Genomic DNA, 115343 nt, shown 5'->3' with positions numbered 1-115343 from the left:
ATTTAAAACCAGCTTTTAGCTGGTTTTTTTATACCCAAAATTGTTAATAACATCATAAAAAGATGTTCAAATAAACACCTTTTTTTATTGTTAAATCTTTTGTGAAGTTATATATTTGTCCGTTTTATATATTTTTTTCGTTTTTTCGGCGATGAATGTATCAAACAAAATCATTTAAAAACTATTAATTTTTTAAAAATGCAGAATAAAGGACTCGTTAAGTTTATTGCGATTGTTTTTGCGTTGGTAAGTATTTACCAATTGTCCTTTACGTTTGTAACGAATCATTACGAGAGTAAGGCAAAAGAATTTGCTAATGGTGATTTAACCAAAGAAGCTCGTTATTTAGATTCTATTTCAAACGAAAAGGTTTATTTAGGTCAAACTTTTGCTGAAGTGCGTTCAAAGCAAATTCAAAAAGGTTTAGATTTAGAAGGAGGTATCAATGTGATGCTTCAAATTTCTGTTAAAGACATCTTGAAAGGATTGTCTAACGACTCAAAAAATGCAGTGTTCAACCAAGCTTTAGCAGAAGCAGAGAAGAACCGCGATGGAAATCAAACATTTTTAGAATCGTTCTATGAATCTTTCGAAAAAATTTCGGCAGGCAAAGTAAAATTGGCTTCTTCTGAAATTTTCTCAAACAGAAATTTACAGGAGATCAACACTTCAATGACTGATGCCCAAGTAAAAACAATTTTAAACAGAAAGGTAAAAGAATCAATTGAAAGTGCCTACAAAGTAATTGGTGAGCGTATTGACCAATTTGGTGTAGTATCGCCAACAATTCAAATGGTTGGTGAATCGGGCAGAATTTTGGTTGAATTACCTGGTGCAAAAGACATCGATCGTATCAAAAACTTACTACAGTCAACTGCACAATTAGAGTTTTGGGAAACTTACAAAGGCGACGAAGTTGGGCAGTTTATCATGGCTGCAAACAACGTTTTAAAAGAAAAAGCCACAAAACCAGTTGCGGCTACTAATGATACCGTTGCAAAAGCAGAACCTAAAAACGATGTTGATAAATTATTAACAGGAGTTTCTAAAGATACAGCGGCAGCTAAAACAGAAGATGCAGGTCCAATTTTATCTTTAATACAAGCACCGGGTTATCAAGGTTCGCCTATTATTGCATTCTTTGCAACGAAAGATACCGCACAAATTAATACGTATTTAAAAGATCCGCAGGTAAGAAGTTTATTAAGCGGTGAATTGCGTCATGTGAGATTTGCGTGGGGTAAAGCTAAAAAAGATGCAAACATTGTTGAATTATACGCTTTAAAAGGGAATGCACAAAATATTGCACCTTTATCAGGATCTGTTGTAACCGAGGCTCGTGATGATTACGATCAAATTACAGGAAAACCGGTTGTGTCAATGCAAATGAATGCCAACGGAGCAAAAGCTTGGGAAGCATTAACAGGTAAAGCATACAGCCAACAATCAAACATTGCTATTGTTTTAGATAATGTTGTTTACTCGGCTCCGGGTGTAACTACAGGACCAATTGCTGGTGGTAGTTCAAGTATTTCGGGTGATTTCACTGTTCAAGAAACAAAAGATTTAGCTAATATTTTAAAAGCAGGTAAATTACCGGCTTCTGCAGATATCGTTTCATCAGAAATCGTTGGTCCTTCATTAGGTCAGGCAGCGATTGATGCTGGTATCAATTCATCATTAGTAGGTTTGTTTATCATAGCAGCGTGGATGGTTTTCTTCTACGGTAAAGCAGGTTGGTTTGCAAACATTGCATTAACAGTAAACTTATTATTCTTATTTGCAGTATTTACAGCATTTGGTTTTGTGTTAACATTACCTGGTATTGCGGGTATCGTATTAACAATTGGTACGGCGGTTGATACAAACATTCTTATATACGAAAGGGCAAAAGAATCGCTTCGTGAGGGTCATTCGGTTAAGGACGCTATAAAACATTCATTCTCTTGGAATGGAGCAATGTCTGCAATTGTGGATGCTAACGTTACAACCGCTTTAACTGGTATTGTATTAGTTATTTTTGGTTCTGGTCCTATAAAAGGATTTGCGGTTACCTTATTAATTGGTATTGTAACATCATTATTCACTGCTATTGTTATTACCAGAATTTTGGTTGATACAGCGGCGGCAAGAGATTCTAAATTGGCTTTCAGTACAAAAATTACACGTAACTGGTTTACAAATATGAATTTCGATTTCATTGGGAAAAAGAAAATTGCTTACATATTTACATCAGTTATCATGTTGTTATGTATTGCTACTTTATTCTTTAACGGATTGAATTACGGAACCGATTTTACCGGTGGTAGAACATTCCAGGTTCAGTTTGATAATGAAGTGGATGCATCGGCAGTATCAAACAAATTATCGAAAGAGTTCGACAGTAATGTAGAAGCTAAAGTTTTTGGTAAGGAAACTAAATTAAAAATTACTACAAAATATAGAGTAGAAGAGCAAGGTACTAAAGTAGACCAAGAAGTAAATCAAGTGATGTACGAAAACTTGAAACCTTTCTTTAAAACTCCGTTAACTTATGAGCAGTTTACAAAACCAAGCGAAAATGGTTTAGGTATTGTACAGGCTTCTAAAGTTGGTCCAACCGTGGCAAAAGACGTTAAGACCGATGCTTACTGGGCTGTTGGTGGTGCATTGTTAATTGTATTTGTTTACTTGGCACTTTCGTTCCGCAGATGGCAGTATTCATTAGGTGCAGTTGCAGCCGTAGCACACGATGCATTGTTTGTTTTAGGAGTTTATTCGTTCTTCTACAAATTTGCACCGTTTAATATGGAGGTTGATCAATCATTAGTAGCAGCATTGCTTACGGTAATTGGTTACTCTTTGAACGATACCGTAATTGTATTTGACCGTGTTCGTGAGTACATTAAAGGTGATGCAGAAGGATCATTCGAAGAAGTGGTAAATAAATCAATTAACACTACTTTGTCAAGAACATTCAATACATCAGCAACAGTAATCGTGGTATTATTAATCATGTTTATTTTTGGTGGTGAATCAATCCGTGGATTTGTATTCGCAATGTTGTTAGGTATTGGTGTAGGTACATATTCATCGTTATTTATTTCAACTCCAATTTTGGTTGATACCATTAAAGGTTCTGCAGAACGCGAACGCGCCGCTGCATTACAAGCAAAACAAGAAAATTCTCAAGAAACAGAATAATTTTTGTTTAATATAAACTAAAGCCGCTCGAAAGAGTGGCTTTTTTATTTTAATAAAATAATATCTAAAAGCGTGTTTGGTTATTATAAGTTTAAACAAAATTAGTTTTTTAGCGATTGTTTTCGTAATTTCGTAAATTATTACATTTTGTTTCAAACAGTTTCTATATATGAATCAGGCAACTACAAAAGAAGCTTTAACTTTTGAAGACTTTAAAAAAGAGGTTTTAAACGATTACAAAACAGCACGTATTTCTCGTGAATGTAGTTTGTTAGGTCGTAAAGAGGTTTTAACCGGGAAAGCAAAGTTTGGTATTTTTGGCGACGGAAAAGAAGTTCCGCAGCTTGCAATGGCAAAGGCTTTTAAAAACGGAGATTTCCGTTCGGGTTACTACCGTGATCAAACCTTTATGATGGCTATTGGCGCATTGAACATCCAGCAGTTTTTTGCAGGATTGTACGGTCATGCCGATATTACCCAAGATCCAATGTCTGGTGGTCGTCAAATGGGTGGGCATTTTGCTACGCACAGTTTAGACGAAAACGGCGAGTGGAAAAATCTTACACAACAAAAAAATTCAAGTTCAGATATTTCTCCAACAGCAGGGCAAATGCCTCGTTTGTTAGGTTTGGCGCAAGCATCAAAAATTTATCGTGAATTCCCGAATGCAGATAAAGATCAAAAATTTTCTGTAAACGGAAATGAAGTTGCTTGGGGAACAATTGGTAACGCATCAACTTCTGAAGGATTGTTTTTTGAAACGATCAACGCAGCAGGTGTATTGCAAGTACCAATGGTAATGAGTGTTTGGGACGATATGTACGGAATTTCGGTTCACGCACGCCATCAAACAACAAAAGAAAGTATTTCGGAAATTTTAAAAGGTTTCCAAAAAGAAGAAGATACCAACGGATACGAAGTTTTAACCGTTTTGGGTTGGGATTATCCTGCGTTGGTTGATACCTATGCAAAAGCAGCACAAATTGCACGCGCAAATCATATTCCGGTTTTAATTCACGTAAAAGAATTAACACAGCCACAAGGTCACTCAACTTCTGGTTCGCACGAACGTTACAAATCTGCAGACCGTTTACAGTGGGAAGGCGATTTTGATTGTATCGTTAAAATGCGTTCTTGGATGATTGATAACAATATTGCTACAAGCGAAGAATTAGATACGTTAGATATCGAATTAAAAAAAGAGGTTTTGGCGGGTAAAAAAGCAGCTTGGGAAGCATATTTGAATCCTATCAAAGAAGAAAGAACTGCGTTGATCGAAGTTTTAAATTCTGTAGCATCATCATCGGCAAACAAAGTGTTTATCGAAAAAATGATTGCTGATTTAAGCGGGATCAAAGAACCAATCCGCAAAGATAATTTAACTACTGCACGTAAAATTTTGCGTATGGTTATTGGCGAAGCTGGTCAAAGTGCTTTAGCAGCGTGGATTCAGAATTACACCAACGAAATTCAGCCAAAATTCAGTTCGCATTTGATGTCGCAATCATCAAGCAAGGCAGAAAATGTAGAAGAGATTTTACCTGTTTACGATGATAGCTCAGAAATGGTTGATGCCCGTTTAATTATTCGTAATAATTTCGATAAGATATTCGAAACTTATCCTGAAACATTAATTTTCGGAGAAGATTCTGGAAATATTGGTGATGTGAATCAAGGTTTAGAAGGTTTACAGGAAAAATACGGCGAAGCAAGAGTTTCCGATGCAGGTATTCGCGAAGCAAGTATTTTAGGTCAGGGTATTGGTATGGCAATGCGCGGTTTGCGTCCAATTGCAGAAATCCAGTATTTAGATTATTTATTGTACGCTTTACAAATCATGAGCGACGATTTAGCAACGGTTCAGTACAGAACTGCTGGTAAACAGAAAGCACCGCTTATTGTTCGTACGCGTGGTCACCGTTTAGAAGGTATCTGGCATTCGGGTTCGCCAATGGGAATGATCATTAATGCCATTCGCGGTATGCACGTTTTGGTTCCAAGAAGTATGACAAAAGCTGCAGGTTTTTACAATACCTTGTTGAAAGGCGATGAGCCAGCGTTGGTTATTGAATGTTTAAATGGTTACCGTTTAAAAGAGAAAATGCCTAATAATATTGGTGAATTTACTACGCCGATTGGTGTGGTTGAAACCATAAAACAAGGAACCGATTTAACAATTGTTTCTTACGGATCTACTTTAAGAATTGTTGAGCAAGCTGCAAAAGAATTGATGGAAATTGGTATCGACGTAGAAATTATCGATGCGCAATCTTTATTACCTTTTGATAAAAACCATGATTGTGTAAAATCACTTCAAAAAACAAACCGTTTGTTGGTGGTAGATGAAGATGTACCTGGTGGAGCATCGGCTTATATCTTACAACAGATTGTAGATGTTCAGGAAGGATACAAATTCTTAGACAGCAAACCAGAAACATTGGCTGCAAAACCACACAGACCTTCATACGGAACAGATGGTGATTATTTTTCTAAACCATCGGCAGAAGATGTTTTTGAAAAAGTATATGCAATTATGGGTGAAGCAAATCCAAAAAAATATCCAAGTTTATATTAAAGAAATAAAGAAAATAGATGAAAGATGAAAGACTAATTGTTAATCTTTTATTTTTTAAAGTATCATAAATAGTTTCTATTACATTAAGCACCTTATTTAGGTGCTTTTTTTTATATTTGATAAATTATTAATGTATAATGAAATACAATCCGTTTAAAATTATAATCTGGGTGCTGTTTTTAGTTTTTGTTTTGCTAAACAGCGTACGCTTATTTATTTACGGTTTTGTAATCAGTTTTATGATTGTGATTATCGACCGTGCTTTTTTTGGAACACGCAAAAGATCCGATACACAATTTTTAAATCTGTTTTTAACTTTTACGTCGATTTTTGCACTATGTTATACTTTTTCGCCTTTTTTCAGATCGATCGAATTTAAAATATCGCATCCTCGTTGGGAAAAGCTCGAGATTGTTTCGGTAGAAAAATCAGTTACCCAAAAAGTATCTACACCTTTTAATTTTTTAGAGAAAGAATACACAAATATTACTGTAAATTATATTGATGAATTCGGAAAAGCTCAAGCAAAAAGCGAAGAAATCAAGCATTATGCTATATTAGGTTTTGAACCGTTGTTCAACAAAAAAACAATTGAAAACGAGTTAGATTATATCCACAGTCGCAGTTTAAATAAACTCATCAATAAAAAAGCAATCAATCTGTACCAGCATCCATCAAAAGATAAAATGAAGGTTTTTAAAGGGAATGATGCTTTTGCACTGCGCCATTCCATAGGTTTCCAAATTGCGTTGCTTATAACGTATATTTTGTTTGTATCGCTTACGGTTTACTGTATTTATAAATTTAATCATTTGGCAGCCGCATTAAAATCATCAAACATAAAAGAACAAAAATCAGCCTATATCATCTTACTTATTTTAATTTACAGTTATTTGGTGGTGGGCATTACGGTTGCACATTATTTAAAATTTTAATTTTGCAACCAGATTAAATTAAATACATTACATTAAAAAATTCACTAACTTTGCACGGTTTTAAAAAACAAATAAAATGGTTAAAGATTTATTTGAAAGAATTCACGATAATAAAGGTCCGTTAGGTAAATGGGCTTCACAGGCAGAAGGTTACTTTGTATTTCCTAAATTAGAAGGGAAATTAGGACCAAGAATGCAGTTTCAAGGGAAAGAAGTTTTAAACTGGTCTATAAACGACTATTTAGGTTTGGCTACGCATCCTGAAGTAATGAAAGCAGATGCTGATGCAGCGGCAGAATTTGGTGCAGCTTATCCAATGGGTGCACGTATGATGTCTGGACATACAGATTGGCACGAAAAATTACAAAACGAATTGGCTGCTTTTGTACATAAAGAAGCTGCTTATTTGTTGAATTTTGGTTACCAGGGAATGGTTTCTACCATTGATGCTTTGGTTACTAAAAACGACGTAATTGTTTACGATGTTGATTCTCATGCATGTATTATCGATGGTGTTCGTTTGCACATGGGTAAACGTTTTACTTACAAACATAACGATGTAGAGTCTTTAGAAAAGAATTTACAGCGTGCTACTAAAATGGCAGCAGAGCAAAACGGAGGTATTTTGGTTATTACCGAAGGTGTCTTTGGTATGCGGGGTCAGCAAGGTAAATTAAAAGAAATTGTTGCTTTAAAAGAAAAATACAATTTCCGTTTGTTGGTTGATGATGCACACGGTTTTGGAACATTAGGAAAAACAGGAGCCGGTGCAGGTGAGGAGCAGGAATGTCAAGATGGTATCGATGTGTACTTTTCTACATTCGCAAAATCAATGGCGTCAATCGGGGCATTTATTGCTGCAGATCAAGATATTATCGATTACTTAAAATACAACCTGCGTTCACAAATGTTTGCTAAAGCATTGCCAATGATTTTGGTAAAAGGAGCTTTAAAACGTTTACAATTGTTAAGAGAAAATCCAAGTTTAAAAGATACATTATGGGATAACGTAAACCGTTTACAAAATGGTTTAAAAGACCGAGGATTTAATATTGGCGATACCAACACTTGCGTTACTCCGGTTTATTTGGAAGGATCGATACCAGAAGCAATGATTATGGTAAACGATTTACGTGAAAATTACGGTATTTTCTTATCAATTGTAGTGTATCCGGTAATCCCGAAAGGAATTATTTTATTACGTGTAATTCCAACGGCATCGCATAGTTTTGATGATATCGATCAAACTTTAGCCGCTTTTGAAGCTATTCGTGGCAAATTAGTTGATGGAACGTACAAAAAAATTGCTGCCGAAACTACGGTTGATATGGAAGCGCAATAATTTTTGAAGTTATAATATAGAAAAACGCCCGATCAGTTCGGGCGTTTTTTATTTGTCTACATTTAGTTCATCAAAATCATCAATCTCTGATAATTTAATCAATTTATCAACTTCTATTTTAGACCATTTACTTTCAAAAACTTCTTGGTCAACATCATCTTGTGGATTTAAATTTGTTTTTACCAACTTTTTCTTGGTAAGAAAATTAATACTTGTAAAACTTTGTGTTACAGGACCAAAATTTTCACTGTAATCGTAACCAATCAATTCAAAATTGTTGTTTTGATGTCTGAAAGTGTATGCCCAGTAACCGTATCTGCCGTGGGCATAATGTAAAATAAGGTTTCCTTTTTCAATGCGAATATCTAAATCTGGAGGCATGTAAACGCCACCGTCTTCGTTTTCAGACGAAAAACAATCATAATTCTTCGTTGCCAATTCATAAGCTTTACCTTTCTTAAAAAGTATAATAATTCCTCTGCGGTTTCGGTCAACCTCTGTCTCAAATCGATTGATAACAATGTTTTCGGGTTTGGTATCTTTAATAATCAGTACACAATCTTCAACACTGTCTTTATTTAAATCGCCAAAAAATTCACTAAAAACAATATATCCTTTTGGAACAAAATCTTTCTTTGGTTTGCCATTGTCAAAAACTTTTTCTTCATGTACTAATGTGGTGTCAATAGTTTCACTCACATCTTGCGCATTTTTACTGGCGGACTTTGTATCGCTTTTATTGCAACCTATTGTTGTGAAAATCAAAGTCGAGATGAATAGGAATTTAATCTTCATTTTTATTTGTAAGTTACTAAATAACAACTGTCTTTTACAGATAAAACCCCAAAAAATGTCTGCAACAATTGTTAAAAACTTTTTCTATATTTATAGCTTTAAAATTCAGAAAAAACATGGGCGAATTTGCAGCAATTACACTTATCAATATAAACAAACAACCGTATTTTAATTATAGCTTTTGTGTAAACAACTACTCGTTTTTAGAAAGTGTTGTATGGCAGTTAGAAGGCAAAGCTTTAGGAAACATTCGAATTGAAATCACTTCACAATTGGGTTTGTTTGATGCTTTTAAAGAATATCATGATACAATGCCAGTTGGAAATCATTCCCTGCAAAATATAAAATTCAACTATGATTTATCGTTTTTAAAACAGTTGGTTGAACGCGATATCGATGTTATTTCTTTTAAAATGTTCAGCAATAACGAACTGGTTTTTCAAACAGCATTTGATTTACCCGTTCTTCCTGTTGATTATTTTGGTGGATTAAACGCGTATCCCGAACTTTTGGCAAGCTATGTTTTGGCTAATCATCCGTTGATTTATCAGATAAAATCAGATGCTGTAACAATTCTCGAAAAAAATAAATTAACAGCTTCTTTTGAGGGATATCAGTCGCAAAATAAAGAACGCGTGTTACAAATGGTTTCGGCTTTGTATCAGGCAATGGTTAATTTGCAGCTGGTTTACAGCGCCATGCCGGCAAGTTTTGAAACAGAAGGACAACGAATTCGGTTGATTGATCAGGTTTTAGAAACAAAATTTGGAAACTGTATTGATATTTCCCTGCTTTTTGCGGCGTGTTTAGAGGCTGTTGATCTAAATCCTATTTTGGTAATTACCCGCGGTCATGCTTTTGTTGGCGTTTGGTTAGATGATCAGCGATTTAACGATACTGTTACTTACGATGCCAGTGCGTTAACCAAGCGAATTGCCTTGGGAATCAAGGAAATTGCTCTTGTTGAAGCTACAAGTTTGTGTAAAGGAAATAAGTTGAAATTTAAAGATGCAATGGTTTCAGCCGAAGCCCAAATGTTGCAGATTAACAATTTTTCAATGGCGATTGATATTAAAAATGCACGATCAAAAGGTATTCGTCCGTTACCTGTTTATGTGGCAGAAGAAGTATCGAACGATGATATTAAATCGAACATAACCTCTCATAAAATTGATAAAGAATTCGAAATTGGTGCAATTTACGACGATCTCGATTTAGGAGAATCACAAAATCTAACCAAACAAAAAATTTGGGAGCGCAAGCTTTTAGATTTATCGTTACGCAATAATCTCCTAAACATTCGCTTTACAAAAAGTATGTTGCAATTGGTAGATTTAAACATAAATCTGCTGGAAGATCATTTGGCAAATGGCAAATCGTTTACGCTTCAACCCAACAATAGTCAGCCAATTGCCGGTAAATACAATTTGTACACCGAACCGTTGCATGTAAGCGATCCGCTGTATCAATTCGCCGATTCAGAATTCAAATACAATCGTTTATACACACATTACCACCAAATTGAACTCGATGCTGTTTTAACGCATTTGTTTAGGAATGCCAAACTTGCCGAAGAAGAAAACGGAAAAAGTACGCTTTATTTGGGTGTTGGATTGTTAAAATGGATCGAACCAAAAAATAAAGACATTCCGCGCTTGGCTCCGTTGTTATTGATTCCGGTTGAATTAAGCCGAAAATCTGTCAATGCTGCTTTTACTTTGCGAAGCCGTGAAGAAGAAACCATGATTAACATTACGTTGCTGGAATATTTAAGGCAGGAATATCAGTTAGATTTGTCAGGATTGGAAAATTTACCGATGGACGATGCCGGTGTTGATGTTAAAAAAGTACTGACGCTGTTTAGAAAGGAAATTTTGAATCTTAAAGGTTGGGATATTTTAGAACAAACCGTTTTGGGAACTTTTTCGTTTAATAAACTTATTTTATGGCAGGATATTTCGAAATTTTCAGAAGAAATTCAAAAAAGTACGATTGTTAAGAGCTTGATCGACGGAAAATTACACGAAAGTTTAAATACAGATACACTGAATATCGATCTGGAAACGCTGCCGGCAAACTGGTTAACATTGCCCATTGCTACAGATCATTCGCAGTTAGAAGCTGTTTTAAATGCCAATGCCAATAAAAGTTTTGTGCTACACGGACCACCTGGAACGGGAAAATCGCAAACCATAACAAACATTATTGCCGATGCGTTGGCAAATAATAAAAAAGTATTGTTCGTTGCTGCAAAAAAAGCTGCTTTAGATGTGGTGCATACGCGTTTGGATAAAATTGGTTTAGGAGCTTTTTGTTTGGAACTGCATTCTAACAAATCTAAAAAAAGCGATGTTTTGGTGCAGTTAGCGCAATCTTTAGCGGTGCCGAAATATATAAATCAGATTAATTTTAACGAAGAAGCAAACAGAATCGATCAGCGGAAAACCGAATTAAGTCAATACATTAACTTGTTGCACCAACCGTTAGCAATTGGTTGGACTTTGTACGATACCATTTCGTATTTGGATATAAATGAGATGGAAGTTAATCAAGAACTGATTTTAAAGGAAAATTTATTGTTGATTGATGCTTCTACCTGGAACAATTGGAAGGATTGGAGTGTTCAGATGGAAGGATTAACCGGAAAAATGAACGATCATCCTTCAAAACATCCGTTGCGATTTATTTCGTTGCAAGAACAGAATTTTTCTCACAAAAACAATATTCAAGAATCTATTTCAGAATTTGAGAAAAGTACCCAGGAAGTTGATAAATTAAATTCCGATTATAATTTTCCGTTTAAAGAACCTTACAATCAGCAGGTTGCAGCTATTATTGAATTGTTGGATAATTTACAGAATTTCAATGCAGATCAATCTGTGGTTGATGTGTTTTTTAATGCTTCACAACTAAATGTTTTGAATAATTGGCTGGAACTGCAGACACAATTTCAAGCAAAAGAAGATCAGATTATTGTAAACTTCAATCCAAATATTTTAACTGCAAATGCTTCAGAATTAGAACAAATCTGGAATCAGTCAAAACACACCTGGTTTTTGCCAAAGTGGTTGAAACAACGAAAAATTAAACAGTTTTTAAACGGATTTTCTAAAAATAAAATAAGTGATGCTGTTCAGATTGATAACATCTTTAGTGATTTATCTTCTTATAGTTTATTAAAACGAAATCTGCAGGAATCGCAATATCAGGGAGTTTATAATACAACGAATCAATATCTTAAAAATCAACGTTTTGATGTTAGTTTGTTACAGCAACACATTAAGCAATTACAACATTTACAGCAAGTTGCAGAAAGTTTAAATCTAACAGATTTTCAATCGTGGTTAAAGCAGTATTTTGATAATTCGTTCTTAAAATCAGGCATTAATGATGCTGTTCAACAATTAAAATCGTACCAAAAGGCTCATAAAAATATTCAGTCTTATCTAAACGAAAATGCAAACAGTTCCATTGTATCAACTGTGAAAAACAATCTGCATTTGTTAGAAGATTGGATTACCTACAACCATTACAAACAAAAAGCGGTTGATTTAAATTTGAAGTGGTTTATTGATTTATTAGAGCAGAATAAAATTGAAAAAGACCGTTTGGCAAAACAGTTCGAAGATTTGATTCATTTGAATTTGTTTGTGCAAACCTTAAATTCTTCTTCGGTTTTAAACACGTTTGATGCGAATGTTTACGAAGCGTTGGTCGATCAATACAAAAAAACATATCAAGAGTTTACCGAAATTACAAAGAATAAGTTGCAGTTTCAGTTAAGTAATAATATTCCGAATTTAACACAGGAAGCGGTTTCAAGTTCAGAAATAGGAATTTTACAAAAGGCAATTCGTAACAAGGCACGCGGTGTATCAATCCGTAAACTTTTCGACCAGATTCCAACACTGCTTCCACGTTTAAAACCGTGCATGTTAATGAGTCCCATTTCTGTGGCGCAGTATTTCGATGTTGATACCAACCATTTTGACCTGGTTATTTTTGATGAAGCTTCGCAATTACCAACATCAGAAGCCATTAGTGCTTTGGCGCGTGCAAAACAGGCAATTATTGTTGGAGATCCGAAACAGATGCCTCCTACAAGTTTTTTTGCATCCACTAAAATCGACGAAGAAAACATGGAATTAGAAGATTTGGAAAGTATTTTAGACGATACCTTGGCAATTTCTATTCCGTCTAAATATTTGTTGCGTCATTACCGTAGTAAACACGAGAGTTTGATTGCCTTTAGTAATGCTAATTTCTATGAAAACAAACTACTTACTTTTCCATCTGCCGACGATTTAGACAAAAAAGTTACGTTTGAATACATTGCCGGACATTACGATAAAGGCAACACGCGAACCAACAAACAAGAAGCTGAAGCGATTGTTTCGTATATAAAAAATCATTTGCAGTCGGGTAAAAAAGAATCGGTTGGAGTGGTTACTTTTAGCCAGACACAGCAGGTTTTAATTGAAGATCTGCTACAAAAACTATATCAAGAGAATTCGTTTTTAGAAGAAAAAGCTTTGCAGGCAGAAGAGCCTATTTTTATTAAGAATTTAGAAAATGTTCAGGGTGATGAACGCGATATTATCTTATTTTCTATTGGATATGGTGCTGATAAAGATGGTAAATTATCAATGAATTTTGGTCCGCTGAATAGGGAAGGAGGCTGGCGAAGATTGAATGTAGCTGTAACGCGCGCGCGTTATGAAATGAAAGTTTTTTCGTCTTTAAAAGCAGATCAGATCGATTTGAACAGAACGCAGGCCGAAGGTGTAAAAGGATTAAAAGGTTTTTTAAATTTTGCAGAAAAAGGCTTGTTGCCAACGAATTTCAATTCAACAAACAACATACAAAAGCAGAATTTAATTGAAAGTATTTCTAGATATTTAAATGAAAACGGATTAGAAGTGAAAACAAATATTGGTACATCAGCTTACCGATTAGACATTGGAATTGTTGATCCGAAGAATAAAGATCAATACGTTTTAGGCATTTTGGTCGATGGCGAAAATTATGTGCAAACACAAACTACCAACGATCGCGAATTGTTAATTCCGAATGTCTTAGAAAGTTTAGGTTGGAATATTTACCGAATCTGGACTTTGGATTGGATTAAGAATAAGGATAAAATTGTAGCAGAAATCAAACAGAAAATTAAATCTGAGAAATAGTTTAGTCTTCAATGAAAAAGCGATTTATTGAAAATGCACTGCCCCCAAAAAGTTTGAAACTATTTGGGGGCAGTTTATATTTAGCAACTTTTGTTTTTAATTAAAACTTTCTTTTCGCAGTAATTTCAGCTATTTTAACAATAACTTCTGTTGCTTTTAAAATACTTTCCACAGGAACATACTCGTATTTACCGTGGAAATTATGTCCGCCTGAAAAGATATTCGGACAAGGTAATCCCATGTATGAAAGTTGAGAACCGTCTGTTCCGCCACGAATTGGCTTAATAATCGGTTTTATGTTTAATTCTTTCATAGCTTCTTCTGCAATATCAACAATATACATAACAGGTTCCACCTTTTCCTTCATGTTATAGTATTGATCTTTAATTTCGCAATCAACAATTTTATCGCCAAATTTTTCAGCATATTTTTTGTTGAATTTATTAACCATTTCACGAATCAATTTTTTACGCTTTTTGAATTTTTTCAAGCTGTGATCGCGAATGATCATGTGAACTTCGGTTTCTTCAATAGATCCGTGGATATCATTTACATGGAAAAATCCTTCATAACCTGTTGTTTTTTCAGGGACTTCTTTTAATGGCAGTTTTGATATAAACTTGTTAGCCAAAAGCATAGAATTAATCATTTTACCTTTTGCATAACCTGGGTGAACGCTTTTTCCTTTAAAAATTAATTTAACTCCTGCAGCATTGAAATTTTCGTATTCTAATTCTCCAATCTGACTTCCGTCCATTGTGTAAGCCCAATCGGCACCAAATTTTTCAACATCGAATTTATGTGCACCGCGACCAATTTCTTCATCGGGAGTAAAGCCAATTCTGATTTTTCCGTGCTTAATTTCCGGATGCTGAACTAAATATTCCATAGCAGAAACAATTTCGCAGATTCCAGCTTTATCATCGGCACCCAGCAAAGTTGTTCCGTCTGTAGTAATAATAGTTTGACCTTTGTATTGTAACAAATCATCGAAATAACTTGGTGACAATACAATGTTTTGTTCTTTATTTAAAAGGATATCACCACCATCATAATTTTCAACAATCTGTGGTTTTACGTTTGCACCTGTAAAATCTGGCGAAGTATCAAAATGAGAAACAAAACCAATTGTAGGAACTTCGTGCGAAACATTGCTTGGTAAAGTAGCCATGATGTAGGCATTTTCATCTATAGTTACTTCTTCTAAACCAATTTGTTTTAATTCTTCTACTAACTTATTTGCTAAATCCCATTGTTTTTTGGTTGATGGAGTAGTTTCTGAATTTGGATCCGATTCTGTATCAACAGTTACATAACTTATAAATCGGTCAATAATATGTTGTTTGTTTTCCATTTTAAATTAAAGCTTTTATCTTACAAATTTATTAAAAACAGATAAGTAATGAAAGAGTTCGACATTTAATTTGAAAACACCAATTTAAACTATTAATGTTAACATTGCTGTAATGTTTAGGTTTTTGCTGTATTAATAGTTATCTTCAACAATCAGGCATAATTTCTGCGTAGTAAATAGCAAATAAAAAATCAAATTGCAATATGAGTAACTTTTTTGGTGCATCACCCATTTCTTACGAAAATATTAAAGAATTAGAACAACAGTCAGGCGATTTAATAGTTTATGCTATTCCGTTAATGGCTTTTTTTACCGGATTGGAAATTTGGTATTCTTGGTACTCTGAAAAAAGAAATTACAACACTAAAGAAAGTTTGGGATCTTTATTTGTAGGATTGGGGAATGTAGCTATAAATTTAGTGCTTAAGGTTGCTTTTATTTACGGAGCGGTTTACATCTATAATCTGGTTCCGTGGCGAATGGAATTAAATTGGTGGACACTTTTTCCATGTTTGATTATTTACGATTTTTGCAGCTATTGGGCACACAGAGTATCGCATTTTAACCGTTTCTTTTGGGCTACGCACGTTATACATCACAGCGCCGATAATTACAATTTAACGGTTTCTTTTAGATTAAGCTGGGTGCAACATTTTAAAATATTGTTCTTTTTACCGGTTGCTTTTCTTGGCTTTCATCCTGTAATCTTTTTTATTGTGAATCAAATATCGGTTTTGTTTCAGTTTTGGCAGCATACCGAATATATTGGGAAACTTCCGCGTTTTATTGAAGCAATTTTTGTTACACCTTCAAACCACAGGGTTCATCATGGATCAGACGAAAAATATATCGATAAGAATTTTGCTGCAATTTTTATTTTTTGGGATATGCTGTTAGGAACGTATCAGCCTGAAGAAGAAAAACCTACTTACGGAATTACTCATAAAATTGATCATAAACTAAATCCGCTGCATTTGAATTTTCATGAGTACGACAGTATGTATAAAGATGTGAAAACAGCAAAAACTTTTAAAGAAAAATGGTTTTATGTTTTTGGAAGTCCCGGAAAAATTGATAAGCTAAAAAAACAAGCTGTTCAAACAAAAGAATAAAATGATATAATTTTTGGGATATTTTTTTTGAAAGTGTTGGATAATAAAAAGTCCTCCGCACCAAATTAAATATCTCACCTTTTAATTCTATCGAGTAAAAAACCCCATTAGCGGAGGACCAAAATTGTCGGCTCATAACGGAGTTTTTATCTGAATTAATAAGGTGAGTAAACAAATATAAAAACATTTTTCTATATTGTACAACTGCTGTTGCTATAAATAAAAGTTAATAAAATTCAATAAAACATCTTAAAACTCCATATAGTTATAAACTTCTTTTCCCATTTTATTGTTGGATGTTATATTTTTAATAAAATTTATTTTCTTTTGTGAAATCAAAAAAAATAATAATTATTTAAAAAAGATAATGCTTACCATAAAGATAAGCATTACCCTAAAGAACTAAAGGTGAGAACGCGCTTACGAATAAGGGTTCGTACCACCATTTAATTCTCTAATTCTTTAATATGATTTTGTATAATTACATCAAAATACGTGCCTTAAAAATATTTTAAATTGAATTTTAACGATTTACTTTTCTGTTACTTGCTTTAACCCATTCGTTTTTATTGCATTTTGGGCAAATAAAATTGTTTTGAGCGATATATTTAACGGTTTGTCCGCAAAAAGTACATGAATAAAAAGTGTCGGTTTCAAAAGCTTTTACTGTTTTCTTTAATGAATCGGGCAGAATAGGTAAGCCGTATTTTGTATGTTCGTGATCAAAAAAGTAAACGCTCACTTCGCCGGTTGTTTCTAAAATGGCATATTCAACCTGACCTAAATGAAAAACACCTTGTAGCCTTAATTCCATAAAAAATTCATCTTTGCTTAATGATTCTTTCCGGAATTCTTCAATAGAAAATTTTCCCTTTTTAATGATATAAACTTCTTTGCCTTCAACAAGTGTTTCTATCCATTTAAATTTAAACACCAAAACGGTTAGTAGTTTGTAGCAGATTGTAACTACAGAAAAAGCAACCAGCGCACTAAAAACGCCAATTTCTTTATAAATCATAGGGTCGCCGGCGGCAGATCCTAATCCTAAAATTACAACCAGTTCAAATACCGACAATTGTTTTATTCCGCGTTTGCCAAGCAGTCTTAAAAATATTAAGATGAGCAGAAACATTACAAACGTACGCAGCATTATTGATACTAAAAACGAAGTGCCAGTATCTCCAAAAAGAAACTCGTTAATTTCCATAGGTGTTGTCTAAATAGACATAAATGTACTTATTTATTTACGAAGATTAATTTTTTAAGATGAAAATCCAATTACCTTGAGAGTTTCCGATTGAATGTTGATGAAAAAACACCTGTATTTGCTGGTTTGGATTTGATTTTAAATATTCGCGTACTTTTACCAAACTTTGAATTTTAGACCACATATCAATAAAATGCGATTCGTCTAAAATGTACAATTCTACTTCTTTATAACCATTTTGGGGCGTTACAAAATCGTTGGTTTCAACTCTTTCAAAAGCAGTAGCTTGACTAAAATCTTGCGGAATAATTATTTTACCTTTTTCTGGCAACGGCAAGGTTGAAGCTTTTAAAAGTAAGGCGTTTGTTTCTGTGTAGGTTACGTTTGTAATGATTTCATCTGGGTTTGTTTCTTTTGAAACAGTTACGGTAAATTGATCGGTTTTATTGAACGATTTGTATTCTTTTCCTTCGATAAAATCATTGGTATCGTGGCTGAATTTTAAAATCAATACTTTATTACCGGCAATTTTATCCTCGTCTTGATCCCAATGGCAGGCACTTGTTAAGAAGAAGATCGAGAAAAAACCGACAATCATTAAATAGAATTTTGATTTCTTTAGATGGAAAGTAATTTTTTTAGTCATAATGCAGGTTGTTTGTGAGATATTTTTGTTGTGTGTTAAATTATACTAAAAATTCGTGCCAAGCATTATATTTTCTAAAAAAAATTGTACCGATCTAATATTTTAAATCGGTACAAAAAATGTAAAATGAATAATTGAGTGTAACTAACGGTTATCTTGTGTACTTTGATTACTGTTTGATGAAGAATTTCTTCGGTCTATAGTGTCATTATCGTTCATGTTATCTGTTGCATCAATAGAACTTCCTTGATGATTGTCAATGGTTCCGCCCGAAACATCTTGTTCGTTTAAAGGGTCCGGATCATCGTACATTCTTTCCTGTTCCGGCAGTGAATCATAACGGTTTACATCATCGGTATTTTTATTGTCTCTGCAAGCAATTGTTGCTGTAAATGTTAAAGCTAATGCGCTTATAAATAAGTATTTAAAAAGAATCTTTTTCATAGCAATATATTTTTTTATTGATATTGTTCTAAACTAAAATTTATAGAGAAAATCAATATTATTAATATAAAAATGAATAAGAAATTCTGTAAGTTAAGTAAGATGTTTTATTAAGTACAAAAAGCATTCCTTTATAAATTGCAGTTAATTATAGGCTATTTGAATTATATGATTTTAGAAACAAATCGTCAGTTTGTGTATTTTTGGTACAACTAAGGTACTTTTTTTACACCAAAGGTATTTTTGATTTCAGGTTTTGAAGCATAGATCCAAAGAATATTTATAATTAATATATATACATATTTTTAATTTAATTATTTATTTAATAATTTTTATTAAAGTTAATTTTATTTGTTTTAAATATAATTTTAATATAAATATCGGATTTAATGATTGTTTTGTTCTGCATGAGTCAATTAAGTACTTATTGTTCGTATATCATTACATAATTTATCTGAAATGTTAAAATTCTGATTGCTTGATATCTCTACGATTTCTATTTATTAATTTATAAAAACTCGTTACAGAATAAATTGTAAAATACACATTTATAAATGGTTGGATTACTTATTGAATTAGTTTAATTGGGAAAGCCCCGTAGAAATGAAGTGAAATTCATTATGTATTTAAGTAAGATTGAATACCAAAGTTATAAATTATTAAACAACCTAATCAATTATAATCATGGACAATAACAAAAACAACCCAGGACAAGACGGAATGAATAACCAAAACAATCCGCAAAATCAAAATCAAAAGAATCAGAATCAAAATGATCAATCTTTTGACAATCAAAACAAAAATCAACAAACTCGTAACAATCATGATCAAAATGATATTGATCGAGAAAACGAATCTACAAGAAATACCAATAAAGACGGTCGTTCAGAAGAGCATCAAACCAACCAGGATGAAAAAAGATACACAGGATCTAAAAATCCAGACGGTATGGATACTAATGTAAGAAATAGAGATAAAGACTTTAATGAAGACATTACGAACGATCAAAACCAAAACAAGAACTTTGAAGACTAAATTTGCAGTTTACTTTAAGTGAAATAACCTCTCTAACTTTATGAGAGGTTATTTTTTTGCTTAATTTTCGTCGGTTTTGGTTAAATGTGCTGTAATGATATCTGCCGTTTTCTTTATGGTTTGATGCACAATTTGGTGCGAATTTCCCAAGAAAATTTCTTTAACCTGCAGATGATAATCCGGAAAAATAAAATCGATATACATGGTACCCACAGGCTTATCTTCGGTTTCGCTGCCGCCACTTTTGGTAAGTCCGGTAACCGCCACCAAAATATCGGCTTTATTAAACATTTTTTTTGCGTTAACAGCCATGCAAGTTGTTACTTCGCTTGATTCGGGCGTGTGTTTATCAATTAACTCTTGCGGTACGTTTAATATATTCTTCTTTTCATCGGCATCGTAACAAACAATGCTACCCAATAAAATATCGCCCGAATAAGGCGTAAGTGCAAAAGCAACAGAAAGTGCTCCGGCTGTAGCACTTTCTGTAAAAGCAATTTTAAGTTTTTTTTCGGCTAATAAAGCACAACAATTTAAAACACTTATTTCTGTCATATTTATTTAACGGATTGAATTTTAATACGCAATTTTTCCTCCTGTAGCGGGAATAGTAATTCCACCGATATACGATGCTTCGTTCGAAGCTAAAAAAACATAAATCGGAGCAATTTCAACAGGTTGTCCTGGTCTTTTTAAGGCAGTATCTTTTCCAAAATCTTTATAATCAATAATGGTACTCGGAATTAAAGGCGTCCAAACCGGACCAGGTGCCACTGCATTTACACGAATATCTTTCTTTTGTTCAATAAGCATTTGATTTAAATTTGCCGTGTAATTTTGTATTGCCGCTTTAGTTGCAGCATAAGGCAAAAGGGTAGGGTTGGGCTGGTATGCGTTTACCGATGTGGTATTGATGATACTGCTGCCCTTTGGCATAAACGGAATGCTTAACTGGCACAAATGAAACATAGCCAGTACATTGGTATCAAAGGTTAACTGCCATTCTTCGGTGCTAATTTCATCAATTGTTTCGCGACCCATTTGATAGGCTGCATTGTTTATAAGTACATCGATTTTCTTGAATTTCTTTATGGTGCTTTCAATTAACGCCTGGCATATTGCTTTATCATTAATATCCCCTTTAAATAACAAGGCTTCTCTACCGGCTTTGCGTACCCATTCTGCGGTGTCTTTAGCATCTTCGTCTTCCACATCGCTTAAATAAGATATTACCACATCGGCTCCTTCTCGTGCAAATGCAATGGCTATGGCTTTACCAATTCCTGAATCTCCACCGCTAATTACCACACATTTATTGGTCATTCGGTTGTAACCTTTATAAGAATCTTCGCCGTGATCTGGTTTTAATTCCATTTGATCTTCCGATGCAGGCGGATTTTGCCTTGGTTCATGAAATGGCGGATTGGGATATTGACGGATGTTGTTTTCTTGTTCTTTTTTCATAATGATTGTTTTTAGTATTTATAAATTTTTCCTCCGGCATCTAACGTTTCCCCGGCTATAGATTTTGATTCTTTTGAAGCGATAAATACATATAACGGAGCAACTTCGTAAGGATGCATGGGTGTTACAGAATTAATGTTTGTTGGCAGGTTTTCGTAATTTGGTCGTTCGTCCGGAAGCGTATCAGACCAAATAAAACCGGTAGTAATGCCGTTTATGCGTAAACTTTTTTTGGTTAAAGACAGCATTCTGTTCATTTCGTGTGTATAGGTTTTCACGGCTGCTTTTAGTGCCGAATAAAAGATCAGCTGGTCGGGCTGTGCGTATGCACACAATGTTGCCGAATTTATAATGATACCGTTTGGCGTAAGATATTCTGGTGCTAAACGCCCTAATGTGAACAATGACTGTATTTTTAATGTATCGTTTTTTCGCAGCAGGTAATGACCGGTTTCAGTATCTTTTTTATTCGATATGGAAAAAGTATTGACCAGAATATCAATTTTAGGAACCTTTTTTAAGATGTTTTCAAAAAGCCTCTTGCATTTAAACTCGTCAAAAGTACAAGATTTAAACAACCAGACTTTTCTACCGAGTTTCTCAATAAGCTTAACCGTTTTCTTAACCTCTTTTTCGTGCTTTAAATGGTTGTAAACCATAATAATATTGGCACCTTCTTTTGCAAAAGCAATAGATACGGCTTTACCAACACCGTTGTCGCTGGCGGTAACAACAACACTTTTATCAAGCAGTTTTCCAGATCCTTCATAATCATCTGTAGTGTACTGCGGCGTAATTTTCATGAACGAACTAATTTCATTTTCAGAAAATGCCGTGGGTGGGCTTTCGAATTGTAAATCCTTTTTCATAGTGAGATATTTTAACTTGTAGCTTTATAATAGCAAATTTTGTACTGCAATTAACATGTTTGTGTTATTGCTTGTGTATTTAGTGATTTAGTAACTTATTAAAACTTCGCAACTGAACGATAATCATTACCTTATGGTTGAATAGTTTATGAACAATTAGTTCCTTTTTAAAATATATTCTTACAATATCACATGTGAATATAAGGTTGTTTCTATTTAGTATGTATATGTAGAAAATTCCCTCTGTTTGTGTAGAATTTGTTCAGAAGATTTTATAATTAAATTCCTGAAAAACGAATCAGTTTTAAAAAATATCAAGTGTTTTAAATTGAATATTATGTGTTATTTTTAAATATATTTATTTACTATATTTATATAAAAAGTTAATATTTTTATTATAATTAAAATTTTTAATATAAATTTCAATATCAAGATATAATTTGAATTCTTAACTTCATTAAAATTTTTTTTTATAAAGAGAACACTAATTTACAGTTGAAAAGCTTCGAAATGTTAAAATAAATTAAATAGCATAGAAGCTTAATTAATACAATACTTTGCGTGAAATGAACCATACTATTCCTGTTTTCATATATTAAAAAGGCACATATTATTAGGGAATATCTATTGTACTAAAAACAATACAAGACGCTAGCAACTTGTGAAGATATTAACTTAATAAACCAACCTATTATGAATTCAAGAAATAACAACAGAAGAGGTTCAAATTCAAGAAACTCACAAGGATCTTCTCATGACGATATGAGAGAATTACATGAACAAATTTACCAATTAGGATACGAACACGGTTACGAAGACGGCTCTGAAGACGAGGATTATGATGATGATTTCTCTGATTTTGAAGACGATTTCAACCATGGAAATTCATCAGATGACGATGATTTTGATGATGAAGATTTCGACGACGATGATTATGATGATGAAGACTTCGATGATGAGGACTATGATGACGAAGATTACGATGATGAAGATGACGACGACGACGATGATTTCGAAAGAGATTCTCAAGGCAGATTCACTTCAAGAGGTCGTTCTGGTCGTGGATCAAGTTCAGGCAGAGGTAGCTCTTCAAGATCAGGTCGTGGATCAGGTTCTGGTTCATCTCGTAGCGGATCTAATTCAGGATCAGGTCGTGGATCAAGCTCAAATTCAGGTAGAGGAAGTTCATCAAGATCAGGACGCGGATCTAATTCAGGATCAGGTCGCGGATCAAGTTCAAACTCTGGTCGTAGCGGATCTAATTCAGGATCGGGTCGCGGATCAAGCTCAAATTCTGGTCGTAGCGGATCTAATTCAGGATCAGGACGCGGATCAAGTTCAAACTCTGGTCGTAGCGGATCTAATTCAGGATCAGGTCGCGGATCAAGTTCAAACTCTGGTCGTAGCGGATCTAACTCAGGATCAGGTCGCGGATCAAGTTCAAACTCTGGTCGTAGCGGATCTAATTCAGGATCAGGACGCGGAAATTCTTCAAACAGTTCAGGCGATACTTCAAACAGAGGTTTTGCATCAATGAGCAAGGCACAAAGAACAAGAATTGCCCGTATGGGTGGTTTAGCTTCTGGCAAAAGCCGTTCAGGATTTGGCGGACGCAGAAACAGTTAATAAAAGGGGGATAAACTCCCTCTTTTTACTAATCTTTAAATTTTTATTATGAATCAAAAAGATAAAAACTTGGAAAAAACTGCACCTTCAAAAAGCGAAGAATCTACAATAATTCCTGTTGAAGAAGATAAAGCAGCTACCGGTAAAAAACAGAAAACTTCTGCTGATACCGATGATTCTGATCAAGAAAACAGTAATCAAAGTGAATTAAAAAAACAAGGTATGGAAAACAAAAACAATAATTCAGAATTAGAAAAGTTCTTTTTAGATGCCTTGCAGGATATTTATTATGCCGAGGCAAAAATAGAAGAGTCGCTTGCGAAAATTAAGCACAAAGCTACATCCGAAGAATTGCAGGAAGCTATTGAGGATCACGAGCTGGTTACCAAAAAGCAGATTCTGCGTTTAGAAAAAGTTTTTAAACATTTAGGCGAAGAGGCTAAAAAGAAAAAGTGCGATGCTATTGACGGAATTTTGAAAGAAGTTGACGAAATGGTTAAAAGCACTAAAGACGGTTCTATGACGCGTGATGTTGCCATAATAATCGGAGCCCAAAAAGTAGAGCATTACGAAATTGCAACTTATGGCGGTTTGGTACAGATTGCAATTACTTTAGGATACGAAAAAGTGGCCGATTTGTTGGAAACTACTTTAGACGAAGAAGAAGAAACAGATTATCTGCTTACGGAAATTGCCGAAGAACACGTGAATTTTGAAGCTGCAGAAGAATAACCCCCTTAACCATAAGGTTAATCTACATAAGGTACTTTACAAGTAAAATTTTTTTGATAGATAATCATGTTATGGTTACAGCGTAAAGTTTTAATTGTGTTTATTTCTTAACCGCGCGCATCAATAAATATTTTGGTACTGTTACCACAAAAAAAATTGCTATGAAAAGTAAAAGCTGTTTCTAACGAAAGTAAGAAACGGCTTTTTTACAATTTAACTAAAACGCCTTTTCTTTTTACAATATTTTTATAATCCCATTGAATTTCAACCGATTTTTTTAGCCATCTGTGCAAATCTTCCTTATTGATTTCAGCTGCTGAATTATAGAAAACCGAAGCATCTTTAAACTTTTTACCGTGAACATTTAATTTTTCTTCTTCAAAATCGATACCGCTCCAAAACATTAACCGTATTCCTGCTTTTTGCTTGCGGTAACCAACAATGGGATTTCCGTTTAAAAACCAAACCGGGTGTGCATGCCAAATTTTACTTTCGGCATTTTTTAGTTGTGTTGATATTTCGGCAGAAAGAACACTACAAATAGATTGATCTTCTGCAGAAAATTCTTCGTTATAATTTAAAATGTCCTGATTCATAATTAGTTGTTTAAATTTAATGCCAAAATATATTTGTCAATATAAAGCTGTTTGTCTTTTGATTTGTATTGTTGAATATATCTGGGGTGTTCAAAAACCGTGATTTTGTTAAATAATTTGGCTTCATTGTTTATTTTGTTAATGAATGTTGCATTCTTTTTTCCTAAAACAAAAACTTCATCGGTATGTAACCCTAAAGCAATATGGTTTTTTAAAGATTCGATCATAAAATCTTTTACCATTTTAAAAAGCTGTAAATCATCATAATAATTTGCGTTAATCCAATTACCACTTTTATTTTTCTGAATAATCGCCAACGGAAAAGGGGAGTTGATGTAAAATTCCTCGTAAAACTTTTTTGCTCCGCCATATTCTTCGATCAAATCATAAATAAAAACCGATGAAATTTCGTGCGTATGTGACGATTCCATTTTTATGCCGCAAACACTTTCCAAACGTTTGGTGTCCGTAAACGGAACACCTGTAACGCCCGCACCATGCCGACTTGGATTGATTCCGATGATAAATTTTCGCTTGTTGTTGTCGTTGTAATACTTGTGATAAAACTGTTGCATCACATCCAACGTTTCCGGATTTGATAAATACGGATTTAAAACGTTGAAATTATCTGGTAATTCGCCCGAATAATTCAGCTGTTTGTTGAAAGCAATCACTTTATCTGCAAAGTTTTTTTTCATAACAAAACACTGATTTTAATTTTTGTACGATCCACATTTAACCAAATAATCACCGTAGTAAGGCTCGGTTAAGTTCGATATAATAACGCCCTTACTTGTTGACGCATGTACAAACATGTTATTGTGCAGATAAATTCCCACATGGTTTACCGTGCCGGTTTTTCCGAAAGAAAAGAACACCAGATCACCTTCTTTTAAATCGTTGGTGTATTTACGTTTAACGTTTTCGGCAATATCTTTTGATACACGCGGAATTTGAATTTTATAAATTTCTTTGTACAAAACGTTGGTAAAGCCCGAACAATCAATCCCGTCTTGGTTGTTACCGCCGTATTTATAAGGCGTTCCGTACCAATCAATGATAAAATTATACAGATTTTTATTTTTCAAGGTGCTTTCGCTAACATCTAAAATTTCACTTATCTCGGCTAAATCATTAGGTTTTTTTACAGTGGTTTTCTTTGTAGTAGCAACACTTTTACTGCTTTTGTTTTTCTTGTAATTATCGCGCCAATCGGTTTTTGCTTTACAGCCAACCATAAAAAAAATGAGCAAACACATAACAATTTGCTTTGAAATGAAAAAAACCGGAGATTTCCGGTTTTGTATGTTATTCATCATTTTTATTGATGTTTTTTAATTGAACTAATTTCTCTTTCCACAAATTTAATTCATCTCTATGGCGATCAATATTTTTATTGATTTCTTTCACCAACGGATTATCTGCTTTTGCGTTTGAAATAAACTGCACATTGTTTTCTAACTGAAAAATTTCCGATTGCAATTCTTCTATTTTTCTTTGAACAAAAACGGTTTCGTTTTGCAAACGTCGCCCGTCATTACTTTCAATTAAATGTTCAATTTTATTATTGAATTTAACCAGTTCGGCTTCTTTTTTAGACAAGCTTAATTTATCGAACAATGCATCTAAAACCTTGTTGAACTTACCTTCTATATGTCTGCGAGTTTGTGGTACAGCTCCTAACGTTTTCCAGTTTTCAATATGTTTTTTAATGGCATCTAAATCAGTTTTATGATCACCGGTTAGTTCAAAATCCTTTAAGCTTTCCAGGTAATCCTTTTTGCTGTTGAAATTAACCATTTCCGATTCCATTTCCTTATTTCGTTCGGTATGTAATCGGTCAAAATATGAATTACAGATCTGCTTGAATTCCTTCCATAAACTGTCAGAAAATTTTCTTGGTACGTGCCCAACATGCTTCCAATCTTCCTGAATTTTTTTCATTGCAGGCGTTGTAGCATCATAATCGGTACTTTCTGCCAACGATTTTGCTTGTTCAATTAAAGCCTGTTTTTTAACTAAATTATCTTGCTGCTCTTTTTTAATGTCTTTGTAGAAATTGTTCTTTAAAACATTAAAGTTTCTGGTTACATTTTTAAATTCAGCCCAAGTTTCCTCGCTTTGTTCAGCAAGAACTCTACCCGTACTAAAAAATTTAGTTCTTAAAGCTTCAATTTCTTTAATGGCATTTTGCCAATCGTTGTGTGAATTGAATTCTTTCGACGAAATTTCGTTAATTCCTGCAATTAATTCCTTCTTTTTCGCCAGATTATTTTCCTCACGCTCACGAATTTCATTTTGTAACAACTCGCGTTTACTGTGCAATTGTTTGGTAATTTCGCTGAAATTCTGCCAAATTTCTTCGCGGTGTTCTTTAGCAACCGGACCAATTTCTTCTTTCCAGATACGGTGTAACGTTTGCAATTCACGGAATGCTTTACGAATATCCGGTTCGTTTATCAATAAACTGGCACGTTCAATTATTCGCTGTTTTTGCTCTAAATTGTTCTTGAAATCCATATCACGAGCTTCCCGGTCTAAATGCAACTGATCGTAAAAACGTTCTATATGAAAATGGAAATTGTTCCAAACGTGGTTGTAATTATCTTTTGGAATGGCACCGGCACTTTTCCATCGGTCGCGTAACTGCTGAATATCTTTTAAAGCCGCATTATAATTTTCGGTATTGTCAACCAGTTCTTTTAATTCTGTAATGATCTGATTTCTGTCGGCTAAATTTTTCTTTAACTGATCTTGAATCGATTTAAAATGAGAATTTCGTTGATCTCTGTATTGATTATATAACGAGTTAAACTGATTCTTTGCAGGAAGTTCGTACTGAAAATCTGTTGAAAAAGCATCAGGATTTTCTTCTAAAAATACCTTTCTTTTTTCGTCGATCAGTTCACTATATTTATGTAAGAAACTGCGTTTGATACCTTCCACGTGATCGCGGATTGCAGTTATCTTTTCGTTTTTTATTAAATTTTCAAGTTCAACATTCAATTCATCTAACGATAATTCATCGTAATTAACCATAGGAATATGGTTACTTTCGTTGATTGACGACGTTTCGCTGTCTTCTGCATTTGTTGAATTTATAGCATCAACAATGGTGTTTGTTTCTGTTTCAGGGTTCAATCCGTCTGCTTGTGGCAGGTTATCATTCTTTTCTTCTAACATCTTCTTAAATGTGTAAGTTTTACAAAATTATTTTTGAAAGATAAATAATTAATTGAAAGGCAACAAATATTTCATAAGAAATAATGTTAACTATTCCAAATTTTCCATGATTCTTCTGCCTGAATTTCCAGCATTTCCAGCCCGTTTTTAATAACCGCACCTTTTTCTTTGCATTTTTTTAAAAACAAAGTTTCAGCAGGATTGTAGATTAAATCGTAAGCCAAATGATTGTTTGTTATGAAGTTGTATGGAATTTCCGGAGCTGAATCTACATTTGGAAAAGTACCAACTGGTGTACAGTTTATAATGATTGTATGATTTAGAATGATTTCTTCTGATAAATCTTCGTAAGGTGTTTTACCGTTTCTTGACACGATTAAATGCTCTATTTGCAATTGATCTAAAGCATACATTACGGCTTTGCTTGCACCGCCGGTTCCTAAAATCAAGGCTTTTTTGTGGTATGATTTCAGTAAAGGTTCAATCGATTTTTTAAAACCAATCCAATCTGTATTTAAACCAATTTTCTTTCCGTTTTCGATTTTTATGGTGTTAACAGCTCCAATTTTTTCGGCATGAAAATCTAACGAATCTAAATACGAAATAATAGCTTCTTTGTAAGGAATTGTAACATTGAAACCATAATTGTCTCTGTTGAATATATCGTTTAATTTAGATAAGTTATCTATATCAAAATTAATGTATTGTGAATTTAATATATTCTCATTATTAAACTTATTGTTGAAATAATTGCGCGAAAATGAATAGCTGATGTTTTTGCCAATTAAACCGTATGTTTTCATTGAATATTAAATAATTTAATCTTCGAATTCTCTTTTTAAGTTTGCCAATATTTCAGATAATCTTTGACTCCTCTCATTGTTCATTTAAATTTTACATTGATTATAAAAAGGCAAGCCTCCTTGAGCACCATTTCTTGTTTCAAACTCAATAAATTTACACTCGAATTCACAATATCTTTCCCAATACTTTTGTGAATTAGCAATATAATCAAGATAATTTAGTGACTCATCATTTCCAATGCTGTTTAAGAAGTAAATAATTTCACTAAATACGTTTTCAAGTTTAGTTTTTGATTTGTCTAGATTAATAAATAATTCTGCTCTTTCATCCATTGAACTCATTGAAATAGTATCTTGCTGACCTATACAATTCATCAAAGGGAGAAAGAGCAACAAAGTAATATGTAAAATTTTATTTTTTAGAAACATAGACATATTACATTATAAACTATTCTTGATTAAAATTCTGTATGTAATTTTGTACTTGTTCATTTTCCCAAACTGTTGGAAAAAGATCTTGTAACAATGTTTGGTTTTTATAATTTAATGCCAGAGCATTGGTTAAATGATACATTGCTTTTTCGGTTTGATCGGTTAACATGTACAAACCAACCAAACGGTATTCAATTTCGTATTCGTCGTTAAAAATATCACGCGCTTTCAGTAATTTTTCAATTGCCTGCGGATAATCTTTCAACAAACGAAAACAATCGCTCCAATACAACCAGGTATCTAAAAAGGTATCGCCATGTTCTACCGCTTTTCTAAAACCTAATTCGGCTTCTTCAAAAAATAGTAGATCTTTATTTATAATTGCAAATCTGCGCCAGTATAAATGGTTGTTTTCATCAATCCCTAAAGCTTTGTTTACAAATTGCAATGCTTTTTTAAAATCGTTCTTTTTTAAATGTAAATCGGCAATGGCAATCCACGATTTATCCATTAACGGATCTTCGTGAACCGATCGCAAATAATATTTTAAGGCTTTGTCGTAATTTTTCAATGCTTCGTAACAAAAGCCCATTCTTCGGTAAACGTAAGACGAAGGATCGTCTAACTTCAATGTTTCCTTATAACAATTAATTGCCTGCGTAAACATTTTAATTTTTTCGTACGATTTACCTTTTTCCAAATAAGCACCCACAAAATTTTCATCAATCACACAAGCAAAATCAAAAGATTCAATTGCTTTTCGGTAATCTTTCAAAATATAAAATTGTCTGCCCAGCTGATGCCATGCAACTTCAGAATACGGATTGTGATCAATAAATTCCTCTAAAAATTCAATCGCTTCCTGATGATTATCCAGAAAATCGTAGCAGTAAACCACATTGTAAAGTGCCGTTTGATCTTCAGAATCATGTTCCAAACACTTTATAAATGCTTCTTTTGCATCTAAAATTTCATCGATAAATAAATATTCCATCCCCAATAAAGAATACACATCGGCAAAATCTTCGGTGTATTGCAACGCCACTTTTAAACATTCAATGGCTTTGTGATGGCTGCCTTGTTTTGAAAAGATATTTGCACGCTGAATATAAACTTCATCGTTTCGTGGATCGATGTGCTGTAATTCGTTCAATAACTTTTCGGCTTTATCCAACTTGTTTTCAAAAACCAAAAGCTCCACCTGAACCAATTTTAATCCTATGGAATTTGGATGTTGATCCAAACCCAGTTTCAGTGCTTTTTTAGACAGGTTTATTTTACCGGAATCTAAATAATGCAGTATAATGTTTTCAAATTCTTCTGAATCGAAAAAACAAATTTTGTTTGTTTTTAGCATATTCTCGAATTTAGAAATAGACATTCTAAAAAAATCTTCCTCGTCGTTTGTAAACATAATCGACTGTTTTTATTATTAAAGATAGCTCAAAATTGGCACTTTATAAGTACGCTGAAATCTATCTTATAAACATTTTAATTAACAAAGTTCTGCCTGAACTTCGTTTAATGCTTCTATTAAAATAGCGCATCCTTCTTTAATTTCTTCTTCAGAAATCGTCAATGGTGGTGTAATACGAATGGCTCTTCCTTCAAACATCAGCCAAAATAATACCAAACCTTTGTCTTTACACTTTAAAATAACTTCGTTGGTTATTTCTGCCGATGGTGTCATTGGAGCCAGCATTAAACCTTTTCCGTGAATTTCGGTTATCAGCGGATGTTTCAATAAGCTGCGGAACAATTGTTCTTTTACCAGCGTTTGTTCCATTAAATCGGTTTCTAACAACTCTTGCAAAGTAGCTAAACTTGCTGCTGCAATAATCGGATGCCCTCCAAATGTTGTAATGTGCCCGCATTTTGGATCGTGTGCCAACAAATCCATCAGTTTTTCATTCGCAGTAAAAGCACCAACAGGCATACCGCCGCCCATGCCTTTACCCATCACCAAAATATCTGGAACTACATTGTAATTCTGAAAGCCGAACAATTTGCCCGTTCTACCAAAACCAGGCTGAATTTCATCTAAAATCAATAATGCTCCAACTTCGTCACAACGTTTGCGTACTTTTTGCAGATAATCGTTTTCTGGAGTTACAAATCCAGCGCTTCCTTGAATAGTTTCCAAAACAATTGCCGCGGTTTTTGTTGTGATATGCTGTAAATCGTCTTCGTTATTGAATGTCACAAAATCTACATTTGGCAGTAACGGACGAAATGCGCGTTTGCGCTCTTCGTTTCCTAAAATACTCATTGATCCCTGTGTATTTCCGTGATACGCGTTTATGCAAGAGATAATATGTGTTCTGCCGGTTACGCGTTTTGCCAGTTTTAAAGCACCTTCAACAGCTTCGGTACCCGAATTTACCAAATACGTTTTATTCAGTGTTTCAGGTAAGTTTTGTGCCAGTAATTTGCAAAAATCTACCGCCGGTTTTTGAATATATTCACCGTAAACCATTACGTGCATGTATTTATCCAACTGTTCTTTTATGGCATTCACAACACGCGGATGCTGATGCCCCAAGGTACAAGCCGAAACTCCTGCAACAAAATCTAAATGTTTTTTACCGTCGGTACTGTAAATATAGCTTCCTTTAGCGTGTGAAATTTCTACTTCTAACGGATACAGACTGGTTTGCGCCTGATATTTAAAAAAATCTTCTTTCATTACTCGCTACGTTTTTTTATAACGTTTGGTGTTTTTCCCGATCGTTTAAAATTCAACGTTTTATCCTGAATTTCCATTGGCATTTCACTAATTTTAGCGTTCTTTTTAACTTCTTCTTCGGCTTTATCGTCGTGCTTTAATTCTTCATCGCTAAAGAGTTCGTCCACACTGTACATTCGTTCATCGCCCCGCCAGTTAAAACCTGCCAGTTTCCGAGCGTTTTCGGGGAATTGTTCAGGCGGATAGGTTGTTCCTTCGGGATTTATCATTCGGGTTGCCGTTGTAATCTTGTTGTCTTCTAACTCCAAAACAATTTTACTACAAATTCCCTTATCAATTCCTTTCAAAACCTCTTCGTCGTACACATAATAAATCATTTCGGCGTTTTGCACCAGATCGATCTGACGAATTTTATCATCGATAAATTTTCCGTACATATTGATTCCCTTGGCTTGATTGAACCCGGAACCGAGCGAATCTTTTTGAATGACAAAGGCATTGGTGAGGACTTTTAACGAATCGAGTTTTTCTGTTTCTACATTGTTTATTAGATGGATCACATCGCCGGTTAACTGACTTTCATCTTTAAACAAAACCGGTTTTCGAATTAATTGCAGCAAACCAATTTTTTGATCGTAATGTAAAGAATCGGCTTTTCCGCTCATATCTGGTGTGCGGTACATACGCGCATTTGGATAACCTTTTATAACTCGCTGTTTGTCCGGACCAACAATTTGAATATTTTTTGCATGGAAATAGGTTGTATCTTTTTCTGCAATTGTTTGAATCAACGGTTTTTTTGTCATGAAGATGGAATCATTAGCACGAAAAACCTCTGCAAAATGACTGGTGGCAATGGTGTTGTTAATGGTATCGATCACTTTTACGTTGTTGATGCCTTTTGCGTACGATTTTTTCTCGTCATAAAACATTTCATCAGCTTCGATACGCTTGTTATCATAAAGGATAAACGAATTTTCGATCATTCTTCCTTCGTTTAAACGGGTGTCGTAAAAACCATTTTCGGTATAAATATGATTTCCTTTGTTATCGATTGTTGAAGGACCGAACAAATAGGCGTGACCAGAATCTTCGTAAAAATCCAAATGGTTCGATTTGATCACATTTTCGGGATTTGTAATCACAACTTGTGTCCTAAATTCATACTTTAATTCACGCGTATAATATTTACCCGATTTAGATTTTAAGGTATTCAGTTTGTTTGTAATGGTTGCATTATCGTTGTAATAAGCAATTCCGGTATTTCTGTCGTAATAAACTTTTTCTGATTTTAATGAAGAATCGGGTGATGTCATGACTACATTTCCAGAAGCATACGCAATTTTTTCTACACCATTATATTCGGCATATTTACTGTTAAGCTGCAAGGTATCGTCTTGAACAATTCTAACATTACCAAACAGTTTTGCATAATTTTCTTTCTCAAAAAAATACGCTTTATTACAGTAAATGTACATACTGTCGTGCTGCATTTGCACATTTCCGGTAAGGATTTTAGCTCCGGGAACTTCGTATTCGTTGACATCAGTGAAATCTGCTGCCAATAATTTTATGATTTTACCGTTTGGTTCAGGTGTTTGTGCAAACGAAAAAGCACAGCAAAACAACAGAAAAAACAGGTTTAAAAAAAAGGTTTTCAATTGAGATAATTTTTTTCAAAATTACACATTTTTTAACGATGTAACCGTTGCGTTAAGAAGAATTTAAGCATTAAAAAAGCACCCTGTAGAGAGTGCTTTCATATTATTTCATTATTGTTTGTTTACGATCCGGACCAACCGATACTACTTTAATTGGTACGCCAACGTATTCTTCAATAAATTCTATGTATTCTTTTAATTCTTCAGGTAAATCGCCATAAGTTGTTAAACCTGTTAAATCTTGTTTCCAACCTTTTTTCTCTACATAAACCGGTTGTACATTTTCTTCTTCAATATTATAAGGTAAATGATCAATTTGCTCGCCTTTGTAAGTATAAGCCGTACAAACTTTCAATGTATCAAAGCCCGATAAAACATCGCCTTTCATCATGTATAAAGCGGTAACTCCGTTTACTTCAACTGCATATTTTAACGCAACCAAATCTAACCAGCCACAACGACGCGCACGACCTGTAACCGATCCAAATTCGTTACCAACTTTTGCCATTGTTTCACCAATAGTATCAAATAGTTCGGTAGGGAATGGGCCAGAACCAACGCGGGTTGTGTATGCTTTAAAAATACCAAAAACGTCTTTTACCTTGTTTGGCGCAATACCTAAACCAGTACAAGCACCTGCAGCAGTTGTGTTTGATGATGTTACGAATGGATACGTTCCAAAATCGATATCTAACAAGGATCCTTGTGCACCTTCTGCTAAAATCGTTTTTCCTTCTTTTAAGGCACTGTTTAAGTAGAATTCAGAATCAATAAAAGTTAATTTCTTTAATTCTTCAACAGCAGCAAAGAATTCATCTTCCATTTCAGCCAAATTGTACTGCAAATCAACATTGTAAAACTTAATCATGTCGATATGCTTTTCAGCCAACGCATTGTATCTTTCTTTAAAATCTGCCAATTCAATATCGCCTACACGTAAACCGTTTCTACCGGTTTTATCCATATAAGTTGGACCAATTCCTTTTAAAGTAGAACCAATTTTAGCTTTACCTTTTGATGCTTCCGAAGCTGCATCTAACAAACGGTGTGTAGGTAAAATTAAGTGTGCTTTTCTTGAGATTAAAAGTCTTGATTGAACATCGATATCAAACTTTTGTAAACCTTCGATTTCTTTTTGAAAAACCACCGGATCCATTACAACGCCGTTTCCGATGATATTTATTGAGTTTTTATGGAAAATTCCAGAAGGAATTGTTCTTAAAACGTGCTTAATTCCGTCAAATTCTAACGTATGTCCTGCATTTGGTCCGCCTTGGAAACGTGCGATGATATCGTATTTAGATGTAAGAACGTCTACAATTTTTCCTTTTCCTTCATCTCCCCATTGAAGACCAAGTAACAAATCTACTGTCATGTTTAGTATGTTAGTCTGTTTTTAATTATTAGTTGTATTGGTTTTATCCTCTTTAGTTCCGTAGAAATATAAAGAGTGATTATGAACTTTTATGTTAAAAATTTCTTCGATGGTTTGCTTAATGGTTTGAATTCGCGGATCACAAAATTCAATCACTTCGCCTGTATCTGTTAAAATTATATGATCATGTTGCTTATCGAAATACGATTTTTCGTAATGCGATTGGTTTTGTCCGAACTGATGACGGCGTACCAAACCACATTCCAATAACAATTCTATCGTATTATAAAGTGTTGCTCTACTTACACGATAGTTTTTGTTTTTCATTTTAATGTATAACGATTCAATATCGAAATGTTCCTCGTTTTCGTAAATTTCCTGAAGAATAGCGTAACGTTCCGGCGTTTTGCGGTGCCCTTTTTCTTCTAAATATTTAGTAAAAACGTTTTTTACAATTTCTTGATTTTTATTTTCTTCCATGATCCTTTTTAACAGCACAAATATAAAAGTTTATTACCGATACTAAAAATTAAATATTTAAAATTAAGCAGTTCCTAAAATACGTGTGATTTTTTCAACGCCGTCTATCCCTTGAATGTTTTCAATAAGTTTGTTTAACACCTGATTATTCGGAACAATTACGGTAATTTGACCGTTGAAAATTCCGGCGTTTGAACTTAACGAAATACTTTGAATATTCACATTCATTTGGTTAGATATTACTCTGGTAAGTTCATTTGTTAATCCTAAACCATCAATTCCTTTAATCATTAATGATGCATTGAATTCCTGAACAGATGAATCGATCCATTTTGCAGGAAGAATTCTGTACGCGTAATTTGATTGAAGACTGATCGCATTCGGACAGTCGATTTTATGAACTTTGATACCTTCGTTAATCGTTACAAAACCAAAAACCTGATCTCCCGGAATAGGGTTACAGCAATTTGCCAGTTTATAATCTAACTTTTCATCATTCTTACCAAAGACTAGTAAATCGTATTTTGTTTCAGCAATTTGCTCTTGCGTTTCTTTTTTAATTGATTTCTTAAAGAAATTCATAAAAGCATTGCTGTTCTTGTGCGAAGCAAATTCTTTTAACTGTTGATTTTCTATTTTGCCCGATCCTACACGATAAAACAAATCCTGACTTGTTTTTAGTTTAAAGAAATTAACCAAATCATTCACTACTTTTTCATCAAGCGTAATTTTTAAATGTTTTAGCTTTCGAGTTAAAATTTCTTTTCCATCTTCAGAAATCTGTTTAACGTCTTCGTTTAAGGCATTTTTAATCTTATTTTTTGCTCGGGCTGTTGTTACAAATTCCAGCCAATGTGGACTAGGTTTTTGATTTGCCGACGTGATAATTTCTACCTGATCGCCCGAATTTAGTTCGTAATTCAACGGAACTAATTTACCGTTAACCTTAGTTCCGCGTGTTTTTATACCAATATCGGTATGAATGCTAAAAGCAAAATCTAACGCGGTTGCACCTTTTGGCAACGATTTAATTTCGCCTTTTGGAGTAAAAATATAAATCTCTTTTGCGTAAAGGTTCAGCTTAAAATCTTCGACAAAATCCACAGCATTGGCTTCAGAATTTTCTAAAGCTTCTTTTAGCAAATTCAACCATTTATCCAAGCTGTTTTCTTCGGTAACGCCTTGTTTGTATTTGTAATGCGCTGCGTATCCTTTTTCGGCAATTTCATCCATACGTTCACTGCGAATCTGCACTTCAACCCAACGACCTTTTGGTCCCATAACGGTAATGTGCAACGCTTCATATCCGGTTGATTTTGGCGAAGAAATCCAATCACGCAAACGGCTTGGCGACGGACGGTAATGATCTGTTACAATGGAATAAATTTTCCACGCAATAAATTTTTCATCTGCAGGCGATGAATCATAAATAATACGGATCGCAAATTTATCGTACACCTGATCAAAAGTTACACCTTGAGCCTTCATTTTTCTACGGATAGAATAAATTGATTTAGGGCGACCTTTTATGGTAAACGATATATCTTCTTTTGCCAATGCTTCGTTCAAAACAGATGTAATACTTTCTATATACGCATTTTGTTCTTCTTTACTTTCTTTGGTTTTACTTAAAATATCGTTGTAAACATCGGGTTCTGTATATTCCAAACCTAAATCTTCCAATTTTGTTTTAATGTTGAACAAACCTAAACGATGCGCCAACGGAGCATAGATATAAAGCGTTTCCGATGCTATTTTCGCCTGTTTGTATGCCGCCATAGAATTCATGGTTTGCATATTGTGCAAACGGTCGGCAATCTTAATCAAGATCACTCGTACATCATCATTCAGCGTAAGTAACATTTTACGGTAATTTTCTGCCTGAAGCGAAATATCCGGATCGGGTTCCATACGCGAAATCTTGGTTAATCCTTCAACAATTTTAGCAATTTTAGGATTAAACATTCGTTCGATATCACCCACGGTAATATCGGTATCTTCAACAACATCGTGCATTAAAGCTGCTGCGATTGATGTAGGTCCCAAACCAATTTCTGACGCTACAATTTTAGCCACGGCAATAGGGTGGAAGATGTAAGCTTCGCCCGATTTTCTTCTTTGATCTTTATGTGCTTCTACGGCAACATCGAATGCTTTACGTATCAATTTCTTATCATCATCTGTAAGTGTTTGATAACTAATACTTAAAAGCTCTTTGTACTCGCGTGCGATTTCTTTATTTTCTTTTTCAATTTCTTCTTGTGTCATAAAATGCCCATTTACTTGCTTAAATATATGAAAAAAACTATTGGTTTGTCAATTTTAATCAATAAAAAAAGGAGCAGAAGCTCCTTTAATATATTTGTGACAAATGATTTTACTAAAAGATGTAAAAAACACCTGCAGAATATTGTGCGTGTGAACCAGGTCCTTCGGTAGAAATATTAGATCTTCCCATCGCTTCTACGTTTAAACCAATACGGCGGTACGCTCTGTCATGGTGATAACGCGAACTTTTTGTAGCAGGAATATCGGCAATCCAGAAGTTGATACCACCACCGGCACTTGCCATTGTTAAATCAACCTCGTTTAAGCGTAAGTGACCAATACCAGCTTTAATGTAAGGATCTGCAACAGGAATATTAAACAACCCGCCTAAACTGTACGCTAATGAACCATTAAAGTTTACTACACTGATTTTTTTGTCTGTTACAAGGTTACCGTTCATAGAATTACCAACTTCCATTTCGTTCATTGAGAAATCTGCTTCAACCGATAAGTTTGGAGCAAATTCGTATCCTATCATAACTTTTGCAGGAATTCCGCCAGAAATCATACTTGCACCTTCCGGAACCGGAGAATAGTTAAAGTTAAAATCCATCATATTGTAACTTGCACCAACTTTCCATTTGTATTCTTGAATGAATCGTTCGTACTTATGAATTACCTGTGCTTGCGCCGAAAAACCCATTAGGCTTAATCCGAAAATTGCTGTTAATATAGTTTTTTTCATAAACTTTTAAATTTTTTATAAATATAACGAAATTTTTAATTATTTATATTGTTTGACTATTTCTTTGTCTTTTTGCTTCGAAAATTAATACGGCAGCTGCAACAGATACATTCATAGAATCAATTTGACCTTGCATTGGAATGATGATATTTTCTGTTGAATTTTCACGCCAAATTTCGCTTAAACCGGTTGCTTCGGTCCCCATTACAATGGCTGATCCCTGTTTAAAATCGACAGAATAATACGAAACGGCTTCTTGTAAAATAGCGCTAAAAATAGCAATATTATTGTTTTTTAAGAAATTAATTATTTCTGCTGAACTTGCAGTTACAATTTTATTGGTAAAAAGAGCACCAACGCTTGATCGCACAATATTAGGATTGTACAAATCGGTTTTAGGATCGGCAATAAAAATGGCATCGATATTTGCAGCATCGGCAGTACGCAGAACGGCACCAATATTTCCTGGTTTTTCTAACGATTCCAAAACCACAATCAGCGGATTTTCAGGTAACTGAATGTTTTCTAATGAACGATCTTTAATTTTAGCAATTGCAATTACGCCTTCGGTACTTTCGCGATATGCTATTTTCTGATAAACTTCCTTAGAAATTTCAATTAGATCGGTTGTGTGGGAAAGTTTCCTTTTAAAATGATTCAGCTTATTGGCATCAAACAAATCAAAACAAACTAAAAGCTGGTTAATTTCAAAATCGTTTTTAATAGCAATTTCAATTTCGCGGATACCTTCAATCACAAAAAGTCCGGCTTTTTTTCGAGCCTTACTTTTTTCCTGTAACTGAAAAATATCTTTAATTAATTGATTTTGAATACTTGTTATCTGTTTCATTTAAATGATTTCTTGTCGCTTAATTTCTAAATATTTGTTTAAAAGATTTACCGAAAGATCTGCAGGTTTGGTGTAAACCGTTTTTATGCCGTGCATTTGCAGTTCTTGAATAATCAACTGTTTTTCGTGCACAAATTTAGATACTATTGTTTGAATATAAATATCTTTTGTTGAATTTATTTTGCGGTTATGAACGTCATTCAACAGCGTGTTTTCAAAAATAATGGTCAGCAAAACGTGTTTTTTTGCTAAGGCACGTAAATACGGTAATTGTCGTTTTAAAGCATCTAATGTTTCAAAATTGGTAAACAAAATTAGCAAACTGCGTTTCTGAATCTTTTTTAAACTGTCGGATAAAACATATTGGTAATTCGATTCTTTAAAATTGGTGTCAATATGATACAATGCATCGACAATTTTACGAATCTGCAACATTTTGTTATCTGCTTTTAAAAAAACATCGGTTTTCTTTTCGAATGTCCACAAACCGGCTTTGTCCTGACGTTTAATGGAAATATTTGCTAGCATTAATGCCGCATTTATAGAATAATCTAAGAGCGACATACCGTCAAAAGGCATTTTCATGGTTCTGCCTTTATCAATCAACAAATACACGTTTTGCGCTTTTTCTTCTTGATAATGATTAACCATTAAATGCTTTTTTTTGGCAGATGCTTTCCAGTTTACATGTCGTAAATCATCGCCGGTAACATAGTCTTTAATCTGTTCAAATTCCGATGACTGACCAACTTTTCGGGTACGTTTTATTCCGTTTGGAAGCAATGCCGTTTTAGATGCCAGCAATTCGTGTTTACGCAAATTTAAAAAACTTGGATAAACAGCAACCTCTTCATTTTTAGCAGATTTATATCGTTTGCTTATTAATTTAGTTAAAGAGGTTGCGTAAATATTTGTCGATCCAAATTGATACAATCCGCGTTCTTTTGGAACAATAGAATAGTTGATCTGCTTTTTAGAATCCTTCTCTATATTACTGCTTAAAAGGAAATTACGTTCTTGAAACTGAAAAGGTAATTCGTCTATAATTTCAATAGTAACCGCAAAAGGATAATTGTTTTTTATATTTAAGCTTATTTCGTTTTTATCTCCGTTCGATAATCGTTCAGGAACCATTCTTTCAACAGTAATTCCATCTTTTTTATGAAACAGCAGAAATAGTTCAACAGCAATTAATGCAACAAAAACTGCCAGAACAATTAATGCAACGTAGAAAAAAAACGGCATAAAAAAGCCGATTGCAAACAGAATGGTTACAATGAGCAATGCCAGATAAAAACGTGTATTTAAATATAAAAACTTCATTTAATTAGCGTGGAATTTCAACAGTATCAATAATCTGCTTTACAACATCTTTAATGGTAATGCCTTCCATTTCGCGTTCCGGAGCCAAAATTAAACGGTGATTTAGTACGTAATACGCCACATATTTAATATCATCCGGAGTTACAAAATCACGTCCGTTAATCAATGCAAACGATTTACTTGCATTTAAAATTGCAATAGAAGCACGCGGCGATGCACCTAAATACAAGAAACTATGGTTGCGCGTATTATTTACAATTTGAGCAATAAACTGAATTAAATGCGGTTCGATCATTACTTTTTGAGCCAGTTGTTGAAATTCAATCAATTGTTGTGCGTTAATTGCAGGTTTCATCAAACTTGTTTTATCAAAATGTTCGTTGCTTTGCTCTAAATGCAATAATTGAATTTCTTGTTCTAACGTAGGATAATCAATGGTTATCTTCATTAAAAAACGATCTAACTGTGCTTCGGGCAACGCATACGTTCCTTCTTGTTCAATAGGATTTTGAGTAGCCAAAACCAAAAACGGCTGTTCCATTTCGTAGGTTTTTCCGTCGATCGTAATCTGGCGTTCTTCCATTACTTCAAACAAAGCTGCCTGTGTTTTTGCAGGTGCACGGTTAATTTCATCAATCAGAACAAAATTTGAAAAGACTGGTCCTGATTTAAACTCGAAATTATTGGTTTGATTGTTAAAAATCGAAGTTCCTAAAATATCCGAAGGCATTAAATCGGGCGTGAACTGTATGCGCGAAAAATCTGTTTGAACCGTTTTTGCTAGCAATTTAGCCGTTAACGTTTTTGCCAATCCGGGAACACCTTCGATTAAAACGTGTCCGTTTGAAATTAACGATACCAACAGTAAATCGATTAATTCTTCCTGACCCACAATTACTTTGTGCATTTCGGTTTTTATGGCTACAATTTGTTCTTTTAACTCGGTTAAAGGAATGCGGCTGTTGAATGATATTTCGTTATTTTCTTGATTTTCCATAGTTTATATGTAGTTTTTCTAACAATTGGTTAAACTGAATTAAATCGGCTTGCGAATATTTTGTATCGATATTAAAATTGGTTATGAAATTAATAAACTGATCGATATCTGCCGTATTCGCCAATGATTTTTGCTGTAATTTAGTTTTAAAATCTTGATTAAGATCCTGCGTAATAATTTTCCATTCGGTTCTAATAAAATACAGTGCAAACTTAATTTGCTTGTTTAAAAGTTGTGTATGGTTGTTCTCTTGATAATACAAATTCCCCACAGTTTCAATGTATTCCACCGTTGTATTTTTAACCGGATCTATCACAGGAACAATTCGTTGTTTACGTTTTCCGTAGAAAATTACGTAAAGCAGCAAACCAATGATTAACGTGTACCAAGCAAAACGCAGACTTTTATGTTTGAATATTACGTTTAAAATTGAATTATTGCTTTCGCGCTCGCCAATATTGTAGTTTTCATCGAACCAAACAACGTTTTCCTTTTTAATGAACGATACAAATTCTTCTGTAAAAATGCTCGATTTTGCTTCGTTATTTAAAATGTAAAAATTGGTCAGTAAAATAGGCGAGGAGCTTATGTAAACCGTTCCCTTACCAAATTTTGTGCTTATAAACGAAATGTTGTTGTTAAGCTTTGCAATTGCTGTATAATGCTCCGGATCTTTTACCGTAAAAATATTGTTGTATTCGTCTTTAATTTTCAGTGTGTCTGTTGAACTGCCTTTATTTACAAAATGTAAATTGTTGGTTTTAATATTGTGTAGATGAATCTTTAAAGTGTCTAAAATATAGCTGTTTCCATAGTAAAAATTTTCCGAAGCAATAACCAAATCGGCTCCGTTGCTTACTTTTTTTAATAGTTCTTGAACAGAAACATCGTCTAAACCAGATTTATTTTCAACAAACAGATAGGTTGTTTTGCTTTGTGGTGCTTGTTCGTTGTCTAAAAAATATTCGTACGGAGTGAATGATGTTTTTACTAATTTTTGATCTTTCAACAAATGCGGAAGTTCCTGATTAAAAACATACAAACCATACGGATCTTTACTTTGCGTATTAAAATTTCGATTCCAGTTTATTGGGTTTGGAAAGTACAATTGAATGAACATTACAACAAATGCAGCCAATAAAAAGTACACGAAATATTTTATGTATTCGGTTTTCATGATTCTTTATTAATTAATTGGATGAATTGTTGTTCGATTTTTTCAAAATCTTCAACTGAAATTTCGTGTAAACCGTACCAAACATTATCGTAAATGTAAGATATGTAGCTAAATGCCGTTTTATTTGCCGTATCGCTTATTTCTGCTACGTATTGTTTGGTTGTTTTGTTTGGTTCATACTCGATAAAATTATTTTGTGACCAGCTTTTTAATGTCCATAAATAATAATAACGAACCGCTTTACGCAAGTTATTTTCTTGTTTTGCCTGTTGCGTTAATAGCTTAAAATCGATAATATCAATGTTTTCTTCAATGAATTTTTCGTTGATAACCGTTTGTTCCTTTTTAGAAAATAGTTTGATAAATCCTTTTTTGTTCAGGTAATAAATCAAAAATCCGAAAGCTATTATCGCCAAGAAAACAAGAACAATGTTGATGATTTCATCTAAAATATACGAAGATTCGTTAGTATCTGTCTTAAACCAATCTAAAAAATTACGCCACCATTCACGTAGCCGAGCTAAAAAGCCGCTTTCTTTTTTTACGTTGTATTCAAATTCTGATGACGAATAGTTTTCTTTAAAATCGGCACGAAACTTTCGGTGTTTTAAATCCTCGTTATTCAACGGAACCAAAGCACTTGTTAGCGTATCGGTTGCAAGATTGGTTTCGGTAAATTCAACAACTTCAGCTGCCATTTGCTGTGGTTTTGATATAGTATCAAGCGGTTGACCAACTTGTGAAAAAGCCGATAAACTTAAAAATAAGGCAGCAAAAGCAAGAGTTTTATTCATGTTTTCCTATTTCATCAATAGATTGGCGCATTGAATTGTATTCTAATTTTTCGCGTTCAGAATAATAAACCAAACCGTTTTGTATCAACAACAAATGATTTAAAATCGTAGAAACCAAAATCGAAAAACAATAAATTATAACAATTATTACCATCATTATTGAAATGTTTGAAGAGAGATTGGCTGAATCTACATTTTGCGAGCTTTGCATTCCGAACACAAATCCAAAAATAGTTATCATGTAAGGAATCATGGTAACAATGGTACTTAATACCTGTACAATAATCAACATGCACAAACTTGCGCCTACAATATTCCAAAAGTTGTTGGTAATGGTGTAAAATGCATGTTTAAACGCAGCAAAAAAGTCTTGTTTTTTATCGATATAAAAATAAAGTGTAAGCGAATACCAGGTTATAAAAAACGGAACCAACAATATAATTATAAAAATTCCTATAATTACAAAACTTAATACAACAGCTATTGAAAAGGCTATAATTCCTACAATTATAAACGTAAGAAAGCTTAACAAACCAAAAAGTAGCAATCTGCCAAAATCGTTTTTAAAGAGTTCACGAATTGATTTTAACGATGGTTTTTCATTACCGTTTTTTCCTACCAAATGCATGTAATATACAGGGTACGAATAATTTAACATACCAAGATAAAGCGAAATAATAAAAAGGGCTAGAAAACCTATTCCTAACATTAAACCGTTTTCGCTTACAAAAGCATTATCAAAGGTATCGCCACCCATTGTTGTTCCTAAAGTTGTTGTTAAAACTCGGTAATAAAACGTACCGATCATAGACATAGAAACCATTAAAAGCAACAAGGCAATAAAAGCAAACTTTAGGTAATTTTTAAAATAGTTTTTTCCCTGAAATTTTATGAAAGTAAACGTGTCTGAAATATATTCGGCGAACCCGCGCAGTTTAAAAAGTTGAAACATATTATGAATTTTTAAGTGTTTTTTTGTGTACTAAATAAGGATAAATAAAATAGTAAAAAGTTATTAATCCCAACGTACTAATTATAATTAAATAGTTTAAAATATTAGGCATTTCTTTTGCGTAACGCGTAATGTATCCTTCGATCAATCCTGCAAAAATAGTAAAAGGCATGGTACTTATAAACAATTTAAAACTGTTTTTAAAACCAATTTTTAACGATTGCATGCGTGTGTACGTTCCGGGAAACAATATGCTTGCACCCAGAATGAAACCGGCACAAACTTCAATAACAATTGCCATTATTTCCATTGAACCATGTAACCAAATTCCACGGATACTTTCATTAAAAACGCCTTTCTCGTAAAAAAAGTATTGAAAGCTGCCCAACATAATGGCATTCTGAAACATGATATATAAAGTTCCCAACCCAAGAAAAACGCCATAAATGTAACATCGCATACCAACATACAAATTGTTAAGCGTTATTCCAAAGGCGCTTCCCCAGTTCGATCCGCCTTTATAAACCGCCATGGCATCGCCATTTGCAATATTGTCTAATGTTTTGTTTACATAGGCATCGCCTAATATCAAACGGACAAAACGTTCGTCGTAAGCAGCAGAAACTGCACCAATTGCTACAAAAACTATAAATAAAATAAGAGAGAAATATAAAACCTTTCGGTATTTGTAAGCGATCAACGGAACATCGTAAAAAAAGAAAGTACTCAACACATTTTTTTCGTACTTGTAATTGGTGTAAACCTTTTGGTGTACGGTACTTGCAAGGTTGTTAAGGTAAACGGTTAAATCGCTTTTTGGGAAATACGTTTGAGAAAAAGACAGATCGTTTGTAAGCTGAACATACATTTGAGACCAGTCATCGGCAGAAATTTTATTTTTTACGGTTAATTGTTGCTCAATATTTAACCATTTTTCTTTATTTTGTTTTATAAAAGCAATTTCCCTCATAACTGCTAAAATATAAATAATGACCGAAATAACGATAAACACAGCACAAAATGTTGCAATAAATTTTAAGGCAGCGTCTTTAGGCGAACGTATTTTAGCATTTGCTATTGATGAAGCCATAAAAATTGCCTACGCCATTGCCATTTTTTACCTGATGTTCGATTTTTTTAAAATTAAAATGAACGATAGGTGGGAAGAAGGCGTTTTGTCATTTGTAATCATGATTCCGTACATATTTTACACACTTTTTTTTGAAAGTTGGACCAACGGACAAACACCCGGTAAAATGGTATTTAAAATTCGGGTGGTAAAGATTGAAGGTTATCAGGCACGTTTTTCTGATTATTTCAGCAGATGGATTTGCCGTTTGGTTGATATTTTTATTATGTTAGGATTGCCCGCTATTTTAGGAATCATTTTTAGTAAGAAAAGTCAGCGATTGGGCGATATGGTGACCGATACAACCGTTATCAGTTTAAAATCGAACGTACGATTAAACCACCGTTTTTTAGATGATTTATCAAACGAATATGTGGTGAGTTTTCCAACCGTATTGCGATTATCTGACCACGATATGAACATCATTAAAAAAGCCTACAACACCGCAATTTTACAAAACGATACATTAATGATCGATAAACTTATTTCTAAAATTGAAGAAGTTACCACCATAAAAAATCAACACTTAAACCAGCATCAGTTTATACAAACCGTAATTAACGACTTTAATCATTTAACAAGCAAATAATGATTTTCTCTATTTTAGATATTTTAGGACTTATTGCGTTTGCAATTTCGGGTGCATTGGCAGGAATCGAAAAAAAACTGGACTTTTTTGGTGTATTTGTTATTGCCATGGTAACATCAATTGGTGGCGGTACATTGCGCGATCTGCTTATAGGCAACACACCGGTTTTTTGGCTGCTTAACCTGCAAACTTTTTATATTGTAACAGCAGCAACAATTCTCTCTATAATATTCAGGCAATATTTAAGTTTTTTAAGAACATCACTTTTTTTGTTTGATACCATTGGTATCGGTATTTTTACGATTATTGGTATCGAAAAAGGATTGTCGATTAATTTTAGTCCTATCGTTTGTATTCTTTTAGGAACCGTAACGGCGTGTTTTGGTGGAGTTGCGCGCGATATTCTTTGTAACGAAATTCCGGTAATTTTTAGAAAGGAAATTTATGCTACCGCTTGTTTAATGGGCGGATTTATGTTTTTTGGTTTGAAGTTACTACATGTAAACGACGATGTAATTTATGTTGGAACCGCCGGAACCATTATTTTAATTCGAATTTTAGCGGTTCGTTATAATTGGTCGTTCCCAAAAATTGAGATTAAATAAATTCATAATGAACAAACGCTGTATTGAATATATTAACAGATCGTCACTTCGAGTAAAATTTCTGTAACGAAGTGGAAGGAATTTTGTATCGAGAAGTCTTTTTATGTAGTTCTCGATACAATTTTTCTCCGTTTCACTACGAAAAACCACTCGAACTGACGTGAAAATTTAATATGTTTTAATTACACACAACGGGTAATATTTAAATAAAAAACGCTCTTAATTAAGAGCGTTTCTGTTTGGGTTTATCTGGTTTAAAATCCAGTCTAATTCTGGGTCTTTATCGTTTAAAAAATCATCGATTGTTGGTTTTATGTACGTATCGGGCATTACACCGTAACCTTCTTTTTCGGTTTGTTCATGTGGTTTTATGGTCATTAAACCAACGCGCACAACTAATTTACTGTTTGGTAATTTCACATTAGGCATAATTCCGGCAACAGTTCCGTTGAACGTTCCACCGGTTTCATCGCCTACAAAAATGGCACGGTTTCTACCTTTTAAGTGCGATGAAATAATGGCTGCCGCAGAAAACGTCATTCCATCGGTAATTACATAGATATTGTTTTTGTAGTTCAAAGGTTTTGGTTCTGCTATTTTAGACGATTTAATTGGAACCTGTAACTCACCTGCTTCATTTCTACTAGCTCTTAATCCCCGGATTGTTGAAAAAATAGAAATAAAAGGTGTACCTAAAATTTTACTTGCAACGCTTTTACCTCTGTATAAATTTAGAAATGTAGCACGATTTGTAATAGTTGCAGGCTTTATAAATACAAAAGTGGTATCGTTTAAATATTGCGCCAGCTTGTGAATTTCGTTCAATCGTCCACCCGGATTTCCACGTAAATCTATGATTAAATTCTGTACATTGTGTTTGTTTAATTCGGCAAAAATGGTATCATATACTTTTATTCGTCCTTTACTAAAATCTCTGATTTTTAATACCGCAACCGTACTATCTTGCGCAACAGGATACGTTATTTGTTTAGAAAACGTTTTGGTTTTACTATCGTAACCAAACCATTCGTTTTTATAATATTTTTGACCAGCTAATTTTTTTAAAGCCTTCTTTTTAATTTTTTGTTCTTCTTTTGATAGTTTTGGTAACGTATCTGTCTGAACAATTTTAGTATCTTTTAACGTATCATTTTTCTTGTCAGCAAGTGCTTTTTTTGCAAGCGCTTTTCTTTCTTTTTTCGATTTTTCAAATGTTCTCTTTGCAGTGTAATAGAAAGCAGTATCGGCACAAACCACATTCATTTTAATACTGTCAACAAAACCTAATTCGTTAATGTAAAACGAATTTACTCTACGTGCAAAAAATTTAGGAATTGCCGTTTGGTTGTATCCGTCTGATGTAAATGTTTTTCGGTATTTCGTAAAAAGATCTGCAGGTTTTACTCCGTTAATATCAATAATTTCTGTACCTGTTTGCAGAATGGTATCTGTTTTAGAATTATTTCTTTTAATAAAAAGTCTGTCGTTCAAATACTCATATTCAAAATTCGATAATGGATCAACTGAACCTTTGTATTTCTTTTTTAATGAATCTGCCGATGTTAGTCTAAGCATCCCCATACTCATGTGTCCCTGATGAACCGATGCAACAACTGGACTAATTTTCATGAAGAATTCATTCGGCGTTAAAGGTTCGTTCAAAGTATTCGATAAACTGTCGAATTTTTTATTCAGATCTTCTTTTGAAATGTACCAGTACAAATCGGGATGCATGTTCGTGATTCTCTTTTGAACGTACGAAACATCTTTCTTTAATTTTTTCGCATCAATTTTTGTATGATAGCGTTTGTTGTGTTTATCGTGACTTGCACATGAAAGTACAAACAACGAAAGTAGTGCTAAAATTGATTTTTTCATGTTTTATTATGTCTAAAAAAAAGCGACTTTCGTCGCCTGATTAATCGTTAATCTGTATAAAAGGATAGTTTCCTAATCGTGGAGCCAATTCTTTAGTTTTATAAGCCATTTGCGAATTATGGTTGTTGAAGCAGACGATGGTTATAGTGTCTTGGCGCAACGTTACATACGATGTTCTGTTGCCACGCCACCAACCGTTATGAAAGGTATACAAATTGCCGCCATCTTCTTTAGGTTCAACCATACGTATCGCCAAACCGTAATTATTTGCACCCGATTTTTCATACGAATAACCTTTGTACATTTCGGCTTTTAACTTTTTACTTATAAAATTATCAGAATACAACGCCTTGTCTAACTTAAGCATATCGCGCGCCGTTGTATAGATATTTTTATCGCCGTACGTTCCATCCAAATAATCCCAATGCATTTTTTGATTGTTTGCGTGGTACGATTGCGTTAGTTTGTCTTTATTTTCTAAGTTATCTAAAACAAAAGTGTTGTGCATTTTTAAAGGCTCTAACATTAACTCTTTCATAGCATTTTGAAACGATTTTTGTGTAACTTGTTCCACAATCAACGCCAAAATAACATAATTGGTGTTAGAGTAGGTAAAGCGAGTATTCGGTTTAAAATCTAACTTAATGCCTTTGGTTTCTAACAAATTCAACACATCTTTATTGGTCAGTGTTTTCTTGGTATCCCAAACTCCGGGTTTGGCTGTAAAATTTCCATAATAAGGCAATCCAGATCTGTGATTTAAAAGTAATCGTACCGTAATATCATCAAAAGGAAATCCGGTTAAAATGGTATTTACTTTTTGATCTAAAGATATTTTTCCTTGATTAACCAAACGCAGAATAGTTACACCTGTAAAAACTTTCCCGACAGATGCAACGTGCATTGGGGTAGAATCGTTAATTTTTTCTTTGTTTTGATAATTGGCATAGCCCTGATAATCTTCAAAGATTATTTCACCGTTTTTCGCTACTAAAAATTGTCCCCAAAAACCTCCTCTGTTAATTCTATTATGATAAAAGGTTTCAACAATCTCTCGGGTTTCTAATTTATATTTTGGAGTTACTGGGTTAAATTTTACATCAAAAGTATCGTCGTTATTTTTAATTAATTGATCTTGTTTTTTATAAAGTTCACTTCTCTTTTTTATGACTTGAGCAATATCGAAATTTTTATCGCAAGAAGTACTTAAGCCACCAATAAGAAGTAGGGGAAATATTATTTTTTTCATTATTTAGAATTCGGTATAAGTAGCAAATATAAACGATTTGCTTATTTTTAAAAACACCTTGTTGCGTTAAAATTATAAAAAGTAAAATGTATCTTTGGTGTAGGTTATAAAATTTTAAAGAATGAACGAAATTAATTGGCAAACAGCCATAGAGTTTGAAGATATAACGTATAAAAAGTGTAATGGCGTTGCCCGTATTGCATTTAATAGACCAGAGGTTAGAAATGCTTTCCGCCCTAAAACTACTTCTGAATTATTGCGTGCATTTAGCGATGCTCATGAAGATACATCTATCGGAGTAATTCTTTTATCGTCTGAAGGGCCTTCGCCAAAAGACGGAGTGTATTCTTTTTGCAGTGGAGGCGATCAAAAAGCACGTGGTTATCAAGGTTACGTGGGCGAAGATGGGTATCATCGCTTAAATATTTTAGAAGTTCAACGATTAATTCGCTTTACGCCTAAAGCAGTTATCGCGGTTGTAAATGGTTGGGCTGTTGGTGGCGGACATTCGTTACACGTTGTTTGCGATTTAACGTTAGCAAGTAAAGAACACGCTATTTTTAAACAGACCGATGCCGATGTTACAAGTTTCGACGGTGGTTACGGATCGGCTTATTTGGCGAAAATGGTAGGGCAGAAAAAGGCACGAGAAATTTTCTTTTTAGGTAGAAATTACTCAGCTCAAGACGCTTATGATATGGGAATGGTTAATGCTGTGATTCCGCATGACGAATTGGAGCAAACAGCTTACGATTGGGCTCAGGAGATTTTAGAAAAATCACCTATATCGATAAAAATGTTGAAATTCGCTATGAATTTAACCGACGATGGTATGGTTGGTCAGCAGGTTTTTGCCGGTGAAGCTACTCGTTTGGCTTATATGAGTGATGAAGCGATTGAAGGTAGAAATGCCTTTTTAGAAAAACGCAAACCTAATTTCGAAAAGAAATATATTCCTTAATAAATTTCTTGGAGTATTAAAATTTTAAGAAGTAATGGAAACAAAACTCTGTTACTTCTTTTTTCATTCTGCAAAATCATTGTCAAAAATAAAGACTTCACCGTCTTTCAAAACTTTAAAAAGCCATTTGTTTTTAATACAATGTTCTACTTCTTTTTCAATTAGTTCAGATTTTTCATGATTTGATCTGTAATGAGGTAGCAAAGCATAATTAAAAACTCCTAAACCTTCATAAATAGCAGTGTTAATTTCTTTATAAGGAAAGTTTTTAGAATCATCAACTTGATCAATATATTTAAGTGAATCGCACAAAATACAAATTCCGGCACTGTAGCCGCCCCAAAAGAAATCTTTTCGCCTTAATAAATCTTTAAAAAGAATATCAAAACCGCTCAACTTCATTGCTTGCCGAAGCACAAAAGTATTTCCGCCACAAACCCAAATGCCATCTAATTCGTCTAATTTTTTCTTTAATAATTCTTCTTTTCCAAAATAATCCTTCAAATCTAAATGTTCACATTTAAAACCTAAATTTTCAAGAAAAAGCATCTCTTCATTCAATGATTTTTGTCTATTATATTCGTTGACACCCAACCAATCGCGTGAATTATTTATATGACCAATTTTTGCTCTTTGTGGAAGCATTTTTGAGAGTTCATTACAATGATTTCCGAATTTGTAAGAAGAAAGGTAGAATTTCATTAAACTTAAGTTGCAATTTAATCAGATCTATTTTTTTATAAACTTATAGGTTTTTGATGCATTATTAGCGGTAAAGTGAAGCATATACATACCACTTACGTAGTTTGAAACATTTATTTTAATTTGATTTTTATTTTGATCGATCAATTTGCCTGATAGATCATATATTTTGTAAGAAGTTTCGGTTAAATTAGTTTCGATATTCAAAAAGTCATTCGTGTAAGTAGGATACACTTTTGTATCATTAAAAATAGTTTCATTGACATTTAAAGCATTCCATTTATTTTCTGCTGCCGGTCCGTTCCAAATTTTTGTTGCTAAATAGGGATTGTCTATAAACGGATTTCGGTTTCCTTGTGCAGCGTAAATTTTTTCATTTCGATTGATTTCGTGTGTTGAAACCGGATCTTCTGCATTCCACTGTAAAAAAATGTTCGGCATATCGCCATTAAAAGAAAAAGAAGTAGATCCATAACCAACATTCACTGGCTGGCATTGGTTGCCGTAACGAACATACATGTACATAACCATTCGGGCAACATCGCCTTTCCAATTATCGCCCGGATAAAAATATTCTGATCCGTTTTGCTGAATTACACGTGAATAAGTAATGTAGGTTGTAGGATTTGCTATAAATTTAAAATTACTTCTTAAACTGTTTCGGTCGTAATCTACGGCACGTAAATGGTGTGCATCAGAACCTGGACCTTCAAATCCCAAGTTGGGTGTACCTTTTGATCTTGGAAAAACATGTTCGCGTACCCATTTATCTTCACAGTTTGATGAATGACAACTGGCGTTTCTATCTCGAGTTAAATCGTTGTTTTTTACTAAATCGGTATCGTTCCAACCATATAAAAGCAACACTTTATTTGAATTGTTTGGATCAACATCGGCTTGCTTTAAAACATTCCAAACATCGGGTGTATAAATTAACTGGTAGGTGTGTGTTGTTGTTAATAAGGTAGTCAGCTCATTTTTTAAGGCATCGCCCTGCAAATTTAAGTCAACAATTTGGTAATAAGTTGGTATTTGCGCATTTGCTGCCGAAAACAGTAAACAAACAATTATTTGTAAAAAATTTTTCATGGGTAAAAATAAGTACAAAAGTACTAATATTCTATAAGATGGAAATGTTTTGTGAAAACAATTCAGATGTTGGGTTTAGTTTTTATATTTTTGAAAAAAAATAAACATGAAATACGTTTTACTTTTTCTTTTTTTAGGATTTTTTAATGCAAATGCCCAAAGTTATTTAGATTATTATTTTAAAGCGAACAACATTAACGGCGCCATTGTTATTTACAACGAGAATAAAGACGAATGGATTTTTAGTACCGAAATGGAACCTTTTAGTAACACACCGGCAGCAGCTCATTTTCATTTATGGCAGGCGTTGGTTGGTTTAGATGAAAAGGTTTTTAAGATTGATGTTAAGGAAAAATTGATGTGGGATGGTGTTAAAAGATCTTTTTTTGATGAAAGAAAACCTGAATGGAATGCCGATACCAATTTAATTGATGCCATAAAAAATAAAAACGATTGGTATTTTGACCGATTGCAGAATTATCTTCCACAAGAAAGTTATGCGACTAATATTAAAAAATCGACGTTCTTTAAAGATATAAAAAATAACGATTTACAATATTTTTGGAATTATGCTGCGTTGACAAACCCAAATTCTATGATTTTGTTTTTAAAAGAATTGAAAGAAGGTAAACTGCCTTTCAACAAACAAAGTCAGCAGTTTGTTTACAACCAACTTTTAATAGATGAAAAACTGGCAATACACACCGCAACCACAAATTATTTAGGTAAAAGAATTGATTGGACAGTGGGAGTTTATTTAAAACAAAGTAAACCAATTTATTTTTCGTTAAGAACCTATACCTCTTTAGAAGAAAGTAAATTAGAAGATTACGAGAAAAGAAAGAACTTAATTATATCACAGATTTTTGATGTGTTGAATTATTAAAACAAAAAACCCGAAGCTTTAAACTTCGGGATTTTTTTTATTTTTTTTATTTTAATATTATCGTTGGTTTTGCATTTGCTCAATCCATTGTTGTTGCATTTCTTGGATACCATCTAAACCGTACATAGCAAATAAAACAATGTTAGCTATTAAGTAAATTACACTTAAAATTAATCCAATAATACATAGAATTCTACCTGTATTTAAATTAGAATAATTATTATAAGCACTGGGGTTTTGTTGGTATAAAGCCATATCTTTTTTAGCTAAAACCATTCCAATAATACCGCAAATTAAACCAACGATACCATAACAACAACATCCTAATATAGAAAGAATTCCTAACACTAATACAGCAGTTGCGTTTGGTAAATTGCTGGTCATAAAATTACCATTTCCGTTGTTAAAGTTAGAATTCTGGTAGTTTTGTTGTTCATTTGAGTTTTGATAATTTTCCATAGATTTTTTTTAAATGTTAAAATTTATATGTTTGTAAATATAAGCAAATACCGTAATAACTGCATTTAGTATCGCTAAAAAAATAATTATTTTATGATATTTTCTCTTTTTATCAACAAAATGCAAAAAAATAAATGCAAATAAAAGAATAGTGGTATAAATTGCGGGAAACATTTTAAAAGCGTCAACAAAATTTCCTTGCGATACCATATAAGCCGCACGCTGTGTACCACAACCCATACATTCAACTCCAAAAAGTTTTTTGTTCATGCACGGTAACATGTATTCTTCCATAGTTCAAATTTTTTACCGAATGTATAAATTTATTAATTTTGAAAAAAATATAAAATGAAATTTCTTATATATATTGCTGTATTTGGTTTAATGTTTTGGGCGTTGGTTGAACAAACCAAATCGCAACCAAATATTTATATTCAAATAGTAGCGGTGCTTGTTTTTTTCTTTTTAATGATGTATTTAATGAATAAAACGCCAAGTAATTCCAATAAAGATAATAACGAACAAAACAATGAACAAGGAAATTAACATAGGAACTTTTGTTGAAGTTTTAGACGAAGATTTTAAAGGTAAAGTAGTTAAACTAATGGGAGATGAGGCTGTTATTTTAACAAACGATGGTTTTGAACTGATGTATCCTATTAAACAGCTGATTTTAATTGGCGATGATTCAATTATAAAACAAGGATCAAGTTACGGAGCAATAGAATCGGCAAAGACACAAAAAGTCACAGTAAATCATCATAAAGTAAATACCGAAAAAAAATCAAAGAAAGACGAAATTGTATTAGAAGTTGATCTTCATATCGAAAAATTGGTTAAGAATTTTAAACACATGAACAATTTTGATATTTTAAACATTCAGGTTGATACTGCGCGTGGACAATTAGAATTTGCCATTAAAAACCGAATTCCAAAACTTGTTTTTATACACGGAATGGGCGAGGGCGTTTTAAAATCGGAATTGGAATATTTATTAGGCAGGTATCCTGAAATTTCTTTTCAAGATGCCAACTACCGCAAATATGGTTTAGGTGCAACAGAAGTATATATAAAACAAAATCCGAATAATTAAATTCGGATTTGTTGTTTTAATTAAAGGTTATAAGCTCCTAAATTTCGATCTGATATAGTAAACGTAGTTTCATCATTTTTAAACTGGGCTTGTATCAACTTTAAACTATGTCTGTAACCCGTTACTGTACCTGCGGTATTTGTAACTGCAGTGGTTTCTATCTGCAAAGATCCGTTGGTTACCTCCCAAGTTTCTTTTATTGGTTTGTTTGGTAGCTCACATGCAGTATCCGTTGTAAAAGGCTCTTTAAAAATTAAATAACTTAATAAGTTAGCTTCATTTAAAGTTATTGTTTGGACTTGGTTGCTTGTTGGAAAAACAAAATCTTCGGGTAATTGTATCTGAATAATTTCTGTACTTGTTTTTCCTACTAATCCATTTTCACAAATATCAAAACCATTTGTAATGTTAAAGTTCATTTTACTGCTGTCGTAAATATAAGAACCATACGGAAGGGTAGCATATTTAATCTCAGACGTACCGTTTGAAAGCGTAATGTTTTCGAAATTAATAGTGTACGTATAGTTTACATTTACAGCCGTTTCGGTAACAACAGGTGTAATTATTCTTGTGTAAAATATTCTTCCACCTGGCGATGAGGTGTATTCCGATGTAACTTTTGGGTTTGCCGGTGCCAACAAAGAACAAATTGCATTTGCTGCTATAGGTGCATCGTACGTACGGTAATAAATTTTTGTAGTAGGTGAAGTTGCTAATTCTTGTTTGGTGTTTAAAGGAGCCGCTGGATTTAACATAGAGCCAGAAATACTGTCTCGCGTATCAGAAAAATCAACCAACAACAATTCGGTATCGTTAATTTTAAAATACAATTGATTATCCGGACATTTCTGAATTTGTTTTCCGTCAAAATTCAATTTTTCAAAAACCAAATCGCCGTCATCACAAGCCGTTAAACTTGTGGCTATCAATAACAAGCCAACTATTTTTTTCATAGGATACAAACTTTGCTACAAAAATAACTTTTTTATAACCAAAATAGTTGATATTGCTTCAAATTTTTATATTTGATATTTAATTCCATTTTGTATGAATCATACTGTAAAAACCAATTATCCGGCGTTATATACCTTAATTGTAGTCTTCTTTTTTTGGGGATTTATAGCTGCAGGAAACAATATTTTTATTCCTTTTTGTAAAGATTATTTCCATTTAGACCAGTTTCAGTCGCAATTAATTGATTTTGCTTTTTACACAGCCTATTACATTGGCGCATTGATTTTGTTTGCGTTGAGTAATGTTAAAGGAAAAGATTTGGTTACCTATTGGGGATACAAACGCAGTATTGTGTACGGTTTGTTGTTTTCTACAGTTGGTGCTGCGGCTATGATTTTAGCGGTTGAAGCCAATGTATATTACGGAATGTTGCTTGGATTTTTTGCCGTTGCTTTAGGATTTTCATTACAACAAACAGCAGCAAATCCGTTTGCTATTTTATTAGGTGATGAAAAAACCGGAGCAAGCCGAGTAAATTTGGGCGGTGGAATTAATTCGTTAGGTACAACAATTGGTCCGTTGGTAGTTGCTTTTGCTTTGTTTGGAACTACTGCAGCTGTAAGTGATAACCAGATAAAGTCACTTAGTTTAGATAAAGTGGTATTGCTGTACGTTTGTGTGGGCTTATTGTTTGTTGGCGCTGCGGCATTGTTCTATTTTTCTAAAAGATTACCTGAAGGAAAAAGCATCGAACCCATAGAAAAAGCTCCCAAAGCATTAAATATATTGGTGTTAATGACCGTTTTGTTAATGATCTGTTTCAGTTTTGTTTTTTCTACTTATAGAGAAACGACAGAAATAGTGAACAAAATTGAAATTGAAAATACTCGTGTTATGTGGCTTTCCGTTGCTTTTGCTGTTATCTTAGGCGGATTGCTTTTTGCGTATAATAGTGCAAAAGCAAAACCAGAAGGTTGGGGAGCGATGAAATATCCGCAATTAGTATTGGGAATGCTGGCAATATTCATGTACGTTGGAGTAGAAGTGGGAATTGGAAGTAACTTGGGCGAACTATTAAAATCGGAAGAATTTGGCGGATTAACTTCTTCACAAATCGCACCTTACATTTCTATGTATTGGGGTAGTATGATGATTGGTCGTTGGGCTGGAGCTGTTAGTGCATTTAATCTTTCAAGAAACAAACAACTGCTTTTAACCATCATTCTTCCAATAATTGCATTCGGAATTATCATAACAGCAAATATTTTAATGGAATACGATATGCAGTATTTCTATGCGTTTATCGGTTGCGTAATTCTGCAAATTGCTTTAATAATTCTAACCAAAAATACACCTGCCAAAACATTATTGGTTTTTAGTTTGTTTGGAATTATCGCCTTAATTGTTGGTTTAAATACTACAGGAAAAACGGCAATTTATGCCTTTTTATGCGGTGGATTGGCGTGCAGCATTATGTGGCCGGCAATTTATAATTTAAGTTTAATGGGCTTAGGAAAATACACCGCACAAGGATCTGCATTTTTAGTTATGATGATTTTAGGTGGAGGAATTATTCCGCCAATTCAAGGAAAAATTGCAGATATTATTGGTATTCATTCATCGTATATCGTATCGTTGGTATGTTTTATTTATCTATTGATTTTTGCTTTTGTGGTGATAAGAATTTTAAAAAAGCAGAATATTGTAATTGAATAATAAAATTTATGAAAAAAATTTATTTAGTTGTTTTAGTAGTATTGTCGGGCATAAATACATTCGCTCAAGATACAAAAGGAAAAACATTTTTGACTTTTGATTTGGCTCCGTTAGCTGTACCTCCAAGCAGAATTTCAATCGGAGTTTCGCATCAAATCACAGAAAATGTATTTGTTGGTGCCGAAGTTGGTAAATCTTTTTCTGAATCATGGGGAAGAGTTAATGAAAAAACCGAAAATTATAATTTGTTTCAATACAGATTAGAATTAGGTTATATTTTAACACCTGAAAAAAAGTATGTTCATCATTATCTTTCTGCTGATTTTATCGGTGTAAATCATAAAGAAACATTGTTCGATAGCAGTTATATTGTAAACAATAATCAAGAAAACGAACAAAGATATACCTACAGTAGAATTGATTATCACAGAACAAAGTATGCGTTTAACTTTAATTACGGAATGCGGATCTTTTTTGGTCATTCCAGAAAATTAGGTGTAGATCCAAAGATTGGATTAGGTGTTAACAATGTAAAAGTCGATTTTTCTAACGCACGAAATTTAAAAGAAGCCGATAGAGAGCGAGATATTTTTGGTTTCTCGGGGCGTTATAGTCTAGCAGGTAAAGAATCTACAGTGAATATAAATTTCCAAATTAGATTTTTCTTTAATTTTTAAAATAGAAATATTTGTTTATAAATCGCATTGTAAATTAACAATGCGATTGTTTTTTGTACCCAAAACTAAACTACATTTGCGTTTTTATTTGTGCAATGCAAAATTTTAAATATTACATAAGTGCTTTTATAGCGTTTATGTTGTGGGGTTTTTTCAGTTTGGCTTTAAAACCTATTTCTTACGTACCGTCATTCGATATTTTGTTTTACAGAATTTCCTTTTCGGCAATTATCATTATTTGTTTTACATTGTTTTTCAGACGAAAAATTTTTCTGAAAGATATTGATACTTTTAAAAATCTACCGCAAAAAGAAAAACGAAAAGGATTGTACTTAACATTAACAGGTGGTATTTTATTAGGCATCAACTGGTTTTTGTTTATTTACGTGGTTAATCAAATCAATGTGCAATCGGCATCTTTTGCCTATTTGGTCTGTCCAATTATTACTACATTTCTGGCTAATATCATACTAAAAGAAAAACTACAAAAAGTACAATGGATTGCCATTTTAATCAGTTTTATAGGTTGTTTAATTTGCTTTATTAGTAATTCTAACAATCTGTTTTTTGCTTTGGTAGTTGCCTTTACGTATGCTTTTTACTTGATTTCACAGCGATCGAACATCTATTTTGATAAATTAAACATATTAACAGTTCAAATTATACTCATATTTATTTTATCACTGCCTTATTATTTTGTAAATGGTTTTAGTATACCAGAAAATCCTTCTTTTTATATATACATATTTGCAATAGCCACCTTGTTTACGTTGGTACCTTTATACATGAATTTGTATGCGTTGAAAGGAGCTCCGGCATCAAATGTGGGTGTTATGTTGTATATAAATCCGCTAATTGCGTTTATGCTGGCAATCTTTTATTATAAAGAAGATATAAATACTTTACAATTTGTATCATATTTCTTAATTTTGCTATCGGTTTTTATTTTTAACTACCGCATTTTAACTAATCTAACAAAGAAAATTATAAAATAAATGAACCAAATATATCTTGATAATGCCGCTACCACATCTGTTCGACCAGAAGTAGTGCAAGAGATGATAAAAATTTTAACGAACGATTTCGGAAATCCGTCATCAACCTATTCAATTGGTCGTCACACAAAGGCATTGATCGAAGCATCTCGTAAAACAATTGCCAAACAGTTTAATGTGACGGCAAGCGAGATTATTTTTACATCGTGCGGAACCGAAGGTAATAACTGGATTATTCGTTCATCGGTACGCGATTTGGGTATAAAAAGAATCATTACAACCCGAATGGAGCACCATTGTACCTTGTATTCTATCAAAGAAATGGAGAAAGAATACGGTACAAAAATCGATTATGTGAATGTTTTACCAAACAGCGAAATAGATTTTAACCATTTAGAAGAGTTGTTGAAAGATTCGCAGCCTACTTTGATCAGTTTGATGCATGTGAACAACGAAGTTGGAACGGTTTTAGATTTGAAAAAAGTAGCCGATTTGGCTCAGCAATACAATGCATTGTTTCATTCAGATACGGTTCAATCTGTAGGAAAAGTTGAAATTCCCTTAGATGAAATTCCTGTCGATTTTATAGTAGCTTCGGCACATAAATTTCACGGACCAAAAGGAGCAGGATTTGTTTTTATCCGCAAGAAAAATGTGTTGAAACCATTAATCGTTGGAGGCGAACAAGAAAAAGGAATGCGTGCAGGTACCGAAGCGCCTCATCAGGTTGTTGGTATGGCGAAAGCGTTGGAATTATCATATCAAGATTTAAATAAGGATCGTACAAAAATCACCGAATTACGTGATTATTGCAAAGCAAAATTACAAGAAAACTTTGCTGATGTTAAGTTCAACGGAAACGGATCAACTTTTTACAACGTATTAAACATTCGTTTACCATTTTCGCCAGAGAAAGCTGCCATGATGTTGTTTCAGTTAGATATGAAAGGAATTGCCGTTTCACGCGGAAGTGCCTGTCAATCGGGAAGTCAAAAACCATCGCATGTTTTAGCTGAATTTTTAGACGAAGTTGAAATTAAAAAACCGAGTTTACGTTTATCGTTCGGTCATGAAAACAACAAAGAAGAAATTGATTATTTGATCGATGTTTTAAAAGGGATATAAAAAAGCCTCAGAAAAATCTGAGGCTTTTGCTTTTAAACAAAAAAGCCAAAAGCAATTCCTATAATTATTGATAATAGCTTAGCTAAATTAAATTTGTGTCCTTCGCTGCTTTCAAATATTATGGTTGATGAAATATGAAATAAAATACCTATCACAAACGCCGAAATCGGCACATAATAATCAATTAAGAATGATAAGTTTGCTGATAAATAAGTTCCAAGCGGAGTCATCAATGCAAAGACGATCATAAACATAAAAACGAATTTCTTGTTTAATTCTGCCTGTAAAAAGAACAACGTTAATATAATCGCGATTGGGAAATGATGTATGGCTATTGCCCATGCTAAATGCGTGTGCTGACTAACAGGCATTCCTTCAAATAATGCGTGTAAACATAAACTTGCGAACAAAAGCCAAGGCATCGACGTCATTTTTTCGTGTACATGAACATGGCCGTGTTCTGCACCTTTAGAGAAATATTCTAAAATAATCTGAAAAACAATTCCTAACATAATAAACAACCCGATTTGCTTCATGGCATCGTGGTCGTGATTGTGCTGATTTGAATTTGTTGTTTCGGTATGATTGCGATTGTCGTGACTTGCATGATCATGAGTATAATCGTGATGTTCGTGTGACTGATTATGTGAACTATAATCCATCTCAACAATTGATGTTGTTTCTACATGGTTTCCCTCAATAACATACGCATAAACTTCGGGTAACAAATGCGAAACCGTCATTGTTAACAAAAAAGAACCGCTGAAAGCCAACAGCAGTTTTATGGTTTTCTTTTTGGCTGGTTTTACAATGATCGCTAAAAAATATCCTAATACAACAGCTAAAAAAGGTAATAAATATGTTTCCATTATTTAAAGATCATTATTAAACGGTCTGATTCTTTTTTATAAAATTTATGTAATCTGTAATCGCCAAAAGTATCCAACAAATAAATTCCGGCTTCTTCCATTAATGATTCAAAATCTTCTAAAGTCAATGCTTTTACTTTTTCGGTAAAATCAAAATGTTCGCCTTCAAAATCAAAAACAATATTCTTTAAAATATAACCATTTTCAATCCATCTTTTAATAGTAAAAACAATACCGTCAACTTCTTTGGTTTCTTCTGATTTTAAATTTTCGGTCACTTTTTCAACATTCATAAAATCTAGAACGGCGAAACCAAAATCGTTCAAACTATTTTTTATTGCTTTCAAAGCTGTTAAATTGTCTTCGTTGTTTTCAAAATATCCAAAACTTGTAAACAGGTTAAAAATAGCATCAAATTTCTCGTTAAAGGGTTCGCGCATATCTTTCACTTGAAAATGCAACGTATCATTTTCAGATTTTTTCGCAAAAGCAATACTGTTTTCAGATAAATCGGCACCTACAACATTGTATCCCAACTTATTCAAATAGATAGAATGTCTGCCACGCCCGCAAGCCAAATCAAGCACTTTTGCATTTTCGGGCAAATTCAAATATTCGGTAATATTATCAATAAACAATTGGGCTTCGGCATAATCACGATCTTTGTATAAAATGTGATAAAAAGGCGTATCAAACCAATTATTGCTGTATGTTTTTTTAGATTCTTGCATTTTAGAAATTTTGTGAACGCAAAAATAAGCTATTTTTGTAGAATTAAATAAATTTATCGTTCCCGACGGAAAGGAATTGAATATGGAAAACTTTAAAATGGTAGCTAAAACCTTCTTTGGTTTTGAAGAGATTTTAGCAAACGAATTGATTAAATTAGGTGCACAACGTGTTGAACAAGGCACAAGAATGGTTAGTTTTTATGGTGATCAGGGCTTTATGTACAAGGCAAATTTGGCTTTGCGTACGGCTTTAAAAATTTTAAAACCAATAAAACAATTCAAGGTTTTTAACGAAACCAGCTTGTATAACGGCGTTCAAAGTATTGATTGGAGCGAGTTTTTAAGCGTTAATAAATCGTTTTTGATTGATGCTACCATATTTTCTGATAATTTTAATCATTCGCAATTTGTCGCTTTAAAAAGTAAAGATGCCATTGTAGATCAGTTTAAGAAGAAGTTTGACGACCGACCGAATATTGATAAAGACCATCCGGATTTACGCATTAACATTCATATTCAGAACGAGGTTTGTACGGTTTCGTTAGATACATCGGGTGCATCGCTTCATCATCGCGGTTATCGTACAGCAACAAACATTGCGCCGATTAACGAGGTTTTGGCTGCCGGAATTTTAATTTTGAGCGGTTGGACAGGGCAATCAAACTTTTTGGATCCTATGTGCGGATCTGGAACTTTTTTGGTTGAAGCAGCTATGATTGCTTGTAACATTCCACCAAATATCAACAGAAAAGAATTTGCTTTTGAAAAATGGAAAGATTGGGATGCCGATTTGTTTGAAAAAGTAGAAGAATCGTTACTTAAAAAAATTACCGATTTTCATTTTGATATTTTTGGTTACGATAAAGCGCCGTCTGCAGTTGCAAAAGCAAAAGACAATGCCAGAAATGCCAATTTAAACGAATACATAAAAATTGAACAAAAAAACTTTTTTGAAACAGAAAAAGAAGTTCAAGGTCCGTTACACATGGTTTTTAATCCACCGTATGGCGAACGTTTAGATATTGATTTAGAGCGTTTTTACCGTGAAATTGGCGATACATTAAAGCAAAGTTATCCGGGAACAAATTCATGGTTTATTACAGGAAATGTTGAAGCGTTAAAATTTGTAGGCTTAAAACCATCGAGAAAAATTAAGTTGTTTAACGGTAAATTAGAATCGCGTTTGGTGAAATACGAAATGTACGAAGGCAGCAAACGAACCAAATTTCAAAACAGATCAAACAATGAATAAAGCAACCAAGATATTACTAATCCAGTTTATGTGCTTTGCAGGTATATTTTTAGCAGCCCGTTTTTTAATTGTTCATTTTGCCTTACTTACCGGTTTATGGATACCGATTGTAAGCGGAATTGCAGCAATTGTTTTGGCTCCGCAATTTAAAGTTTTTAAGATTGATGGTAAAGACACGGTTTTTATAGCCTGGCTTTTTAGCAAAAATGGAAAACCTGTTAATTGGTTGTAGCTTCCGCATAAAGTAGTTTATTTAGCCTCCTTTCTGAATCATTGAATGAATATTAAATTTCATTTTCTGACTTATTTTTCTTATTTTAGCAAAAATCGATATAATTTAAGATATAGAGAAAGGACTAAACTACACATTTTATGCTTTTACCGATCATTGTAACCTTTTTGTTAGCCTTTTTGATGTTGCTTTTAAAGCCGCAAAAAATTTTAAGGTTGTTTAAATTTGTATGTGTTGTTCCACTTCTATTATTCCTTTACTTAATAACCTATTTACCTGCTGTTTATCAGGGAACTAAATCAATTTTATTTAAAAATGAATGGATTCCTTCTTTAGGAATTTCGTTAGACTTTAAGATCGATGGCCTTTCTATGCTTTTCGGATTAATGATTACCGGTATTGGTACATTAATTTATCTGTATGCTGCGGAATATTTGAAAAGGGATGAGAACATTCACCGATTTTATTGCTATTTAACCTTGTTTATGGGTGCCATGCTTGGCGTGGTGTTGTCAGACAATTTAATTACCTTATTTATTTTCTGGGAACTAACAAGTATCAGTTCATTTTTTTTAATTGGATATAACACCGATCAGGAAGCATCGCGAAAAAGTGCCTTGTGGGCGTTGAGTTTAACAGGTTTAGGCGGATTTTTAATGTTGGCAGCATTTGCTTTAATTGGTATTGTTGCAGGAACGTACTCTTTAAACGAACTTCTTGCGTATCCCGATGTACTGCTAAACAACGAATATTATTACATTATTATATTCCTTCTTTTTGCGGGAGCATTCACAAAATCGGCACAATTTCCGTTTCATTTCTGGCTTCCGGGCGCAATGAAAGCTCCAACTCCGGTTTCGGCTTATCTGCATTCTGCAACAATGGTTAAAGCCGGAATTTACATTTTAGCACGTTTTTCTCCGATTTTAGGTGGCGATACTGTTTGGAATGATACCTTAATGATTGTTGGAGGAATTACAATGGTAATGGGTGCTGTGTTGAGTGTTTTTCATAAAGATATGAAAGGTTTGCTGGCATATTCTACCATTTCTGCGTTAGGAATTATTGTTTTTTTGATAGGAATTGGAACCGAAACAGCTCTGTACGCAGCGTGTACTTTTATTTTGGTTCATGCGCTTTACAAGGCAACTTTGTTCTTAATAACAGGAATTGTAGATCACGCAACACACACCAGAGATTTATCGGTTTTAAGAGGTCTTCGTAAAGTAATGCCTGTAATTGCTATCGCAGGATTTATCGCAGCATTATCAAGTGCAGGAATTCCTTTTACTTTTGGGTTTTTGAGTAAAGAACTAATTTACGGCGTTTCTACTGATGGAATCTGGACGCAGGAAAGTATATTTGTTTTAACAGGAATTGCCTTACTGACAAATATTTTTCTAACATCATCAGGTTTTCTGGCAGGTATTCGACCGTTTTTTGGAAAGCTTCCAAAAGAGTTTGAAAAAATAAAAAAACCGAATTTCTATTTATGGTTTCCGCCGGTTTTGTTGAGTGCGTTAACGCTGCTTTTTGGTATCGTTCCATCAATCGTAGATCAATCCATATTAAAATCGGCAACAATTTCGGTTTTAGGAACTTCAACCCAAATGTATCTATCGCTATGGCACGGTTTCAACTTGGTTTTGTTGTTAAGTGCTATTACAATTGTATTGGGAATTTTACTGTATTTCGCCATAAAACCATCAAGCAGAAATGAAAGCAGATTAAAAGGATTGGACGATTTTTCACCACAGACAATTCTTACAAGTATCGCATTAGGCATTCGTTGGTTTGCATTCAGATACACGCGCTTTTTTCATAACGGATATTTAAGGGTTTACATTATGTTCATCGTGATCTTTTTTACAGGAATTGTTGGATACAAGCTCTTTGCCGATGTTCCGTTACGTGTAAATACCGAAGATTTATCTGCCTTTAGAATTTATGAATTCACGGTTTTTGTCATTACTATTATTGCCATTTATTTTATTACAAGCACCACATCCAGACTAACATCAATCGCAGCTTTGGGTGTAATCGGGTATTCAATCTGTTTGATTTTCGTTTTTTACGGCGCACCCGATTTGGCAATGACACAGTTTGCAATTGATACCTTAACGGTTGTATTGTTTGTATTGGTTTTGTTCAAATTACCACCGTTTTTAAAGTTTACAAACAAGAAAATTCAATTCAGAGATGGAGTCATTTCGGTTTGCTTCGGAATATTAATTTCGTTGATTACATTACAGGCATTGGTATCGCCATCAGAAAAAGATGTGAGTAAGTTTTATGCCGATAACGCTTATGTTTTAGCTAAAGGTAAAAATGTGGTGAATGTTATTTTGGTTGATTTTCGTGGATTTGATACCATGATTGAAACAATTGTGCTATCGATTGCTGCGGTGGGAGTTTACAGTATTTTAAAATATAAGACGCAAGATGGAGAGAAATCGGAATAATGAAAGATTAGACAAAACAATCTTAAGAACATCAACAAATTACCTATTACCGTTATTGATTTTGTTCTCGATTTTTTTGTTGATACGTGGACATTACCTTCCAGGTGGCGGTTTTGTTGGCGGTTTGGTAGCATCTATCGCATTTGTACTGCATTCGTTTGCTTACAGTCCAACACAAACTGTAAAAATGTTCAGCATAAAACCGTTTTTCGTAATACCAACAGGCTTAATGCTTTGTTTTTTAAGCGGAATGTTGCCTACGTTGTTAGGTTATCCGTTCATGAGTGGGGTTTGGTTTGCCGATAATGTAGTGGCAATTGGCGCATTTGGATCAGCTTTGATATTTGATGTAGGCGTTTATATGGTAGTGATTGGTGTAGTTTTAACAATTTTATTTACAATTTCAGAAAATACATAAATGGAATTATTATTAGTGATTTTAGTCGGCGCGTTTTATTCTGCCGGTATATATATGATGTTTCGCCGAAGCATGGTAAAACTGCTTTTGGGCTTGTTATTGCTTGGAAACGGTGCAAATATTCTGATCTTTTTAATGGGGGGATTAACCAAAGGTAAAGCACCGATTATAAGACCAGAAAACAGTAAGTTTTTAGAGGTTTATGCCGATCCAATTCCTCAGGCGTTAATACTTACGGCAATTGTAATAAGTTTTGCATTAACGGCATTTGCCATTGTATTGTTAAAAAGAGTGTACACCACAACAGGATCAGACGATTTGGATTCTTTAAATATTCAAGATTTAGATATATGACAACAAACTTTATATTGGCACCTATATTAATGCACATGATTACCGCTATTGTGTTGTTATTTTTCTGGCAGAAGGTTCTGATCCAGAAAATAATAAGCATTGTTGGTAACAGTATTGCATTTCTGCTGTGTTTACGTTTGTTTGAAATGACGTTATCTCAAGGATATTTAACCTTACAATTGGGCGGTTGGCAGGCTCCGTTTGGCATCACGTTTATATCTGATACCTTAAGTGCCATCATGGTACTTTTAACGGCGTTGGTTTCATTGGCTGTCGGAATTTACTCTACCGCAAGTTTAAATGTAAGCAGAATTAAATACGGTTACTTTTTTATTTTCCACTTTTTAATTATGGGACTTTTAGGTGCATTTCTTACCGGCGATATCTTTAATATGTATGTTTGGTTTGAAGTGGTGATTATCTCGTCTTTTATTTTATTGACGGTTGGTGGAAAAAAAATGCAGATGGAAGGTGCCATAAAATATGTTACAATGAACATGCTGGCATCGGTGATATTCTTAACTGCAATCGCGGTTTTGTACGGAATTACCGGAACATTAAACATTGCCGATATTGCCAACAAAATTACTTTAGTTGAAAACAAAGGTTTGGTTACGGTGACTTCATTATTGTTTTTTGTCGGTTTCGGAATTAAATCAGCAGTATTTCCATTGTATTTTTGGTTGCCATCGGCGTATCATACACCGCCATCGGCAATTGCAGCGATATTTGGAGGATTGCTTACAAAAATGGGAATTTACGCCATGTTGCGCGTGTTTACCGTAATTTTTCAGCCCGATTATTTTACCCTGACATTATTTTCGATAATCGCAGTTCTAACTTTGATTACAGGCGCTTTAGGAACCATTAACAAAAGAAGCATCCGCAGAATTTTATCGTATTTAATCATTTGTCATATCGGATATTTGATTGCAGGATTGGGTTTAAATACCGAATTAGCTTTTGTAGCAGTTGTTTTTTATCTTATTCACGATGTTATTGTAAAAAGTAATGTATTTATGATTTCGGGCGTTATCGTGAAGATGCGTGAAACAGTTGATATTACTCGATTGGGAAGCTTGCTAAAAGATTATCCGAAGTTTTCATTCGTGGTTGCTTTGGTATTGTTTTCATTGGTTGGAATTCCGCCTTTATCAGGTTTTTGGCCAAAAATTCTATTGTTTCAGGAATCGTTCAAACAAGAAAATTATATTTTGTTAGCGGGATTAATCGTAGCAAGTTTTGTAACTCTGTTTGTAATTGTCCGCATTTGGTCCGAAGCATTCTGGAAAATATCGCCAAAACCCATCACAGAAGAAATCGATCATTTTGCACCATTTTCATTATCGGGAAAAATTGCATTAATCGCACCAATAGTCGGCTTAGCTGCCGTATCTTTAATAATTGGATTAAATGCCAACAGTTTCATAAAGTTATCAGAAAAAGCAGCTTACGAAATGAAACGTCCCGAAATTTATATCAATAACGTATTAGGTTCAAAAGAATAATTATGTTACAAAATTTCTTATTAAACATATTACTTACATTTGTTTGGGTGGCACTTACCGGTCAGTTAGATTATGCCAATTTTCTTTTTGGATACACCATGGGGTTCTTTATTTTGTGGATGGTAAACCGATCGATAAGAGCCAACACAGAGTATTTTTACCGTGTTCCTAAAATTTTTGCTTTTATATTTTTGTTTTTTTACGATTTGCTAAAAGCCAATTTTGAAGTTATGAAAGATGTTGTTACACCAAATTACAACATGAAACCCGGAATTGTTAAATATGAAATGGATGCAAAAACAGATTTTGAGATTACCATGCTGGCAAATATGATTGCGCTTACGCCGGGAACGGTTGTAATAGATTTGTCTAAAGACAAGAAATTTATGTATATTCATGTAATGTATCTTACAAATAAAGAAGAATTCAAAAGCACGTTGAGTAACAGAATTGAAAGAAAATTATTAGAAATACTTCGATAATATGACGGTTGAAGATTATATAGCGTATGTTGTAATGCCCATTATTTGTCTGGCGATTTTTTTTATAATTCTCCGATTTATAAAGGGACCGCAGGTTGTTGATAGGGTAGTAGCACTTGATTTAATGATTACAGTCGGGGTTGCATTTATAACACTTTTTAGTATTGTTGTAAATAATCCCATGTTTTTAGAAGAAGCCATGATTATGGCGCTGATTGCCTTTTTAAGTTCCGTGGCATTTTCTTACTATATTTTTAAAAGAAAAAGAGATGAATAATATTTTAATAATGATTTTAAGCACTTTAGGAGCCATTTTTATTTTAATAGCTTCGTTTGGTGTATTTAAAATGCCTGATTTTTATTCGCGATTATCAGTAACAATAAAAGCAGCAACTTTAGGAATTGGCTGTATTTTGGTTGCAGCGGTTTTATATTTTTCAGATTTTTCGGTAACAACAAAAGCCATTGCAATCATGTTTTTTCTGTTGATTACTTCTCCTGTTGCTGGTTTTTTGATAAGCAAAGTTGCTTACATGACAGGTACAAAACTTTGGAAAGATTCATTGATGGACGAACTGAAGGATGATTTGGAAAAAGAATCGAACAGTCAACAGAAAACAGAAAAAGAAAATTAATTTTTCAGTTATATGAAAAATAAAATCATTGCACACCGCGGTGCTTGGAAAGAATTTAATCTGCCACAAAACTCAATAGCTTCTTTAAAAAAAGCAATCGAATTAAAGTGTTTCGGAACAGAATTCGATGTTCATTTAACCAAAGATCTTATTGTGGTTGTTAATCATGATGCTGATTTTTTTGGACTGAATATCGAAACTACCAACTATAATGATTTATTGATTAAAGAATTGTCAAACCGAGAGAAACTTCCAGCATTAAATGATTTCTATTCTGAAGGATTGAATCAAACAGATACCAAATTAATTCTTGAAGTTAAAACTTCTAAAATTGGTGGAACTGATCGAACCAAACTACTGATTGATGTGATTGTAAATGGACTTCCAACCAACGCAAATCCCGAAAATTTAGAATTTATTTTGTTCGATTTTGATTCGGCTGTGTATCTAAAAAACAAACTTCCCAACTTTCTTGTTCATTATTTGGAAGGAGATAAAACTGCAAGTGAAGTTTTAAAAAGTGGTTTAAGCGGAATGGATTATAACTACAATTTGCTTTTAGCTGATAAAAACATCATTAAAGAATTTAAAGATTTAAACCTAAAAACAAATTCGTGGACGGTTAACAATTTAGAAATCGCACAAGAATTTATCTCTCAAAAAATTGATTGCATTACCACCGATTATCCGCAACTTTTTTTACAAAGCGGTTTGTAGTATTAGATTCTAAACGCTGCTAAATCACGACCTCACAGGTTTTAAATACCTGTGAGGTCTGTAATAATAACTCATAATCTTTATCAAGATAATTCTTTTAACAACTCCTTCAATTCCATCATTCCTTCGGATGCTTTTTTAGGAATCACTTTTATCTTCTTTCTAAAATAACTGGTTTCAGCAGGATTCAAATCAACATAAAAAAAGTGTTTTGCTTTATCGGCGCAATCTATCAAACCTGCTGCTGGATATACTTGCAAAGATGTTCCTACAATAACAATAATATCAGCTTTTTCAATGATCTTTACAGCGTTTTCAATTTCAGGAACTGCTTCGCCAAACCATACAATGTGTGGACGCAATTGGTGGTTTTTATCGTTTGTTGTTCCTTCTAAAATATCGGTTTTCCAATCGTAAATCAAGTCTTCGTTAACAACGCTTCGTGCTTTTAAAAGTTCGCCATGTAAGTGAATTATGTTTTCACTGCCGGCGCGTTCATGTAAATCGTCAACATTTTGAGTGATAATGGTTACGTTGAAATGTTGCTGTAAATCGGCAATTATTTCATGAGCCTTATTAGGTTGAACTTCCAACAACTGTTTTCTTCTTTGATTGTAAAAATCTAAGACTAATGCGGGGTTTTTCTCAAAACCATCAAAACTTGCAACTTCCATAATATCGTGTCCTTCCCATAAACCATCAGCATCTCTAAAGGTCTTTATGCCGCTTTCTGCCGAAATTCCAGCGCCTGTTAAAAAAACTAAATTTTTCATTGTATCTGCAAATAGTATCTTTGCTACTAAATTAAATAAAAGCCATGAATTTATCAGAATTATATAAAAGTGAAGATTACAGAAAATATTTGGAAGATTTTATTACCGAAAACAGAAAATTAAAGTTTAATGAAGTTTTAGAAAACAGAACCAAACATTTTTGTATTGCGGTGGAAGATGTGTATCAGCTGCATAATACAAGTGCGGTAATGAGAAGTTGCGAGGTTTTTGGTATTCAGGATTTACACATGATCGAACAAAAATTCAGCAAAACAATTGATAAAGAAATTGCGTTGGGTGCTGAAAAGTGGGTGGATATTCACCGACATTCATCTACACAGAATTGCTTGGACAGCTTAAAGAATCAAGGTTACCAGATTGTAGCAACAACTCCGCATGCCGATGCCCATGTTTTAGATGATTTTGATATCAGCAAACCGTCTGCAATATTCTTTGGGACAGAAAAAAATGGATTATCTCAAGAAATTATGGATCAGGCAGATGCTTATATAAAAATCCCTATGTATGGCTTTACAGAAAGCTTGAATATTTCGGTTTCGGCTGCCATTGTAATTAACAACATTACCAATAAATTACGAAATTCAACATTAAACTGGAAACTTTCAGAAGAAGAATTTCTATCTAAAAAAATAGATTGGATGCGTAAATCAATCAAAGATATCGATTTTATTACCGAACGGTTTTTAGCAGAAACCACTAAATAAGAAAAGTGGGTTTACCGAAATAAACCCACTTTAATAACCAAAAAAAACACTTATGAAAAACTCAAAAATTCTAAAACATTCTAATTACTTGTCCTGTAGTAGATGAGTTATAGTACAAATGTACAACGTTTTTTTTATTCTGCAAGTGTATTTAAATATTTTTTTTAGTTTGTCGGCAAATTATATTTTTTTGTCGGTTAAAAGCTGTAAAACAGTAGCTTTATAGGTATCGCCAACCGGAAATTCCTGATCATTGATAAAGATAAATTTACTTTGAACCGATGTAATTCTTTGCACAGGAATAATAAAAGATCTGTGAATTCTAATAAAATCTGATAGCGGTAATTGTTCCAAAATATTTTTCATAGACATGCGAGCAACAATTTTACTTTTACCTTCGATATGAATCTGAATATAATCATCTAAACCTTCAATAAATAGAATATTTTTTAGGTAGATTTTGTTCAATTTATAATCGGCACGTATCAATATAAAAGGATCTTCTACACCAGAAACAGGCAACTGTTTTAATCTTTTTACTTTTTCAACCGCAGTTTCAAATCGTTCGTACGCAATAGGTTTCAGCAGATAATCAACGGCATTCACGTTAAAACCTTCCACTGCATAACTATCAAAAGCGGTCGTAAAAATCACCAGTGGTTTGTTTTGGATCGATTTATAAAATGAAACTCCGTCGTTTTCGGGCATCTGAATATCCAAAAAAATCAAATCAACCGGAAATTTCTCCAGATAATTCAATGCTTCTTGTTGCGATGTAAATGTTTTTTCTAAAACAACATCCGTACTCTTACTGCACAAATGCTCTAAAATTGTTAAAGCCAGCGGTTCATCGTCAATTGCAATTGCTTTTATCATTTTAAATTTATTTTTAGTTGCACTTTGTAATCCGTATCGGTATTTTCAATGTTCAATTTGTATTTGTTAAGATACAGAATATCTAAACGTTTTTGAGTATTAATAATTCCTGTTTCGGTTTTTTCTAATTCGCTGATATTTTTTGCTACTTTTTTATTGAAAGTTTCCAACAAAATTTCGTTATTATCAACCGAGATATGAATTTTAATAACTACATTTTCTGTTTGATTAACTCCATATTTAAAGCAATTTTCAATAATCGGAATAAAAAGTAAGGGTGCAATGGTTTGATTTTCTACAGATCCGGAAATTTGATAATCGATTTGTGTATTTTTTGTCAAACGGAGTTTTTGCAAATCGATATAATCAGAAATATAATCTAATTCACTCTTTAAAGATACTTTCTCTTTTGAACTTTCGGTTACAACATACCTCATAATCGACGATAATTTTAAAATAGCATTCGGTGCATCATCTGATTTTACTAAAGATAAAGCGTACAAAGAGTTTAATGTATTGAATAAAAAGTGAGGATTAATCTGTGCTTTCAGATACGATACTTCGCTCTTCAACATATCCTGCTGCATACCATTTATGTATTGATTGGTCTTTAACAAAATCCCGATTGATAACGCCAGATAAAATTGATACGCATTTTTATCGATTAAAAATTCCATAAAAAAAGGCATTTCTGGTCGTGGACCTCTTCCTTTATAATCAGGATTTTGAGCGATCAATGCGCAATGAATTTGTTCGTTTGTAATGATTAAATCGGGAAGTTTAACTGCAATTAGCAAGAAAACCACTGATACCGCTATAAATATTAAATACTTTTTTTTGTGATAGAAGTAAGGTACAAACAGGAAATAGTTCAGATAAAAATAAACGACAATAATTAAGGTTTCTATACAACGTTTGTAGAAAATAAGCGAATTAAAAAACGAAGGATTATTTTGTAAATCGGGCGATGTTATAAACGGTATTCCAAAAAATAAAATGGAAACTACTAAAACTATTGCTGTTTGCTGATGCTTTTTAAACATGGTAATAAAATAAACATCAAATATAAATTAAATAAAAACACATGCTAATTTATTGAGGTTAAGCGGTATTTTTTAAAAGAGAACAGGCTGACGAATGTCAGCCTGTTTTTATTTTATAACTTTATGCAATTCTACTGGTTTTGTTGTATCAAAATGATAACGATATGTTCTTAATTTTCTACTTAAATCGGCACCTAAACCTTTGGCTACATTTATCATTTTTGGGTTAAAATCGCCAATCCACTGCATTTCGTAATCTGTATAAGGTAACTCGTCTTTCATCACTTTTTGACCTTCGATAATCATAAAATTATCAACACCTTTTCCCTGCCATTCGGGTACAACGCCAAATGCAACACCTACAACACGTTTACTCTTTCTAAAAGTTTTGTACCAAAGAAATTTAAGTTTATGTAAAAGTCCGAACTTTCCATTCAAATGCTTAAAATACTGATTTAAATCGGGTAAATTCAACCAAAAAGCAACTGGTTCATTTTTATAATATACAAACCACACAATTTTAGGATCGATAACCGGTTTCATTGTTTTAAAAATCAGCTTTCCTTGTGATAACGAAATATCTTTTCCGCCTCCATGACTTGCCCACGCTTTATTGTAGATCGTAACAAAATCGGTAACATATTTGTCTAAATTATTCAGCTTTAAATATTCAGCTTTAAAATTGGAATCTTTAGCAATATTTTCGTGACGTTCGTGTAATTTAGGTTGTAATTGCTGCGTTATTGGCAATGAAAAACATTCCTGATTAAAATAGGTTTTGAAACCATAATTTTCGAATAAATCAATATAATAAGGAAAATTGTAATTCATATTGTACAACGGTTCGTAGAAACCTTCAATCAGCAAACCCCACCATTGATCACGTTCACCGAAATTTATCGGTCCGTCCATGGTTTCCATTTTATACTGTTTCAACCATTCCTTTGCCTGATCGAACAAATAATTTGCAGCAGTTTGATCGTTGATACATTCAAAAAAACCAATGCCGCCAACAGCCGCTTTTCCTTCGTATTTAGGATTTACAAAAGCTGCAATTCTACCAATTACTTCATCGTTTCCGTTAAACAATATCCAACGAATTGCTTTACCGCCACGTTTAAAAAGCTTGTTTTTTTCAAGATCAAAAACTTTCTCAATGTCTTGATTTAAAGGTTGGATCCAATTTTTATCGTTCTGATATAATTTTACGGGAAAATCTAAAAATTGCTTGCGCGTTTTGTTATTTTTAACTTCTACTGTGTACATAGCCGTGATTAATCAACACAAATGTACAAAAAGTTTGTGAGGTTGATTTGCTTAAAAATCTGGATCTGCCTTAAAAATAACCCATTCTTTTGTGATTGGATGGAAAAATTCCAACGTATGTGCGTGCAAATGCAGTCGATTTGATTTTGTGCCGTACAAATCGTCGCCCTTAATTGGAGCATTTAATCCTGATTTATGAGCCGAATGTACACGTAACTGATGTGTTCTGCCCGTTATTGGAAAATATTGAATTCGGGTTGAATTTTCAGTTTTTGATAATACTTTGAAATCGGTAATGCCCATTTTTCCATATTCGTAACAGACAATTTGTCGCGGACGATCGTCTAAATCAACTCGTAAAGGCAGTTCGATTTTACCGGAATCCGTTTCGATCAATCCATCTAACAAGGCAATATAACTTTTCTTTACTTTGCGTTTTATAAACTGTTTTTGAAGATTTTCGTGCGTGTCTTTATTTTTAGCAAGAACCATTAATCCAGAGGTGGACATATCTAACCGATGCACAATTAACGGACCAGTTGCGTGCGGATACCTGTGTTTGATACGTTCGTAAACCGAATCGCTGATGTTGATTCCGGGTACCGATAAAAATTCTGCAGGTTTGTTGATAACCACCAAATAAGGATCATCGTAAATAATTTCCAATTCTTTGTCTTTTGCAGGATTTTGTAAAAACGGATTTTCATCTACCTGCAATCCTTTAAGCATGTGACTTAAAATGGGTTCGCACTTACCCCAACACGACGGATAAAATTGTTTGTGTTTGCGAACTTCTGATTTTGGCGATTGTCCCCACCAGAATTCTGCCAAAGCAATTGGCTTTAAATTATTTTTGTATGCGTACTGAAATAATTTGGGTGCACAACATTCGCCGGCACCAGCAGGAGGTTGGGAGTGAAGTGCCGTTTTAAATATATCGAGCAGTGATTTTTCTTCACTTTCGGCATTTAAAAAAGTGTAGTTTGTAAAAAGCCAGTTTTGTAATGCATTCGATTTTGTTTTGCGAAGATTCTTCAGAATTTCAATTTGATTTGTTAAGATGGAAATTTCTTTTTTGATTGAATTTAATTCTGTTTCAAAATTATTGGTTAATTCTTTCAGCAAATGTTTGTCGTATAAACTCTGCTTGATTAAATCAGCTTCAAATTTTTGGTATTCTTCAACAGAAAGTATTTCTTTTTTTAGAAGACGTTCTTCTTTTCTTGACTTTTTATTGATTTTAATCTTTTCTTTAAAAGAATCAATTTCATGCTTGGCAGTTGCTTCTAAATCAGTTATTTTTCTTTGAAGATTTTTTAAATCTGTATTATTTTCTAACGATTCAATTTCTCTATTTATGGCATTCAGTTCTTCTTCTTTCCGTAAAAAATAACCGTTATCAGTTAGCATATCAAAAACAGGCGGAACAAAAAATGCAACAGAATTACTGTTTGCCAATTTGCCTGAATAAGCTGCTAAAAATCCTAATTCTCCATTATTTTCAACAATTAAAACACCAAACATTTTACCAATTGGTAATAAATCAGCATTGTTTTCTAAACCGAAATTATGTTGCAATTTACCATTTGTTTCCAGAAAATGTTGCACTTGTTCAGCAGCAATTTCGCATAACGGATGCACATCATAATAAAACGGGAAATTTAATTTTTCAGGTAATTTTATAGTAGATACATCTTCGTTAAAAGTAATAAAACAAGGTGTTTCTGCCGAATTTGTATTCATGTAAAATTTAATTAAATGTCTGAATTGTGCAACTAATTGCGTTTTTTTGAAACGGTTTAACGTGATAAATAGTCATATATTTGTACAAAATTAATAAGAAATGTCTTACGTAAGTAAAGTTTTAGATGGTACTTGTCCCAAATGCGGCGGAACCAAAGTTTTTAAGGTAAAAGGAAATCCGTTTTTGTTTAGAATGCCGGTTATGAATGAGCGTTGTTCAAAATGCAACTATTCGTTTCACCGCGAACCTGGTTTTTATTTTGGTGGAATGTATATGAGTTATGCTTTAACGGTGGCTGAAATGGTGGCAGTTTTTGTTTTGGGATTATTGTTTAACGTAGGTTTTTTAAGTATTTTTATTGGTGTTGTGCTTGTAATATTAATATTATCTACGTTTAATTATCGTGTATCGCGTTTAATGTGGCTTAATCTATTTTACAAAAAAGAAGACGAAGTTTAAGAATTATCTTTCGTTTTTGTATAATTTTCTAAAATCTGACGCGGTAATTTCAACCTGCTTTTTAAACAAACGCGAAAAGTAAGTATAATCACTAAAACCTAAATCAAACGCGATTTCGTTTAAGGTTTTATCGGTATAAAGCAACTGGCGTTTCGCTTCCAGAATAATGCGACCGGTAATAATTTCGGTAGTTGTTTTTTGGGTGATAGACTTAACAATTCTATTTAAATGTTTCTGTGTAATATTCAATAAATCAGCATATTCTGTTGCTGATTTTATTTTTGAAAAATGTTCGTCTACCAATTTTTCAAATTTTGAAAAGACTGATTGATAATGTCTTAAATCTGAAAAGTTAACAGCACTCTGTGTTTCTAAAAATCGGTTTAAATTAATATAGATTTGTGTTAAATACGATAAAATCATCTGCTTTTTCTTCCATTCTTCATTTGCAGATTCTAATAAAAGTGTTTTAAAAAGATCTTCAATCAATCGGCATTTATCTTCAGTTAAATAGATACATTTATCGGAGTAATTCGATTCAAAAAAAGGAAAATCTTTAATGGAATTATTTACATACGTCATTTCATAAAAATCTTCGGTATGAAAAAATATGTATCCGTCAATATCGTCTGAAAGTTCCCACGAATGGGTTTGTCCGGGATACAGAAAAAAGACCGATCCTGGTTTTACTTCGTACTTATTAAAATCAATTTCGTGCATTCCTGTGCCTTTGGTAAACAGAAAAACGGCATAAAAATTATGCTTGTGCGGCTTTTCAATTCGCGAGTGATGTAAAAGCAAATGATAGGTTATGGTGTTGGCATAAAAAGAGTTTTCAGGCTCTTTGTTTTTAAAATCATTTATTTTTAACAGTTTGATTTCAGACATTTTAAAAATTTATTTGCGTAATCAATTAAAAATCAATACTTTTACTACATTACAAAATTAAACTTTGTATTTCATATTTATTTAGAGATTGCCAAGGGTTCTTGGCAATCTTTTTATTTATACATTATTGTGGTTTAAAATTAGTTTATAATTGTTTGTAAAACTAAAAAAGCATTTGAATATTTTTTGTTACATTTAATAAAAAATGTAGCTTTTATGAAAATCACCAAGCCTGTAAAAATCATAGGTATTATTGCCTTGTCTGTACTATTGTTGGCAGTTATAGTAAATGTTACAATAAATGTGATTATTAAAAATCAGCTTCCTAAAATTATAGAAGACAAAAACGACACCGCCTATAATTTGGTTTATAATGATATGAATTTTTCTATTTTCAGCAATAGTCTGTCTATAGAAAATGTGGAACTGACACCCAAGAAGAATGCCGATATTAAAAAAGACATCGATTTTTTTGGTAAGGTAGAACGCATCAGCGTTACCGGTGTAAATTTCTACGAATTAATCAAAAATAAAAATCTTAAAGCCTACACCATTTCTGTTATTGGTCCGGAAATTACTGTTTTAAAACCTGCAGTTCGTGATACGCTTAAAAGTGAATCGAAGTTATCTTCAATTATCGATATTGATAAAATAAGTGTGCAAAAAGCGCATTTAAAAATGATGACTGCCGGAAACGATACCTTATTACACGAAATCTTTAATTTCAACGCAGAGATCGACGGAATTCACATGGGAAAATATACGGTGCAAAAAGATATTCCATTTACTTATACCGATTATAGTTTTAAAATTGACTCTGTTTACAGTGTGGTAAATGATCTGCAAATTGTAAAATCGAACAGTATTGCTATTGATATGCAGAATATTTCGGTGAATAATTTTAGACTGTTGCCATACAAAACATCAAAAGAATTTAAAAATACGCAGACCGAAGCAAATACCCGATTATTGGTTGATGTGCCTAAACTTACTCTGAAAAATACCGATTGGGGCTATAATAAAACCGACGATTTGTTTGTGAAGATCGGCGCAATTTCTATTGATTCGATTAACGTGAAAATTTTGGATCAGAAAAATCAAACGGTGGTTCAACAAGCAAAAAAGGATACCGAAAAAATGGTGCAGCCGCTGATTCCTTTTCAGTTGGATGTTGATCAAATCGATATAAAAAAATCCGCATTTAATTCGTTAGGAGTTTTAAATGTGAGCAATTTTGATATCAAAATCAAGAAAATATCAAACAAAGTAAAACAACATTTAGTAATTGATGAATTTCAGTTGAATAACCCGCAATTTGTACATGTTCCAAAGAAAAATCCATCTAAAAAAACAAGCGAACCAAGTAAACTAAACGATCTTGTTTTAATTAATAAAGTGTCGGTAAACAACGCCAATTACGTTTTAAAAGATCATGCAGCAAAATATAAAAAACTAACCGTAAACAATTTTAATTTAACCTTAAGTGATATTCGGGTTGACGATAAAACGGTTTTAGAAAATGTTCCGTTTGTGTATAAAAATCCGTTGCTAACAACAGGGAAAATTCATTTTGATACTGGTAAAGACTACAACATTCACGCAGCTGGAATTGTACTGAAACAAGCTAATGCATCGGTGAAAAATTTTAAAATGATTCCGAAAATAAGTCGAAAACAACATGCAGCAAAATTAAAATACGCTCAAGATTATTACAATTTATCGGCAAATGAGTTGCAATTCAATAATTTTACTTGGGGATTTGATGCGCAAGATGAATTTTTCATAAAGTTTAAAGAAGTGCTTTTAAACAATATGGATGCGCAAATTTACCGCGATGTTTCAGTTCCTTTAAATCCTAAAGAAAATCATTTGTATAGCTACAGATTGCGAAATGTTGATTTTCCGTTTGAAATACAAACTTTAAAAATCAAGAATTCAAAACTTTCGTACGAAGAAGATACCGCAACGAGTACCAATCCGGGTAAGCTTACTTTTGCGAATTTTAATTTAACAGCAACCAATCTTTACAGCGGATACAAGCGTTCTAACGGACCAAAAACCCAGATATTTGTTAAAACAAAATTTATGCAGCAAGGCGATTTGGTGGCAAGCTGGCAGTTTGATATTATGGATCGATCTGAAAAATTCAACATTAATGGCGATTTAAAAAACTTTCCGGCTCCGGCAATGAATCCGTTTCTAAAACCTTATTTAAAAGTGCAGGCAGATGGAAAAATCGATCACATGGCATTTAATTTCAGCGGAAACAATAATACGGCAACGGGGCAGTACGCCATGGATTTCAACAATTTAAAAATGACGCTGCTTAATAAGGAGAATAAAGAACGTAAATTTTTAACAGCAGCTGCCAATATGGTGGTTCGATCGAACACCGACGGATTTAAAAAAGTGGAAATTAAACCTGTTGACCGTACTAAAGAAAAGTCGTTCTTTAATTATTTATGGCAATGCATAATGCAAGGCTTAAAACAAACCGTTATTTAAAAATGTGTTTTACCTTTGCCAAAAGATTTCGTTAAAATGAAAACAATACTTATTACCGGTGCCAGTTCAGGAATTGGCTATGCAACTGCAAAAATTTTGGCTGAAGGAAACCGATTGATTTTATGTGGAAGAAGGTTGGAAAGATTACAACAACTGCAAGCCGAACTTATTGATACACCAACTTTATTATTACCATTTGATGTTGCTAAGAAAGAAGAAGTTTTTACTGCTTTTGAATCGATACCTACCGAATGGCAAAATATTGATGTTTTGATTAACAACGCAGGTAATGCACACGGTTTGGCGAGTTTTCAAGATGCCGATTTAGATGATTTGGATGCGATGATTGATATCAACGTAAAAGGATTAATTTACGTTACCAAAGCGTGTTTGCCACTCATTAAAAATTCCGATAATGCACATATTGTAAATATTTCATCGATTGCCGGTAAACAAGCGTATGCAAACGGAACAACTTATTGCGCATCAAAATGGGCGGTAGAAGCACTTACAAAAGGCATGCGTTTAGATTTTCTTCCGTTGGGAATTAAAGTTACAGGAATTGCTCCAGGTGCTGTAGAAACCGAATTTTCTTTGGTTCGATTTAAAGGGAATGAAGATATCGCAAGTAAAGTATATCAAGGTTATGAGCCTTTAAAAGCAGAAGATATTGCCGCAAATATCGCATTTGCAGTAAATCAGCCAAAACATGTGCAGGTAGCCGATATTACCATTTTGCCGCAAGCACAAGCCGATGCTACGACAATTTTGCGTACTTTGTAACAAATTATGCAATCGTTAGATATTTGTTATTAATTCCATTGCAAAACATTGTTTTTAAATGTAAATTTGCACAACAACACACAAAAATATGAGTTCAGATAATAGTACAAATCGTTATGCGCAACGTGGGGTATCTGCCCAAAAAGAAGATGTGCATAATGCTATTAAAAACATTGATAAAGGTTTATTCCCTAAAGCTTTCTGTAAAATTGTTCCCGATTATTTAACCAATGACGAAGATTATTGCTTAATTATGCATGCCGATGGCGCTGGAACAAAATCGTCTTTGGCGTATCTTTATTGGAAAGAAACCGGCGATTTATCTGTTTGGAAAGGTATCGCACAAGATGCCTTAATCATGAATATCGATGATTTGTTGTGTGTTGGTGCTACAGATAACATCATGTTGTCTTCTACAATTGGTAGAAACAAAAATCTGGTTCCTGGCGAAGTTATTTCGGCAATTATCAACGGAACGGAAGAATTGATTGAAGAATTGAAGAAGTTTGGAGTGACTATTCATTCTACAGGTGGCGAAACGGCTGATGTTGGTGATGTTGTTCGAACAATTATTGTAGATTCTACCGTAACGGCTCGAATGAAACGCAGCGATGTAATTGACAATGCCAATATTAAACCGGGTGATGTTATTGTTGGTTTGGAATCTTTCGGACAGGCAACTTACGAGAAAGAATACAATGGCGGAATGGGCAGCAACGGTTTAACATCTGCTCGTCACGATGTTTTTGCACATTATCTGGCCGAAAATTACCCTGAAAGTTTTGATCCGTCAGTACCAAAAGATTTGATCTATTCTGGCGCAAAGAAATTGACTGATGACGTAGAAGGATCGCCAATAAACGCTGGTAAATTAGTGCTTTCTGCAACTAGAACCTACGCACCAATCATAAAAGAAATTTTAGCAAAATTTAATGCAACTGATGTGCACGGAATGGTGCATTGTTCGGGTGGTGCACAAACAAAAATTTTGCATTTTGTAGATAATGTTCACGTAATTAAAGATAATTTGTTCGATGTTCCGCCGTTATTTAAGTTGATACAAGAGCAATCGCAAACGGGTTGGAAAGAAATGTATCAGGTTTTCAACTGCGGTCACAGAATGGAATTGTACGTTAACCCTGAAATTGCAGAAGAAATTATTGCTATTTCTAAATCGTTTAACGTAAACGCACAAATTGTAGGAAGGGTAGAAGCTTCTGATTCTAAAAAGTTAACCATACAATCTAATTACGGAACGTTTGAATACTAATAATTTCAAGCTAATGGCAATTGATTACGGTGGAAAACGTATCGGAATTGCCGTGACCGACGAAATGCAGATCATCGCATCGGGATTGACAACTGTTGAAACAAAGACCATTTTTACGTTTTTAGAAAATTATTTTAAAACAGAAAAAGTATCAAAAATAATAGTTGGCGAACCAAAGCGTATGAACAATGAAGCATCGAGTATCGGAGCTGAAATTAACAAGTTCGTAGAAAAATTAGCAAATCTGTATCCGCAGATAGAAATTATAAGGATGGATGAACGTTTTACATCTAAAATCGCTTTTCAAACAATGATCGATAGCGGTTTAAAGAAAAAACAACGACAAAACAAAGCCTTAGTCGATGAAATTGCAGCAACCATTTTACTGCAAGATTACATGAGCAGCAACAGGTTTTAACATAAATTAAGCAAGTTTTAAATAACAGATCATTTAAAAATGTCAACAAACAAAAGTACAGAAAGCGATGTAGTATTAATTGGTGCCGGAATCATGAGCGCTACACTTGGGTTGTTACTTAAAGAATTAAATCCGAAAGCAACAATTGAAATTTTTGAACGTTTAGACAGTGCTGCGCAAGAAAGTTCAGATGCTATGAACAATGCCGGAACGGGTCATGCAGCTTTCTGTGAATTAAATTATACGCCCGAAAAAAACGGTGTGATTGATACAACTAAAGCATTAGATATTTGCGAACAGTTTGAAGAATCTCGTCAGTTTTGGTCGTATTTGGTGAATAAAAACATTATCCAATCTCCAAAATCATTTGTAAATACGGTACCTCACATGAGTTTTGTTTGGGGCGATGCAAATGTAAATTTCCTTAAAAAACGACACGAAGCTTTAAAAACACAACCGCTTTTTGAAGCAATGGAATACAGCGAAGATACCGAAACCATAAAAAACTGGGCTCCGCTGATTATGGAAAAACGTAAAGCTGATCAAAAAGTGGCGGCTACCTATATGAATTTAGGAACCGATGTCAATTTTGGCGAATTAACTAAGCGAATGATTAAACATCAGCTAAAACAAGATGGTGTTAAAGTTACTTTTAATACGGAAGTTTACGATTTAAAGCGAACGCAAGATGGTAAATGGAAGGTTTCTGTAAAAGATATTAAAACAGGTGAAAAACGCACGGTAACATCAAAATTTGTGTTTATTGGTGCGGGCGGCGCTTCTATTTTATTGTTGAAAAAATCTGGAATTCCTGAAGGAAAAGCGTATGGTGGCTTTCCGGTTTCTGGTCAATGGTTGGTTTGTGAAGACGAGCAGTTGGCAGAACAACATTTTGCAAAAGTTTACGGATTGGCATCTGTTGGTGCACCACCAATGTCGGTTCCGCATTTGGATACCCGTTTTGTAAACGGCAAAAAATCATTATTGTTTGGTCCTTATGCAGGTTTTTCAACCAAATTCTTAAAAACGGGTTCGTATTGGGATTTGTTCAGTTCTATTTCAACAGGAAATATCGGAACAATGGTTGGCGCTGGTTTGGATAACATGGGATTGACAAAATATTTGATTTCTGAAGTATTGGCATCGCCTGAGAAAAAATTAGCTTCGTTAAAAGAATATTTTCCAAATGCCAAAAAAGAAAATTGGAGATTGGAAATTGCAGGTCAACGTGTACAAACAATGAAACGCGATAAAAATGGTAAAGCAGAATTAGCTTTTGGAACCGAAGTGGTAAACGCAGCCGATGGTAGTTTGGCGGTTTTATTAGGTGCTTCTCCAGGTGCATCAACAACAGTTACCATTATGTTGAAGTTGATTGAAAAATGTTTTCCAAACGAATTTAAGTCGCCAGAATGGCAGGCAAAATTCAAAGAAATGATTCCTTCTTTTGGATTAAAATTAAACGATCATCCGGAATTATTAAAAGAATTAAGAGCAGAAACTTCTAAAACATTAGAATTGAAATATTAAAGAAAACGACCGATTAATTATCGGTCGTTATTTTTTTACAAATCACGACAATTTTATCATTATTCAAATCAGTAGTAAAAAAAGCATACAAATCGCCACCGTCTTTTATTTTATGTTTTTTACGGATTTCCTCCACTTTTAAAGGAAAATTTCGAGTGGTTATATTACACTTTGTATTTTCTAAAAACTTAATATCTTTTTTATTGTACGAAACAATTTGTTCTATTTTGAAAGATCGACCTGGAAAATCAATCAATTCATTTGAAGTATATAAATGCGAATGTTTGTGCAGTTTACTTACATTGAATTTTACAGCAATACTGTTGTAAGCCCCCAATTTAAGATAACTGCTGAATGGTTCATAAAGATAATTTAACGGAAGTGATAACTGTGAATCTGCAGTATCATTTAAAGAAAAAGTATCTTGATGAATGGTTCCATCATTTGAAATATTGACTGCAATAAGTTCTGCTTGATCTGTGAAATCTTTTTGCAGAAAAATTAAAAGCTCTTTCACTTCGTTTTGTAAACCAATCGCATAAATAGTTTTAACGTTGTTTAATTCGTTTAAAATGGACGAAATATCAAGTAACGGAGCGACTTTAATTAAAATATTGTCTGATTTTTCAAACAACAAATCATGCAACTCAACAACGTTTGGTGTACAATCTTTCAAAAGAAAAACTTTCGTTTTTTTATCATCTCTTCGAGCAGGATCAATATAAATCCAATCAAATTTTTCAGTTGAATTTTGCAAGTAAGAAATACTGTCACCTGAAACAGTTTCGATATTATCTGCATTCAACACTTTAAAGTTATGTTGAACAATTGCTGATAAATCTTCTTGAAATTCGCAATGAACAACTTTTTTAAAACGTTTAGCAAAATAAAAATCATCCACACCAAAACCACCTGTTAAGTCGATTAGTTTTTCTCCTGAAATTAATTCTGCTTTAAACTTTGCCAAGGTTTCCGATGAAGTTTGTTCAATTGATAAGGTGCTTGGAAAAATAATATCATCGTTACCAAACCAAGTGGGTAATTTTTTTTCGGCTTTCTGTTTTGCTTGTATCTGATTTAAAATCCAAGACCATTCATAATCAACAAACGGATTTTTCTTTAAAGCTAATTTATTAATGTCTTGCTTTAAGTTGTCTTTTATAAATCGTTTTAAATCAGATGTTAATATCATAAAATTTAAACTAATTATTAGCTAAAACCAACGTATGACAACCGACAATTGCAGCAGTCTCGGTACGCAAACGTGTATTCCCTAAAGCAACGGGCAAATAACCTTTCGCCAATGCTTTGTTGATTTCGTTTGTAGAAAAATCACCTTCAGGACCAATCAACAACGTATAATTCTGTTGTGTTTCAATTCGGTCTTTTAATTCAACTTTATCGGTTTCTTCACAGTGTGCAATAAATTTTTGTCCGTTGATTTCTTTCAATAAAAAATCGGTCAGCTTTATTGGTTCGTTTAAAATGGGTAAATACATTTGGTTTGATTGCTTCATGGCACTGATTAAAATTTTATCAAAACGTTCGGTCTTGATAATCTTTCGTTCAGAATGATCGCAAATAATAGGGGTAATTTCATCCACGCCAATTTCAGCAGCTTTCTCTAAAAACCATTCGTAACGATCGTTCATTTTTGTAGGTGCAACCACCATGTGAATTCGAAAATTTCTTGGTTCAGTGAATTGCGATTCGTTTATTTTAACCACACATTTTTTTTCAGATGCTAAAATAACTTCACAAAAAAACAAAAAACCTTTTCCGTTGGTAATGTGTAAAATAGAACCTTCTAATTTGCGTAAAACTTTAACAATGTGTTTACTTTCTTCTTTGTCAAAAGTGAACTCATTTGTTTCATTGTCTATATCCGGAGCGTAAAATAACTGCATAATTAAAACTCTAATCTTGCTTTAGAAACTACTTCATCATCACTAAAAATTCCTAAATTAAATTTATGATAACCAACAATACCAATCATTGCGGCATTATCGGTTGTATATTCAAATTTTGGAATAAAGGTTTTCCAACCGTATTTGGTTTCGGTTTCTTTTAAAGCTTTGCGAATGCCCGAATTCGCCGATACACCGCCGCCAATTGCAATCTGGGTAATTCCGGTTTGTTCAACGGCAAGCTTCATTTTATCCATTAAAATTTTAATGATGATGTTTTGCACAGAAGCACAAATATCATCGATATTTTCTTTAATAAAATCAGGATTTTTTTGAACTTCTTTCTGAATAAAATATAAAATCTGCGTTTTTAAACCCGAAAAACTAAAATTCAATCCGTCAACTTTTGGTTTGGTAAACATGTATGCTTTTGGGTTTCCGTTTTGTGCATGTTTGTCAATCAAAGGTCCACCTGGATAAGGAAAACCTAATATTTTTGCTGTTTTATCATAAGCCTCACCAACAGCATCATCGGTCGTTTCGCCTAAAATTTCCATATCAACAAAAGAATTCACTTTCACAATCTGTGTATGTCCGCCACTAATTGTCATCGCCAAAAACGGAAATGTAGGTTTATCAAATCCTTCTTCATCAATAAAATGAGCCAAAATATGAGCGTGCATGTGGTTTACGGCAATCAACGGAATATCTAACGCCATACTTAACGATTTCGCAAAAGAACCACCAACCAGCAAAGATCCCATTAAACCCGGACCTTGCGTAAATGCAATAGCACTTAAATCGGTTTTTTGTATGCCGGCTTTTTGCAAGGCAACTTCTACAACGGGCACAATATTTTGCTGATGTGCGCGGGAAGCCAATTCGGGAATTACACCGCCGTACAACTCGTGAATTTCCTGCTTTGCCACCACATTGCTCAATACTTTATCGTTGCATAATACGGCTGCACCGGTATCATCGCACGAACTTTCAATCGCCAAAATGTACTTTAATTGTTCCATTGTAAAAAATCGGTATAATTTATGTGTATAAAGTATATTAAATACCGTATTAACTTACATAAATTAGTATTTTTGTTTCTTTAAATTAAAAAGCAAATTTAAAACAAATAAGGCTATCAAAAAACTTTTTAAAATACTGTTTGGGTTGCTGTTGGGCTTGGCGCTGGTTTTTATACTGGCAGCCGTAATCATTACCACACCTATAGTTCAGACAGAATTGGCGCATTATGCTACTACAAAAATTAATGAACAATTCAATATCCGAACGTCGATTGGGCAGGTTGCCGTACAGTTGGATGGAACGGTTCTAATGAAAAAAGTGCATGTTTTAGACGACCGAAACAACGATTTAGCCTACATTGACCGATTATACACCGATATTACTGATTTTAAACAGTTGACCGAAGGAAAATTGTTGTTTGGTAGTACCGAAATTCAGGATGTTAATTTTTTTATCCATAAATACAAAGGCGATACATTAACCAATTTAGACAAGTTTATTGCTGTTTTTGATGACGGAAAACCCGGAAGCGGTAAGTTTTTAATGAAGATTGATCATTTGGATCTTACCAACGGAAGGTTTAAAATTACCGATGATAATACCGGAAATACACCGATTGATTTTAAAGAAATGAACGGTTCATTGAACAAACTAATTGTTCGCGGACCAAATATTAATGCCGATATCACCAAATTATCTTTAAAAGACAAGCGCGGAATTTACATAAAAGATTTGGTTACAAGTTTTTCTATGACCAAAACTTCGATGGATTTAAAACCTTTTGCCGTTGAAACCGAAGAATCGTATATCAAAGGAAATATCGCGATGCGTTATGCCGAAGGCGATTTAAAATATTTTACCGAAAAGGTAAATTTGGCGGTAGATCTTAATAAAACCAAGGTTGCAACAAACGATTTAAAATATTTTTATAAAGAATTTGGTGCCAATAATGTTTTGTATTTAACCACAAAAGCAACAGGTACGCTGAATAATTTTAAGCTTGAAAACACGCAGCTTTCTGATAAATTTGGATCTGAAATCATTGGGAACTTCGCTTTAAAAAATTTGTTTGTAAAGAAAAATCCGTTTCGTGTTGAAGCTAATCTGAATCGCCTGAATATTACTCGATCTAATGCCGTAGCACTATTGCCGAATGTTTTAGGAAAATCGTTGCCGGTTCAGTTGGAAAAATTGGGTTTGCTTAATTTGCAAGGATCTGTTGCGTACGAAAATTTTTATGTGGATGCCAATGTAGAAGCTACTACAAATCTTGGTTTTGCTATGGCCGATGTAGAATTATGGAACATAAATCAAAAGCAAAACGCAACTTATAAAGGCGATATTACGCTTGATAATTTTGATATTGGCGGGTTGATTGAAAACGAAAAAATCGGCACGGCAACCTTAACTGCTTCGGTTGATGGTAAAAGTTTCGATCCCGAGTCGTTCAACACCATTATAAAAAGTCAGGTACAGCAGTTTACATTTAACAATTATTCGTATAAAGATATTACGATCGATGGTAGCTTGAAATTGCCTGCATATACCGGAATTTTGGTAAGTAAAGATCCAAATGCACTGCTTGATTTCAATGGAACTTTAGATCTTTCAACAGACAAAACCGCAGTTGATTTTAAGGCAGATATCGAGCATTTAAACATGAACGCGTTGCATATTGTAAAAGATTCGCTGGGTGTTTTTAAAGGTCATTTTGAATTGATGGGAACCGGCAAAAACCTGGATACGTTTGAAGGAACCGTTTTGGCGCAGAATGCCACTTACACCAATTCTAAAGAAACCTACGCTTTTGACAGCCTTTCTATTAAATCTGAATTTCAGGAAAATAACATCCGCAGAATTGATATAAAATCCAACGATATTGTAAACGGCTATATTCGCGGGAATTTTAAATACAATCAGCTTAAGGGAATTGTAGAAAACTCATTGGGACGACTGTATAAAAACTATTCGCCCAATAAAATTGCTACTAATCAGTTTATCGAATACAATTTGGATATTCAGAATAAGATTGTCGATTTGTTTGTTCCAAAACTAGAAATTGCCGACGAAACCTCTATTTCTGGTAAAATCACAGCAGATAGCGGCGAATTTGTTTTAATAATGAACACGCCTTTTGTGAAGTATGGTGATAATAAACTGACCAATATTCAGATTGATGTGAACAGTCTGCGTGAAAATCAAAATGCTTTTGTAGCTGTTGATACCATAGATTTAAAGGCTTACAAAGCATACGATTTTGTACTGAACAACGCCAAGAAAAATGATACGCTGTATGTTGATACGCAGTTTAAAGGCGGAACTGCAGCAGCCGATAAGTATTACCTGAATTTTTATCATACTATCGATGAAGAAAATAAATCGGTAGTCGGAATCGAAAAATCAGAAATTCAGTTTAAAGAATCACTTTGGTATTTAAATGAATACAACAACGATAAAAACCGCATCATTTTTAATAAAGAAATTAACGATTTTGTTATTGAAGACATTCAGCTTTCGCACAACGAGCAAATGGTTTTGCTGAACGGAAGCATGCACGGCAATAATTATAAAGATTTGAATCTGGAATTTGAAAATGTAGAATTGGATAAAATCACACCTGATTTAACCAATTTAACCTTTGCCGGATTAATCAACGGAAACGTTTCTTTTGTACAAGAAAACAATGTTTTTAAACCGAAATCGAAGTTAAATGTCGAGAATTTAGAGATTAACGATGTACTGCTTGGTCTGTTTAATTTTGAAGTAGAAGGAGATGAATCGTTGCAGAATTTCAATGTTCGATCAAATATTGTGAACGATTTTACCGAGAATTTCTATATGAACGGATTAATTTCTGTGAGCAAAGGTCAAAGTAAATTGAATTTAGATGCCGGTTTTAACAAGTTCAACCTAAAAGCCATTGCACCGTTTTTATCATCGATTATGTCCGATGTCCGTGGCGATGCATCTGGTCGTGCAACCATTCAGGGAACACATAAAGATCCAGATATCGAAGGAAAATTATATCTAACAAATGCCGGAATGCGTCCTGTTTTTACAGGTGTTGATTATTTGTTCGATGAAAACGCACCGCTTGATGTTACCGAAAGTCAGTTTATCCTTAGAAATGTAAACATTACCGATTCCAAACACAAAACAAAAGGATTATTAAACGGAACCATTTCGCACAACAAACTAAAAAACTGGAACATCGATGCAAAATTGTCTTCAGATAATTTATTGGCGTTAGACAGCGATTATAAAGAAGGAACGCCTTATTACGGAACGGCTTTTATCGATGGATCTGCAACCATAAAAGGACCTGTAGAAAGTTTGGTTGTAACCATTGAAGCAGAATCTAAAAAAGGGACAAATATTAAAATTCCGTTAGATGATGCCGGTGGATTGGGCGACAATAATTTTGTTCACTTTTTATCGCCACAAGAAAAAGCCAACCGTTTAAAAGGTATCGAAACCCCTATGAACAATACTCGTTTTGGTGGTGTTCAATTGAATTTCGAGTTTTATATAACGCCCGATGCCGAAATTGAAATTTTGTTAGATCGCGCTTCTGGTCACGGAATGAAAGGTAGTGGCGCCGGTTTTATTACGATGGAAATCAACACACTTGGACGCTTTAACATGTGGGGCGATTTTATGGTTTACAACGGCGAATACAATTTTAAATACGGTGGAATTATTGATAAAAAGCTCGATGTTGTTAAGTACGGAACCATTCGTTGGGACGGCGAACCGTTAAATGCTATTTTAGATCTGAAGGCAGTTTATAAAACCCAGTCGAATCCCGGGTTAATTGTAGAAAGTTCTGAAATTAACCGTAAGGTTGATACCGAAGTTTCTATTGCATTGCAAGGTAATTTAAGCAATCCCGAAATTGATTTCTTAATTGATTTTCCTAACGTAACATCAACTATTAAATCAGAAATAGAATATAAATTAGCCGATAAAGATACGCGTGAAACGCAGGCTATGGCATTGTTGGCTACCGGCGGATTTATTACAACAACAACGGGCGGAAATGCGGTTTACGGCAGTTTGTTTGAACGTGCCAGCAGTTTGTTCGATGATTTATTTTCAGATTCCGAAGGAAAGTTTCGCGTTGGACTGAATTATTCGCAAAGTGAACGCAATCCCTTCAGAGATGATACCGATGCAGCCCGTGTAGGTGTAACATTGTCAACCCAGATTAGCGACCGCATTTTGGTTAACAGTAAATTAGGTGTGCCGGTTGGCGGACGTGAAGAAAACGTGATTGTGGGCGATGTGGAAGTTCAGTTGCTTTTAAATGACGATGGAAGCTTACGTGCAAGAGTTTTCAACCGTGAAAACGATATCAACTATATTGGTGAAGGCATCAATTATACTCAAGGAATTGGTTTAACTTACGAAGTTGATTTTAATACGTTTAAAGAACTGATAAAGAAAGTATTGGTTCGTGCAGACAAACGTGCCAAACAAAAAGAAGCAGAGAAAAACAAACCGAACAATAGTAATTCTTCAGACGATGATTACGGATTAGATTACATCAAGTTTCAAGAAAAACGCCGAGAAGATACTCAAGAAGAACAAAAAACAAAGCCAGAACCTAAATAGATTCTGGCTTTTTCAATTTATTTTGTATCTTTAGTTTCTTGAGAACAAGAAGACAATATAAATTTATAATTTAACTAACCACATAGAGATATAGTACTATAGGTCTTAATTTACATAGCAATTGTAGGCACACATCTTTTTAAGGGTTGCTTAAAAAACTATGTATTTTTATTTAATCTCTAAAGTCTATATTTTCTATGAAACTATGTGGTAAAATTTAAATATTAAGAATACTTATGAAATCAAACAAAATAAAGAAAATAGGAGTACTTACATCTGGTGGCGATGCTCCGGGAATGAATGCAGCCATTAGGGCGGTTGTACGTGCTTGTACTTATTATGAAATTGCCTGTTACGGCGTTTTCCGTGGTTTTGAAGGATTGATCGACGGCGATGTAAAAGAAATGGGACCTCGCGATGTTAAATACATCGTATCAAAAGGCGGAACCATTTTAAAATCGGCTCGGTCAGATGAATTTATGACAGCCGAAGGTAGAAAAAAAGCGTATAAAACCATAGAAAAATATCAAATCGATGCACTGATAATCATTGGTGGCGACGGTAGTTTTACCGGCGGAATGATCTTTTCTAAAGAATACAACATTCCTGTGATAGGCATTCCCGGCACTATTGATAACGATATTTACGGAACATCGCACACTATTGGGTACGATACGGCTTTAAATACGGTGATCGATGCGGTTGATAAAATCCGCGACACGGCAACATCGCACAAACGCATTTTCTTTGTAGAAGTGATGGGGCGCGATGCCGGATTTATCGCCTTAAATTCAGGAATAGGTGCAGGAGCAGAAGAAATTTTGATTCCCGAAGAAAACATCGGTTTGCCAAAATTGTTAGAGAAACTGAAACGAAGCAAAGCTTCAGGAAAATCGAGCTGTATTGTCATTGTTGCTGAAGGCGAAAAATCTGGAAAAAATGTGTACGAATTAAGCGATTATGTTGAAGAACATTTACCAGAATACGATGTACGTGTATCGGTTATCGGACATATTCAGCGCGGCGGTTCACCAAGTTGTTTTGATCGTGTTTTGGCAAGCAGATCGGGTGTTGCAGCGGTTGAAGCGTTGTTAAAAGGAGAAAAAAACGTAATGATTGGTCTTCAAAACGATTTAATGGCGTACACTCCGTTGGAAAAAGCAGTAAAAGGCGAAGCAAAAATCGACGATGAATTAATAAGAATATCAGATATATTATCTATTTAAGTTATGGAAAAAGTAAAAATTGGAATAAACGGTTTTGGAAGAATAGGACGATTGGTTTTACGCGAATCATTTGAACGTAACGATGTGGAAATTGTAGCAATAAACGATTTAATGGAAATTGATCTTTTAGCATATCTATTAAAGTATGATTCGGTTCACGGAATATTCAAAAAAGATATTTCTATAGATGGGTCGAATTTGATTATCGATGGAAAAAAAATACGAGTTACCGCAGAAAAAGATCCATCCTTATTAAAATGGAACGAAGTAGGTGTAGAAGTTGTTGCAGATTGTTCGGGTGTTTTTAAAACAATGGATAAAGCCGGTTTGCATTTACAGGCAGGAGCAAAGAAAGTAGTAATTTCATCTCCATCAGACGATATTCCAATGTTTGTAATCGGTGTAAACGAAGAAAAAATTACGGCAAACGATACGGTTTTGTCAAACGCTTCATGTACCACAAACTGTCTGGCGCCGATAGCTAAAATATTGAATGATGAATTCGGAATTGTAGAAGGGTTAATGACCACCGTTCACGCAGCCACAGCATCACAATTGGTGGTTGATGGTGCTTCAAAGAAAGATTTTCGTGGTGGTCGTTCTGCTTTAAACAACATTATTCCAGCAAGTACAGGGGCGGCAAAAGCAGTTACCAAAGTAATTCCTGAATTAGTAGGAAAATTGACAGGAATGGCATTTCGTATTCCAACACCAAACGTTTCGGTGGTAGATTTAACCGTTAAACTGGCAAAACCTACAACGTACAATAACTTAATGAATGTGTTTAAAAAAGCTTCCGAAACCAATTATAAAGGAATTTTAGGTTTTACAAACGAACCGGTTGTTTCGCAAGATTTTCTTTCGGATACTCGTACATCAATCATCGATGCCGATGCCGGAATTGCTCTAAACGATACCTTTTTTAAAATTGTTTCGTGGTACGATAACGAATATGGTTATTCTGCCAAACTTTTAGACTTAATTGTTTATGTAAACAAGTTAAAAGCCTAAAACATACAAAAAAATACCTATGTGGTACAATAAGTTACCCATACAAAGCATTAAAATATTATTGTGGATAATTAAAATACACATATTAATACGTAAATAAATAGTCCGTTGCAGTTACTAAACCCCAACGGACTTCTTTTTAACCTAAAGATTACAGTTACTAACCCAAACCTACTATTAAACAACCGTAATTTTAGGGTTGTATAACCCCAATTGATAACTACATAAACACAACAAATAGCATTTTAACGTCAACGAATCATTCTATAACCTCAAAATAGAAGTTTTGAACCTGAATAGGGCAATACAATCTTTCATCTTTCATCTTTTTTCTATTCTCTATTTTCTTTCCTCTCTTTAGGTATTATACAATAAAATAACGTATTTTGTGTCCGAATTTAATTCAGGCATTTTTATGAAATTTGTAGTTGACAGCGGTTCCACCAAAGCAGATTGGTTATTATTTAACAACAAGCAATATTTAGGCGTTTACAATACTTTGGGATTGAACCCGGAGGTATTGAATACCGATGTGTTGGTGGAACGGATGTTGTGCAACGAAGAATTGGCAAATTTACGCACTTCAATTAAAGAAATTTACTTTTACGGCTCGGGCTGTAGTACTGTTCATTCTAAAAAAGTAATGCGTGATGCTTTGGAAAAAGTATTTGAGAATGCCGATTTTTTCGAGATTCTGGAAGATACCTATGCGGCGGTTTATGCAACTTGTCACGATTTACAACCCGGAATTGTCTGTATTAACGGCACCGGATCAAACTGTAGTTTTTTTAATGGTAACCAAGTAGAACAGGCGGTAAATTCGTTGGGCTATCTGGCAATGGACGACTGCTCGGGTGTTGATTTTGGCAGACGATTGATTCGTGCACATTATTTTAGTACCATGCCGTTAGATTTAAAGCAGAAATTTGAAGCAGCTTACAATTTAAATGCCGATTTCATTAAAAAGAATTTTTATAAAGAACCTAACCCCAATGCATATCTGGCATCGTTTCTTCCTTTTTTAATCGCCAATAAAGATCATGATTTTTTACAGGATATGATTGCCGATAGTTTTCAGTTTTTTGTAGATCATTACATCAAACAATATCCAAATCATGCCAATGTTCCCGTTCATTTTATAGGGTCAACCGCTTTTTTGTTGCAAGATGAATTTAAATCCATACTTAACAAAAACAATCTGATTGCAGGTGTATTTTACCAAAAACCGTTAGAAGGTTTAATAGAATTGCATCAGAAATCATAGGAAGTAAAATCAGCCAATTGTAATAAGTAACAACATCTGAACATTTCGTGCTAAATTTAACCTTTCAAAAAAATTGCTAAAAATACCAATAATTGGTATATTTGAATTAAAGATTAAATTATGGCAAAAAACACATCAATATTATTGGGTGAATATTTTGATAAGTTCATTCATCAACAAATTCAAACGGGTAAATTTTCTTCTGCAAGCGAAGTTGTAAGGGCAGCTTTGAGAATGTTTGAACACGAAGAAACAAAAAAAGCAGAACTAATTAAAGAACTTAAAAAAGGGGAGAAATCTGGATTTGTAAAAGATTTTAATAGAGAAGCATTACTGCAAAATCTTCATAAAAAACATGTTTCTAAATAATGACTTATAAAATTAGTAGAGAAGCACAAATTGATATTGAAAATATTTGGCTTTATACTTATGAAACTTGGTCAATTGAACAAGCAGATAGATATTTCAACTTAATTATTGACGAAATTGAATTTTTAGCGAGTAATCCAAATTCCGGAAAAGACTTTAATTATATAAGAAAAGGCTACTATCGTTCAAAAGTAAAATCTCATTTTATATTTTATAAAATAAACCTGAATGAAAAGGAGATAGAAATCATCAGAATTCTACACCAGCAAATGGATGTTAAAAATAGATTAAATGATTAAACTTGACAATTTATTTTTAAACGATCGTATTTTTAATAAGATGAATTTAAATTGATCCTTCAAAAAAAAAACCTGATTACAGGTGTTTTTTACCAAAAACCATTCGAAGGTTTAATAGAACGGCATCAGAAATAACAGGAAAATCAACAATCTCAGCTGGGAATTTAAATACAAAACCACTCAAAAGAGAGTGGTTTTATTATTTATTACATTTTTGTAAATTTTTGAGTAATATCAATTTTAGTTTGAGATCCGTTTACTTCTTCTTCCTGATACATATTTAAATGAAGCTCTGTACTGTTTAAAACCTTTATTGTGTAAGTTGTTGGGGTGCTAATAGTCATCGTTATTTCATCACCATTACGGGTATATGTAGCTGTTCCCGATTGTTCCTGTTCCGCTTGTTGTTGAGTTGCCGGAGTGTACATGTAATATTCAACTGTATTGTCGGCTTTAAAATCATATTCAATTTTGATACCGGCAGTTTTTGTATCTACATCTTGTTCATCTATAAGTACATTACCGCCCATTTCCATTTTCATATCCATTTTCCGCATTTCCCACTTTCCTAATAATAAGTTTGTAGGTTGTGGCTGAGGCTGTGGTGCTGATGAATTATCGTCACTTGAACAAGATGAAAGTGATGCAATTGCAAGAGTTGAGGCAAATAAAAAAGTACTAATTCTTTTCATAATTTAAATTTTAATGTTAATTAATAATCGTAAAGTTAATTAATATAAATATAATTACAAGACGTAATATAATTTAGAAAGGTTGTAAAAGTGGATAAAATATTTGAAAAGTGTAAATAAATCACAAAATTATTGTTCATCACCTTTAATAAAATTGCAGAAACAAAGTTTAGAAAATTTTGTATAGAGAAGTGTCCCCTTTAATTGAATCTGAATCTTTCAATCTCTTTCCCGTTAAACTTATAAACACCACCTTTTGCCAATCCAAAAAGCAAATTGTTTTGTTTGTCTTTATAAATAGCCCAAATCATTGGGTTAGATAATTTTTCATTAATTGGATAGTTTGTTAAGGTTTTACCATCATATTTCCAGGCTCCTGTATCTCGGTCGCCAAACCAAATGTTTCCTTCTGCATCTTCTTCAATGGCAAAAACGTGTTCCAATGTACCTGATTCTGATTTATCTCCTCTTTTGGTGCTTGTGGGATGAATCAAATGATGCTTTTCAGAAAAATTTATGACCGAATTACCTTCCATCAGCAAAACGCCGATGCCGTTATTTCCTATCCAAATTCGTCCTTTTGAATCTGCAAATACACTTCTTATATGCAAAAGTTCACCATTCTTTAAGTTCAATTTTTCATCATCAAATATATTTACCGTTTTACCATCATAACTGAATAGTGCCGCATAAGTCGCAATCCAAACTTTACCGTTTGTATCTTTTGAAATATCGGTTACGCCATAAGAATTATCAGGATTTTCATTTTTAGGTTTTGGAAAAATGAGATAGTTCATCTGCTCACCGTCATAACGATTAATTCCGTCTTCTTCACCCGCGTAAAACCATAAATCTCCATCCGTTTTATTCCAATCATCTTTTGCTTGATTCATATTTGGAAAATAATTGGTAAACGTTCCTTTATCATATACTGTAACTCCTTTTGCGGTTCCAATAAATATTTTTCCATGCTTATCCTCTTGAATGGAACGAATTTGATTGTCTGCCAAACCTTCATTGGTTGTAAAGTATTCAAATGATTTTCCATTATAAAAACTTACGCCTTCATTATGACTTCCCAACCAATAATTACCCTTGCTGTCTTGAAAGATTGCTCGTATTCCCGAAGTAAACTTTAGGGTGTCGGTTTTTGAAGTTGATACCAATTCAGGTTTTTCGATTTGTTTCCCAGTTGATTTCTTTTCAACACAAGAAAAGTTCAGTATCAGCAGAAGTATTAGAGTTATCAATTTTAAATTTTTGTTCATTAGGGTTTAAATTTTTCAAATGTATTTCCATTAAATTTATAGACACCATTTTCGTGTGTTCCAAGCCAAAGGTCGCCATTGTTGTCTTTGTAAATACTGAACAATTTAATATTTGTTGAATTTTCTTGAACTGGATAATGTGTAATTTTCTTCCCATCATATTTCCAAACGCCATCACGATAGGTGACAAACCACAAATTATTATCGTTGTCCCTAACCGTTGAAAGATACTCGTTTAAAATACTTGTATTTTTCCCATCTAAACTGCCAATGCTTTCGTGTCTGGTATAAAATTGATTGCTTTTTAAAGGGGAATTGTCATAGATGCTATATCGAAATTCGGTATTGAACCAAAAGTTGCCATTTTTGTCTTCCGTAATTGATCGCACACCATTTGAACCTCCTTGGCGAAATTCCGTCACATCTTCTTCTGTAATCCATTCGAATGATTTTCCATCGAAACGGCACACGCCAACCGGATTGGTACCAAACCAAATGTTGCCTTTTTGGTCTTTATAAATGCTATAAATTTCAAACGGTTGGTTAAATCCGGGCGGACTTGGAAGTGTCAGTTCATAAAGGGTTTTTCCATCAAAGCGGTAAACTTTTTGATTGGTTTGATGCAGAATTTTTAACCACAAATCATTCGCTTCCAGTTTCCATTCATTACTTGGAATTGCTTTAATGTGTGTAAATGATTTTCCGTCAAACTTTGTGGTGGTAGCATTTGGGTTCATACCCGAGAAGTAGATGTTGCCCGATGGATCCTCTTTGATATCATCAACTCTATCTATATACAAACCGTGTTTTGTGGTGTAATTGATCAACGTTTTCCCATCATATTTGTACACTCCGGTTTTCCAGCTACCAAACCAATAGTTATTTTTCTTGTCTTGGTAAATCACCATGATATTGCTTCCAAGTTCTTTTACTGTGTCGCCCTTCACATTGATTTTTTCTAAAGGAATAGAATGGTTTTTCGAATGGGAATTCTGCCCATTGCACGAAGTTAATAATGATAGAATGCTAAAGAATAAGAGTGTGGTTAGTTTCATTTATGTTTGTCAAGGAGTGTTATAGAATAGTTGGTGACTATCAAATATCCAAAACTTTTATTAATTACACAAATACATGTTAATCAATATTTTCTTATTAAAACTCACTTTACCAAAACATCAATCAAACATCAATACATTATTATCTTAACAACAGGGTTAAGGTGTATTTACAATAAATTAACATAGCGGTTATTTGTTAATATTAGCTTAATATAGGTATAACATTCGATTTATCTTAAAAAATCAATTTTGTGCGATGAAACATTCAAGCTAATTATGAAAAAACTTTTAGTTGTTATTAGTATTTTTTCACTTTTTGCGTGCAGCGACAACAGCTCGGTAAAAATGAAAGGATCAGACACGGAAGTAAACCTGGCAGTGAATTTAGCGGAACAATATACTAAAGTTAATTCCGATTTTAGTATTGCAATTTCTGGCGGAGGTTCGGGTTTAGGCATTACTTCTTTATTAAATGGGCAGGCAGATATTGCCAATTCTTCGCGTCCGTTGTCAGACAAAGAGATCGAACAGTTTAAAAAGGCAAACATTGAAGTTAAAACCGTTGTTTTTGCAGAAGATGCTACCGCTTTTATTGTTCATAAAGATTTGCCTTTAGAAGAAATAGATCTGGAAACTCTCGGAAAGATCTTGAAAGGCGACATTAAAAACTGGTCTGAAATTACTGATATCGATTTGCCGATAAACATTTACGGTCGACAAAGTAGTTCGGGAACGCATTCGTTTGTGAAGAAAAAACTGAAGATCGAATTTTCTAACGCAGCAAAAGAAATGACGGGTAACGCACAGATTTTGGAAGGTGTTAAGGCAGATAAATCGGGCATTGGTTATGTAGGTGCAGGTTATGTTTCGCACGAAATTAATTCTAACGCGCTCATTAAAATTCTAAAAATTAAAGAAAAGCCCAATGCTGTAGCTTATTCGCCTATCGATACAGAAACAATAAACAACAGTTTGTATTTTTTTCAGCGTCCGTTGTATCAGTTTGTTTTGGCTGAATCATGGCATAAAGTAAAGCCTTTTATCGATTTTGAAAAGAGTGCGCAAGGCAAGAAAATGATCGAAGAGCACGGATATTACATTATAGAAGAAAAATAACATGAGATACAGAACACGAATATCAGTCGATAAAATATTTAAAGTAGTATTTAAAACCACCGGATTTTTGGTTTTAGCTTTATTGGGCGGCATTTTTGCCATGCTGGTTTACAACTCCATATCGTTCTTTTTAGATATTAAACCGTTAGATTTTATCACGGGAATGGAATGGGCGCCAACAGCAAAAACACCAAAATACGGTATGTTGCCTTTAATTATAAGTACTACCATTGTTACATTTGGAGCGATGATTATTGCGATACCTTTAGGAATAGGAACTGCAGCTTTTATATCGGAATATGCAGGCAGTAGGCTAAAAAACATCTTGAAACCGGCTATTGAAATGTTGGCTGCGATACCATCGGTAGTTATCGGTTTTTTAGGAATTGTAGTTTTAAGCCCAGGAATTGCTAACGTAGCAGATTTACCAAACGGTTTAAACGCCTTAAACGGAGCAATTTTATTGGCAATCATGGCGTTGCCTACCATTATTACGGTTGCCGAAGATGCCATACACGCTGTGCCAAATGCGTATAAAGAAGCAAGTTACGGAGTTGGTGCAACTAAATGGCAAACCTTACGAAAAGTAATTATTCCTGCGGCAGCACCCGGAATTATTGCCGCGGTAATGTTAGGTGTTGGTCGCGCAATTGGTGAAACAATGACGGTTTTAATGGCAACAGGAAATGCTGCATTGATACCTACAGGAATGTTTGATTCTGTTAAAACCATGACGGCTACCATTGCCATTGAAATGGGCGAGGTTCCGTACCAAACTACACATTATTACGCACTTTACGCTATTGCAACTGTTTTGTTCTTTATGACGCTGTTTGCAAATTTAGTGGGAGAATTTTTTATTAACCGATTCAGAAAATATCATGCAGTATAAAACCAATAAATTATCATCGGTAGTAGAGTGGGGTACTTTATTATTAACCACACTTATTGTCTGCTTTTTCTTATTTGTTATTATTTGGGAAATCGTATCAAAAGGAGCATCTTCTTTGTCATGGGAATTTGTATCGAAAGTTCCATCGGCAGGAATGACAAAAGGCGGAATTTTAACTCCGATCATCGGAACCGTTCTTTTAACATTAATCACAGCACTTTTTGCGATACCATTTGGCGTTTGTTGTGCGATTTATCTGAACGAATATGCTGAAAATAATTGGTTAACAAGAACCATTCGTGCATCAATCAGAAACTTGTCAGGAGTTCCATCGATCATTTACGGATTGTTCGGTTTGGCATTGTTCGTTCAGGCATTACAGTTTGGAACATCGTTAATCGCAGCTGGTTTAACATTAGGTTTGTTATCGTTGCCATACATCATCACAACTACCGAAGAAGCCTTAAAAAGGATTCCGAACAGTACACGCGAAGCGGCATTGGCTGTAGGTGCAACCAAATTTGAAACCATAAAAGATGTGGTGCTACCATCGGCAATGTCAGGAATTTTAACGGGGCTTGTATTAACATTATCAAGAGCCGCTGGTGAAACCGCACCAATCTTATTTACAGGTGCTGCCTTTTACATAAACGGAAGTTCAGGTTATCTTAACCAAGAATTCATGGCGCTGCCTTACCACTTGTATATGTTGTCAACCCAGCATCAGTCAATAGACCAAGTTAGACCAATTGCGTACGGTACCGCTTTAGTACTTGTAATAGTTGTCTTTTTATTAAACCTTACAGCATTTTATATTCGCTATAAATACAGAAAAAATGAAAACTAAATTATCAGCAGAAAATCTAAACATTAGTTTCGGAGAGAAACATGTTTTAAAAAATATTAGTGTTTCTTTTGCAGAGCACGAAATTACAGCTTTAATAGGTCCATCGGGTTGTGGAAAAAGTACGTTGTTACGTAGTTTTAATCGTATGCACGATTTGTTTCCCGATGCAAAAATTAACGGATCACTTCATTTGGAAGAATTAGATCTTTATGACAGACATGTTCCTGTTACAGAAATCCGCAAACGTATCGGAATGGTTTTTCAAAAGGCAAATCCGTTTCCAAAAAGTATTTACGAAAACATTGCGTACGGATTAAAAATCAATAATTTACCTTGTAATAAAGAAGTTGTTCAAAAAGCGTTGGAAGAGGCGTATTTGTGGGACGAAGTTAAGAACGATTTAAAAATGCCGGCAACACGTTTATCGGGCGGTCAGCAGCAGCGTTTGTGTATTGCTCGTGCAGTAGCTTTGCGACCAGAAGTTATTTTAATGGATGAACCTTGTTCTGCTTTAGATCCGGTGAGTACCTTGAAAATTGAGGAATTAATTAAGCATTTAAAAAAGAAATATACCATTGTTATTGTTACACACAATATGCAACAAGCCCAACGCATTGCCGATAAAACCGTGTTTATGTATTTGGGAGAAGTGAAGGAAGAAGGTACAACCGATGAAATTTTTAATCATCCTAAAAACGAAATGACAGCGAATTACATCAGCGGTTATTTTGGATAATTTTTAAAATTCATTTTTTCGCAAAAGTGTGTTTAGGAAGGAGTTTACTTTTTTGGGTAAACTCCTTTTATTTTATATATTTTTAATAACGCCAGCTAATTTTTCTGTCAATTTTTTTCGACTGAAATATTGCAGACCAATACCGTGAACTTTTAAATTGTTCTGTTGATATTTCTCATAACAATCTAAAATATACTGTTTTACTTCTTGCAAATTATCGTAATTAAAATACTTGCCGGCGTTGGTATCTTTTATGATCTTTTCAACATCACTTTGCTTAGGTCCAATGGCTAAAATTGGGCGTTCGGCTGCCATGTATTCAAATAATTTTCCGGGAATTATTCCGATAGTTTCGAACGAATCAATTTCTATCAACAATAAAACTTGTGAACTGCGTTGGTATTTCAACGCTTCCGTATGCGATACGTATCCTAAAACATTCAGATAAGCATCTAATTTAAATTCTTTAATGGTATCAATAATTTCCGAACTTACTTTACCAATTAACTGTAATTGAAAATCAGATCGAAACTGATCGTTCTCTTGTAAAATTTCATTTAAAGCTTGCCACAGAATATGCGGATTTCTTTTTGACAACAACGAACCAATATGACTAATTGTAAACTTTTGATCCATTGCTGGTTTTTCAATCGTTTCAATATCGTAACCATTCGTTATTACGTGAATAGGCTTTTGAGTGATTTCTGCAAATTCCAGTTTTGTGGTATAGCTTGTGGTAAGAATGGTATCGGCTTTTGTTAAAACCAAACGTTCTAAATCTTTATGTTTTTGAGCCGATTTATCTGTCAGTTTTAATTCTTTATGATATCCAATTGATGTCCACGGATCACGAAAATCTGCAATCCATTTAACAGCGAATCTTCTCTGTAATTCTAAACCAATTAAATGCATGCTGTGTGGCGGACCAGTCGTGATAATCACATCGACAGCATTTGTTTTAACGTAATTCGATAAATAGTCAACCGAAGGATTTACCCAGCCAACTCGTGCATCGGGAATAAAGAAGTTACCACGAACATAAAGCAGTATTTTCTCTATAAACGACTGTTTTTTCTCTGCTTTTATAATCCCGGAACTAATGGTAGTAGTACTTTTTTTAGAAAATATCGAAGCTAATTTGTAAGGTTCTTTAATAGGTTGCTTTAAGACAGTTACATTTTTATTAACTTGATTTACCAGATCTTGATCGATAATTGGGTACGTAGCATTTTCGGGAACATATACAATAGGTTCAATGTCAAAATCGGGCAGATATTTTACAAATTTCAACCAACGCTGCACACCCGGACCACCTGCAGGCGGCCAATAATATGCTATAATGAGTACTTTTTTCATAATTTGTGCTTTTATAAACAGGTATTAATTATCTAAGCGTGTTCGAGTAATAACCTGCTTCATGCTCTAGATAATTATCATAGTAATTGCTTTTTTTAGATTCTAACAAATAAGTTGCTCTCAACGGTATTAAATGAAAATCATAATAAATGTATGAATCTATCTTTTTTAAAGTTTCTTTGTTTTCAAAAATATTTTTTAACGGTTTATGATAAAAGCTGTTTACAAAAAAGAAATCATCGTTTTGATATATATGAATTATTTCGTGAGCAATTATTTGATTAAAGGAAGACCGCTGTGATAAATACGCTTCGTTAAATGCTATATATCCAGCAGTAGCATACGCATAGTCATTACCGGCGGGGTCATTTCTTCTAAAAATAAATTGACCGTAGTTTAGAGAAGATTTTGCATCGAATCTAAATCTAGTAAAAGCATCAATGGTATAAACAGCAGAAATTGGCATCACTTTATAATGAACTTTAAACTCGTCTTTTGTGTGAAATTCAATTCTATTAAAGCCAACCGTTAAATTCCATTGTTCCCAAAAATCTCTGTTATTTGCCGCATTCTCTTTTATAGAATTGCCTGCCGCATTAACAAATTTTGATGCCCAATATAACTTCCAATCTTCTTCTTTCCAAGCGTGTCTAATAATACGTTTGCTTTCAAAAGTAACATATCCTCCTAAAGCTCCCTGCCAAAGCCCTTTTAAAAGAACTTTACCAAGTTTCTCTTCAGGTTTTTTATTTATCACAGCACCAATTGCTCCTGTAATTCCACCGAAGCCTACATTATATAGTGCGGCTTCTGTATCATTTGATTGAGAATAGGAGGAGGATATAGGTAAAAGCACAATTAAAAATAATATTTTCTTTTTCATCTTAGTAAAAATTGTATAAAATTTAAAATATTATAAAAGTAGTTTCATTATACCTTTTCTACTTTTTTTCATGATGATTAAATTAATTTGGCTAAATACGTTCCAATAAAAACTCCGACCAATCCTAAAACAATCGAAAGACTTAAATACGTTGCAAAATTAAAATATTGCTGGGTTTGCAGCATTTTAAACAAATCAAACGAAAAGGTAGAAAAAGTTGTGAATCCGCCACAAAAACCAATTCCTAAAATCACGAATAACTGTTGTTGGTTTGCTGCGTATTTAACAAAAAGAAAGCCTAATAAAAGGCTTCCTAATGTGTTTATGAATAAGGTTGCAACAGGAAATTGCTGATACGTTATAATCTTTCCGATCTCGTATCTGCAAACAGTTCCAATTGCACCGGCTATCGCCAATCCTAAAATATTCATTATATATTTTGCACTTTTTCTTCGTTTTTATTTCTTGTTGCAAAAAATATTCCCGCAGCTACAATCAAGAACGCAATGATTGATGCTATTAACGAAATAGTGCTTCCTGTTTTAACAACTTCTGGTTCAAACGAAAATACTATTTTATGATTTCCTGCAGGAATGTTCAAACCGCGCAACGTATAATTTACTTCGACCATTTCGGCTGGCTTACCATCAATCGAAATATTCCATCCTTTTGGATAATAAATTTCAGAAAAAACAGCAAATCCGTCTGACTGATTATTTGTTTGATATTCTAACTTGTTTGGTTGGTAATTAGTCAGTTTAATTTGTGCTAAACTATCAGCAGTAAAAGTCGTTTTTGGAACATTCACAGTATTATAAACCAACGCAGTTTCTTTTGATTTGAACGATTTCATTGCTTCCATCATTTCATCGGCATTCGCAACTTTCTGAATATTCTTAACAAACCAAGCGTTTCCGTTCGCTTCCGGATTTTGCAATGGAATATCGGCTCCTTCTTCGTTTTTACCAATGATGTACTTCACATTCAACATATTCAAAACTTCCAGATTTTGTTGAGCGATCTGATAATCAAACAAATCCTGAACTTTTTTAGGTTTTGCCGCATGATATCCGCCTAACGAATGATGAAAGAACGAGCTGCGCGCGCTGCTGAAACCGCCTTGTTGTTCAAAAACTCTAAATTGAGATTTATCTGACAATATCTGTTGATCTGCCGGAGTTGCTTGAAATGGTGTTTCAACCTGCTGTTTTGAGACAAAATTGTCTTTGTTAACGTAATTGGTATCAATCGCCACCAAATCAATAACACCCAATAAACCAACAATAATAACCGCGGTTTTGGCATTTAGTTTTTCTTTGTTGTAAGCCCATAAAGCCGCAGCCGCTAAAGCTACAAACAATAAAGTGCGCAATAAGTCTTTGGTGTACATTGCTTTACGGTCGTCAATTAAAGCACTGATAAAACCTGATCCGCCGTCTTGAAAAACCTGTGCATAGTATGAATCGTTCGATCCTTCAAAATCCATCATTCCTTTTAAAACAAACAATAAAACGAGTATTCCTGCAAAAACAATTCCCGACATTTTTATTGCTTTGAATTGTTCTTCTTTTGATGCTTTAAAGAATGCCTGTAAACCTAAAATTGCCAATATTGGGAAACATAATTCTGCAATCACTTGAATTGATGTTATAGCGCGGAATTTATTGTAAAGTGGTAACGTATCAATTAAAAAATCGGTCAAAAAGAAATTGTGTCCCCAAGATAAAGCGATTGAAACACCTGCACCTGCACCTAAATAATATTTTATTTTTCGGTCATCAACAAAAAAGCATAACAAAGCCAAAAACAAGACAACTGCGCCAATGTATGCCGGTGCTGCTACAATTGGCTGTTTTCCCCAATAAGTAGGCGCGTGGTCTGCGAATTGTTGTGCCGGAGCAGGATCGTAACCTTGCGACTGTAAAAAGGTAGAAACGTATTTGTAAGTATTTGAATTTGTGCCGATGTTTTCACCGTTTCCGCCACCCGTAATTCTAGGCACTAATAAGTTGAACGTTTCAAAAATGCCGTAACTGTATTCGGTAATGTATTCGTGTGTCATTGCGTTTGTAGATTCTTTAGGGGAACCGTCTGGTGCAATGGTTAATTCGCTATTGCTTCGGGTACTGAATTTCGCGTATTCTGATGTTGCCATTAAATTGGTCGCATTTAAACCTATGGTTAAAATACCGGCAATTGCAAAGATTCCGAACATTTTTAGTAAGGCAGAAATCTCTTTCTGTTTGATGTAATAAACCGAATAATAGATGGTTACAATTACTAAAAAGATCAACAAATAATAGGTCATTTGAAAGTGGTTTGCTGATATTTCCAAAGCAGCAGCAATCATAGTAAGAATTCCACCCAAGAGATATTTTTTTCTAAAAACTAGATGAACTCCTGCTAAAACCAATGGCATATAAGCAATTGCATGGGCTTTTGCGTTGTGCCCGGCTCCTAAAATCACAATTAAGTAAGTTGAAAAACCAAACAATAAAGCGCCGATAAAAGCTTTTAAAGGTTTTACTTTATAAGTTAAAAGCAGCAGGTAAAACCCAATGAAATATAAGAAAACGTAATCTGCCGGTCGTGGAAGAAAACGAATAACATAGTCTAATTCTTTTATGTAATTATGTGGATATTTTGCACCTAACTGATACGTTGGCATTCCGCCGAACGCATTGTTAACCCAATACGTTTCTTCATTATTAGTCTGGCGAAAATCATTTAATTCTTTAGCCATTCCGGTGTATTGAACAATATCGGACTGAAAGATTTGCTTACCCGAAAGTACCGGATAAAAATAAGCTAAAGCAACAACTACAAAACCCAATATTGCTAAAATATGAGGCACATAGTTTTTAAAATTTTTCATAGTACATAAATTTGATGCTAAATGTACTTATTATTTGGGAAACGGTAAAAAAAAAGTCTTGCATTGCAAGACTTAATTATTAATCAACTTCTTCAAAGTCGATATATTCTCCAACTTTTTTACGTTCTTTAGGTATTTTATTTTGTTTTAATTCCGTTTCAAAATCGGGTTGTTGTGTTTGTTGACTATTCTGATTTTGATATGCTTGCTGTTGTTTCTGAAAATTTTCTGAAACTTTACTCACTGCTTTATTCAATAAATAAGGCGCAAACAATTTAAAGGCAAACTTAAATAAGTAGTAAACCAATATAATGATTAAAACGGTTTTTATAAAACTTAGAAAAGACGCGTGGTCCATTTTTATTTGTTTTTTAAGAAATTATAGTCAAATATATTCAATTTAAAACAGATAAATTCTTATAGAAATCTTAAAAGTAGAATTATTTGTCCTTACGTTGTTCATTTGCTTTTCTCCAAACTTCATAGCCACCTATAAGCTGCGATACATTTTTAAAACCTAAAGATTTTAGCATTTCAAAGGCTTCGTTACTTCTGTCACCTGATTGACAAAAAACAATAATTTCTCGTTCTCTCGGTAAAAATTCAGTTGCACGTTTAAAGTCTTCGCTATGAATATTCAAACTCATTGCTCCCGGTATTGTTCCTTCTCTGTATTCTTCAGGTGTTCTAACATCGATTAGAATGGGCGTTTTATGTGTTTTTTCTATCAACGCCTTTGCATCTATTCTTCTTCCATCTGCTTGACTTTCTTGTGCATTAACTGAAATACTTAAAAGAACAGTTAGCATTAAAACGATTTTTTTCATAGTTGTATATTTTAATTGTTAGTTGATAAATATTACTTTACAAAATCTTCAAGATAAGAAAAACGTTCGGTTAACTTACCATTTTCACAAATTGTTCCTCTTTCTAAAATCTGATCTTTATCGTTATTAAAAAATGCAGGAATAATATGCTGTATAAACATTTCACCGAAACCTTCGCTGGCATCTTTAGGTAGTTCACACGGTAAATTATCAACCGCCATAACAACAACTGCTGCGGGATGATCTACCGAAACTTCTTTATTTTCGCGCGGATAATAACCGTAAATAGGATCGGCAATTGTAGAAACACGAATGGTACTATCAATCGGCCCATCAATATCACAAGAAATATCTGCTACAACTTTAATATTGTTATGGGCACTGTTAAGCATTTCTTTGGTTAATATTTTAGGCGATCCGTCTTTATAAAAATGTCCTGCAATAAAAATATCTGCAACTTTCGAGAATTTTTCAAAATCACTTTCGTAAGCTGACGGATTCTTTTTAAAATCTTCAAAAGATCCTTCGGTACCATCAATTTTTCTGTAATAATCTTCCACATCAATATGAACGTAAACAGGCTCATCAAACTCTTTAGTCAAGAATTTTTCAATTGAAACCTCTTTCATTTTCATGCCATCTAAAATTTCCTTCGCACCAAAACCAACTTTACCTTTACCGGTTAAAACAACTTTGATAGGCGGTAGGTAGGCTCTGTTTAAACGTTCAATTAAATCGTTTTGAGATTTTAATTCTTCGGCTTTTTTCAGGTTGAACAATTCAAACTTAATTCCAAAGGCTCTAAAAGCGTTGTAAGCACCAACAATTCCGGCATAACGACCAAAACCAATCAAACGTGTACCATTTATATCAACCAACGTTTCATGGTCAATTAGTCGAATATTTTTCTGTAAACATGCTTGTAACAACTTTTTATTGTATGCTTGTTTTTTAATGGTATGAGAAAAAAAGAAATACGTTTTGTTAGTAATTAACTGATCTACAGGAACTTCTTTAACTCCAAAAAGCACATCACAATCGGTCATATCATCGCTAACATCGAAACCTAATGCTTGGTATTCTTCATCTTTAAATACTCTTATCGGTGAACTTTCTACTTTAAATGTGGCGGTTGGATACGTGTTTTTTACTGATAATAATTCTTGTGGAGAAAAAACAACGCGTTTGTCTGGTGGAGTTTTACCTTCGCGGATAATTCCAAATTTCATATATCTTTACTTTTAGGTTTAGCGAATATATGAAAAATAAGGGAAATTAAAAAAGATGTTCAACCGAACATCTTTAATCACAGCTTACGCTTTGGTAAACTTTTTCTTCTTCTTTAGTTACGCCATCGCAATTACCATCTAAACTGCCGATATATCTTAATTGAGGTTTTTCTTCCGTTCCAATATTTTCAAAAACTTCGCAGTGACAAGAATCTGATGATTCGCAACTTGCTAAAAAGGCAATTCCCAAAATTGTTAGTAGCTTCTTCATAATTTTAGCTTTTAATTATTTAAATAAATCAAAAATTAAACCAAACTTTTAAATTCTTGTTTTAATCTGTTTTTTGCCAAATCCGTAACCGAATTAACTTCTTTATTTTGCAAAAGATTTCTTTGTAAATCATCTGCATTAATAACTTCTTCTTTTAAACTTGTTTTTAAAATTTGCTGAATAATTGTTTGTTTAGCCGTTGCGATTAACGCCCAAGCTTCTTCTGAAACATATAATTGTTGCGAAATATTAAAATCGTATTCCTGATCAATATTCTGAATTAAAAACGATGCGTAATCTTGTTTTAGAGTCGATATTGGTGCTACACGAACCACTAATTTTTGCAAATCGATACGTTCCATTAAAATAATCAACCGTTCGTAAGCTTGTACAATTTGTGGAGTAGATTTTCGTGCAACTTCCTGAATTTGTGGTTCACTATAAGGTTGCTGCATACGTTCTTTTAACAACTTGCGGGTTTCATTTTCTTTCGCGATCGATTTTCGATTAAAAACATAAAACAACAGCACAATTACTGCTAAACCTAATAATATAAGTAACGACTCTTTCCAGTCAACCGTAAAATTTGAAAACATTTTTATCACTTTTAAAAAACAAATATAAACCTAAAATAATATTATTTGCTACTTATTTTTAGTAGTAGTAACTTTGTTTTTTTCTGAAAATAAATCTATGCAAAATTATATCGATCAATTAAACGATGCACAACGCGAACCTGTTTTACAAAAAGACGGACCAATGATTATTATTGCTGGTGCAGGTTCTGGTAAAACACGTGTTTTAACCTTGCGTATTGCTTATTTGATGCACTTGGGCGTTGACGCTTTCAATATTTTGTCGTTGACTTTTACCAATAAGGCGGCGCGCGAAATGAAAGAACGTATCTCTAAAATTGTTGGATCTGCCGAAGCTAAAAACTTATGGATGGGAACTTTTCACTCCGTTTTTGCAAGAATTCTTCGTGCCGAAGCCGATAAATTAGGTTATCCTTCAAATTTTACCATTTACGATTCGCAAGATTCACAACGTTTGATCGGGCAAATTATCAAAGAAATGCAGTTAGATAAGGATATTTACAAGCCTAAAGATGTTTTGGGCAGAATATCTAACTACAAAAACAACATGATTACCGTAAAAGCCTATTTTAATAATCCGGAATTAATGGAAGCCGATGCAATGGCAAAAAAACCGCGTGTTGGCGATTTGTATCAGGCGTATGTTGAAAGATGTTTTAAAGCCGGTGCTATGGATTTTGATGATTTATTATTGAAAACCAACGAATTGCTTGTTCGATTCCCTGAAGTTTTATTGAAATATCAAGACCGTTTTAGATATATTATGGTTGATGAGTATCAGGATACCAACAATTCGCAATATTTAATTGTTAAGGCGTTGGCAGATCGTTTTCAGAATATTTGTGTGGTTGGCGACGATGCACAGTCAATTTATGCGTTTCGTGGAGCGAATATCAACAATATTTTCAATTTTCAGAAAGATTTTGATGATGTTAAGGTATATCGTTTGGAACAAAATTATCGATCATCAAAAAATATTGTAGAAGCAGCCAATACTATTATTGATAAAAATAAAACCAAGCTTGATAAAGTTGTTTGGACTGCGAATGATGACGGACCGAAAATTAAAATCCACCGATCAATAACCGATGCAGAAGAAGGTAGGTTTGTGGCTTCGACCATTTTTGAAGAAAAAATGACCCACCAAATGAACAATGGCGATTTTGCTATTTTGTACCGCACCAATGCGCAATCGCGTGCTATGGAAGATGCCTTGCGTAAAAAAGATATTCCTTACCGTATTTATGGTGGTTTATCATTTTATCAGCGCAAAGAAATTAAAGATGTTTTGGGATACCTGCGTTTGCTTGTAAACCCAAAAGACGAAGAAGCTTTGGTGCGTGTAATTAATTATCCGGCGCGTGGAATTGGTAATACAACTGTTGAAAAGTTGAATATTGCTGCCAACCATTACAAGAGAAGTATTTTTGAGGTGATGGAACATATTGATAAAATCGATTTAAAATTAACATCGGGCACCAAAAGTAAAATCAGCGATTTTGTTACCATGATTAAAAATTTTCAGGTAATAAACGAAAATAACGATGCCTATTATTTAACCGACTATGTAATTAAAAAAACCGGTTTGGTTCAAGAATTAAAGAAAGATGGAACACCCGAAGGAATTACGCGTTTAGATAATATTGAAGAACTTTTAAATGGTATTAAAGATTTCACCGAAGGACAAATTGAAGTTGATGGCGCTCGTGGAAGTTTAGCCGAATTCCTTGAAGATGTTGCCTTGGCAAGCGATTTAGATAATGACAAAGGCGATGACGATCGTGTGGCTTTAATGACGATTCACTTGGCAAAAGGATTGGAATTTCCTACAGTTTTTGTGGTTGGTATGGAAGAAGATTTGTTTCCGAGTGCTATGAGTGTGAATTCGCGTGCCGATTTGGAAGAAGAACGTCGATTGTTTTATGTTGCCCTAACGCGTGCCGAACACAAAGCTTATCTAACGTATGCTCAAAGTCGATACCGTTGGGGAAAATTAAGTGATTGCGATCCTTCTCGATTTATCCAAGAAATTGATCCTCAATATTTAGAGTTTTTATCGGCTCCCGAAACCAATTACAGATATAAATCAAGCATAAGCGAAGATATTTTTGGCGATGTTGATAAATCTAAATTACGTCAAACAAAACCTGTTGCCGGAATTCCGCCTAAATGGATTCGTGAAAATGAAGATCCAAAACCCAATCATGATATCAGAAGATTGAAGGATATTAGTAAGATTTCATCTTCAAATTCATCCTCAAATGAAAATTCTTCGCTAAAAGAAGGACAAATTATTATGCACGAACGTTTTGGTAAAGGAAAAATTCTTAACTTAGAAGGAGCAGGGGCAGACAAAAAAGCCGAAATTCATTTTGATGTTGGCGGAATTAAAAAATTGCTGTTGCGTTTTGCAAAACTAAAACCAATCGGGTAGGTTAGTTTAAAGTTTAAGGTTCAATGTTTGAAGTTCCTTTAGGTTTTTACTAATCATTCGCTAATTAGCATATTTTCAAATAATCTAACTGTAAAAAAATGGCAAAATTTATAAAGATATATCCTGATAATCCTAATGAAAAGGAAATTCAGAAAGTAGTAAAAATATTAAAAGAGGGTGGTTTGGTTATTTATCCAACCGATACGGTTTATGGTTTAGGCTGCGATATTACGAATACCAAAGCTTTAGAACGTATCGCAAAAATTAAAGGAATCAAGCTGGAGAAAGCAAATTTTTCTTTTGTTTGTAACGATTTAAGCAATATTTCTGAATACGTAAAAAATTTAGATACATCGTCGTTTAAAATCTTAAAACGTGCATTGCCTGGTCCGTACACTTTTATTTTAGAAGGAAACAACAACTTACCTAAAGAGTTTAAAAAGAAAAAAACAGTCGGAATTCGTGTTCCAGATAATAGCATTGCTTTAGAATTGGTAAAACAATTGGGAAATCCTATTGTTTCAACATCAATTTATGATGATGATCAAGTTATTGAATATACAACCGATCCGGAATTAATTTTTGAAAAATGGCAAAATAAAGTCGATGTGGTAATTGATGGTGGGTATGGCGATAACACCGCATCAACTATTATTGATTTAACCGGAAGCGAACCTGAAGTGATTCGTGAAGGAAAAGGAAGTATTGATATATTTTAAAACAAAAACCAGCCTAATAAGCTGGTTTTATTATGTGTTTTTCAATTGAATCGCGAATAATTTCGGCATGATCAAAAGCTAGAGCTGGCAATTCTTCGATCGAAAACCACTTAACCGCTTTGGCATCGTCTTTTGCCTTTGCTTCAGCTAAACTGTCAATTTCTCCTATAAAAGCAACAGATATTGTATGATGGCGCGGATCTCTCTTTGGATTTCCATAAGCTTTTATCTGCTTCACTTGAAATAACTGAATATCGGTTTCTTCAAAAAGTTCTCGTTTAGCAGCTGTTTCCAACTCTTCATTTTCATCGACAAAACCACCAGGTAAAGCCCAATACTCTTTAAAGGGATCATTCAATCGCTGAATTAATAAAATTTCGTAGCTGCTGTTCATCTTTCTAAACAAAACAACATCAACAGTTACAAATATTTTTGGAGTATAGTTCATTTATAAAATATCTATTTGAATTAACGCCAATAAAATTACACTAATCACAGCTAAAACAATACCTGCAACTGCATTTTTTGTCAGTTTTTCTTTAAAATAAAATTTGCCAATTAAACTTCCTCCGATTATTACACCTAAATTCATTGTAATGAACACAAGGGTAGGGCTGTCTGAGAATATTTTATGGGCTTTCATGTAGAAATAGATGTTTGAAAAATTTAGTATTCCCAAGACCAATCCGTAGAAAATAAATTTTTTATGAATTTTTCCTCTGCTTAAAAACAGATATAATCCACTTACAATAGCACAAAAAATAAATACTAAAAATAAAGCGGCTATATAAGGTATGTTTTTGTTTGTAGCTAATATTTTAAACAACGTATCAACGGTACCATATCCAATAAAGACTGCAATAAGATAAAAGGTGTTGAAATTTCCATCTTTTGTGGATTTTTTATACAATAAAAGTACAATACTTATAAAAGCTAATGCAATAGCTGCAAATTTTGACC

At 33.7% G+C, this 115343-nt stretch carries 108 protein-coding genes (1 of these 108 only partly in view); 48 read left to right on the top strand and 60 right to left on the bottom strand.

What is annotated here, in order from left to right; genetic code table 11:
- Positions 1-198: 198 nt before the first annotated feature.
- The 4 genes from secDF to BM253_RS04715 all read left to right on the top strand — a co-directional run bounded on the left by secDF (position 199) and on the right by BM253_RS04715 (position 8035).
- The gene (gene secDF / locus BM253_RS04730) at positions 199-3183 is read left to right on the top strand and encodes a protein translocase subunit SecDF (protein WP_091519991.1); all 2985 of its coding nucleotides are present in this window, start codon (positions 199-201) and stop codon (positions 3181-3183) included.
- Between the two features lie 169 nt (positions 3184-3352).
- Positions 3353-5758 carry an alpha-ketoacid dehydrogenase subunit alpha/beta gene (locus BM253_RS04725; protein WP_091519987.1) on the top strand — a complete coding sequence of 802 codons (2406 nt, stop codon included), beginning with the start codon at positions 3353-3355 and terminating at the stop codon, positions 5756-5758.
- Between the two features lie 137 nt (positions 5759-5895).
- The gene (locus BM253_RS04720) at positions 5896-6693 is read left to right on the top strand and encodes a hypothetical protein (RefSeq protein ID WP_091519983.1); all 798 of its coding nucleotides are present in this window, start codon (positions 5896-5898) and stop codon (positions 6691-6693) included.
- 76 nt (positions 6694-6769) lie between these two features.
- Complete coding sequence (locus BM253_RS04715; protein ID WP_091519980.1) at positions 6770-8035, top strand: cysteate-C-fatty acyltransferase; 1266 nt, start codon at positions 6770-6772, stop codon at positions 8033-8035.
- A gap of 48 nt (positions 8036-8083) precedes the next feature.
- Here BM253_RS04715 and BM253_RS04710 read toward each other — a convergent pair whose 3' ends face one another.
- On the bottom strand, positions 8084-8830 hold the full coding sequence (locus BM253_RS04710) for a hypothetical protein (RefSeq protein ID WP_245758447.1): 747 nt from the start codon (positions 8828-8830) through the stop codon (positions 8084-8086).
- A 116-nt stretch (positions 8831-8946) separates the two neighbouring features.
- Here BM253_RS04710 and BM253_RS04705 point away from each other — a divergent pair, with 116 nt between their 5' ends.
- The gene (locus BM253_RS04705; RefSeq protein ID WP_091519976.1) at positions 8947-14013 is read left to right on the top strand and encodes a DUF4011 domain-containing protein; all 5067 of its coding nucleotides are present in this window, start codon (positions 8947-8949) and stop codon (positions 14011-14013) included.
- Positions 14014-14113: 100 nt separating this feature from the next.
- Here the strand turns inward: BM253_RS04705 and pepT are convergent, their stop codons facing one another.
- Positions 14114-15367: a peptidase T gene (pepT, locus tag BM253_RS04700; protein ID WP_091519972.1), complete on the bottom strand. Its 1254-nt coding sequence runs from the start codon at positions 15365-15367 to the stop codon at positions 14114-14116.
- A 203-nt stretch (positions 15368-15570) separates the two neighbouring features.
- On the opposite strand from pepT, the gene BM253_RS04695 reads away from it, so the two are divergent.
- Entirely contained in the window at positions 15571-16479 is a 909-nt protein-coding gene (locus tag BM253_RS04695) for a sterol desaturase family protein (protein WP_091519968.1), read from the top strand.
- 523 nt (positions 16480-17002) lie between these two features.
- On the opposite strand, the gene BM253_RS04690 is transcribed toward BM253_RS04695, so the two are convergent.
- From BM253_RS04690 to BM253_RS04680, 3 genes are all read right to left on the bottom strand, one after another.
- Positions 17003-17686 (bottom strand): YetF domain-containing protein, encoded by a 684-nt coding sequence (locus tag BM253_RS04690; protein ID WP_091519965.1) that lies wholly within the window; start codon positions 17684-17686, stop codon positions 17003-17005.
- Between the two features lie 46 nt (positions 17687-17732).
- Entirely contained in the window at positions 17733-18332 is a 600-nt protein-coding gene (locus BM253_RS04685; protein WP_091519963.1) for a hypothetical protein, read from the bottom strand.
- A 144-nt stretch (positions 18333-18476) separates the two neighbouring features.
- Positions 18477-18776 carry a hypothetical protein gene (locus BM253_RS04680; RefSeq protein ID WP_091519960.1) on the bottom strand — a complete coding sequence of 100 codons (300 nt, stop codon included), beginning with the start codon at positions 18774-18776 and terminating at the stop codon, positions 18477-18479.
- Positions 18777-19460: 684 nt separating this feature from the next.
- Between BM253_RS04680 and BM253_RS04675 the strand changes: the two genes are divergently transcribed.
- Complete coding sequence (locus BM253_RS04675; RefSeq protein ID WP_091519957.1) at positions 19461-19811, top strand: hypothetical protein; 351 nt, start codon at positions 19461-19463, stop codon at positions 19809-19811.
- A gap of 60 nt (positions 19812-19871) precedes the next feature.
- On the opposite strand, the gene BM253_RS04670 is transcribed toward BM253_RS04675, so the two are convergent.
- From BM253_RS04670 to BM253_RS04660, 3 genes are read right to left on the bottom strand one after another with little or no spacing between them, the layout of a single operon-like run.
- Positions 19872-20366 carry a CinA family protein gene (locus BM253_RS04670; RefSeq protein ID WP_091519953.1) on the bottom strand — a complete coding sequence of 165 codons (495 nt, stop codon included), beginning with the start codon at positions 20364-20366 and terminating at the stop codon, positions 19872-19874.
- Between the two features lie 21 nt (positions 20367-20387).
- Positions 20388-21275, bottom strand: a complete 888-nt coding sequence (locus tag BM253_RS04665; RefSeq protein WP_091519949.1) for an SDR family oxidoreductase — start codon at positions 21273-21275, stop codon at positions 20388-20390.
- A gap of 11 nt (positions 21276-21286) precedes the next feature.
- Positions 21287-22144 (bottom strand): SDR family oxidoreductase, encoded by an 858-nt coding sequence (locus BM253_RS04660; protein WP_091519946.1) that lies wholly within the window; start codon positions 22142-22144, stop codon positions 21287-21289.
- A gap of 693 nt (positions 22145-22837) precedes the next feature.
- On the opposite strand from BM253_RS04660, the gene BM253_RS04655 reads away from it, so the two are divergent.
- Both BM253_RS04655 and BM253_RS04650 read left to right on the top strand, forming a co-directional pair.
- A complete protein-coding gene (locus tag BM253_RS04655; RefSeq protein ID WP_143095584.1) occupies positions 22838-23770 on the top strand; it encodes a hypothetical protein in 933 nt (310 codons plus the stop codon).
- A 48-nt stretch (positions 23771-23818) separates the two neighbouring features.
- The gene (locus BM253_RS04650) at positions 23819-24502 is read left to right on the top strand and encodes a YciE/YciF ferroxidase family protein (protein WP_218154364.1); all 684 of its coding nucleotides are present in this window, start codon (positions 23819-23821) and stop codon (positions 24500-24502) included.
- Positions 24503-24708: 206 nt separating this feature from the next.
- Here the strand turns inward: BM253_RS04650 and BM253_RS04645 are convergent, their stop codons facing one another.
- The 20 genes from BM253_RS04645 to BM253_RS04550 form a co-directional block, all read right to left on the bottom strand.
- Entirely contained in the window at positions 24709-25098 is a 390-nt protein-coding gene (locus BM253_RS04645) for a DUF1801 domain-containing protein (RefSeq protein ID WP_091519940.1), read from the bottom strand.
- 2 nt (positions 25099-25100) lie between these two features.
- Positions 25101-25796, bottom strand: coding sequence for an SMUG2 DNA glycosylase family protein (locus BM253_RS04640; RefSeq protein WP_091519936.1), 696 nt, complete (start codon positions 25794-25796; stop codon positions 25101-25103).
- Positions 25797-25811: 15 nt separating this feature from the next.
- Positions 25812-26357: a C40 family peptidase gene (locus BM253_RS04635; protein WP_218154363.1), complete on the bottom strand. Its 546-nt coding sequence runs from the start codon at positions 26355-26357 to the stop codon at positions 25812-25814.
- Positions 26358-26406: 49 nt separating this feature from the next.
- On the bottom strand, positions 26407-28281 hold the full coding sequence (locus tag BM253_RS04630; protein ID WP_091519929.1) for a DUF349 domain-containing protein: 1875 nt from the start codon (positions 28279-28281) through the stop codon (positions 26407-26409).
- Between the two features lie 86 nt (positions 28282-28367).
- On the bottom strand, positions 28368-29084 hold the full coding sequence (locus BM253_RS04625) for a shikimate dehydrogenase family protein (RefSeq protein ID WP_091519927.1): 717 nt from the start codon (positions 29082-29084) through the stop codon (positions 28368-28370).
- Positions 29085-29168: 84 nt separating this feature from the next.
- Entirely contained in the window at positions 29169-29417 is a 249-nt protein-coding gene (locus BM253_RS04620; protein ID WP_177205725.1) for a lysozyme inhibitor LprI family protein, read from the bottom strand.
- A gap of 115 nt (positions 29418-29532) precedes the next feature.
- Positions 29533-30933: a tetratricopeptide repeat protein gene (locus tag BM253_RS04615; protein ID WP_177205733.1), complete on the bottom strand. Its 1401-nt coding sequence runs from the start codon at positions 30931-30933 to the stop codon at positions 29533-29535.
- Between the two features lie 78 nt (positions 30934-31011).
- Positions 31012-32202, bottom strand: coding sequence for an aspartate aminotransferase family protein (locus BM253_RS04610; protein WP_091519921.1), 1191 nt, complete (start codon positions 32200-32202; stop codon positions 31012-31014).
- Positions 32202-33863: an OstA-like protein gene (locus tag BM253_RS04605; RefSeq protein ID WP_091519918.1), complete on the bottom strand. Its 1662-nt coding sequence runs from the start codon at positions 33861-33863 to the stop codon at positions 32202-32204. The genes BM253_RS04610 and BM253_RS04605 overlap by 1 nt, the downstream gene beginning before the upstream one ends.
- 103 nt (positions 33864-33966) lie before the next feature.
- A complete protein-coding gene (locus BM253_RS04600) occupies positions 33967-35238 on the bottom strand; it encodes an adenylosuccinate synthase (RefSeq protein ID WP_091519916.1) in 1272 nt (423 codons plus the stop codon).
- A gap of 21 nt (positions 35239-35259) precedes the next feature.
- Positions 35260-35718, bottom strand: a complete 459-nt coding sequence (locus tag BM253_RS04595; protein WP_091519915.1) for a Fur family transcriptional regulator — start codon at positions 35716-35718, stop codon at positions 35260-35262.
- A gap of 63 nt (positions 35719-35781) precedes the next feature.
- Positions 35782-37986, bottom strand: a complete 2205-nt coding sequence (locus BM253_RS04590) for a RelA/SpoT family protein (protein ID WP_091519912.1) — start codon at positions 37984-37986, stop codon at positions 35782-35784.
- Positions 37987-38098: 112 nt separating this feature from the next.
- Complete coding sequence (locus BM253_RS04585; protein ID WP_091519908.1) at positions 38099-38731, bottom strand: outer membrane beta-barrel protein; 633 nt, start codon at positions 38729-38731, stop codon at positions 38099-38101.
- Between the two features lie 43 nt (positions 38732-38774).
- Positions 38775-39581 (bottom strand): TrmH family RNA methyltransferase, encoded by an 807-nt coding sequence (locus tag BM253_RS04580; protein ID WP_091519904.1) that lies wholly within the window; start codon positions 39579-39581, stop codon positions 38775-38777.
- Positions 39582-40904 carry a DUF58 domain-containing protein gene (locus tag BM253_RS04575; protein WP_091519901.1) on the bottom strand — a complete coding sequence of 441 codons (1323 nt, stop codon included), beginning with the start codon at positions 40902-40904 and terminating at the stop codon, positions 39582-39584.
- A gap of 4 nt (positions 40905-40908) precedes the next feature.
- Complete coding sequence (locus BM253_RS04570) at positions 40909-41901, bottom strand: AAA family ATPase (protein ID WP_091519898.1); 993 nt, start codon at positions 41899-41901, stop codon at positions 40909-40911.
- On the bottom strand, positions 41882-43078 hold the full coding sequence (locus BM253_RS04565) for a DUF4350 domain-containing protein (RefSeq protein ID WP_091519895.1): 1197 nt from the start codon (positions 43076-43078) through the stop codon (positions 41882-41884). The genes BM253_RS04570 and BM253_RS04565 overlap by 20 nt, the downstream gene beginning before the upstream one ends.
- A complete protein-coding gene (locus BM253_RS04560; protein WP_091519891.1) occupies positions 43075-43872 on the bottom strand; it encodes a hypothetical protein in 798 nt (265 codons plus the stop codon). Before BM253_RS04560 ends, BM253_RS04565 begins: the two co-directional genes overlap by 4 nt.
- Positions 43865-44824 carry a hypothetical protein gene (locus BM253_RS04555; RefSeq protein ID WP_091519888.1) on the bottom strand — a complete coding sequence of 320 codons (960 nt, stop codon included), beginning with the start codon at positions 44822-44824 and terminating at the stop codon, positions 43865-43867. The genes BM253_RS04560 and BM253_RS04555 overlap by 8 nt, the downstream gene beginning before the upstream one ends.
- 1 nt (position 44825) lies before the next feature.
- On the bottom strand, positions 44826-45794 hold the full coding sequence (locus tag BM253_RS04550; protein WP_091519884.1) for a stage II sporulation protein M: 969 nt from the start codon (positions 45792-45794) through the stop codon (positions 44826-44828).
- Between the two features lie 19 nt (positions 45795-45813).
- Here BM253_RS04550 and BM253_RS04545 point away from each other — a divergent pair, with 19 nt between their 5' ends.
- Together BM253_RS04545 and BM253_RS04540 are read left to right on the top strand one after the other, a co-directional pair.
- Positions 45814-46542, top strand: coding sequence for an RDD family protein (locus BM253_RS04545; RefSeq protein ID WP_091519880.1), 729 nt, complete (start codon positions 45814-45816; stop codon positions 46540-46542).
- Positions 46542-47147 (top strand): trimeric intracellular cation channel family protein, encoded by a 606-nt coding sequence (locus BM253_RS04540; protein WP_091519876.1) that lies wholly within the window; start codon positions 46542-46544, stop codon positions 47145-47147. Before BM253_RS04545 ends, BM253_RS04540 begins: the two co-directional genes overlap by 1 nt.
- A gap of 219 nt (positions 47148-47366) precedes the next feature.
- On the opposite strand, the gene BM253_RS04535 is transcribed toward BM253_RS04540, so the two are convergent.
- Both BM253_RS04535 and BM253_RS04530 read right to left on the bottom strand, forming a co-directional pair.
- The gene (locus tag BM253_RS04535) at positions 47367-49025 is read right to left on the bottom strand and encodes a S41 family peptidase (protein ID WP_091519871.1); all 1659 of its coding nucleotides are present in this window, start codon (positions 49023-49025) and stop codon (positions 47367-47369) included.
- A gap of 40 nt (positions 49026-49065) precedes the next feature.
- Entirely contained in the window at positions 49066-50274 is a 1209-nt protein-coding gene (locus BM253_RS04530) for a serine hydrolase domain-containing protein (protein WP_245758446.1), read from the bottom strand.
- 121 nt (positions 50275-50395) lie between these two features.
- On the opposite strand from BM253_RS04530, the gene BM253_RS04525 reads away from it, so the two are divergent.
- Positions 50396-51235, top strand: coding sequence for a 1,4-dihydroxy-2-naphthoyl-CoA synthase (locus tag BM253_RS04525; RefSeq protein ID WP_091519862.1), 840 nt, complete (start codon positions 50396-50398; stop codon positions 51233-51235).
- Between the two features lie 63 nt (positions 51236-51298).
- Here the strand turns inward: BM253_RS04525 and BM253_RS04520 are convergent, their stop codons facing one another.
- Positions 51299-51937 carry a Type 1 glutamine amidotransferase-like domain-containing protein gene (locus tag BM253_RS04520; protein ID WP_091519860.1) on the bottom strand — a complete coding sequence of 213 codons (639 nt, stop codon included), beginning with the start codon at positions 51935-51937 and terminating at the stop codon, positions 51299-51301.
- Positions 51938-51964: 27 nt separating this feature from the next.
- Positions 51965-53026: an endonuclease gene (locus BM253_RS04515; protein WP_091519857.1), complete on the bottom strand. Its 1062-nt coding sequence runs from the start codon at positions 53024-53026 to the stop codon at positions 51965-51967.
- A 106-nt stretch (positions 53027-53132) separates the two neighbouring features.
- Between BM253_RS04515 and BM253_RS04510 the strand changes: the two genes are divergently transcribed.
- Positions 53133-53912: a hypothetical protein gene (locus tag BM253_RS04510; RefSeq protein WP_091519853.1), complete on the top strand. Its 780-nt coding sequence runs from the start codon at positions 53133-53135 to the stop codon at positions 53910-53912.
- Positions 53913-53969: 57 nt separating this feature from the next.
- On the opposite strand, the gene BM253_RS04505 is transcribed toward BM253_RS04510, so the two are convergent.
- On the bottom strand, positions 53970-54296 hold the full coding sequence (locus tag BM253_RS04505; RefSeq protein WP_091520092.1) for a CCC motif membrane protein: 327 nt from the start codon (positions 54294-54296) through the stop codon (positions 53970-53972).
- Positions 54297-54380: 84 nt separating this feature from the next.
- Positions 54381-54665, bottom strand: a complete 285-nt coding sequence (locus BM253_RS04500; RefSeq protein ID WP_091519850.1) for a DUF2752 domain-containing protein — start codon at positions 54663-54665, stop codon at positions 54381-54383.
- A gap of 54 nt (positions 54666-54719) precedes the next feature.
- On the opposite strand from BM253_RS04500, the gene BM253_RS04495 reads away from it, so the two are divergent.
- Both BM253_RS04495 and BM253_RS04490 read left to right on the top strand, forming a co-directional pair.
- Positions 54720-54917 carry a hypothetical protein gene (locus BM253_RS04495; RefSeq protein WP_091519847.1) on the top strand — a complete coding sequence of 66 codons (198 nt, stop codon included), beginning with the start codon at positions 54720-54722 and terminating at the stop codon, positions 54915-54917.
- Positions 54901-55464, top strand: a complete 564-nt coding sequence (locus BM253_RS04490) for a Smr/MutS family protein (protein WP_091519845.1) — start codon at positions 54901-54903, stop codon at positions 55462-55464. Before BM253_RS04495 ends, BM253_RS04490 begins: the two co-directional genes overlap by 17 nt.
- A 20-nt stretch (positions 55465-55484) precedes the next feature.
- On the opposite strand, the gene BM253_RS04485 is transcribed toward BM253_RS04490, so the two are convergent.
- Positions 55485-56417: a hypothetical protein gene (locus BM253_RS04485; RefSeq protein ID WP_091519842.1), complete on the bottom strand. Its 933-nt coding sequence runs from the start codon at positions 56415-56417 to the stop codon at positions 55485-55487.
- Positions 56418-56511: 94 nt separating this feature from the next.
- Between BM253_RS04485 and BM253_RS04480 the strand changes: the two genes are divergently transcribed.
- The 4 genes from BM253_RS04480 to BM253_RS04465 all read left to right on the top strand — a co-directional run bounded on the left by BM253_RS04480 (position 56512) and on the right by BM253_RS04465 (position 60931).
- Positions 56512-58134: an MFS transporter gene (locus BM253_RS04480; RefSeq protein ID WP_091519839.1), complete on the top strand. Its 1623-nt coding sequence runs from the start codon at positions 56512-56514 to the stop codon at positions 58132-58134.
- A gap of 8 nt (positions 58135-58142) precedes the next feature.
- Positions 58143-58811 (top strand): hypothetical protein, encoded by a 669-nt coding sequence (locus BM253_RS04475; RefSeq protein WP_091519835.1) that lies wholly within the window; start codon positions 58143-58145, stop codon positions 58809-58811.
- Positions 58812-58906: 95 nt separating this feature from the next.
- Positions 58907-59806 (top strand): EamA family transporter, encoded by a 900-nt coding sequence (locus BM253_RS04470; protein WP_091519831.1) that lies wholly within the window; start codon positions 58907-58909, stop codon positions 59804-59806.
- Positions 59807-60931 carry a cysteine desulfurase family protein gene (locus BM253_RS04465; RefSeq protein ID WP_091519828.1) on the top strand — a complete coding sequence of 375 codons (1125 nt, stop codon included), beginning with the start codon at positions 59807-59809 and terminating at the stop codon, positions 60929-60931. It abuts the gene before it with no gap.
- A gap of 32 nt (positions 60932-60963) precedes the next feature.
- On the opposite strand, the gene BM253_RS04460 is transcribed toward BM253_RS04465, so the two are convergent.
- Both BM253_RS04460 and BM253_RS04455 read right to left on the bottom strand, forming a co-directional pair.
- Positions 60964-61800, bottom strand: coding sequence for a ZIP family metal transporter (locus BM253_RS04460; protein ID WP_091519823.1), 837 nt, complete (start codon positions 61798-61800; stop codon positions 60964-60966).
- Positions 61800-62531, bottom strand: coding sequence for an SAM-dependent methyltransferase (locus BM253_RS04455; RefSeq protein WP_091519820.1), 732 nt, complete (start codon positions 62529-62531; stop codon positions 61800-61802). The genes BM253_RS04460 and BM253_RS04455 overlap by 1 nt, the downstream gene beginning before the upstream one ends.
- 82 nt (positions 62532-62613) lie before the next feature.
- Between BM253_RS04455 and BM253_RS04450 the strand changes: the two genes are divergently transcribed.
- The 10 genes from BM253_RS04450 to BM253_RS04405 all read left to right on the top strand — a co-directional run bounded on the left by BM253_RS04450 (position 62614) and on the right by BM253_RS04405 (position 70591).
- Positions 62614-63783 carry a THUMP domain-containing class I SAM-dependent RNA methyltransferase gene (locus BM253_RS04450; RefSeq protein ID WP_177205723.1) on the top strand — a complete coding sequence of 390 codons (1170 nt, stop codon included), beginning with the start codon at positions 62614-62616 and terminating at the stop codon, positions 63781-63783.
- On the top strand, positions 63776-64015 hold the full coding sequence (locus BM253_RS04445; protein ID WP_091519816.1) for a hypothetical protein: 240 nt from the start codon (positions 63776-63778) through the stop codon (positions 64013-64015). Before BM253_RS04450 ends, BM253_RS04445 begins: the two co-directional genes overlap by 8 nt.
- 140 nt (positions 64016-64155) lie before the next feature.
- The gene (mbhE, locus tag BM253_RS04440) at positions 64156-66477 is read left to right on the top strand and encodes a hydrogen gas-evolving membrane-bound hydrogenase subunit E (protein ID WP_091519813.1); all 2322 of its coding nucleotides are present in this window, start codon (positions 64156-64158) and stop codon (positions 66475-66477) included.
- Positions 66458-66895 (top strand): MnhB domain-containing protein, encoded by a 438-nt coding sequence (locus tag BM253_RS04435; RefSeq protein ID WP_091519809.1) that lies wholly within the window; start codon positions 66458-66460, stop codon positions 66893-66895. The genes mbhE and BM253_RS04435 overlap by 20 nt, the downstream gene beginning before the upstream one ends.
- Entirely contained in the window at positions 66896-67249 is a 354-nt protein-coding gene (locus BM253_RS04430) for a Na+/H+ antiporter subunit C (protein WP_091519806.1), read from the top strand. It abuts the gene before it with no gap.
- Positions 67246-68757 carry a proton-conducting transporter transmembrane domain-containing protein gene (locus BM253_RS04425; protein ID WP_091519802.1) on the top strand — a complete coding sequence of 504 codons (1512 nt, stop codon included), beginning with the start codon at positions 67246-67248 and terminating at the stop codon, positions 68755-68757. Before BM253_RS04430 ends, BM253_RS04425 begins: the two co-directional genes overlap by 4 nt.
- 2 nt (positions 68758-68759) lie before the next feature.
- Positions 68760-69239, top strand: coding sequence for a Na+/H+ antiporter subunit E (locus BM253_RS04420; protein WP_091519798.1), 480 nt, complete (start codon positions 68760-68762; stop codon positions 69237-69239).
- Between the two features lies 1 nt (position 69240).
- On the top strand, positions 69241-69516 hold the full coding sequence (locus BM253_RS04415) for a monovalent cation/H+ antiporter complex subunit F (protein ID WP_091519795.1): 276 nt from the start codon (positions 69241-69243) through the stop codon (positions 69514-69516).
- The gene (gene mnhG / locus BM253_RS04410; protein ID WP_091519792.1) at positions 69509-69874 is read left to right on the top strand and encodes a monovalent cation/H(+) antiporter subunit G; all 366 of its coding nucleotides are present in this window, start codon (positions 69509-69511) and stop codon (positions 69872-69874) included. Before BM253_RS04415 ends, mnhG begins: the two co-directional genes overlap by 8 nt.
- 12 nt (positions 69875-69886) lie before the next feature.
- A complete protein-coding gene (locus tag BM253_RS04405) occupies positions 69887-70591 on the top strand; it encodes a glycerophosphodiester phosphodiesterase (protein WP_091519789.1) in 705 nt (234 codons plus the stop codon).
- A gap of 83 nt (positions 70592-70674) precedes the next feature.
- On the opposite strand, the gene BM253_RS04400 is transcribed toward BM253_RS04405, so the two are convergent.
- Positions 70675-71364 (bottom strand): SIR2 family NAD-dependent protein deacylase, encoded by a 690-nt coding sequence (locus BM253_RS04400; protein ID WP_091519785.1) that lies wholly within the window; start codon positions 71362-71364, stop codon positions 70675-70677.
- 44 nt (positions 71365-71408) lie between these two features.
- Here BM253_RS04400 and BM253_RS04395 point away from each other — a divergent pair, with 44 nt between their 5' ends.
- Positions 71409-72089: a TrmH family RNA methyltransferase gene (locus BM253_RS04395; protein WP_091519782.1), complete on the top strand. Its 681-nt coding sequence runs from the start codon at positions 71409-71411 to the stop codon at positions 72087-72089.
- Between the two features lie 180 nt (positions 72090-72269).
- Here BM253_RS04395 and BM253_RS04390 read toward each other — a convergent pair whose 3' ends face one another.
- From BM253_RS04390 to BM253_RS04375, 4 genes are all read right to left on the bottom strand, one after another.
- On the bottom strand, positions 72270-72965 hold the full coding sequence (locus BM253_RS04390; RefSeq protein ID WP_091519779.1) for a LytR/AlgR family response regulator transcription factor: 696 nt from the start codon (positions 72963-72965) through the stop codon (positions 72270-72272).
- Positions 72962-74008 carry a sensor histidine kinase gene (locus tag BM253_RS04385; protein ID WP_091519775.1) on the bottom strand — a complete coding sequence of 349 codons (1047 nt, stop codon included), beginning with the start codon at positions 74006-74008 and terminating at the stop codon, positions 72962-72964. The genes BM253_RS04390 and BM253_RS04385 overlap by 4 nt, the downstream gene beginning before the upstream one ends.
- A 108-nt stretch (positions 74009-74116) precedes the next feature.
- Complete coding sequence (locus tag BM253_RS04380; protein ID WP_091519771.1) at positions 74117-75274, bottom strand: hypothetical protein; 1158 nt, start codon at positions 75272-75274, stop codon at positions 74117-74119.
- Positions 75275-75325: 51 nt separating this feature from the next.
- Positions 75326-77017, bottom strand: coding sequence for an RluA family pseudouridine synthase (locus BM253_RS04375; RefSeq protein WP_091519767.1), 1692 nt, complete (start codon positions 77015-77017; stop codon positions 75326-75328).
- A gap of 100 nt (positions 77018-77117) precedes the next feature.
- On the opposite strand from BM253_RS04375, the gene BM253_RS04370 reads away from it, so the two are divergent.
- Positions 77118-77477: a DUF983 domain-containing protein gene (locus tag BM253_RS04370; protein WP_091519764.1), complete on the top strand. Its 360-nt coding sequence runs from the start codon at positions 77118-77120 to the stop codon at positions 77475-77477.
- A 3-nt stretch (positions 77478-77480) separates the two neighbouring features.
- On the opposite strand, the gene BM253_RS04365 is transcribed toward BM253_RS04370, so the two are convergent.
- On the bottom strand, positions 77481-78365 hold the full coding sequence (locus tag BM253_RS04365) for a helix-turn-helix domain-containing protein (RefSeq protein ID WP_091519760.1): 885 nt from the start codon (positions 78363-78365) through the stop codon (positions 77481-77483).
- 216 nt (positions 78366-78581) lie between these two features.
- Between BM253_RS04365 and BM253_RS04360 the strand changes: the two genes are divergently transcribed.
- The 5 genes from BM253_RS04360 (at position 78582) to mqo (ending at position 84871) form a co-directional block, all read left to right on the top strand.
- The gene (locus BM253_RS04360; protein WP_091519757.1) at positions 78582-80870 is read left to right on the top strand and encodes a DUF748 domain-containing protein; all 2289 of its coding nucleotides are present in this window, start codon (positions 78582-78584) and stop codon (positions 80868-80870) included.
- A 36-nt stretch (positions 80871-80906) separates the two neighbouring features.
- Positions 80907-81653 carry an SDR family NAD(P)-dependent oxidoreductase gene (locus tag BM253_RS04355; RefSeq protein WP_091519753.1) on the top strand — a complete coding sequence of 249 codons (747 nt, stop codon included), beginning with the start codon at positions 80907-80909 and terminating at the stop codon, positions 81651-81653.
- Positions 81654-81741: 88 nt separating this feature from the next.
- Positions 81742-82923, top strand: a complete 1182-nt coding sequence (locus tag BM253_RS04350) for an AIR synthase related protein (RefSeq protein WP_091519749.1) — start codon at positions 81742-81744, stop codon at positions 82921-82923.
- A 13-nt stretch (positions 82924-82936) separates the two neighbouring features.
- Entirely contained in the window at positions 82937-83341 is a 405-nt protein-coding gene (ruvX, locus tag BM253_RS04345; RefSeq protein WP_091519746.1) for a Holliday junction resolvase RuvX, read from the top strand.
- A 39-nt stretch (positions 83342-83380) separates the two neighbouring features.
- On the top strand, positions 83381-84871 hold the full coding sequence (mqo, locus tag BM253_RS04340) for a malate dehydrogenase (quinone) (RefSeq protein ID WP_091519743.1): 1491 nt from the start codon (positions 83381-83383) through the stop codon (positions 84869-84871).
- 13 nt (positions 84872-84884) lie between these two features.
- Here the strand turns inward: mqo and BM253_RS04335 are convergent, their stop codons facing one another.
- Genes BM253_RS04335 through tsaD form a run of 3 tightly spaced genes read right to left on the bottom strand, consistent with a single transcriptional unit; the run spans position 84885 to position 87800 of the window.
- Complete coding sequence (locus BM253_RS04335) at positions 84885-86063, bottom strand: THUMP-like domain-containing protein (protein WP_091519741.1); 1179 nt, start codon at positions 86061-86063, stop codon at positions 84885-84887.
- A gap of 10 nt (positions 86064-86073) precedes the next feature.
- Positions 86074-86778 carry a 16S rRNA (uracil(1498)-N(3))-methyltransferase gene (locus tag BM253_RS04330; protein ID WP_091519738.1) on the bottom strand — a complete coding sequence of 235 codons (705 nt, stop codon included), beginning with the start codon at positions 86776-86778 and terminating at the stop codon, positions 86074-86076.
- A gap of 2 nt (positions 86779-86780) precedes the next feature.
- On the bottom strand, positions 86781-87800 hold the full coding sequence (tsaD, locus tag BM253_RS04325) for a tRNA (adenosine(37)-N6)-threonylcarbamoyltransferase complex transferase subunit TsaD (protein WP_091519736.1): 1020 nt from the start codon (positions 87798-87800) through the stop codon (positions 86781-86783).
- A 145-nt stretch (positions 87801-87945) separates the two neighbouring features.
- Here tsaD and BM253_RS04320 point away from each other — a divergent pair, with 145 nt between their 5' ends.
- The 6 genes from BM253_RS04320 (at position 87946) to BM253_RS04295 (ending at position 96584) form a co-directional block, all read left to right on the top strand.
- On the top strand, positions 87946-92415 hold the full coding sequence (locus tag BM253_RS04320) for a translocation/assembly module TamB domain-containing protein (protein ID WP_143095582.1): 4470 nt from the start codon (positions 87946-87948) through the stop codon (positions 92413-92415).
- Positions 92416-92651: 236 nt separating this feature from the next.
- A complete protein-coding gene (gene pfkA / locus BM253_RS04315; RefSeq protein ID WP_091519731.1) occupies positions 92652-93641 on the top strand; it encodes a 6-phosphofructokinase in 990 nt (329 codons plus the stop codon).
- Positions 93642-93644: 3 nt separating this feature from the next.
- Positions 93645-94652: a type I glyceraldehyde-3-phosphate dehydrogenase gene (gene gap, locus BM253_RS04310; protein WP_091519727.1), complete on the top strand. Its 1008-nt coding sequence runs from the start codon at positions 93645-93647 to the stop codon at positions 94650-94652.
- Positions 94653-95067: 415 nt separating this feature from the next.
- Positions 95068-95916 carry an N-acetylglucosamine kinase gene (locus BM253_RS04305; protein WP_091519724.1) on the top strand — a complete coding sequence of 283 codons (849 nt, stop codon included), beginning with the start codon at positions 95068-95070 and terminating at the stop codon, positions 95914-95916.
- Positions 95917-96036: 120 nt separating this feature from the next.
- Positions 96037-96285 (top strand): type II toxin-antitoxin system ParD family antitoxin, encoded by a 249-nt coding sequence (locus tag BM253_RS04300; RefSeq protein ID WP_091519721.1) that lies wholly within the window; start codon positions 96037-96039, stop codon positions 96283-96285.
- A complete protein-coding gene (locus BM253_RS04295) occupies positions 96285-96584 on the top strand; it encodes a type II toxin-antitoxin system RelE/ParE family toxin (protein WP_091519719.1) in 300 nt (99 codons plus the stop codon). The genes BM253_RS04300 and BM253_RS04295 overlap by 1 nt, the downstream gene beginning before the upstream one ends.
- A gap of 206 nt (positions 96585-96790) precedes the next feature.
- On the opposite strand, the gene BM253_RS04290 is transcribed toward BM253_RS04295, so the two are convergent.
- From BM253_RS04290 to BM253_RS17425, 3 genes are all read right to left on the bottom strand, one after another.
- Positions 96791-97276, bottom strand: coding sequence for a lipocalin family protein (locus tag BM253_RS04290; protein WP_091519716.1), 486 nt, complete (start codon positions 97274-97276; stop codon positions 96791-96793).
- 200 nt (positions 97277-97476) lie between these two features.
- Positions 97477-98544, bottom strand: coding sequence for a ligand-binding sensor domain-containing protein (locus BM253_RS04285; RefSeq protein ID WP_091519713.1), 1068 nt, complete (start codon positions 98542-98544; stop codon positions 97477-97479).
- Positions 98544-99491 carry a ligand-binding sensor domain-containing protein gene (locus tag BM253_RS17425; protein ID WP_218154362.1) on the bottom strand — a complete coding sequence of 316 codons (948 nt, stop codon included), beginning with the start codon at positions 99489-99491 and terminating at the stop codon, positions 98544-98546. The genes BM253_RS04285 and BM253_RS17425 overlap by 1 nt, the downstream gene beginning before the upstream one ends.
- Before the next feature lie 387 nt (positions 99492-99878).
- Between BM253_RS17425 and BM253_RS04275 the strand changes: the two genes are divergently transcribed.
- Genes BM253_RS04275 through pstB form a run of 4 tightly spaced genes read left to right on the top strand, consistent with a single transcriptional unit; the run spans position 99879 to position 103193 of the window.
- Entirely contained in the window at positions 99879-100718 is an 840-nt protein-coding gene (locus BM253_RS04275; RefSeq protein ID WP_091519705.1) for a PstS family phosphate ABC transporter substrate-binding protein, read from the top strand.
- A 1-nt stretch (position 100719) separates the two neighbouring features.
- The gene (pstC, locus tag BM253_RS04270; RefSeq protein ID WP_091519702.1) at positions 100720-101610 is read left to right on the top strand and encodes a phosphate ABC transporter permease subunit PstC; all 891 of its coding nucleotides are present in this window, start codon (positions 100720-100722) and stop codon (positions 101608-101610) included.
- Positions 101600-102457 (top strand): phosphate ABC transporter permease PstA, encoded by an 858-nt coding sequence (pstA, locus tag BM253_RS04265; RefSeq protein WP_091519698.1) that lies wholly within the window; start codon positions 101600-101602, stop codon positions 102455-102457. The genes pstC and pstA overlap by 11 nt, the downstream gene beginning before the upstream one ends.
- The gene (pstB, locus tag BM253_RS04260; RefSeq protein WP_091519694.1) at positions 102447-103193 is read left to right on the top strand and encodes a phosphate ABC transporter ATP-binding protein PstB; all 747 of its coding nucleotides are present in this window, start codon (positions 102447-102449) and stop codon (positions 103191-103193) included. Before pstA ends, pstB begins: the two co-directional genes overlap by 11 nt.
- A gap of 72 nt (positions 103194-103265) precedes the next feature.
- Here the strand turns inward: pstB and BM253_RS04255 are convergent, their stop codons facing one another.
- The 9 genes from BM253_RS04255 to BM253_RS04215 form a co-directional block, all read right to left on the bottom strand.
- Positions 103266-104549, bottom strand: a complete 1284-nt coding sequence (locus tag BM253_RS04255) for a glycosyltransferase family 4 protein (RefSeq protein ID WP_091519691.1) — start codon at positions 104547-104549, stop codon at positions 103266-103268.
- Between the two features lie 28 nt (positions 104550-104577).
- Positions 104578-105432: a hypothetical protein gene (locus BM253_RS04250; protein WP_091519688.1), complete on the bottom strand. Its 855-nt coding sequence runs from the start codon at positions 105430-105432 to the stop codon at positions 104578-104580.
- Between the two features lie 77 nt (positions 105433-105509).
- Complete coding sequence (locus tag BM253_RS04245; RefSeq protein ID WP_091519684.1) at positions 105510-105863, bottom strand: fluoride efflux transporter FluC; 354 nt, start codon at positions 105861-105863, stop codon at positions 105510-105512.
- Entirely contained in the window at positions 105863-108307 is a 2445-nt protein-coding gene (locus BM253_RS04240; protein WP_091519679.1) for a YfhO family protein, read from the bottom strand. The genes BM253_RS04245 and BM253_RS04240 overlap by 1 nt, the downstream gene beginning before the upstream one ends.
- A 79-nt stretch (positions 108308-108386) precedes the next feature.
- Positions 108387-108665 (bottom strand): DUF4834 family protein, encoded by a 279-nt coding sequence (locus BM253_RS04235; protein WP_091519675.1) that lies wholly within the window; start codon positions 108663-108665, stop codon positions 108387-108389.
- Positions 108666-108747: 82 nt separating this feature from the next.
- Positions 108748-109134 carry a rhodanese-like domain-containing protein gene (locus BM253_RS04230; RefSeq protein WP_091519671.1) on the bottom strand — a complete coding sequence of 129 codons (387 nt, stop codon included), beginning with the start codon at positions 109132-109134 and terminating at the stop codon, positions 108748-108750.
- 32 nt (positions 109135-109166) lie between these two features.
- Complete coding sequence (locus BM253_RS04225) at positions 109167-110363, bottom strand: NAD(P)-dependent oxidoreductase (protein WP_091519667.1); 1197 nt, start codon at positions 110361-110363, stop codon at positions 109167-109169.
- A gap of 73 nt (positions 110364-110436) precedes the next feature.
- Complete coding sequence (locus BM253_RS04220; RefSeq protein ID WP_091519664.1) at positions 110437-110634, bottom strand: hypothetical protein; 198 nt, start codon at positions 110632-110634, stop codon at positions 110437-110439.
- Between the two features lie 35 nt (positions 110635-110669).
- On the bottom strand, positions 110670-111230 hold the full coding sequence (locus BM253_RS04215; RefSeq protein ID WP_091519661.1) for a DUF7935 family protein: 561 nt from the start codon (positions 111228-111230) through the stop codon (positions 110670-110672).
- Between the two features lie 97 nt (positions 111231-111327).
- On the opposite strand from BM253_RS04215, the gene BM253_RS04210 reads away from it, so the two are divergent.
- Together BM253_RS04210 and BM253_RS04205 are read left to right on the top strand one after the other, a co-directional pair.
- Positions 111328-113664 carry an ATP-dependent helicase gene (locus tag BM253_RS04210; RefSeq protein ID WP_091519657.1) on the top strand — a complete coding sequence of 779 codons (2337 nt, stop codon included), beginning with the start codon at positions 111328-111330 and terminating at the stop codon, positions 113662-113664.
- 98 nt (positions 113665-113762) lie between these two features.
- On the top strand, positions 113763-114383 hold the full coding sequence (locus tag BM253_RS04205; RefSeq protein ID WP_091519655.1) for an L-threonylcarbamoyladenylate synthase: 621 nt from the start codon (positions 113763-113765) through the stop codon (positions 114381-114383).
- 13 nt (positions 114384-114396) lie between these two features.
- On the opposite strand, the gene BM253_RS04200 is transcribed toward BM253_RS04205, so the two are convergent.
- Complete coding sequence (locus BM253_RS04200; protein WP_091519652.1) at positions 114397-114831, bottom strand: NUDIX domain-containing protein; 435 nt, start codon at positions 114829-114831, stop codon at positions 114397-114399.
- On the bottom strand, positions 114832-115343 hold the 3' portion of the coding sequence (locus BM253_RS04195) for an EamA family transporter (RefSeq protein ID WP_091519650.1). The gene runs 346 nt beyond the window's last position; only the last 512 of its 858 coding nucleotides appear in the window; the start codon falls outside the window, past its right edge; it ends in the stop codon at positions 114832-114834. It lies immediately after the preceding gene.

Source organism: Paenimyroides ummariense, assembly GCF_900115115.1.
GTDB lineage: Bacteria > Bacteroidota > Bacteroidia > Flavobacteriales > Flavobacteriaceae > Flavobacterium > Flavobacterium ummariense.
The sequence above is the reverse complement of the archived record's forward strand: the minus strand, read 5'-3'. Positions and strand labels throughout refer to the sequence as shown.

Bases quoted from the DNA above. Each gene is read 5' to 3' on its own strand.
- secDF (WP_091519991.1), top strand. From the start codon at position 199: ATGCAGAATAAAGGACTCGTTAAGTTTATTGCGATTGTTTTTGCGTTG.
- BM253_RS04725 (WP_091519987.1), top strand. From the start codon at position 3,353: ATGAATCAGGCAACTACAAAAGAAGCTTTAACTTTTGAAGACTTTAAA.
- BM253_RS04720 (WP_091519983.1), top strand. From the start codon at position 5,896: ATGAAATACAATCCGTTTAAAATTATAATCTGGGTGCTGTTTTTAGTT.
- BM253_RS04715 (WP_091519980.1), top strand. From the start codon at position 6,770: ATGGTTAAAGATTTATTTGAAAGAATTCACGATAATAAAGGTCCGTTA.
- BM253_RS04710 (WP_245758447.1), bottom strand. From the start codon at position 8,830: ATGAAGATTAAATTCCTATTCATCTCGACTTTGATTTTCACAACAATA.
- BM253_RS04705 (WP_091519976.1), top strand. From the start codon at position 8,947: ATGGGCGAATTTGCAGCAATTACACTTATCAATATAAACAAACAACCG.
- pepT (WP_091519972.1), bottom strand. From the start codon at position 15,367: ATGGAAAACAAACAACATATTATTGACCGATTTATAAGTTATGTAACT.
- BM253_RS04695 (WP_091519968.1), top strand. From the start codon at position 15,571: ATGAGTAACTTTTTTGGTGCATCACCCATTTCTTACGAAAATATTAAA.
- BM253_RS04690 (WP_091519965.1), bottom strand. From the start codon at position 17,686: ATGGAAATTAACGAGTTTCTTTTTGGAGATACTGGCACTTCGTTTTTA.
- BM253_RS04685 (WP_091519963.1), bottom strand. From the start codon at position 18,332: ATGACTAAAAAAATTACTTTCCATCTAAAGAAATCAAAATTCTATTTA.
- BM253_RS04680 (WP_091519960.1), bottom strand. From the start codon at position 18,776: ATGAAAAAGATTCTTTTTAAATACTTATTTATAAGCGCATTAGCTTTA.
- BM253_RS04675 (WP_091519957.1), top strand. From the start codon at position 19,461: ATGGACAATAACAAAAACAACCCAGGACAAGACGGAATGAATAACCAA.
- BM253_RS04670 (WP_091519953.1), bottom strand. From the start codon at position 20,366: ATGACAGAAATAAGTGTTTTAAATTGTTGTGCTTTATTAGCCGAAAAA.
- BM253_RS04665 (WP_091519949.1), bottom strand. From the start codon at position 21,275: ATGAAAAAAGAACAAGAAAACAACATCCGTCAATATCCCAATCCGCCA.
- BM253_RS04660 (WP_091519946.1), bottom strand. From the start codon at position 22,144: ATGAAAAAGGATTTACAATTCGAAAGCCCACCCACGGCATTTTCTGAA.
- BM253_RS04655 (WP_143095584.1), top strand. From the start codon at position 22,838: ATGAATTCAAGAAATAACAACAGAAGAGGTTCAAATTCAAGAAACTCA.
- BM253_RS04650 (WP_218154364.1), top strand. From the start codon at position 23,819: ATGAATCAAAAAGATAAAAACTTGGAAAAAACTGCACCTTCAAAAAGC.
- BM253_RS04645 (WP_091519940.1), bottom strand. From the start codon at position 25,098: ATGAATCAGGACATTTTAAATTATAACGAAGAATTTTCTGCAGAAGAT.
- BM253_RS04640 (WP_091519936.1), bottom strand. From the start codon at position 25,796: ATGAAAAAAAACTTTGCAGATAAAGTGATTGCTTTCAACAAACAGCTG.
- BM253_RS04635 (WP_218154363.1), bottom strand. From the start codon at position 26,357: ATGTGTTTGCTCATTTTTTTTATGGTTGGCTGTAAAGCAAAAACCGAT.
- BM253_RS04630 (WP_091519929.1), bottom strand. From the start codon at position 28,281: ATGTTAGAAGAAAAGAATGATAACCTGCCACAAGCAGACGGATTGAAC.
- BM253_RS04625 (WP_091519927.1), bottom strand. From the start codon at position 29,084: ATGAAAACATACGGTTTAATTGGCAAAAACATCAGCTATTCATTTTCG.
- BM253_RS04620 (WP_177205725.1), bottom strand. From the start codon at position 29,417: ATGGATGAAAGAGCAGAATTATTTATTAATCTAGACAAATCAAAAACT.
- BM253_RS04610 (WP_091519921.1), bottom strand. From the start codon at position 32,202: ATGAAAGAAGATTTTTTTAAATATCAGGCGCAAACCAGTCTGTATCCG.
- BM253_RS04600 (WP_091519916.1), bottom strand. From the start codon at position 35,238: ATGACAGTAGATTTGTTACTTGGTCTTCAATGGGGAGATGAAGGAAAA.
- BM253_RS04595 (WP_091519915.1), bottom strand. From the start codon at position 35,718: ATGGAAGAAAATAAAAATCAAGAAATTGTAAAAAACGTTTTTACTAAA.
- BM253_RS04590 (WP_091519912.1), bottom strand. From the start codon at position 37,986: ATGACACAAGAAGAAATTGAAAAAGAAAATAAAGAAATCGCACGCGAG.
- BM253_RS04585 (WP_091519908.1), bottom strand. From the start codon at position 38,731: ATGAAAAAAACTATATTAACAGCAATTTTCGGATTAAGCCTAATGGGT.
- BM253_RS04580 (WP_091519904.1), bottom strand. From the start codon at position 39,581: ATGAAACAGATAACAAGTATTCAAAATCAATTAATTAAAGATATTTTT.
- BM253_RS04575 (WP_091519901.1), bottom strand. From the start codon at position 40,904: ATGAAGTTTTTATATTTAAATACACGTTTTTATCTGGCATTGCTCATT.
- BM253_RS04570 (WP_091519898.1), bottom strand. From the start codon at position 41,901: ATGGAAAATCAAGAAAATAACGAAATATCATTCAACAGCCGCATTCCT.
- BM253_RS04565 (WP_091519895.1), bottom strand. From the start codon at position 43,078: ATGAAAACCGAATACATAAAATATTTCGTGTACTTTTTATTGGCTGCA.
- BM253_RS04560 (WP_091519891.1), bottom strand. From the start codon at position 43,872: ATGAATAAAACTCTTGCTTTTGCTGCCTTATTTTTAAGTTTATCGGCT.
- BM253_RS04555 (WP_091519888.1), bottom strand. From the start codon at position 44,824: ATGTTTCAACTTTTTAAACTGCGCGGGTTCGCCGAATATATTTCAGAC.
- BM253_RS04550 (WP_091519884.1), bottom strand. From the start codon at position 45,794: ATGAGGGAAATTGCTTTTATAAAACAAAATAAAGAAAAATGGTTAAAT.
- BM253_RS04545 (WP_091519880.1), top strand. From the start codon at position 45,814: ATGACCGAAATAACGATAAACACAGCACAAAATGTTGCAATAAATTTT.
- BM253_RS04540 (WP_091519876.1), top strand. From the start codon at position 46,542: ATGATTTTCTCTATTTTAGATATTTTAGGACTTATTGCGTTTGCAATT.
- BM253_RS04535 (WP_091519871.1), bottom strand. From the start codon at position 49,025: ATGAAAAAATCAATTTTAGCACTACTTTCGTTGTTTGTACTTTCATGT.
- BM253_RS04530 (WP_245758446.1), bottom strand. From the start codon at position 50,274: ATGAAAAAAATAATATTTCCCCTACTTCTTATTGGTGGCTTAAGTACT.
- BM253_RS04525 (WP_091519862.1), top strand. From the start codon at position 50,396: ATGAACGAAATTAATTGGCAAACAGCCATAGAGTTTGAAGATATAACG.
- BM253_RS04520 (WP_091519860.1), bottom strand. From the start codon at position 51,937: ATGAAATTCTACCTTTCTTCTTACAAATTCGGAAATCATTGTAATGAA.
- BM253_RS04515 (WP_091519857.1), bottom strand. From the start codon at position 53,026: ATGAAAAATTTTTTACAAATAATTGTTTGTTTACTGTTTTCGGCAGCA.
- BM253_RS04510 (WP_091519853.1), top strand. From the start codon at position 53,133: ATGAAATACGTTTTACTTTTTCTTTTTTTAGGATTTTTTAATGCAAAT.
- BM253_RS04505 (WP_091520092.1), bottom strand. From the start codon at position 54,296: ATGACCAGCAATTTACCAAACGCAACTGCTGTATTAGTGTTAGGAATT.
- BM253_RS04500 (WP_091519850.1), bottom strand. From the start codon at position 54,665: ATGGAAGAATACATGTTACCGTGCATGAACAAAAAACTTTTTGGAGTT.
- BM253_RS04495 (WP_091519847.1), top strand. From the start codon at position 54,720: ATGAAATTTCTTATATATATTGCTGTATTTGGTTTAATGTTTTGGGCG.
- BM253_RS04490 (WP_091519845.1), top strand. From the start codon at position 54,901: ATGAACAAGGAAATTAACATAGGAACTTTTGTTGAAGTTTTAGACGAA.
- BM253_RS04485 (WP_091519842.1), bottom strand. From the start codon at position 56,417: ATGAAAAAAATAGTTGGCTTGTTATTGATAGCCACAAGTTTAACGGCT.
- BM253_RS04480 (WP_091519839.1), top strand. From the start codon at position 56,512: ATGAATCATACTGTAAAAACCAATTATCCGGCGTTATATACCTTAATT.
- BM253_RS04475 (WP_091519835.1), top strand. From the start codon at position 58,143: ATGAAAAAAATTTATTTAGTTGTTTTAGTAGTATTGTCGGGCATAAAT.
- BM253_RS04470 (WP_091519831.1), top strand. From the start codon at position 58,907: ATGCAAAATTTTAAATATTACATAAGTGCTTTTATAGCGTTTATGTTG.
- BM253_RS04465 (WP_091519828.1), top strand. From the start codon at position 59,807: ATGAACCAAATATATCTTGATAATGCCGCTACCACATCTGTTCGACCA.
- BM253_RS04460 (WP_091519823.1), bottom strand. From the start codon at position 61,800: ATGGAAACATATTTATTACCTTTTTTAGCTGTTGTATTAGGATATTTT.
- BM253_RS04455 (WP_091519820.1), bottom strand. From the start codon at position 62,531: ATGCAAGAATCTAAAAAAACATACAGCAATAATTGGTTTGATACGCCT.
- BM253_RS04450 (WP_177205723.1), top strand. From the start codon at position 62,614: ATGGAAAACTTTAAAATGGTAGCTAAAACCTTCTTTGGTTTTGAAGAG.
- BM253_RS04445 (WP_091519816.1), top strand. From the start codon at position 63,776: ATGAATAAAGCAACCAAGATATTACTAATCCAGTTTATGTGCTTTGCA.
- mbhE (WP_091519813.1), top strand. From the start codon at position 64,156: ATGCTTTTACCGATCATTGTAACCTTTTTGTTAGCCTTTTTGATGTTG.
- BM253_RS04435 (WP_091519809.1), top strand. From the start codon at position 66,458: ATGGAGAGAAATCGGAATAATGAAAGATTAGACAAAACAATCTTAAGA.
- BM253_RS04430 (WP_091519806.1), top strand. From the start codon at position 66,896: ATGGAATTATTATTAGTGATTTTAGTCGGCGCGTTTTATTCTGCCGGT.
- BM253_RS04425 (WP_091519802.1), top strand. From the start codon at position 67,246: ATGACAACAAACTTTATATTGGCACCTATATTAATGCACATGATTACC.
- BM253_RS04420 (WP_091519798.1), top strand. From the start codon at position 68,760: ATGTTACAAAATTTCTTATTAAACATATTACTTACATTTGTTTGGGTG.
- BM253_RS04415 (WP_091519795.1), top strand. From the start codon at position 69,241: ATGACGGTTGAAGATTATATAGCGTATGTTGTAATGCCCATTATTTGT.
- mnhG (WP_091519792.1), top strand. From the start codon at position 69,509: ATGAATAATATTTTAATAATGATTTTAAGCACTTTAGGAGCCATTTTT.
- BM253_RS04405 (WP_091519789.1), top strand. From the start codon at position 69,887: ATGAAAAATAAAATCATTGCACACCGCGGTGCTTGGAAAGAATTTAAT.
- BM253_RS04400 (WP_091519785.1), bottom strand. From the start codon at position 71,364: ATGAAAAATTTAGTTTTTTTAACAGGCGCTGGAATTTCGGCAGAAAGC.
- BM253_RS04395 (WP_091519782.1), top strand. From the start codon at position 71,409: ATGAATTTATCAGAATTATATAAAAGTGAAGATTACAGAAAATATTTG.
- BM253_RS04390 (WP_091519779.1), bottom strand. From the start codon at position 72,965: ATGATAAAAGCAATTGCAATTGACGATGAACCGCTGGCTTTAACAATT.
- BM253_RS04385 (WP_091519775.1), bottom strand. From the start codon at position 74,008: ATGTTTAAAAAGCATCAGCAAACAGCAATAGTTTTAGTAGTTTCCATT.
- BM253_RS04380 (WP_091519771.1), bottom strand. From the start codon at position 75,274: ATGTACACAGTAGAAGTTAAAAATAACAAAACGCGCAAGCAATTTTTA.
- BM253_RS04375 (WP_091519767.1), bottom strand. From the start codon at position 77,017: ATGAATACAAATTCGGCAGAAACACCTTGTTTTATTACTTTTAACGAA.
- BM253_RS04370 (WP_091519764.1), top strand. From the start codon at position 77,118: ATGTCTTACGTAAGTAAAGTTTTAGATGGTACTTGTCCCAAATGCGGC.
- BM253_RS04365 (WP_091519760.1), bottom strand. From the start codon at position 78,365: ATGTCTGAAATCAAACTGTTAAAAATAAATGATTTTAAAAACAAAGAG.
- BM253_RS04360 (WP_091519757.1), top strand. From the start codon at position 78,582: ATGAAAATCACCAAGCCTGTAAAAATCATAGGTATTATTGCCTTGTCT.
- BM253_RS04355 (WP_091519753.1), top strand. From the start codon at position 80,907: ATGAAAACAATACTTATTACCGGTGCCAGTTCAGGAATTGGCTATGCA.
- BM253_RS04350 (WP_091519749.1), top strand. From the start codon at position 81,742: ATGAGTTCAGATAATAGTACAAATCGTTATGCGCAACGTGGGGTATCT.
- ruvX (WP_091519746.1), top strand. From the start codon at position 82,937: ATGGCAATTGATTACGGTGGAAAACGTATCGGAATTGCCGTGACCGAC.
- mqo (WP_091519743.1), top strand. From the start codon at position 83,381: ATGTCAACAAACAAAAGTACAGAAAGCGATGTAGTATTAATTGGTGCC.
- BM253_RS04335 (WP_091519741.1), bottom strand. From the start codon at position 86,063: ATGATATTAACATCTGATTTAAAACGATTTATAAAAGACAACTTAAAG.
- BM253_RS04330 (WP_091519738.1), bottom strand. From the start codon at position 86,778: ATGCAGTTATTTTACGCTCCGGATATAGACAATGAAACAAATGAGTTC.
- tsaD (WP_091519736.1), bottom strand. From the start codon at position 87,800: ATGGAACAATTAAAGTACATTTTGGCGATTGAAAGTTCGTGCGATGAT.
- pfkA (WP_091519731.1), top strand. From the start codon at position 92,652: ATGAAATCAAACAAAATAAAGAAAATAGGAGTACTTACATCTGGTGGC.
- gap (WP_091519727.1), top strand. From the start codon at position 93,645: ATGGAAAAAGTAAAAATTGGAATAAACGGTTTTGGAAGAATAGGACGA.
- BM253_RS04305 (WP_091519724.1), top strand. From the start codon at position 95,068: ATGAAATTTGTAGTTGACAGCGGTTCCACCAAAGCAGATTGGTTATTA.
- BM253_RS04300 (WP_091519721.1), top strand. From the start codon at position 96,037: ATGGCAAAAAACACATCAATATTATTGGGTGAATATTTTGATAAGTTC.
- BM253_RS04295 (WP_091519719.1), top strand. From the start codon at position 96,285: ATGACTTATAAAATTAGTAGAGAAGCACAAATTGATATTGAAAATATT.
- BM253_RS04290 (WP_091519716.1), bottom strand. From the start codon at position 97,276: ATGAAAAGAATTAGTACTTTTTTATTTGCCTCAACTCTTGCAATTGCA.
- BM253_RS04285 (WP_091519713.1), bottom strand. From the start codon at position 98,544: ATGAACAAAAATTTAAAATTGATAACTCTAATACTTCTGCTGATACTG.
- BM253_RS04275 (WP_091519705.1), top strand. From the start codon at position 99,879: ATGAAAAAACTTTTAGTTGTTATTAGTATTTTTTCACTTTTTGCGTGC.
- pstC (WP_091519702.1), top strand. From the start codon at position 100,720: ATGAGATACAGAACACGAATATCAGTCGATAAAATATTTAAAGTAGTA.
- pstA (WP_091519698.1), top strand. From the start codon at position 101,600: ATGCAGTATAAAACCAATAAATTATCATCGGTAGTAGAGTGGGGTACT.
- pstB (WP_091519694.1), top strand. From the start codon at position 102,447: ATGAAAACTAAATTATCAGCAGAAAATCTAAACATTAGTTTCGGAGAG.
- BM253_RS04255 (WP_091519691.1), bottom strand. From the start codon at position 104,549: ATGAAAAAAGTACTCATTATAGCATATTATTGGCCGCCTGCAGGTGGT.
- BM253_RS04250 (WP_091519688.1), bottom strand. From the start codon at position 105,432: ATGAAAAAGAAAATATTATTTTTAATTGTGCTTTTACCTATATCCTCC.
- BM253_RS04245 (WP_091519684.1), bottom strand. From the start codon at position 105,863: ATGAATATTTTAGGATTGGCGATAGCCGGTGCAATTGGAACTGTTTGC.
- BM253_RS04240 (WP_091519679.1), bottom strand. From the start codon at position 108,307: ATGAAAAATTTTAAAAACTATGTGCCTCATATTTTAGCAATATTGGGT.
- BM253_RS04235 (WP_091519675.1), bottom strand. From the start codon at position 108,665: ATGGACCACGCGTCTTTTCTAAGTTTTATAAAAACCGTTTTAATCATT.
- BM253_RS04230 (WP_091519671.1), bottom strand. From the start codon at position 109,134: ATGAAAAAAATCGTTTTAATGCTAACTGTTCTTTTAAGTATTTCAGTT.
- BM253_RS04225 (WP_091519667.1), bottom strand. From the start codon at position 110,363: ATGAAATTTGGAATTATCCGCGAAGGTAAAACTCCACCAGACAAACGC.
- BM253_RS04220 (WP_091519664.1), bottom strand. From the start codon at position 110,634: ATGAAGAAGCTACTAACAATTTTGGGAATTGCCTTTTTAGCAAGTTGC.
- BM253_RS04215 (WP_091519661.1), bottom strand. From the start codon at position 111,230: ATGTTTTCAAATTTTACGGTTGACTGGAAAGAGTCGTTACTTATATTA.
- BM253_RS04210 (WP_091519657.1), top strand. From the start codon at position 111,328: ATGCAAAATTATATCGATCAATTAAACGATGCACAACGCGAACCTGTT.
- BM253_RS04205 (WP_091519655.1), top strand. From the start codon at position 113,763: ATGGCAAAATTTATAAAGATATATCCTGATAATCCTAATGAAAAGGAA.
- BM253_RS04200 (WP_091519652.1), bottom strand. From the start codon at position 114,831: ATGAACTATACTCCAAAAATATTTGTAACTGTTGATGTTGTTTTGTTT.